Genomic DNA, 115,343 nt, shown 5'->3' on the forward strand with positions numbered 1-115,343 from the left:
TTTGGGTGAGATGTGTGTAGTTCATTATGCAATTTCGACTGGCCGGTCAAAAAGGCACAAATGCTATCGCATCTTGCCCTCATTAACCGATACCGTTCATAAATTGCACTTCATCCTAGAATTCGCCGATCTTATATGCGCCCCTCTATTAATTTATTTCTTTCATCGCTGACGTTAGCTGTTAGTGGCCTCTCATTCATCATGCCTGCTGCTGCAGAATCAGTCTCCAAGACCTTCACTTTGAATAGCCCCGATCTGAAAGACGGTAAATTTGGAATGGATTTTGTTTTTAACAGTTTTGGCTGCAACGGAAAAAATCTTTCACCAGCTCTGGAGTGGAGCAACCCTCCCGCTGGCACAAAATCTTTTGCGCTAATGATGCACGACAAAGACGCACCTACTGGAAGTGGTTTTTGGCATTGGACAATCTACAATATTCCAGTCAGCGCCACAAGCCTCGAGCAAAGTAATGGTAACAGCATAGACAAGCTTCCCAAGCCAGCTATTGCTGGCTTGAACGACATGGCAGGAACTAATCCTGAAGTTCAACAAAGCTATGTTGGCCCTTGCCCACCGGAGGGGCATGGTTCACACCGATACACCATCACACTTTTTGCACTTGATGTGGCCGACATGCATGCTGCATCAGGTATTCCGGCCACAGCAACCCCTTCTCTGCATGGCTTTGCTCTAAACTACGCAATGGGTAAACATGTACTTGGCAAAGCGCAACTAACTGCAACATTTGAGCGTAGATAAAGTTTAGGTTCAAGCCATCTTCAAATTTGAAGATGGCAACTCGAATTTTAAATATCATAAAAAAGGATCAATATGAGCTCGTCTCTTCATTTACCTTCGTCGTCACAATCTAAGGCCGTTGGCAAAGTACTTAATTTGGCGGAGTCATCCTTCAAGGTCTTTACTTTGATCAGTCCAGATCTGAATGGCGGTAACTTTGAAATGGACCATGTGTTTAATAGTTTTGGTTGCACTGGCACCAATTTGTCGCCTGCACTAGATTGGAGTAACGCTCCCACCAATACAAAGTCATTTGCACTGATGATGCACGATGCTGACGCACCGACTGGAAGTGGCTTTTGGCACTGGGCGATCTACAATATCCCAGCTGGTACGACCAACCTTGCCCGAGGTGTGGGTAATAGCATAGATAGGCTTCCCAAGCCAGCTATTGCTGGCTTGAATGACATGGCAGGAACTAATCCGGAAGTTCAACAAAGTTATGTTGGCCCTTGCCCACCGCAGGGGCATGGGCCACATCGATATACAATCACACTTTTTGCACTGGCAGTGGAAGACATGCATGAGACATCAGGAATTCCAGTTACGGCAACCCCTGCACTGCATAGTTTTGCCTTGAACTTCGCAATGACCAGTTATGTACTTGGGAAAGCACAATATACTGCCGTTTTTGAGCGAAAATAAGTAATCCGACTCAAGCTATCCGAAAATCAGAGGGTGGTAATCCAAAACGTGTTTTGAACGCAGCACTAAAGCGGCTATGCGAACCATAGCCGCAGCGTTGTGCTATTTCATTCACCGGTAGGTTTGATCCTTGAAGCATCTCCAATGCAGTTCCCAAACGCACTTCGCGTACCAAATGCGCTACACTAACGTTCTCTGCAGCCAAACGCCTTTGTAAACTGCTGGCACTCATATGAAAGGTTTGCGCCAACTCAGGTACAGTCCATTCTTTATTGAGCTGCTGTGCGACGCGGCGGCGCAAACGATCAGACCAGTCGGTGGCAATATCTGGAAGACCAAACATCCAACCAGACTCAGCCAGTAGCAACAGTAGCTCCTCTGCACGATGATTTAATACCGAAACCGAAATCGTCGAATCTTGCTTTTGTTCCTGTGTTTTATTCAGCAATACTGGATATGAATTTCCCAGTACCTCAACTGCGTGAGTCTGCAAAATATACGCCATTTGTTCCACTGCTGATTGCAAACTTTTTTTCACAGAAGAGCGTGGTAATACCTCAGCACTACGCATGGAAGTCTGCTGAACAAATTGTGGAAAACGAGTGTGAAACTGCTCGACACATGTTTTTGTAAAACAAAACATCTGTGCCTGGTAGAAGCCATTTTTGCCAGGGATATTCACCAAATCCCAATAAGTATCAGCAGCGATCAGCAACCAGTGTGGAGCTGCTACTTTCCAGGTACGACCATAAGCGTGAATGTGCTTCTCTCCCTCTAATACCCTTACTAAAGCATGTTGGCACATCGTTACTGTGCGCATGTGGTGAACTTTGCTGACATTTACCTGGTGCAATCTAATAGCAATTTCTTGCGTAGCAATGTTAACGTGCAATTTGGCACTCTTAGACTCAATCATTTCTATAAAGCCTTTTGATTTTTTTATACACTGGAACAGCGGAATGGTACTAGCACAACAACCTCACCTCGCGTTTCTAGGAGAGTTGCATTTCTCGATAATGCCTATAAGAGTTGCTCAGAGATCTCAATTAAATTTCTATCTGGATCTCGTATGTACACTAATAACATTGAACAGTTAGCACCAATTTGTTGAATTGAACTTTCTTCGATGAATATACCAAATGCCGTTAATCTTGCTATGACTTTTGTTAGTGTAGTGGCTTGTTCCAATTTTACGCAATCTTATATAGCTAATTGCGTAATGCCAAACGCGGTTTTTGCGTTTCCATTAGTTCACGATGAGGCACTGAAGTCATGGTTCGCTTAATCGGTGCATGTCCGGTACTTCCCGGTGCCACCAGTTTAAATGAGTTCACCAGCTCAGTCAGCATAAATGCCTCATTCTTCAAACTTTCAGCAGCTGCCGCTGCTTCTTCTACCAATCCTGCATTTTGCTGCGTCATATCATCCATTAGGACAATAGCTTGATTGATCTGATCAATACCCGCACTTTGCTCCTGGCTCGCAGCAGTGATGTCAGACATGATCCCAGCGGCACGTTTCACTCCACTAACGATCTCTCCCATTGTTCTACCAGCTTCGTCTACCATTTTTGCCCCTGCATCTACCTGGGCGACCGAATCATTGATTAACACCTTAATTTCTTTTGCGGCATTCGCACTACGTTGTGCCAAGTTTCGAACTTCACTGGCAACAACAGCAAAACCTCTACCTTGTTCACCAGCACGTGCGGCCTCAACCGCAGCATTCAATGCAAGAATATTGGTTTGAAAAGCAATCCCATCAATCACTCCTATGATGTCTGAAATTTTAGTGGAGCTCGATTTAATCGCTCCCATTGTGTTGATGACGTTCGCTACTACTACACCACCTCTTTCGGCAACTTGGGCTGCCGAAACTACCAACTGACTCGCTTCTCTGGAATTATCTGCATTTTGTTTTACTGTAGAAGTTAATTCCTCCATAGAGGATGCAGTCTCTTCTAATGAACTGGCTTGCGATTCTGTACGTGATGATAAATCAGCATTGCCCTCTGCAATTTCACTTGCGCCATTAGTTACATGACCTGTACTTTGTTTAATCTGACCAACGAGCAATTTTATGTTGGTTTGTAAAACTCGCAATGATTGTGTGACGTCCATCAACTCATCATCATTACCTCGTGTAGTAATCGTAGCGGACAAGTCGCCTGAACTCATCGTTTCTATACTACTAGCAATATCACGCAATGGGGCAATGATCGTTTTATACAAATTCACACCAAAAAAAGTAGTAAATAGAACGCCAAAAAAACAGAATGTAGAAAAAATTACACAGTACTCATTCGATTTTCCAGTGAAAGAGAATATGGCAAGCACCATCATCATCAATGCGACAACGACGACAAATAAACAAATTTTTGTCGCGATACGCATTGCTAAAAGCTGATTTAAATTTCTTGCAATTGAAGTGCTATTGGCAACGCCCTCGTGGATGCGCATGGAGGACTCCCCATTTTTTATAGCGCGATACGCGGCTTCAGTTACACCCACTTTATCGCGTGTAGGCTTTACACGGATTGACGTAAATCCGATCATCTGTCCATTATTAATGATTGGTGCCGCTGTTGCCTCTACCCAATAATGATCGCCATTTTTACAACGATTCTTTACCAGTCCCGTCCATGCTTTACCGTTTTTTATAGTACTCCAAAAGTCAGCAAAAGCCTCCACTGGCATATCAGGATGACGAACGATGTTTTGTGGAGATCCGATCAATTCCTCTTCGGAAAAACCACTAATACGCACAAAGTCATCATTAATATAAGTAATATTTCCTTGTAAATCAGTTTTGGAAACAATAGTTTCGTTATCTCTCAATACATATTCACGATTGCTCAATGGCAAATTTGTACGCATACGCTTTCTCCTTGATATGGAAAAAAACTTCGTCAGACTACCAACAATGGGATTAGTTTAACCTAATCACCGTGGTCACTTTTACCTGTACGATCAATGTGCTACCTAGAGTTGATCATGATATTAAAACTATTTCCGATATTACGGAATGTCGTTTCTTATGAGTGTTGGCTGTGTCGTGACCATCTTAATTTTAGATTATCTAGCTAGCATCCCAATATGTCTGTTCGTTTTTTGCAAAGGCAATCTGAATAAAATACGAATATCAAAGATTTGTATTTTGAAGGAGTATCTTGATTGGTCGCAAATTTATATCCTCCGATTCCATAAAAATTGGAACTTCATAAAGTTTCATAAATAGCTTTTTGTTAAATTATTGAACTCAATTAATATTTTTGCACCTTACGCTTCAAACTACGACTTAAAAAAGCAAATTTCAAACATTTGGTTTTTCTTTAAAGGTGACACAATGTATAAATTATCTTTAGTACTATTTTCAATAACGTTTTCTGGTCTAACTGTTTTATTATCTGGATGTGGTGGAGGTAATGTATATGCCGAGGCACCTAAATTTACCTCATCAAGTAATGATTTGAGCTCTGGGTCATTTGATGCGAAATATATCGCCAATGGATTTGGATGTGCAGGTAAAAATATCTCGCCTGAAATACATTGGAATAATGCTCCGGTTGGGACGAAGTCGTTTTCAGTAACCGTCTATGACCCTGATGCACCAACAGGGACAGGTTTTTATCATTGGGCCGTGTATAACATACCTGCTAGCGCCAACGGGTTACCTCAAGGTGCTGGTAATGCACCAGAGCGCTTACCAACCCCCGCTTATGGTGGCGCGAATGACTTTCAAGACACCGGAGTGACTGGAGTAAACGGTAACTATGGCGGTCCATGTCCTCCTATTGGAGATAAACCACACACGTATCTAATGACGGTTTGGGCACTAGATGTGACAGATATTGTCGCTACAGGTGGTATTCCTAAGACTGGAACGTCAGCCCTTTATGGCTTTGTACTTAATCGTGGATTAGGGGTACATGTTTTGGGGAAGGCTGTATTTACGGCAACTTACGGTAGGTAAGTTTCGGCCAAAAATGTAAATGAGCTCAGATAGGTTTTTTTGCTTATCTGCGGTTTTATATAAAACCAAATCGTTTTGTTTTATATGGCGTAGGTATTTGCCATAACGCAATAAATATATTTATGTATGAGCAAAACATGTTAAATCTAATTTGGTCAAAACTTAATGAAATGTAAAACTCACCTATCGCAATCAACGAGATTTTTTTGCACGTATCTTCTATGTGTATTTAGTATGATGTCATATGCTGAGGATGGTGTTTTTGAAAATAAAATTGTTATTGGGCAGACAATTGGTATAAGCGGAGATGTAGCTGGACCTGTAAAAGAAATGCTTGAAGGATCACAAGCTTATTTTGATTTTATCAATAAGTCTGGCGGTATCCATGGACGAAAAATTGAATTAAAAATTTTAGACGATGAATTTAACCCATTAAAAACGTTAGCAAATACGGAAATTTTGGTAAAAAAAGAGCATGTGTTCGCATTATTTCAATCGCGGGGAACCCCACATACTGAAAGTATATTGCCAATATTAACGTCTTTTCAGATACCTTTGATAGCTCCTATTACTGGATCATCGGTTTTTTATGAAAAAAAATATCGCTACTTATTTAATACTAGAGCAAAATACCAAGATGAGATCCGTAAAGGCGTTGAGCATTTTTTTACAATGGGTATCAAGGAAGTATCCTTGATATACGTAAATGATGCTTTTGGGATTGATGGGCTTACTGGCTTCAACAAAGCAATGTCGCGATACAAACTAAATCCTATCGCTATTTATCACATTGATCGGGTCACTCCAAATATTGACACTACTGTCAACACGTTAGTAAAAACAACGTCGAAAGCTGTCATCGTTGTCAGCTCGTCGTCATCCGCAGTGGAAATTATAAAAAATCTGCGTGTAAAAAATAGTGCAATCCAAATAATGACGTTATCCAACAATTCATCACAATCATTTGTCAATTCTCTGGGATCGCTCGGCTATGGAATAATTGTTTCACAAATTATGCCCGCCCCTCATTTAATGACATCGATGCTAGGACAAGAATTTAAGAAAATTGCGCAAGCAAATGGTGTTGCTCCAACGTATGCGGCCATGGAGGGGTTTGTAACTGCTAAGGTTTTGGTTGAAGGACTTAAACGTAGCGGTTCAAATCCAACTCGGAGTAGTTTAATTAGAGGCCTCGAAACAATGAGGCAGTTTGATCTTGGCGGTTTAGTAATTAATTATGACGAGCAGAATCATGATGGTAGTGAGTTCATAGAATTAACTATTATAAGTAAAACTGGTCAATTTCTACGTTAAATATTTCTTCATTCTTCAATGCTGAAGTTAATAGTTGATAGGGAATAATTTGAGTTTAAATTGACGGATTATTTTGCGTACGCCCCTCGCCCTCAAAGTAGAGACGCAAACGAATTTTATGAACATATCAATATAGTCTACTTTTTTATTTAAGAGGTGAAGTTCCGCTTAAGGACTTCATTAATTAATTTATTAATTAGCTGCCCGGCGAACAAGAAGGTTCTGGGCAGTTGTTGATTGCGGATTGCCGTACAAGGTTGCCAGTACATCCCAAAAAGCTGTAGAATTAGAATCACCGATACCAAATCCCTTGAAGTGATTAGCAAGACCCAGTGCGTGTCCAAACTCATGAACCACAATCGCTTGCGTTACGTCGCAGTGACCATTTCCCAGATTGACGTAGACAGGATTAGATTTGATTCCATTTTGACAATCAGGTTGAATTAAATTTCCCATATTGAGACCTTCCGACACATTATGCCAACCTACCTACATGACACGGACAAGTCAGACACCCAGACAGATTTGAAAGGAATTTATTCTCATGCACCATGCATGTCTGTGTGTCTGGGTTGTCCGACCTGTTTCTGCTTTTGTGTATGAAATCGTTAGCACATATTTCAATGCCAACGACTGTACTGATTAGCTCTTCAAAGCAATGCCACCCATTGCTGCCAGTTTTGGTTGAGCACCTAAGATATGGCGAAGATCATCTCTGAGCAGAAGTGCGTAAATCAGTCCTATTCCCCACAAAGGAATCAACACTGCGCAAATGAATACGACAGTTTTGCTTCGTCTCCAGTAATACAATTTACTATCGGGTAGCTTGACACCAATAATCCGGTTGCCGATCAAATACAAAGTAACTTCTTTTCCGAGACCTCGCTCAATGAAATCGCTCAGACTTCGTGCGGTTCTCAGTTTTTGCAAAATCTGATCACCAATTTCTATAGTGTCGTAGTGTGTAAACGATTTGCCGATTTGATTGACACTTGCTGAGCCACTACCCAACATGGTTAGAACGCCTGTTACTTCACGCATGGTTTTATCCCTTTCATTATTTATAGCCGCACAGAATTGATTGATCTATGCGGGACTATCGGTAAGACTGATTAAATTAAGGCATGACACCGAACGAGAAATAAGCAGGACCGTTAGCAAAATTGTTGCCAGTATTATTGCCAGTCACTAGCAGACCTGCTGGAGAAGAAATAAGGTAGTTGATCGTACCGTCCGACACAGTAGCTGTAGCAATACCTGTTATCGGCGTATTGGGTGTTAATGCGATGTTTTGGGTTTTGACAATCAGATTTTGTATGGATGCTGTGATTGGATTCTGAATGTCATCACTCGTGTTTAGGACGTAACTTCCCGCCACAGGGTTCCACGCGGATTGGGGCACACCTAACCAAATACCCGTCACAATCCCACCACCACCTGTATCGTTTTCTGTCACCACCAGTGTGCTATTCGTACCAGCACCAACCATAAATGCAGTCGCCCGTACTAACCCCCCAGATGAAAGATCAAAGGCATAACTACTACCAGAATGTGCGGCGAAAGTACCGGTTGCTGTTGCAGTGGAACAGGTAGAAGTATTTTTGCACATACTCCAATTGCCAAGGCTATCAATCGTGATGGTGGCATAGGACATGCGGGTCTGAGCAGGAGTGCTTCCAGTGTCATGCTGATAGCGAAGCACAGTATAAGTGCCTTGCAAAGCTCCAAGATTGGTATTAGAAGCTAATGCTCTGCTATCCATCAGGAAGACAGGCTGATCATTTCCATTGACGAGCGTATGCGATATGCCTAAACTCCCATTGCTTTGCATGACCGTGCGCATGGTGCTGGAATTCCCTGAGCTATCCATACAAGCTTTATTCAATGGTGCTGGAGCATTAGCATCCTGAACCAGATTCAATGTGCCAGACAAGTTACCCGAATACGTTAACGTTGTGCCGCCACTTGAAAATTGCGCTGTACCTGCTCCCCCAGTCAAAGCTACTGCAACCAGTGGATGGGTATTGGCAATGGTGCAGGTAGTCGCCCCAGTGCCGTTACTATTACCACCCGAACTATTGCCAGAATTTGTGCTTGCAGTATTGCTCCCATTTCCGCCACATGCCGAAAGGGTTAATGCAAATAAACTCGCGACCACGATATGTAATTTCATGTTGCTTGCCTTTTATAAAGAAGATAAAAAAAGAAACTTCCAAAAACGGAAGTGCATAGTTATTGCTTCGTGCTGCTTTTGATTAGGTACTTCTTCCTGTAATCACTTCAGAAATTCCACCAAGTCGGAATAGACCTAAAAAATCAATTAATAATGATTTATTATGTCATTTTATATTAACGCATTGAGTCATTCCAAGGTTGACGTAAAAAGATCACACTTCATGCTCTACTATGACGGGGTGTGTCATGCCACAAGAGGAAATTAGTCCAGAAAAGCAATTGGCCCGTGAAGTTGGCGGGATCATTGCAATTCGCAGGAAAGCTAAGGGATGGACTCAGGCACAACTTGCCGAGCACATGGATATTGAAAAAGAAACCGTCAGCAGGATTGAGACCGCTCATATCACGCCGACATTGGCACGTTTGGATCAGATAGCCAAGTTACTGGATTGTGAGATTAGCGACTTACTCAAAATCAGCACACCTGATGTGAGTGACCAGGCATTGGCACTAATGAATCGCATGGAGGATTTGAGCCAGAGTCAGCAAACTATCTTGCTGGATTTATTCGGTAAGGTTGCAATGGCTATGGGAAATCTGAATGCCAAGGATAGGAAAGTCGTTGAGAAATTTCTTGGTGATATTCTGTAGGAAGTTATGCCAATCTAAAGGTGAGAACTACATCGGATACGTCTATTTAAATGAAAATGGAATTTGGGTTTTATATTAATGGAGCGGTCATGCACGAATGTAAGTTATGTTTAAGCAGTGTTCAAAAATTAAAAGACCCTCACATAATCCCAAGATCAACTCACAAATTCGTCAAAGACCAAAGTGGTCGCAATATTCGTTTTGTTTTGCCAGACATTAAACTTCAATTAGATAATCAGTCTGACTTGAAAGAATATATGTTGTGTGAAGCTTGTGAGCTGAAATTTTCTAAATTTGAAAATATTGGTATTACATCGCTGAAAAAAGTTTGGAATAATTATTCTGTAAAAAAAGGCTATGCATTTTCCTCGAATGAGGTCATTGATATTTCTTGTCTTATACATTCAATTTTTTGGCGAGCCTCAGTATCACAGCTGTTATCTAATTTTAAGCTGCCAATCGAACAAGAAAATTTATTGCAGACCAGTCTCAATAATGGCGATGCTATCCAATTGCCAAATTTGGCCATCAAGATTAGCCTGTTGAGCAACTTAAAGCTGGATGGATACAATAATCAGTTAATTATTTCTCCGTGGAGGGAAAAATATGTAGCTAATATTTATGCTTCATATTTTTCATTTTATGGGTTATTAATTACTATGTTTGATCCTGGTTGCTTGTCGCCAAATCACGAGGTAGGAGTGTATTTAGATACTACACAGCAATCAGGGAAAGTTAATCTAGCAGATAATTATGAGATAGAAATTATGGCTGGAATCTTAGCGAGAATGAAAAAGCAAGCCCAATAAAAATAAATCAGTAATGTAATGTTTGTAGCGATTCTGCGCAGCTCTGCACTGAAAAATATGCGAGCAGAACCTTGTAAGCCTTATCCAGCATAGCGTTCCCAATAGGTTCTGCGGTTCTACTCTAAATTATTTACATAAAGAAGAAAGAGCAGAAAAGGCTATAGCGCTTTTTGCCTGTACTGAACTTCAGTCATTCGCGCAGAACCCGTTTTTTAGCTGAAAACCGTTGATATATAAGGCTTTCTTGGTTCTACTCGGCTGAAAGTCAATATCAGTAAAGGTTTTTCAAAGAAAGTGTTACTGATATTGACTTTCGCGGTTCTGCTCTTTTTGTTTTGCTACTTAAATTAGGCTGCGTGTTCATTAAAAGCTAGCGTATGCTTTGAGGACGCTTTGCCCAAGAATTCTCGCAGTTGCTAAATATAAAAACTGTTTAGGTTGAGTGCTTAAAAACTCACTTACTAGCCATTGTTCTTTATCAGAAAATATTTTATCAAACATATACGGGTGATAACGAGTAATCGATCCTAGATAAAACATTACCATGTAAATGATTGATTCTTGATTGTATCTGCCAACCGAAGAATTTGATAAATATAATGTATATCCACTATTTCCAACGAAGTACCAAATTCCCTTTGACTGGATAGCTGCACTCAAAGATGCATAATCATTACGCGTTGGTGAGTAAGTTAACATTGTTATTTTTTCTATGTAATAAATTTTGTCTTCTTCCTGTGTTATTACATAGTTTCTCGCCGTAAGAGATGGTATATCGGATATCTCGCAACTCATTTCAGCTTTAAATATTAGCTCCTTACCATTTTTGTAGAGGTTGTAATTTTTAACGCGGTAAAAAACCTCTTTTTGATTATAAATTTCAGAGTATGCGCGATGCACCCCCACGCAGTGATTTAAAAGCTCCCGTACATTTATATTGATATCTGCGGTTGAAATGTTTGGATCAAATACGGAGATCAATTCATGAGCCACCTGCACGACATTTTGCTTTTGTTGCTCCTTTGCAATTATTGAGTGAGAGAATTTATTGTTGTGTTTTTCTTTCATCCCGTGATAATACGATTTTCTTGTTCCGTGTTTTGTGGGAAGATTGATAATTATTTTTGAGAAATTGAGAAATTGAGAAAAGAGTAATAGTAGAGTAAGGGTTGGCTTTTTACTGGACTCGCTTCAGCAGTTTTATAAAAATGTTTCGCCTGTTCTAAAAGAGACCCTAAAAAGTCCTCTTCTTTTCTATCCTTACTGGCTTTCTTTACCACATAGTCCCAAAAAGCCCAGATGTCTGAAATCACTATTTTTTCATTTTTCCCAAGACTTACTAAGGGCGTTGCCCTTGTGAAAAGTGGAAATCCATACTTCATTTCAATTTCAGTCAAGTCAACTCCCCCATTGTTTTAGACATATTCATTGTTTGTATGAAAACACTCCGAATATACTCGAACTTTAGTTTCTTGAATACCATTGTTAGCAGTCTGGGTATTCAGTGTTCAATTCATCAATCCAAATAAAGAATTCGCAGTAACACCCTCACAAGCTAACTCCACGGTATCTCTGTTTTTACCCGTCAATCTATCTGCGCCACTTTTTCCCGTCTCGCTAAAAACGCCAAGATTTGCACGTCTGCGAATCAACACAAGCATTCCCCTTCGGGATTTTCTGCAATCGGTTCTCTCTTCGTTGCGACTGCGATTTTGACAAATTGCTTGCATTGCTTCTTGTCCAGCCATGCCATTCGTGGCTTAGGCGAAACGACTCAAAAATGATGCAGATAAACGAGTTGTGAAGTCTGCAAAAACAGAGCAAGTCTTCAATCAACTTCAGGCTCAACCAGCCTAAAAACGATACGAAAGCAGAGAACACCATGAGCACATTTTTCGCACAGCCTTATAGCTTGGACGCAGTTGGTTTTTACTTTGATACCTTGGAGGCATACACCGAGAAATCAGAAAGCCTGCTGGACGCCTTTGGTAGCCCTGTAGAAGAGTTTGAAATTCAATTCATAGATGGTGACGACTGCGAGTTGTTTTCAGCGTGTGGTATCAATCAAGCCAATTTAAGCCTATGGTTTGAAACTATTGCCGATTTAGCCGAACATGAAAAAACAGCTTTGTACTATTTGCGCAGTGTTTCAAGTTATAGCCTAGAAAATGCTCTTGATAAGCTGGATGACGTAAATTTGTCGGAAGGTAATTTGAAAGACGTAGCCGAAACCTTGTTTGATGAATTTTACCTAAACGACGTGCCAGAATCAGTCCGTGCTTATATTGATTATGAAAAGTATGCGCGAGACTGCGAAATGGGTGGCGACTTATATGAGTTTGATTTTGAAGGCGCAACTTGGACATGCACAAATGCTTCAAGCATTTAGTCAAAATAACGTGGACAGGGTGGGCAGGTTGGACTTGCCCACGCATCTTATTTACGCTCAAGTGATGCCCACAATTTCGCCCCAACTTTATGCGGACGTAAGTTTGCATATCGTTTAAGCGTATCCAGCTCAATATGCCCCGTGATTTTCGAGATTTCAATGTCGGATAAGGTGCTATTTTCAAAGAACCACGAACAAGCTTCATGCCGCAAGTCATGCAAGGTTAAGTTCACCGATTTTGCATTTTTGCAGATGATGCGGAAACGGGTATAAAAATAGTGCGGTCCAGCCCAGAACGGAAAAATCAAATCGTCGTCGGATTTTTTCCATTTCATCATTTGATTTTTGATGAGGTGAAATAATTCTGGGCGCATTGAAGCATAACGATCTTCAGCCCCTTTCTTGCGGGCAATTTTTTGATGTGCCTTTGGGATGAAAATATATGACTCTTCGGGCTTCTTCTCGTTCAGCTTGATATCTTTCCAGCGGATAAGCATCGTTTCGCCAATCCTGAATGCGGAAAACGTCAGAAATTGGATCAGGCATTTTGATGCTTCTACATTCACATAGAGTTGTTCGCACGCTTGAATCAATCTGTCTAGCTCACCATCTTCCAGTCGCCTAGTTCGTGGATTTTCCCAGCTTGGTGGTGGGTCTACGTCGTCAAATGGCTTAGAGTCAAAATGGTAGTCATTGATTTTGCTATGCCATTTGAGTGCGGTTCTAATGTCGTAGTAGAACTTACGAATGGTGGATGACTTATAGGTTTTCTTCACGACTTCGCCCTTTGCGTTCGTCGTGCGATTTCCGTCGAAACCTTTGTACTCTTTTTTCTTGGTTTTCTGGTCGGGGATTTCTTGAGCTAGTTTGAAATTGATGTAGTCCTGAAAGCCTTTGGTTTTGAAATTGGCTAATGGGACATTGCCAATTTCTTCGGTGATTTTTGCCAACCGCTGTTTCTTGATTAAAGGCATTGATGGTTCGCCTTCAATGAAGTCCTGAAAAATTTCTCCCAAGGTGATTTTCTTCGCTTTCAGTGCGGAAACACTTTCACCTTTGAGTATTTTGGAGTCGGTGAGGGTGATGAATTCTTTTGCTTCTTTCAAGGATGCAAATGTTTGCGAAACATTGACCCCATTTTTGCGAACTTTGGCTTGGAAGGAGAAGCTTCCATTTTTCTTGGCTCGCTTAACGACCGTGCCTGAGCCGACCTTCATACTTGCTTCTAATGGTTTTGTTTGCAGTCCCATGCTGTCCCTTGCTGTCGCTAAATTTTATTTGTCCCAAATTTGTCCCATTTTAGCGTTTTATTTATTTTTGTGTCTATAAATAATTGATTAATAACACAAAATATAATATATGACATTTCCCTCCTAAGCGTAAGATGTGGGTTCGATTCCCGCCGGCGGGACCAGTGACATTACTACAATCACTGACGCCTTGTTAATTTCTTTGATCTTCTCCAAGTCTCATTCAAGCTTCCTCCTCTCCTTTGGTTTGCTAATTCATCTGCTGATCGTCGTACGATTCCAAGGATTGGTATCGCTGATAGATTAAACGATTTTAATTCAGTCGTTTTCACCTTCTTCTTTCGTTGAAATTGAATTTCACAATTACAGATATGGGCACATCAGCGTTTTGGTGCCTGGCAATTTTTTGCCGAAAGAAAAGTAGTTCAATGTAGAAATTTTTATCTCGCAAAAACAACAGTTAAACGATAAATCAATATTTTTATTTTTTAATAGATTTTTTTTACGTAACTGTTGATAGTGTTTTTGAGTAAGCAATTTAAATTTGAAATGTGGCGATGTCGATGCTCGTATTTAGTTTAATTTATCAGCTGTCATAGTGGGCAATAGTGCAGAAATTCTTACCTCTCAGAAATATTTTCTTGTTGTCGCTTATGTGCAAAATTTGCATATAGAAATATGTTCTTTAAACTCATATCTATTTTTAGAATTTATAAAATATATGAGGTTTTTTGAGTCTTGTTTTTCATTGATTTAATTTTTCTTGCGATCTAAGATCGTTTGCGCAATTCAAAAAATTGCTGAGAAAGTTGAATAAGAAAATCAACCAAAAGGAGACTCACTTGAAATTCCGTTATAAGTCCATCTTGTTATCTTCGGTCGTAAGTGCATTGATTCCTCTCACTGGCATTGCTGCCAATATCCCGCAAGACATGGGAGCCACCGCTCCCGCCCAGACGCAAACAGTATCCATTGTGATGAAGCTGCACAATGTGCCGCATTTGGAAAAATTCATTGCTGGTACGGTGAATCCAAATAGTTGGAATTATCAGAACTTTTTATCGGTTGAAGAGTTTGTTGAGCGCTACGCACCGAGCGAAAGAGATATAAAGAAAGTCGTGCGAGAGTTAAATAAGCTTGGCATTACAGTCGATGAAGTTTATCGAAATCATATGGTCATCCGGGCGACTGGAACAACGGCTCAATTGAATCAATTTTTCAGCACAGAATTACACCATTACCAGGAATCAAATCAACGCTATATCAAGCCTAACCGCAACATCACTGTGCCTGATAGCGTATCGGATGTGGTACTTACCGTTACCGGTATGAATACCAAGAAATTCGCGTCCCCACATTCACGCATACTTTCCGATGCTTTGCCAGGCAAAGCCAGTGGTGATCTGGTAAAGTCAACGTCGTTGAACGCTGCCAGCACCGGCAATCCTTTGGGGAAACTGACCGTTGCAGATGTCGCCAATTTGTATAACATCAACCCGCTGTATGCGAAAAAAATCAATGGTCGTGGTCAAACCATCGGTATTGCAACCTTAGCGACCTTTAATCCTGCCGATGCTTATGCATACTGGAAATCAGTCGGTTTGAATGTATCCCAAAACCGAATTAAACAACGTCATCTGGACGGTGGTGCCGGAACTGATGGCGCTGATGAAACCACGCTGGATGTGGAACAATCTGGTGGCTTGGCGCCCGGAGCAGACATTATTGTGTACGACGCACCAAATACTGATTCCGGTTTTATGGATGTGTTCTTCAAGGCTGCTGCGGACAACCGTGTAGACACATTGTCTGTCAGTTGGGGATCACCTGAAATAGCTCAGACACCTGCAGTGATGGAAGGGCAGCATCAGGCGTTTCTGGAATTAGCTGCGCAAGGTATCAGCGTATTTGCCTCAGCTGGTGACGCTGGCGCATATGATATCAATAATAACCAGAGTAGTTATGCGTATCCGGCCTGTACCAAGACTCTCACCGTTGACTCGCCTGCAAGTGATCCGTATGTGGTTGCTGCTGGTGGCACGACACTGCCTAGTGTACAGGTTCACAAATATGGTTCGATTACTGTTCCAGCAGAGCGTCCGTGGGGTTGGGACTATCTGCAAAATTACTTTGTGACGTATTATGGTCAAGCCTATTACGATACCAATCTGTTCCCTGTCGGGAATGGCGGTGGTGTCAGCGTGAATTTTCCGGTTCCGTATTACCAGGCTAATACTTCGGGAGTAAAAACGAGCGCGGCGGGTCAATCATTGATTTGCCAGACAAGTAGCGGCCCCCAGGACTTGATTGATTTACCAGCAGGCTACGCCGGCCGGAATTTGCCGGACGTATCACTGAATGCGGATCCGCAAACTGGCTACAGTGTATATTTTGGCGGAGCGTGGATTTACGGTTACGGTGGTACGAGTTTTGTCGCACCGCAATTGAACGGCATCGCTGCATTGATTTCACAAGTCAACGGTGGTCGTCTCGGTCATTTGAACCCGCAACTTTACGCACGTCTGAATCAATATGGCTATGGTAGTAATTCGCCATTCAATGCGATTACGACTGGCGACAATTTATATTGGCAGGCCGCACCAAACTACAATCCAGGTTCTGGTATTGGTACTTTGAATGTGCATAACCTGGCTAAGAGTTTCCGTCGTTGGTGATAGACGTGTTCGTTGAATGACAAAACGCCCTGAGTATGTTTCAGGGCGTTTTTTTAAAGGCCTTATCCAGAAATGATGAGTTGATTAATCTGACAAGACGAGAAATCCATAATACATATTTTTCTGATGTCCGATCAAGGACGAGCTGACGATGACGCGATTTCAATTCTGTTGCGACCAGTTTCTTTTGCGCGATACATGGCTTTATCGGCTCGCTTCAGTAAACTATCGAAGCTCTCGTTGACGTCATTTTGTGTCGCTACGCCGATGCTACACGTATATTCAGGTAGCTCATTATTTTTGTCGTTACTCAAGGCCTGCTGAATGCGTTGCGCAACACTATTCGCGTCTTCAATTGGTGTTGCCGGTAAGATTAAAATAAACTCCTCACCGCCTGATCTGGCGAGGTAGTCAATCTCTCTGCATAACTCACGTACTATGCCTGAGAAATGCACCAACACTTTGTCTCCTACGTCGTGTCCGAATTGATCATTGATTTGTTTAAAAAGATCAAGATCTATCATGAGCATAGAGATTGTTTGCTCTGAGCGTTTTGCTTTGGCAATTTCCAGGTTTGTATGGGTAGATAGTGCGCGACGATTGAGTAAGCCTGTAAGTGGGTCGGTATTCGAAAGTTCTTGCAATCGTATTCTCAACTCATGTGTCGCCATCAGGAAGAACGCCATCGGTCCCAACATATCCAATAATGCCATGCCGACAATATATACAGTCTGGATAGGACTATGGGAGAAGTACGCGTTATTCCCTTCTTGGGGAAGTGCGATGAGTGTGTAAAAAGCGGCACAGAAGCGTATTGCTAAAAGTAGGCAAACTGCACTCAATGAGGCAATGAAGAATAGTGTCGGGAAATCACGTGAGCCGTATTTCCATGCATAAAAAATCGAGAGCGAAATGTATAAACCAGACGCTGAAGTAAATAGGAGAGTACGTACCGTAATCGATGAGTATCCATACGTGAAAACCAGCATTAACAACTGAACTGCAACAAAAGATACCAACCAGATTTTGTGAATTGAAGATAGTTTATAGAACCGACGCGTCCCTTCCATGAAGAGTAGACTGCTTGCGTAAAAGAACAAGTTCCCTAAAATAATAGAAACCAGATCAGGGGCAATGCCGCGTAGCCCGACGAGCAAACTTCCCGTGCTAATCGCTAAGCTTCCCGCCGCCCATTCGCGTAATCCACCAATATAAGATGGGTAATTGCGGCTTGCCGAATACAAAATGACACTCATCAACAAACAAACGAGTGTGAACATTAGTACAACGGTGCGCAAATCAAAATTGGGCATTTGGTGCCAACTCCATCAAGTTAAATTTGCACGAAATATAACTTAGTTTGATTTCGTTGTGGTTACATTGAAGGATAAATAGCTGCGGTTATCTGATCAATCTCATATCTTATAAGCGGCGTGGATGTTGCAAAAATAGGTTTATGTCTCGTGATGATTGATTTTGCGCTAATTTCTCTGAGACGTGTGAGCACGTACAAGCATTTGAGGCGAAAAGTAAACATTAACGAGCATTGCTTTTAGAAAAATTCCTGATTTACTGTTGAAACTATCAAATTGAATAACATCTAAAATTAATAATTGTTATTTGTATAATTTTATAATTTTATGAAATCGTAGACTTGTTCATGCTTTTGCTGGTCACTATTTTAGAAATTTATTGAAGGTCACTGACATCAGTATTGGTATTATCAGTCTCCTTTGCCGATTGTCATGTCGTTTAACAAAGAACTCACCTTGTCCGCTACGATGAATCTTGATTTTACTCAAATCCAGTTGAACACTCCACGCCTGCGATTGCGCCCTTTGCGCGCATCCGATGTTGAAGACATGTTTGATGTTTATTCGGATCCTAAAGTGATGCAATACGGCAGCACACCGCCCTGGACATCATTGGAAGACGCGCGTACGTCCTTGTCACGAACCGATGTTGGTATGAAAGAGGGGCAATTTTTACGTTTAGCTTTAACCATTGGCGACAGCGATCACTTCATCGGTGATTGCTGCTTGTTTAAATTTGATCAGCAATGCCGTCATGCTGAAGTTGGCTATAGCATGGGTGCTGCATATTGGGGGCAAGGCTATATGCATGAGGCACTCATTGCGTTATTGAATTATGGTTTTCAAACACTGAATTTGAATCGCATTGAAGCTGATATCGATCCACATAATCTCGCCTCTGCAAGATGCCTGGAAAAATTGGGATTTGTTAAAGAAGGCTATTTGCGCGAGCGCTGGATCGTTGATGGCGTCATGTCGGACTCTGCCTTATATGGCTTATTGCGTCGCGAGTGGGCGCATGGCTCAGAGGGCTAAAAATTAAAAATTAAAAATTAAAAATTAAAAAATGAATTTTGGATGTTGACCTTATCTATCAGTAGTGCATAAAAACTTGGCGGTGACACTGTTTTTATAATTTCATTTTAATAGTCCATGAGGCCAATGCGAGCTTCCAAAATGCGTCGATGCTTGATACGGAATCACCGATTGCTAATTCCAAAAAAGAGGCAGCAGGTAGTAAGGCATCTTTCAGCAAGTCATTATCCCCACGATCAAATGCCATTGCACCGGTTTGCTTGGAAAGTTTTTCACCTGCTTCGTTATTGACGACAGGTACGTGCAGGTAACTGATGGCGGGTAAATCTAATACCTGTTGCAGATAGATTTGCCGTGCAGTGGAGTCAAGCAAGTCAGCACCGCGCACAATATGGGTGATTCCTTGTGCTGCATCGTCAACGACGACCGCGAGTTGATAGGCCCAAAAGCCATCGGCGCGTTTCAATACAAAATCACCGACTTCTGTTGTGATGTCTTGGATTTGCTGTCCGTAATAGCGATCATCAAAGGTGATATTGCAGTGTGGCTGCGGCAGACGTAGGCGCCAGGCGCGCGGCGTTTTTCCGGCCGCTAAGCCAGCCCGACAAGTGCCCGGATAAATCTGGCTTGCGACTTCCCCCATGCGTAAGCGTGAATCGGCAATTTCTTTGCGTGAACAAGCACAGGGATAAACGTGTTGATCCAGCGTTTGCATTGCATCTTGATACAGGTGTTGACGTTGGCTTTGCCAGGTGACATCGCCATCCCAATGCATGCCACAGCGTTGTAGTGAGTTAAGAATGTGTTGATCTATCCCTTTGACGTTGCGATCGAAATCCAGATCTTCAATACGCACCAACCATTGTCCATGATGCGCTTTGGCGTCGAGGTAGCTGGCCATGGCGGCGACCAACGATCCCATGTGTAAGGGGCCGGTAGGAGAGGGGGCGAAACGTCCTTTGTAATTGCTTTGTTGCATATGTTTAATCTCTAATTTCCGAGCAGCTTGCTTTGTATGTCGGGATCTTTGAGTTTTTGTAAAAACCAGTGCAACGCCTTGCCTTTATTGGTGTTGCGCCATAAATAACAGCTTGTTTCTGTGGGGCGTTGATTGTTGGTCTTCTTTTCGATGAGCGCACCAGATTGTAAATGAGGTGCGGCAATATTGAGCGGTAGATGACCGCAGCCTAGCGCAGCTAATTGTGCGGCCAGCTTTGCCGGCATCGTTGGTACCGTCAAGGTATCCTGACCGCTTAACAGGCCAGCGGTCATGGAAGGTAAGTTGAGTCCGGTGTCGCCGATGGCGACGGCGCGATAAGTTTGAATTAATTCGGCGCTTAATGGTTCAGGTGCCTGGGCTAAAGGATGTTCGGGCGCGACGGCAAATACCCACTCGATGCTGCCTAAGACGCGGGTTTGCATATCGCCTTGCATGCGGATTGCATTGGGGCCGTCATACGCAGCCCCAATTGCCAGATCCGCACGACCGCTGATCATTGCTTCCCAGACGCCAGACAAAACTTCCTGCGAAAAGCGCAAACGGGTACCGCAGGCTTGTTGTTCAAACTCCTTGATTAAGGGTAGCAAACAATCAAAGTGAATCACGCCATCCAGCACAATTCTGAGTTCCGATTCCCAGCCTGTGGCGGTACGTTTGACGCGGTTTTCTAATTCTTGTGCGGCATTGAGCAAATGCCTGCCTTGCATGAGCAATTCTGCTCCCGCGATCGTCAGTTTAGCTCTGTGGCCGCGGCGATCGTACAGCAACACGTCCAGATCTTCTTCCAGTTTGCGTATGCTATAGGTAATTGCTGAAGGGACTTTGTCCAGCGCCATCGCAGCCGCTGCAAAGCTGCCTTTACGGTCTATCGCATCAAGGATTTGCAGCGCTTCTAAGGTGATATTCATGCTTGTTCAAATTATTTGAATGACTTGTATGAAATTTTACTCTTATATTATCGGATGTCATTATATATACTCTCTTCAAATCATCAAATAAATTGAATTGGAGCTCATATGATTACCGTAAGATTATCTCAAGAACGTGGCGCTGCTGAACATGGCTGGCTGAAGTCTTTCCATAGTTTTTCTTTCGCTGAGTATTATGATCCTCAACACATGGGTTTTGGTCCTTTGCGCGTGATTAACGATGACTGGATCGCCCCTGCGATGGGTTTTGGTACGCACCCACACAAAGACATGGAAATCATTACCTACGTGTTAGAAGGTGCGATAGCGCACAAGGACAGCATGGATAACGGCAGTACCATACGTCCGGGCAATGTCCAATACATGAGTGCCGGAACGGGTGTGCGTCACTCTGAATTTAATCCTTCGAGCAAAGAACATACTCGATTGTTGCAAATTTGGATACAGCCTAGCATGTTAGGCGGTGAGCCGTTGTACGAGGAAAAAGAATTTGATCGTATTGAGAAAGACGGAAAATTACGCGTTGTAGTATCCGGCGATGGAGCCAACGGTTCGATTAAAATCCGTCAGGATGCGCGTTTGTTGATTGGTTTGTTCGACGGCGATCAGAAACAAGAGTTGAGTCTGCAAGCGGATCGCCTGACCTACGTGCATCTTGCACGCGGTGAGTTGACCGTCAATGGTGTGGTATTGAAAGAGGGCGACGCCATGAAGTTGCAAAATGAACAGTTGTTGCAGTTAAGTGCAGGAAAACAGGCAGAAGTGTTAGTGTTTGATCTGCCGCATTGATCGTTGTTATTTTTTTTGGCTTTTAACAATAATATCCCGGTCACTTAGCAGGCTTCACCGGGATGTTATTGTGCTGTGCCGTAGTTCATTAATTATTTGAATTCATTTGACTCATTTTCTCAGGAGCAAAACATGACAAAAGTAGCGATTGTGTACCATTCAGGTTATGGCCATACTACCAAGGCTGCAGAAGCCGTTCAGGCTGGTGCTGTAGCAGCGGGTGCAGAGGTTGACCTGATTTTGATCGACAAAGAAGGCAATATTACAGACGCACAATGGGCCAGCCTCGCAGCTGCGCAGGCGATCATTTTTGGCTCACCAACCTACATGGGAACGGTTTCCTGGCAATTTAAAAAATTCGCAGATGCAACTTCCAAGCCTTGGTACACCCAAGTCTGGAAAGATAAAATCGCTGCTGGTTTTACTAATTCTGCGAGTATGAATGGCGATAAACTGTCGACGCTGCATTATCTGTTTACCCTGTCTCAGCAGCATTCGATGATTTGGGTGGGCACGGGTATGATGCCATCCAACAGCAAAGCTGCGCAAAGAAACGACATCAACTATTTGGCAAGTTTTAGCGGTTTGATGACACAATCTCCATCCGATGCTTCTCCTGAAGAAGGCCCATTGCCAGGCGATCTGGAAACAGCAAAATTGTTTGGTCAACGTATTGCGACGGTCGCAAAAAAACTCGCTTAATTCTTCGTTGAAGAAATAGATGGATTTGGCATCTTTTGCTTAACGGTGAAAGATGCCATTTACTTTTTTTAAGGATGCTGGATATTTTTCTGTTTCGCATCCAGTTCTATCGTTTTCGATAGAATTTGTTCGATAGTCCAATGTCGGGTAATCCAGATCACCATCGCGCTGCCAGATAGTTGTTGCCAGCTTGCTCCATCGCGTAACTGATGCTCACGTTGATAAGCCGCAGCAATGCGCCAGGCAAAAATAGTTGCTGGTGGTGGTGCCTCTAACGTACCAGCTGAAAAGAAATAAGATACGGGATCCAATTCAACTAATGTGGGAGTGCCTTCACATCCGGCTTTTTCCCATAAAGCTTGCTGTTGTTGGACGTTAGCGATGACCGATGGAAGAGCTGGTTTTCCGCTCATACCTTCAAGACCCCAAAAATATAAAATCCACGGCCCACCGTAGATCAACGCAATGACGGTGATAAGCACGCCTGCGACTATTGCCTTGAGTTTCGTTGATTTCGACATAAAAACTTGCATGAGATAAAAGAGGAATTGCTCTCATTATCGACTGGTTTTCTGGCTTATTGGCATGAGTTTTGGAGAAATTCAATTCATACTTAATCAATGTCAATATTATCTGCTGACATTCTGTATTTATGTCGACGGAAACATTATTGATGACAATTAAATGCTTTCTTTGTCGTCCAGGTGGTAAGTAGCGCAAGCTATAATTCCAGAACTCTTTTTTACTTGATCAATAATTTATTTGCCTCTTCCCATGATAAAAAAAGCTGTTGGACTTTTCATTGCACTGAGTGTGTGCTCTCCATTCACCTCAGCACAGCAAGCTCGCATTAGTGAGCCAGTGATGCGTGCGCATTTGTCTTTTCTTGCCGATGATTTATTAGAGGGGCGTGGTACGGGGCAGCGTGGTGGCGATCTGGCGGTTCGCTATCTGGAAACCCAATTAAGTATCATGGGCTTGCAGTCGCTGCCATCGGATAATGTGTCTGGTTATCGCCAATCAGTGCGTATCGTCGGTAGCAAAACCTTACCTGAGAGCAGCGTCAGTTTTGAAATCAACGGGCAAACTTACACCCCGCAATTGGGTAGCGACATTGTTTTCGGATCTTCAGGTGGCGAAGCGGATGTGGCGTTCGATGCCCCCGTTGTATTTGTTGGTTATGGTGTGCGCGCACCAGAAGAGCGTTGGGATGATTTCAAAGGCGTTGATCTTAAGGGTAAATTGTTGGTGATGTTGGTCAATGATCCACAACCAACGGCCGAAGAACCACATCGTTTCGCCGGTAAAGCGCTGACTTATTATGGCCGCTGGACATACAAATTTGAAGAAGCCGTTCGTCAGGGGGCGGCTGGTGTGCTATTGATCCACACCACGCCATCAGCAACGTATGCGTGGAATGTGCCACAAACCAGTTTCAGCCATGAGCGTTTTAGTCTGGCCAATAATGGCAATGCGATGGAAGGGTGGATGCAGGACAGTGTTGCTCAGCAATTGTTTAGCCGTGCTGGTGCAAACCTCGATCAGTTGCGTACCCGTGCTGAAACGCGCGACTTTGCTCCGGTCGTTTTAAATGCCGTCGCGCATGTCAAACTCAAAAGCCAGATACGCCAAGTCGAGCAATTTAACGTGTTGGGAATGGTGCCCGGTACAGATGCGACATTGAAATCGCAAGCCGTGGTGTATTCGGCACATTGGGATCACCTCGGGATAGAAACGCAGCCTGATGGCAGTACACATATCTGGAATGGTGCGGTAGATAATGCATCAGGCGCAGCGTCTTTATTGGCGATGGCGCAGTTTGCTGTAGCGCATCCTGCCAAACGCACGCAAATATTTTTATGGCCGGCAGCAGAAGAGCAATATTTATTAGGCAGCGCTGCCTACGTTAATAATCCTCCTTGGCCACTCGCAAAAACGGCAGCCGATTTGAATTTGGATAGTATGAACTTTGTTGGAAAAACACGCGACATCGGTATCGAAGGCAGTGAACACAGTAGCTTGCATGCGAGTGCAGTCAAAGTCGCAAAGCAAATGGGTTTGCAAATTGCCACTGCGGCTCCGGATTTGGGTGGCGCATTTTTCCGCGCCGATCATTTTAATTTTGCGCGTTTTGGTGTTCCGGCTTTCAACGTTGGTTCAGCGGTATTTTCTGGCGATGGGCATTTTGACTTTATTGAACAAGATCATAGCAATGCCGGTGCTAAAATGTTGGGATTTAAAAACGACTATCACACTGAGCGCGATAAATATCACCCAGAATGGGATCTGAGCGGTATGCAACAGCAAGCACAATTTACACTCAATTTAGGTTACGAGATCGCCAATGCCAAAACCATGCCGGTGTGGAATAACGATGAAGCATTTGGAAAAAATCGCCACTAAGCGGCATCATTAAATATCTTGCCGTTTAACGTATATTTATTCTTTGAACGATAAAAAAGCCTTGCAGAAAAATTTTCTCTGCAAGGCTTTTTCTTATCAACATTTGAGTTGTCTGAGTTTTTTCAGCGTTGCGAGAACGCGAGTTTTAATGCCAGGCCTGCAAATACGAATGCTGCTGCCCGATTCATCCAACGTTGCGCACTCGCTGAGCCGCGCAGACGTTGTCCGACCGTCGCTGCAAAATAGCTGATACTACCAAAGGCGATGATGGTCGCAAGGATAAAAATCGCACCTAATTCGACAAATTGAAATGCAACTGAACCACGTTCTGCAGAGACAAATTGCGGTAAAAATGCAAGGAAAAAGAACACCACTTTAGGATTAGTCAAATTCATAATCACACCGCGCAAGTAAAGCTGCCTTGGGCGCAATGCTGTGGCGTTGATGCTGGTATCTTCACTCACAGGCGCACGGAACGCGCCCCAGGCGAGATATGCAAGATAGGCAGCACCAAGGCATTTTAAGACTAGAAAAGCCACTGCTGATGCTGCAAAAACGGCAGCGAGCCCCAGCGCAATAGCGATTGTATGAACGATGAGGCCAGTACACAGGCCAAGCACGACGAGCATGCCTGCTTTGCGCCCCTGCGTCGCGGACTGCATCAGAACAAAGACGTTGTCCGGTCCCGGGGATAATCCCAATAAGATGGAGACGCCGAAGAAAGTCAGCGCAGTTTGAAAGGTAAGCATTGCCATCCCCGAGAATAAATGGGCATTATGCAACATTTATTCTCAAGTCGCCACGAGCGCGATCAGATTGAAAAAGATAGCCCCTGTCCGCAAATGCAGGGGCGTCTGCTTCAGGCGGCTATTAGATGTGCTGTAAGTGCTGAAGCGACCTGATCAGCACCTGTTGTGTGATTTGATTTGGCACGCCTTTACCTTGCATATATTCGATTGCACAGGTGGTGCCGTAGTCTTGTTGCAGGCTCAATCCCATTTCTATGTGATTGGCCACTACCTGGTCATAGTGGTGTACTTCTTCTACGAAGTGATGAATAGTTGCTGTTGCCGTTGCCGTGTGTACCGTGGGGGTGATCATGTCAAACTCCATATTCCATTCATATTGCATTGCATCAAAATTACTGATTAAGCATTTAAAAAATGTTGTATCAGTGCGTATTTCATGCTTTTCAGTCACCGCATATTGCACTGACCACATAAGAAAAGAAGCATCCTTGAATCTGTCGCGATTATAGTCCGCTTAATAGATAAAAGTTTGTGCGAGCTCAAGAAAATTTAGCAATGTGTAAGAAAAATCATATTGAGTATGTATTTGATATGTCAGAGTGGTATGTAGTTAGTTATTTGATATCGCATTGCAGCAAAAATGGCATGGGTAACTTGAATGATTACTTGAAATTCGGGACAAGGAGCCTTGCGTGGATTTGAATATGTAGGTGAATGGCGGGTTGTACCCGCCCTTGCTTCTTGGAAATATTATCGGACTCCAGCCTTCGCTGGAGTGATATGCATGAGCTGTTTTGACTTAATTTGATAACGCAAATGTCACCGCTTACAACGCTGTGCGCAATGCAAACAGTTCTGGGAACAGCACCACATCCAGCATTTTACGTAAATAACTCACGCCTGCAGTACCACCGGTACCGGTCTTAAAGCCAATGATGCGTTCCACCGTGGTCACGTGACGGAAGCGCCAGATACGGAATGCGGTTTCCATATCCACCAGTTTCTCAGCCAGTTCGTAGAGTGACCAATATTGTTCCGGTGCTTGGTAGACTTTCAGCCATGCCGTTTTTACAGATTCGTTAGCCTGAACAGGTTGGGTCCAGTCGCGTTGCAAGCGATCCGCATCAATGTCAAAGCCCTGACGTGACATGAGCATAATCGCCTCGTCATAAATCGATGGTGTACTCAAGGCATTATTCAAAGTAGCATGAATTTCTGGTTTGCTTTCATGCACCGCTAGCATGGTGGCATTTTTATTGCCGAGCAAATATTCCAGCTCACGATATTGATGTGATTGAAATCCTGAAGACGCACCAAGATACGGGCGTATGGCAGTGTATTCACTTGGTGTCATCGTCGCTAACACGTCCCAGGCATGCACCAACTGATCCATGATACGTGCAACACGGGATAGCATTTTGAATGCGGGCGGTAAATCGTTGTTATGAATTTGTTGACGTACGCCATGCAATTCATGCAGCATTAATTTGATCCACAATTCACTGGTCTGGTGCTGAATGATGAACAGCATTTCATTGTGATTGGGCGAGCGTGGATGTTGCGCAGTCAAAATCTGATCGAGACCCAGATAGTCGCCGTAACTCATGGATTCAGAAAAGTCGAGTTGTGCGCCGTGCCAGGACATAGGGCATTTGCCGGATGATTCGTTGTTATTACTCATGATCGTTCTTTCAAAATATTTTTCGTTGTCCGGAGTGTCGCCAATCAAGTGACTGCATTGCGTTGCAAATTCGTATCGTAGTCTTGCTTGTCCAAAACATCGCGCAGTGTCTCAACCGCATCCCAGACATCGACGTAACGTACGTACAGCGGCGTAAAGCCAAAGCGCATGATCGCTGGCTCACGGTAGTCACCAATTACACCACGTGTGATCAATGCCTGAATCACGGCATACGCATGTGGATGCTTGAAACTGGCCTGACTACCACGTTGATGATGATCGCGTGGTGTAACCAATTCTAGTGGATGGGATGCGCAACGCTGCTCAACCAATTGAATAAACAAATCGGTGAGTGCAAGCGATTTTTTACGAATCGCTTGCATATCGGTTTTGCCGAATACATCCAGACCACAGCCAACCAGGGCTAATGAGACGATAGGTTGCGTACCGCACAAGGCGCGACGTATCCCCGGTGTTGGTGTAAATCCTGGTGCCATCGCAAATGGACTTTCATGTCCCCACCAGCCGGATAAAGGATGATTGAACACGGCTTGATGACGCTGTGGAACCCAGATAAATGCAGGTGCACCCGGGCCGCCATTTAAATATTTATAAGTACAACCGACTGCAAAGTCTGCGTTGGCGGCATTCAAGTGTACTGGCAAGGCACCCGCGGAATGCGCGAGATCCCACAAGGCTAATGCGCCATGCTGATGAATTAATGTAGTGACGGCGGCCATGTCATGCAAATAGCCAGTGCGGTAATTCACATGGGTGAGCATCACCAGTGCCGTTTGATCATTGATCACATCCGGTAATTCTTCTGGCGTGTCAATCAATACAATCTGATAGCCACGGTCCAGCCATTTAGTAATACCTTCCGCCATGTAGATATCGGTAGGGAAGTTACTACGTTCAGTAATAATTGTTTTGCGTTTTGCATCCTTAGCTTGAATTTGCAAACCAGCCGCAATCGCTTTAAACAAGTTGATTGACGTCGAATCAGTGACCACGACTTCATTGACTTCAGCGCCCACCAAAGGTGCTAGTTGATTACCGAGTGAAGATGGCAATTCAAACCAACCGGCCTTGTTCCAGCTGGTGATTAAGTCGGTGCCCCATTCTTGGGTAATGACTTCTTGCGCGCGCTGTAATGAAGCTTTAGGACGTGCGCCGAGTGAATTGCCATCGAGGTAAATGACGCCGTCTGGCAAAATGAAATCATCGCGTAACGATGTCAAAGCATCTTGTTGATCTAATGCCTGGCAATCAGCGCGGCTTGTAATTTGAGTCATGTTGTCTCCTGAGTATTGGCTAGTGGCTTACTTAGTTCGGAATTTAAATTTTTCTGAATATTGAAAATCACAAGGATCGCAATACTGCGCGCACCGGACTGGCATCGAGCCCTTTAAGTTTTAGGGGCAGGCAAATAAGTTCGTAATCACCAGCGGCGATGTCATCTAATACGATGCCTTCTAAAATCGCCATGTGGTGTTTTTTGACGCACAAATGGGCGTCCAGTGTTTTGGATTCTTGCGGATCCAGCGAAGGGCTATCAATGCCAATGAGTTTGACGCCGTGCGCAGCGAGCAACTCAATGGCAGCTGAACTGACATAAGGGAAATTGCTATCCCACTGCTTTTGCGGCGCTTGTTGGTAAGCGCGGAACAATACACGGGGCGGTATTTGCGCTAGATAGGGTTGGACATGTTCGGGCAGAACTTGTGCCGCACCGATGCAATGAATCACGCGGCAAGTGCCGATGTACGTTTGCAGATCCACTTCATCGATGGACTTGCCATCCACGCCGTAATGTGATGGCGCATCGCAATGCGCACCCGTGTGCGTTGACATGGTGATCTTGCTGACTTTGACCGGGCAACCATCGGCGATTTGCCAGGTGGTTTCTGCGGTATATTCACTGTCTCCCGGCCAGACCGGAATCCCTGCTTGTATTGCGGGGCTGATATCCCACAACTGAGATGGCGCAGACATAAGCTCTCCTGTTTAAAAACATGCAGAGATTTTATGCTGGAATAGCTGAATAATTGTTTCAAAGTGCAGTGAGTAATTTGGTATTTATAGAATATACTTCGAAGATATTGAATATTTTTGAAATAATTGTTGTTATTGGGCTTGTGCATCGCATCAATTGCTGTTTTTGGGTTGGTTTGTGCGAGAAAGTTCTAAAACTTCCAGCTTGGAGGGGGGGCACCCACCCGATAATTTTAAAACTGGCTGGACATTTTTATCCGGAGTTAAGGCATGCAGTTAGATCCCACTGATTTAAAAATTCTGCAGCAACTGCAAGAAGATGGACGTATCAGCAATCAAGACTTGGCTGACAAAGTTTTTTTGTCGCCGTCTTCGTGCCTGCGACGCGTCAGGATGCTGGAAGAAGCTGGGATTATTCATCACTATTGCGCGGTGATTGATCCCGCCACAGTGGGGCTGGAAGTTGATGCGTTTGTGCAAGTAACGATGCGCCGCGACGTCGAGCAATGGCATGAGAATTTTTCGCAAGCACTATTGCAATGGCCGGAAGTCATTGGTTCTTACATCATTACTGGCGATGCTAATTATTTGCTACGGGTCAGAGCGCGTAATTTGAAACACTATTCCAGCTTTGTACTGGAGCGTTTGTATAAGACCACGGGTGTCTTAGATATTCGTTCAAATATTGTATTGCAGACTTTAAAAGATACGCATCAGATTGCAACTGAATTGATGAAAGATGCACTGTGAGCTTATCCATTTTTCCTAATTTGAATTTAGAAAGTATGCATGACACCTGAATTAAAAAACAAAATCATTGCCGTCTGCGATCAAAAAATTGCACAAAAGGGCGATAACGTCGGCTTATCGTTTTACGCCTTCTTTGCCAATAAAAATGATAATCCCGTATTGTTGATGGAAGCCGCGACCTGGTGGATCGCGACGCATCAGTTCGACCATTTTGAGAAAGCGGCCAAAATCAAGGCGCTGGTACAGACAGAATAAACGCTTTTAGAGTGTGTGCAACCTGCCAAATAAGGCCGTACAGCTTCTCATTAATAGCTGTGTTTTATTTACTTACTTTGCAAAAGCGCTTTCAGCAATCCTGCCGCTGGTCCTTTGTTGGCCCAGGTTTGCGTCAAATCCAGATCGCCGTTGGTGCTGACGATGATCAAGATATTTCCAGATTGCACATCGACTAAATTTAAAATACGGATGCCTGCGATCCAGCCCTGGCGTTCGACGATCACAGTAGGATTTTTTTCATCAGCGCCATTAAATGGATAAACCCAGACTCCCAGCGCACCGCCGACGGCATTCGGTTTGATCATCTCTGAGCGTGATTTGGCGGAGATATATTTGCCTTTGATAAACGCACGGTCAAATGCTAACAAATCTTTTAAAGTACCAAACGACGAACCCGCAGCACCATAGCTGGCAAAGTTGACTTCTGGTTCTGCTTGTCCGCCCAGGCTGCCGTGGACATGCTCTGGGTTGTCTGGCATTGCAGCCGTATAAAAGCCAGAACTATTCATACTGGCAGGCGCAAAAATCCTTTTTTGCAAAAGTTGTGCGTAAGGCTGCTGGGTGATTTTTTCTAGTAAAGCACCAAGCACCATGTAATCGCAATTGTTGTAATCAAACGTTGTTCCTGGTTGGCTATTCATTTGCCCTGCGCACATGCCGGTCGCAAATTTTTGCATGTTGTCGCCGTTATTGGCGTTCAGCATATGAAAAGTAGGAACGGCATTATCGTTAAATAAGCCAGAATAATGCGTCATCAATTGACGTATCGTCACGGCACGCACAGCAGGGTTAGGATAGTCGGACCAATAGGTGCCCAGAGTCGCGTCCAATTGCAAATGTCCTGCCTCGACTTCCTGCATCAGCATAATCGCCGTCATTTCTTTGGTAATCGAGGCAAAACGGAATGTACGGTTGATATCGCCAAAATTGCCAATGCTGGCTTTGTACAGCAGCTTGTCTCCGCGGGCAGCCAGTATCGCACCTTGAAAACCAGTTTGTTGCAATGCTGTGGCAGCAGCTTCAATGTCATTGCTGGCATTTTTATTCTTACCATCGGCAGCAAGCGCTGTGTTGCCGAATGCAAACAGGCTGGATAAAACCAGAGTCGCAGGACCTACATAACGGCGGCAGAATTGGTGCAATCGGGACATGGACACTCTCCGGATGAGAAGACTAAGGTTGTTACGACGGTATCTGACACGTGCTATAGAAAACTTGCTAAAGGTCTAAGCTCGGCCGTTAGTGTAGCAAATCAACGGTTTGCCGTGGATATAGTTGAAGAAATTGAGAAAGAAATTGAGAAAAAAATTGAAAGATACGGGCTTGCTTTTGGTGCAAGAATATTGAAACCGGGGGAAGCTGTTCTGATAACAAATTTACCTTGTGTTAAAAATATCCATGAGTAGCCGATATATAATGCCGCACCATGAATTTAATCAAAACTCTCGCTTCCATTAGTGGCATGACCATGTTGTCGCGCGTTACCGGCCTGGCCCGTGATGTGCTCTTTTCAACGTATTTTGGTGCTAATGCTATGACGGATGCCTACAATATCGCATTCCGTATTCCCAATTTATTACGTCGTTTATTCGCCGAAGGCGCTTTTTCGCAAGCATTCGTGCCGATTCTGGCTGAATATAAAACGCAGCAGGGTAATGCGGCGACCAAAGAATTGGTCGATCACGTTGGAACATTATTGACCTGGGCCTTGTTGATCACTTGTATGCTAGGCATTATTGGCGCGCCAGTGATTCTTTATTTTGCTGCGAATGGCTTGCTGAAAAAGCCTGAGATATTTAGTGCCACGGTGCTGATGACGCGCATTATGTTTCCTTACATCGGATTTATGTCGATGGTGGCGCTGGCAGGTGGGATTCTGAATACCTGGCGCGAATTTAAAATACCTGCATTCACTCCGGTTATTTATAACCTGACTTCGATCGCATTTATGTTAGGTTTGTCACGCTGGATGGAGACGCCAATATATGGGCAGGCAATTGGCGTGTTTGTTGGTGGTTTGTTGCAGTTGTGGATTCAGGTTCCTGCGCTGGTCAAGATTGGCATGTTACCGCGCATAGGCTGGCGACCCGCAACCGCATGGCAAGACGAAGGCGTGCGACGCATCATACGCAATATGCTTCCGGCAATCGTTGCGGTATCAGCCTCCCAGATCAGTATTCTGATTAATACCAGCCTTGCTTCAGGAATGGTCGCTGGCAGTACGACGTGGTTGGTGAATGCTGATCGCTTAATGGAATTCCCGACCGCGCTGCTTGGCGTCGCGCTGGGAACGATTCTATTGCCGGGCTTATCTAAAGCCAACGCCGATGGCGACACGGCAGAATATTCTGCATTGCTTGATTGGGGCTTACGCCTGACCTTCTTGCTGGCGATGCCAGCAGGTGTGGCGCTGGCAACGATTCCAATTCCGCTGACGGCGACCTTGTTCCATCATGGCGCTTTCGACGCACACGCAGTGCAAATGACATCCAATGCGCTGGTTGCTTACGGTTTAGGTTTGATTGGCTTGATCGTGGTAAAAATTCTGGCACCGGGTTTCTATGCGCGTCAGGATATTCGTACACCGGTCAAAATTGCGGTCAGCGTGATGATCGCAACGCAGTTGATGAACTTGGTTTTTGTGCCGAAATTTGCGCATGCCGGACTTGCCTTGTCGGTGGGATTGGGCGCTTGTGTGAATGCCAGCTTTTTGTTTATTGGCTTGCGCCGCCGAGGAATCTTTCACCCACGAAAAGGTTGGGGGATGTTTTTGTTGAAATTACTTGCGGCATTGTTGTTGATGGCCTTTGTGTCACTTTGGATCTCTGATCAGTTTGACTGGTTGGCGATGAAGCATACCCCCTTACGTCGGATCGGAGCTTTATTTTTGCTGATACTGGCATCGGTCATCACTTATTTCTCCGCATTAGGTTTGATGGGCTTCCGTCCACGGGATTTCCGTAAAGTAGCAAAGATCTAAAATAGCAAGTAATGACGCTTTTACTTTCATGATGCGACATAGCGTTACAAGTTGATTGCTTGTCCACGTCATCCTTTTTACATCCGCTCCCGTTGATGCAGTATGTTTCAATGGATGTACAAAGGATGTGTGTAATGAAAAAAATTATCTTCGCAGCTTGCGCACTTATCGTCGCCAGTGCCTCATTTGCACAAGGGGTCGGTGTTTCTGTATCTGTTGGCGAGCCGGGTTTTTACGGTCAGATTGATATTGGACATGTCGCTCCACCCGCATTGATTTACTCAACTCCTGTCTTAGTTGCACGTCCTGCGTATGGTTACGTTGAGCAACCATTGTATTTACGCGTTCCACCTGAACATGTCAGATATTGGAGCCGCTATTGTGATGCGTATCATGCCTGTGGCCGTCATGTGTATTTTGTACAGGATCATTGGTATAACAATGTTTACGCGCCGCAATATCGCATGCATGCCCATGAGTGGTATGGCCAGCACGATCGTTATGAAGACCACGCACGTTATGAACGGTATGAAGACCACGCACGTTATGAACGGTATGAAGATCATCACGAACGAAGATACGAAGATCGCCATGATGATAGGCGTGATTGGCGTAATGAATATCGTGGTAACGAACATGGTGAATACCAATATCGTTAAGCTTGGTTGACTTTAAAAGATGATTCTCAAGTCATCAAAAAAATACGTCAAAATTAAAAAAAGGAGCGCTTCAATTAGGCGTTCCTTTTTTTTAAAAATATCACCAATTTTTTAAACGAAGTGACAAACATAATCCAGTGTTTCTAAGGTTTCGATTTCAAAACTGGAGTTCGCTGGTACATTAAATTGCTGGCCACCTTCATAGGCCGTCCACGTGTTTTCATCTTTGAGTCTGATTTTGCATTTACCTGCATTCAGTTCCATGATTTCGGCTGCCACCGTATTAAAGACCAAATTGGATGGGAAGATCACGCCTATGGTTTTCTTACTGCCATCGCTAAACAAAATGCTGTGTGAAACGCATTTTCCATCAAAATAAATATTCGCTTTTTTGATAACGCTGACTTGATCAAACTGGGTATTCATGACGTACTTTCTGTAGGTAAAAAGAGGAATCGCTAGGGGAGTCTGAGGTGCAATATAAATCAGTACCATCATGCAATGTATTCGCCCGGAGATCAACCCTGATCCGAAATTCATCTAAAAACTGTCGCGAATTTTCATGCTCAGAAAATGTTCAGCGGATTTTTTTTCCGGGATTTTTTATAACCAGAAAGCAATCCACATCCAAACAACATATTCAAAAAAATTGTAACTAAATTCTGTCGCGATTCGTTTGTTTCGTTACAAGAAACATTTTTTTGCAGTCATCTTTTTAAAAGTGCTCAACGTTAATGTGGCATAAGCAAGAACATTAATTTAGACGACATACATGTTCAGAACGGCGCGGAAATATGCTCTGAACTTGAGTCTGCATTAAGCATTTGCTTAAGGCTAAAACGTCATCCGAACACAGTCATTAGTGAGTATTTATTTATGGTGATTGATTGTCTGATGCTTCAATTTCAAAAACAGTACTAATTAAGGGGGAAGTCATGAATTGCCAATTCACAAAAATTGCGTTGATGTGTGGTTCAGTTATCGCAGCTCTTAGCTTGTCTGCGTGCGGTGGTGGCACCGTAACGGTTGGTACCGATGGCGGCGGAACTTTTGTTCCAGTTGCAATTTCCAGCAGCTACAACGATATTAATTTTTTGCAGAGCGTGAATGGGACTTCGTCTGGTATTGGCAGCATTGCTGATTATGGACCGGGTGGTCAAACTGGCTCTATTGTATTTGGTTCTAATGGTATGCAAAGTACGTCTGGATACGCCGTCAGCACGAGTGGCAATGTCTATTGGGGAAACAATATTTATGCGGCTTTGGGATTTGATACCAACGCCAATGATTCTTACACTCCCTCTCTTGCGATGATATGTAATCCTGTCGCTAATGGTGGAGTTGGTGCGAATAATGAAACTTCGACTGATGTATTGGTGAGTGTCGGTGCAATGCAGATTTTTAGCGGCTTACAATTGGCGGGTTTGACTTTTACACAGTACTACGAAAATTGTCAGGCTGGTGGCAGCATTCCTGCTCGGACTAGCGGCAACAATTTGTCCTTCAATGCGGATGGGAGCGCAACAATTATTACGGTGCATGGTGGTTCTCAGGTGGATGGCATACAGACACTGACACCAACACAGGTTAATGCGGCATTGCAGGGTCTGCCAGTTCCTACCCTTGGCCCTCTGGGGGCCTATACGACCTTCACTGCGTATCAATACAAAAATGCGGCTGGCTCTACCAATTATGCCGTGGTTGAGCATGGTAGTTATATGCCGGTGAATTTAACGAATGGTTATGTGGCGGTCTGGTATTGATAGTAGTTGTTTTGCAAAAGCCAGTATTGACCAATATTGACCAATATTAGCCAGTATTGAAAAGATAAAAACGTAAAAAAGCCTGCGCATTTTATTGCGCAGGCTTTTTTTATGTGACGGAAAAATTACTGTCCGCGTTTGGCGCGAGCGTTGGCTGCAATACGCATACGCAGCGCATTGAGTTTGATAAATCCACCAGCATCTGCCTGGTTATACGCACCACCATCTTCATCAAATGTCGCGATGTTCATATCGAACAAAGAATCTGTTTTTGAATCGCGTGAAACCGTAATGACATTGCCTTTATACAGCTTCAGACGCACCCAGCCGTTAACTGTTTGCTGGGTATGATCAATCAGTGTTTGCAGAGCTAAGCGCTCTGGTGCCCACCAGTAGCCGTTGTAAATCATGCTTGCGTAGCGTGGCATCAAGTCATCCTTCAGATGCGCTACTTCACGATCGAGAGTAATGGATTCAATCGCACGATGCGCACGCAACATGATCGTGCCACCAGGGGTTTCATAGCAGCCACGGGATTTCATACCTACGTAACGGTTTTCAACTAAATCTAAACGGCCAATACCATGTTTGCCACCGAGGCGGTTTAATTCAGTCAGTACAGTCGCTGGAGACATGCGTACGCCATTCAATGCAACGATGTCGCCATGTTCGAATTCGATGTCCAGATATTCAGGTGCATCCGGTGCTTGTTCCGGGCTGCAAGTCCAACGCCACATGCTTTCTTCTGCTTCAGCACTTGGGTTTTCCAGGTGACGACCTTCGAAGCTGATGTGCAATAAGTTGGCATCCATGGAATACGGAGCGCCGCCATTTTTGTGTTTTTGATCGATTTCTATGCCTGCATCTTCGGCATATTTCATCAATTTTTCACGGGACAGCAAATCCCATTCGCGCCATGGTGCGATGATTTTGACACCTGGCATTAACGCATAAGCGCCGAGTTCAAAACGTACCTGATCATTCCCTTTGCCAGTCGCGCCGTGGGAGATCGCATCGGCGCCCGTTTCTTTGGCGATGTCGATCAGACGTTTGGCGATCAATGGACGGGCGATGGAAGTACCCAACAGGTATTCGCCTTCGTAAATCGTGTTTGCACGGAACATCGGGAACACGAAATCACGCACGAATTCTTCACGTACGTCGTCGATATAAATATTTTCTGGCTTGATGCCGAATTTAATCGCTTTAGCGCGTGCTGGCTCCAGCTCTTCGCCCTGGCCCAGATCAGCCGTGAAAGTAACGATTTCACACTGATAATTATCTTGCAGCCATTTCAGAATGACGGAGGTGTCCAGACCGCCTGAGTAGGCGAGGACGACTTTTTTAATATCGCTCATGATGTACTTTCGAAAAAAATGCTATCAATCAAATTTAATTATTTTTTGGTACTGTTTCGTATTTCAGGATCGATTTGAGATTCAATTTAAATAACCTGAACATACAAAAACTAGCGAATTTCGCCAACGACCAAATATTCCAATAATGCTTTTTGTACGTGTAAACGGTTTTCCGCTTCATCCCACACTACCGATTGTGGTCCGTCAATCACGCCTGCAGAAACTTCTTCGCCACGATGGGCTGGCAGGCAGTGCATGAACAACGCATCAGGATTGGCGCGTGCCATTTTTTCTTCGTCAACGATCCAACCATCAAAGGCTTTCAAACGCGCCAGATTTTCAGCTTCATAACCCATACTGGTCCAGACATCGGTATTGACCAGGTCAACGCCGGCACAGGCATTCGATGGGTTCTCAAAGACGGTGTATTGCGACGGATCAGCCGTGACTAAAGACATATCCATGTCATAGCCTTTTGGCGTAGAAATATGCAGATGGAAGTTAAATACTTGCGCCGCCTGCAACCAGGAGTACAGCATATTGTTGGCGTCACCGACCCAGGCGACCTTTTTGCCTGTGATCGAACCGCGATGCTCAATATAGGTGAAGACGTCCGCCAGAACCTGACAAGGGTGGTGCTGATTGGTCAGACCATTAATGACAGGTACGCGGGAATTCGCCGCAAAGCGTTCTATCATTTCCTGCTCAAACGTGCGGATCATGATGATGTCGCACATGCGTGACATGACTTGCCCTGCATCTTCTACCGGTTCGCCACGACCGAGCTGGCTGTCGCGGGTGTTGAGGTAAATCGCCGCGCCGCCGAGCTGGTGCATGCCAGCCTCAAAGGAGAGGCGAGTACGGGTGGAATTTTTCTCAAAAACCATGACCAGCGTTCTATCCAATAAAGGATGGTAGGTCTGATAAGCCTTAAACCGTTGTTTAATGATGCGGGCACGCTGCATCACATATTCGAACTCGGTGAGCGTGAAGTCGGAGAATTGCAGGAAGTGTTTGATAGCCATAAATAAAAACGGGCAGCATTTAAAGTTGCCGCCACTGGTCGTAACTGCTTAATTATAAGGGATTAAAATCACTTTCCCATATTAAATTCTGGGAATATCGAATTTCAACAGTATTTTGCTTTGTTTGAATAAAAAAAATCCAGCAAGGGGATAAATTTAACACAGACGTTTTAACTTAGCCTGATTTGTTAATTTTCGTCAATTAGTAAAAAAACGTAAATCTACTTGATAATCTTGTAATTCTGTCAGTGTTTAGTTGCTGCATCGTATTTATAATGGCTACTCTGTATCAACAAAAAGCATCTGTTTTACTGTAGTTGTCTATGTAGTTGTCTATTGTGGACATGACTCCAGGCAGATACCTTCAACAATATTTTAATTTCATCTATCTACTATGAGCGCACTTTTAGCCGGACTGACCGTCCTGATTATCGGCGATAGCCACATGTCTACACCAGATTATCTGATCACGACTTTGCACGATGACTTGATGAATAAAGGTGCTGTTGTCTATTCGTTCGGTGCTTGTGGGGTGGCAGCGGGAGAATGGATGGTGAAGACCCAATCTTCCTGCGGTGGTGCAGAGCGGATTAAAGATGGCCCGGTTGAGGTGAAAAGCGGCCAGGACGCCATGACGCGTCCATTTAATGAATTGGTTAAAACTTACAAACCAAATCTGGTCGTTGTTGTGAATGCCGATACCATGGCTTCATACAATCAGCCAGAATTGCAAAAAAACTGGATCTGGCAACAGGTTTCGCGTTTAACTAAAGGCATTAAAAAGAACGAAGTGAGCTGCGTCTGGGTTGGCCCGGCATGGGGAACCGAAGGTGGCAAGTTCGGTAAAACTTATGCACGTGCTAAGGAAATGTCTGGCTACCTGTCAGAAATCGTTTCTCCATGTACTTATGTTGATTCTCTGAGCTTTTCTCAGCCAGGTGAATGGGGCACGATCGATGGCCAGCATTTCGACGGCGCCGGTTATAAATCCTGGGGTTCAGCAATTGGAAACTTTATTTCTTCCCCAACAGTTTTGAAAACAATTAAGCATTAATATCTGAATGACGCATCGGCTCTGATCCAGAGCTGATGCGTTTTAATTTCAATAGTCGTTCGACGCCTGAATTTATCGTTCACTTCATCGTTGTTTGCCTGGCATTAAGTAAAAAAATCTGGCCGTCATGCTGATCTGATGTTATAGCGACGACCGTGACGAAAACTACTCCAATTATTGATTCGAAAAAATGAAAAAACTGATACTGACCTGTATTGCGACTATGTGTTCAATGGCTGCTTATGCGGATAATCCTTTGTATGAAACGGGTCCAGGGCAGGATTCTTCTTTCGTCCGTTTTTTAAACGCTAGCGGCGATAAAGCGATGGTAGTAAATGGATCAGCTAAAGTAAATTTAGACGCTAAAACAGAAGGGCGTGTTTCACGTTTCTATCCCGTAAAAGCAGGTGAAAAATTAACAGCAACGGTGCAAGTTGGCGCAGTCAAAACGTCCGTCGAAGTTACGGCGAAACCGGGTGAATTCGTTACCGTTGCGATTGTGAATAAAGGCGCAGCATTGGAAAGTATGTTGGTACGCGAAACACCGACCGATTTCAATGCCATGCGTGCATCCATTTCTTTGATGAATGTCGATGCGAGTTGTGCTGCCGCTGGCCTGACTGGTGGCGCCAAAAATGCCATGATATTTGAAGCGGTTAAGCCGGCGACCACAACGCGCCGCCTGGTCAATCCCGTAAGTCTGACTGTGCAGGCTAATTGCGGCGGCGAGGCAGCAGGTGCTATGGTCGATATGTCGCAATTGCAGGCGGGAGAGCGTTACAGCGTGATTGTTATTCCTGCTAAAAAAGGTCGCCAAGCGTTCTTTGTACGCGATTCCACTTCCTAATCTGAGTCAGCGTATTTACCATGGTATTTGCATCTTTAGAGTTTCTGACGCTCTTTTTACCGCTTTTTTTTGCGTTTTATCTGATCACGCCTCAGCGATTTCGTAACCATACCTTACTGATCGGTAGCTGGTTATTTTATGCGTGGTGGACGCCGAAATTTTTATTGCTGATCATTGCCTTGACTATCCTGGCATGGGGTGCGGCGATATTGATCGATAAAGCATATGACGAGCGTTTAAAAACTCGCCTGATGGTGGCGACCATCGTATTAAATCTGGCATCGCTGGTTTGGTATAAGTACACCAATATGGTCATTGCCTCTCTCAATACGATATTGACCGGACATGATTTGCCGGAGATACCATGGGTCAAGCTGATGTTACCAATCGGCTTGTCGTTCACAGTGTTGCATGCTATTTCTTATGTCGTCGATGTCCGTCGTAAAACGGTACCGGCGCAATACAGCATCATTTCTTTTAGTGCATACATGGCGATGTTCCCGCATCTGATTGCGGGGCCTATCGTACGTTATAAAATCATCGATAAAGAACTACGGGAACGCGTCTTTTCTTTAGATAAATTCAGCTTGGGGGTGCGGCGTTTTATGATCGGCTTTTCTATGAAAGTGCTGATCGCTGATACGCTGGTACCGGTGGTGACTTTGGTTTTTGGATTGAAGAATCCGAGTTTCCAGGATGCATGGGTCGGTTGTATCGCCTATACGTTCCAATTGTATTTTGACTTCGCAGGTTATAGTGCCATGGCGATTGGTCTGGGCTTGATGCTGGGTTTTGATTTTGCCGAAAACTTTAATCATCCCTACCTCGCCGTGTCGATTCAGGATTTCTGGCGGCGTTGGCACATGACCTTATCGTCCTGGCTGCGCGATTATTTGTACATCAGCCTCGGTGGGAATCGCAAGGGTGCGGGCCGTACCTATGTGAATCTGATGTTAACCATGGCGATTGGCGGCCTGTGGCATGGTGGCGATAACTGGAATTATCTGATCTGGGGTTTTATCCAGGGCGCTGCTTTGTGTTGCGATCGTGCGTTCACTCAGCGTGGATTGTCGATGCCCAATTATGCTTCGCGCACCTTAACCATGTTGACGGTCATGTTTGCCTGGACGGTATTCCGCGCGTCTGGTTTTGATCATGCGCTGGATATGTGGGCTGGTCAGTTAGGTTTGCACGGCATGGCGATGGCGGACGAAGTGATTTTGGCTTTACGACCAAGTATCTTGCTCACCTTTGCGATTGGTCTGATCTGCGTAATTTATCCAGCAACGCCTATCGGTAAACGCGGCGGATTAGGCATCATGAGCTGGAGCATGGTGTGGCCAGTCATCACATTCGCGTATGCGATTGTCGTGCTGGCAGGACAAAAAGCCATTCCGTTTTTATACTTTCAGTTTTAAGGAAAAAACATGAGCGAATCTTTTTCCTTTGACGCCAAAATAGCGGGTCCATGGCGCTATGTTCCGGCCGTATCCTTTGCTGCCATCATGCTGACCGGTCTGGTTGTCAGTGTTTCTTCTTTAATGAATGTGTCGCAAAAGACATGGCAAGAGATGGCACCTGTACAACGTATTGTGCAAGGTGAGTCGACTCGTCGCTTCACCACGCAGTTAAATGAGCATTTTTTGTGGAGTAAGCCATTCGCCAAAATTCAGCGTGCAGTAGATTGGAACATTGCACGTGATACGGGCGCCGCGGTCAGTGTAGGATGCACAGATTGGTTTTTTCTGAATGACGAGTTGAACACCTTTGATGGTGGCGCACAAAATGCGAATGCACGTGCTTACATGGTGCAGCAAGTCGCACATCTGCTCAAACAACGTGGCGTGAGTCTGATGGTCGCAGTTGTACCTGACAAAACCCGTATAGAGCAAGAACATCTGTGTGGGGTTCATCGACCAGCAGCATTTGCACAGCGCGCCGAAATGTGGATCAATAGCCTTAGAAAGAATCAGGTTGAAGTCATCGACCTGCGCGAAGCACTGGAGTCAGTCAAAGCAGAGCGTTATTACCGTACCGATTCACATTGGAATGAAACCGGTGCTGATGCCGCAGCACTGGCGATCGCGCGGCGATTGCAAGATTTACAGTTGGCAGATAAAACCGATTTAAAACCAGCACCTGGTGCGATTAAAACCGTTACCGAAGAACGCCCCGGTGATTTGTTCCGTGTATCCAATCTAGAAGGCGTGCCGCTGTGGTTGCGTCCACCAGTTGAAAAAGTCGCCAATAGTACCGTCGCCCCCGTCGTTAATAAGAGTGATGATTTGTTTGGTGACGGCGGTCTACCATCGATCGCTTTGGTGGGAACTTCATTTAGCCTGCGTGGCAATTTTGTGCCGTTTATGAGCCAACATCTGGGCGTACCAGTCGCTAATCTGGCAAAAGACGGCGGCGATTTTGACGGCGCGGCGATGACTTATCTGCAAAGTAAAGCGTTTCAGCAGGAACCACCTAAAGTTGTGATTTGGGAAGTACCTGAACGTATGCTGCAAAAACCGTTTAAAGAGAGTGAACGACAATGGTTGGAGAAGTTGAAACAGGGGCAGCTTTGAAGCGTATCGACGCTTTCTGAGAGGTTCTGTAGGGCGGGTGCGCACCGCCAGCCAACGCGATGGCAGGAGATGCACCCACCCTACGAGTCTTTACAACATCAATGTGGTTTATAACCCATTGTCTGTTGAGATTCGTGTACCAACTGTTCAAACATCTGGTGCCGCATCGGCGAGATTGCGCCGCTTTTTACAGCCTCTAAAATCGCACAATTTGGTTCGGCATGGTGGTGGCAGTTGTAGAATTTACAGTTTCCCAGATGCGGCAAAAATTCCGGAAATGCGCGTTCCAGCATGCCTTCGCTTAAGTGATGCAAGCCAAATTCCTGAAAGCCGGGTGAATCAATTACATACGAATTCTCGTCCATGTGATACAGACGTGTAAATGTGGTTGTATGTTTTCCGGTGTCTAATGCCGCAGAGATCTCGCGCGTAGCGATTTCTGCGTCGGGTATCAGCAAATTGATCAGAGAAGATTTACCCATCCCCGATTGACCAATCAGAATAGTACTTTGGCCTTGCATTAGTTTGGTCAGGAGCGAGCGGGTGCCTTCCGGATCGCCTTTAGCTGAAACCTCATGCACCGGATAGCCCAGTTTGGCGTACAAACCAACGCGCTGACGGGCTTTTTCCAGCGATTCAGTCACGTCGACTTTGTTCAGAATTAAATGCGGCTTAATGCCAGACGATTCCGCAGCAACTAAGGCACGCGATACCAGATCATCGGTAAAGCTAGGTTCGGTGGCGACCACAATCAAGAGTTGTGTCAAGTTTGCCGCCAGCATCTTAGATTTGTACTGGTCAGAGCGGTACAGCAAAGTTTTGCGGTCGGTGATCGCTTCGATGACGCCTTGATTTTTGGACGTGAGGGCAAATTCCACAATATCACCAACGGAGACATCGCTTTTTTTTCCGCGTGTGACGCAATGCAGTTTTTGCTGGCTGCCGTCAATCTCGGCCTGAATCAGATAATGGCGGCCATGCGCAGCAATGACCAGACCTTGCAAACGTGCCATCAGGAAAAGCTCTGCTCAAAAACCGCATCAATCTTAGCCGCGCAGATAAAGTCATTGACTGAAATGCCGCCTTTGCCGTCATTCACAGTGTGTGTATCGAATTTGATCACGCAACGGTTATAGGTAACGACTAATTCTGGGTGATGATCTTCGGCGTGAATGACGTAGGCAATCGCGTTAATAAACGACAGCGTTTCGTAATAGTTTTTGAAGTTGTATGTTTTAACGATGCGTGGGCCATCTTGCTCCCAACCTGGTGTCGCTGCGAAATAGGGCGCCAGCTTGGAATCAGCCAGGCCAGTTTCAGTATGCTGAGATTTGATCGCAAGTAAATCTGTGGTCTTAATCATGGTGTCTTCCTTTATTTGCTTATTTCTTACTTATTTTAAAACTCGTTTCAGGCTGTCAGCAATTTGCTGATGCGAACGCTCGCTGGTGGGTGAGAATCATAAAATGCCGAGTGCAGCGGGTCTGGCGTCAATGTCGATGCATTATCTTCATACAGTTTGACCAGCGCTGCAACCAGGTCATTTGCATTGGTGTGATGGGCAGCAAATGCATCGGCTTCAAATTCGTGTTTGCGGGAACTGATCGAGGTCAGTGGCGAAAACAAAAAGGTAAAGACAGGCAAGCTCAGCATAAACAAGATCAGTGCCATCGCATCATTTTTTGCCAGTAACATAGGATCAACACCCAGTCCAGTATAAAACCAGACTTGCTGTTTCAGATAACCAAGCAATGCTAAAAATACCAGCGACACACCAAAAATCACCACCATGCGTTTGACGATGTGTTTGAGCTTAAAGTGCCCCAATTCATGCGCCAGTACAGCTTCGATTTCTTCTGGTGCCAGGCGGGCAATCAGCGTATCAAAAAACACAATGCGCTTCGCGGCGCCAAAACCTGAAAAATAGGCATTGCCATGCGCGCTACGCTTGGAGCCATCCATCACAAACAAGCCTTTGGAGGCAAACCCCACGCGTTGCATCAAACCCTCAATGCGGCTACGCAGACTGTCGTCTTCTAATGGTGTAAATTTATTAAAAATCGGTGCAATCACACTAGGGTAAATCAACATCATCAACAGTTGAAAACCACTCCAGACTACCCAAGCGTACAGCCACCATAGCGCACCGGACTTATCCATCAGAGTCAATACCACCCAGATCAAAGGCAAACCAATTACTGCTCCCAAGGCGGTGCTTTTCAGCATATCACCGAAAAACAGGGCAGGAGTCATCTTATTAAAGCCAAACTTTTGTTCCAGCACAAATTGTGAGTAATACGAAAATGGCAAATCCAGTAATCCGCTGACAACAGCAAATGCCGCCAACAAGCCAATTTGATACAGCATGCCTGGGCCAGTCAGATTGAGTACCAGCACCGACAAGAGTTGCAGTCCACCAAACAAAGTAAAACCCATCAGCACTACAGCGTTAAAAAGCAGCGAAACCAAGCCGAATTTAGTCTTGGCGATGCTGTAATCAGCCGCCTTCTGATGCGCTTCCAGGGGGATTTTAGACGCGAATTCTGGTGGTACTGCAGCGCGATGCTGGAGGATGTGACGAATCTGGCGCGAGCCCAGCCAGAACTGCACAATAAGGGTCATCAGCAGAAAGCCGATGAAGAAAACCGAAAAGGTAACTGAATTCATGGGAAAATGTGGCATTCGTAAAAAAGCTAAGGAAGAATTATGTCACAAGCTACCGACATTCAAGCAAACACTAACACTACAATCCGCCCAAATGAGATGAATCTGATCTGGGTCGACATGGAAATGACCGGTTTAGAGCCAGATACTGACAAAATCATTGAAGTGGCGGTCGTGGTTACAGACTCACAATTGAATGTATTGGCAGAAGGTCCGGTGTTTGTTATCCATCAATCTGACGAAACGCTGGATAAAATGGATGCCTGGAACAAAGGCACCCACGGTCGTTCCGGTTTAATCGATAAAGTGAAGGCATCCACAGTCACTGAAGCTGAAGCTGAGCAAGCACTGATAGAGTTTTTAAAACCTTACGTGCCAGCCGGTAAATCACCAATGTGCGGAAATACCATCGGTCAGGACCGCCGTTTCATGGTGCGCGGCATGCCAAAACTGGAAGCGTATTTCCATTATCGCAATTTGGACGTGTCGACGCTCAAAGAGCTTTGCCGCCGTTGGAAGCCGGAATTGTTGGCGGGTTTTAAGAAGCAGCAGAAGCACACAGCACTGGCTGATATTGTTGAATCGATCGAAGAATTAAAATACTACCGTCAGCATTTTATTAAAGAATAAGGTAAATTTTTTGTAGCCACTATTTTGTAGCCACTATTCAATGAACCCTTCTCCCGTGAATGCAAGATCACATGATGGGGTAGGGATGCGGGGAGTTGAGGCGTCCTACATCAGATTGTAAAAAAGCGCCGACATCGGCGCTTTTTTACTGGTAGGGAGTATTTAAATCCATGCTCTTGTAAAGCTTATTTCATCAAGACATTAAGAAAAAATTGAAGGATACTCCCCCATGTTGGCGTCAAACCTAATTAAACACCCAACAATTCAACTTCAAAAATCAAGGTCGCGTTTGGTGGAATTACACCGCCTGCGCCGCGTGGGCCGTAGCCTAAGCTCGACGGGATAGTCAGGATACGTGTGCCGCCAATTTTCATGCCTTGTACGCCTTCATCCCAGCCCTTGATCACATGACCAGCACCAAGTGGGAAGGAGAATGGGTCACTGCGGTCTTTGCTGGAATCAAATTTTTTGCCAGCGCTGCCATCAGGATTTTGCAACCAGCCTGTGTAATGCACTACAACGTGGTTGCCCGCTTGTGCTTCTGCGCCTTCGCCAACAACTTTATCTTCGTATTGCAAACCGCTTACGGTAGTGATCGTGCTCATGGGATTCCTTTAATCTCGAAAAAAAGTGGGGCAATTGTAGAACAAAATTCCTGTTATCGCTTTTATTTACGATGCAATTGCGCTGATCGCGCTCTTAATAACGGCTTTATTTCTCAAATGAAATAAATTGCTTATCGAATTATCATTAAAAAATGGCGAAAAATAAGAAAACTATAAGCTTAATCAAACACTATCGGTCTATGCACGGTAAAATGCTGGCTTATTTCTTTTATTAGCGGTCTTTGTTCATGCGTAGTCGTTCTTTGTTGGCATCCTTGCTGGTTGGTCTTCTCTTTCCTTTTTTCAGTCCTGCGGCACAAGCAAATGTGGTTGTGGTATTGAATTCTCGTGATGCGACGGTAACGCTCCTTGATCAAACGACATACAAAGAAATCAGCACTTTCCCGGTCGGCAAAGAACCCCATCATCTGATGGCGACGCCAGACAACAAATCATTGATCATTGCCAATGCGGTTGGTGATGAGTTGGTGTTCCTCGATCCGGTCAGTGGACAAATTCAACGCCGCATCAAAGATATTGCCGATCCTTATCAAATTGGCTTCTCGCCAGATCAAAAATGGTTTGTTTCGAACTCATTGCGTTTAGATCGTGTTGATTTTTATCGCTATGACGGTAAAGATTTGAAATTAGCAAGTCGTGTACCTTTAGCCAAATTACCTAGTCACATGGCTTTCGACAAAGCGAGCACCACAGTATTTATTACCCAGCAGGGTAGCGATCAGGTGTCAGCGATTGATCTGGCGACCCAAAAAGTAAAATGGACTATCCCGGTGGGAAAATTACCGGCTGGTATTGCCATGACACCAGACGATAAATACTTATTGGTTGGCATCATGGGCAGTAATTATGTTGAAGTCATTGATTGGCGCACCCAAAAAACCGTAAAGAAAATCACGGCTGGTGTGGGCACTCATAATTTCCGTGCAATGGGTGATAAACGGCATATCTTTGTTTCAAATCGTACTTCGAATGAAATCAATATCATCGACCAGCAAACTTTAGAAAACATCGGCAGCATTGCTGTTCCAGGTGGCCCGGATTGTATGGAGGTCAGCGCTGACGGAAAAACTTTGTGGACCACATTGCGCTGGATTAAAAAAGTCGCCGTGATCGATATTCCATCCAGAAAGGTCATCAAGCTGATTCCTGTTGGACGATCACCGCACGGAGTGTACTTTGCCAATCGCGCACCGGACATGTAAAGCTATTCTGAGTATCCAGCGCCCCGCCCAGTACCTGCTGGAGTGGGTGTTGGTATCCTCGACACTACTCAATGCCAGTAGTGTCACCGCAGCGGGTAACGTTGATCCAAAAGTATGTAAAGCAACCGTCTATCTGACTTTTGATACGGGCAGTCAATCACAGGCGCAGTTGGTTGCCAATACACTGCGTCAACATCACATCAAAGCCAGTTTTTTTCTGGCGAACGAAAAAACCATCAATGGCGATTATTCGCTAGACCCGAACTGGGCTACCTATTGGAAAAGTTTAGCCAACGAAGGGCATGCGTTTGGTACGCATACCTTCGATCATGTCTATGCGGTCAAAGATTTAGCCGATGGCCGTATCGTCGTCAAACCACAATTTGGTGCCCAGGCGGGTAAAGAATTAATCTGGACACCACAACAATATTGCGAAGAATTGCGTCGTGTCGATGAACGATTTCTACAATTGACGGGTCATAAGCTTGATCCACTCTGGCGCGCACCCGGCGGTAAGCTCACGCCGAATTTGCTCAAAGCCGGTGAGTCTTGCGGTTATCGCCATGTAGCTTGGGCACCCGCGGGATTTTCTGGCGATGAATTATCGAGCGAAAAATTTAGTAATCCGGTGTTGTTGAAGCGGGTGCTTGATCATTTACGCGATGGCGACATTTTTATGGCGCATCTGGGTATCTGGTCGCGTAAGCAAGCGTGGATGCCAGAAAATCTGGAACCTTTAATCACTGGTCTGGAACAAAAAGGCTATTGTTTTGCAACTTTGCGCGAGCATCCGGCCTATCGGAAATAGTCGATACGCCAGGCCAAACACTAAGTTAGAAGAAGGCATGAATTATTCAGAACTAATGACAACGCTGCAAGCGTGGATTTTTGAAACTATCGTACAACCCGCCATGTTTTATCTTGGCTTGGGCGAATTTGTTGAAGATTCTTTTGAAGGCGTGGAGTGGTTTATTTTTGGCGTACTGCAATTGATCGTGCTGTTTGTCATTTTGCGGCCATTAGAATCTCTGATACCTGTACAAAAAATTGAAAATCGCTTTGCGCGATGGAATGATTTTATCTACACCGCCTTGCATCGGCTCGGTGCTTTCTCGATATTAATCTTTTTTGTGCTTGACCCCTTGCTGGATAAATTGACGGCGGTCTTGCATTTTGAAGGTGTCAACCCACTCAATCTGGAAAACATGTGGCCGGGTTTTTTGACTTACCCGGCGCTGTTATTTTTTGCGTATCTGGTGGTATTGGATTTCTTTGATTACTGGTATCACCGCGCCGAACACCAGTTTGATTGGTGGTGGGGTTTGCATAGCCTGCACCATAGCCAGCGCGATATGAATTTATGGAGCGATAACCGCAATCATTTACTCGACGATTTTTTACGCGATGTATATATGGGAGTGATCGCCATTGTGATAGGTGTACAACCAGGGCAATACGTGATGTTAGTGATGGCGTCGCAGATGTTGCAGAGTTTGCAGCATGCGAATATCCGAGTACATTTTGGCAAAGTCGGTGAATACTTCTTGGTGTCGCCACGCTTCCATCGTACCCATCACGCGATCGGTATTGGTCATGAAACCAAAGGCAAGGGCACCCTTGGTGGACATAATTTTGCGGTGCTGTTTCCGATATGGGATGTAATGTTTGGTACTGCGTATTTTAGTAAAGAATTTGCATTGACCGGCATACGCGATCAATTGCCAGCGCCGGAAGGGTGCTCTCGTGAATATGGTACTGGCTTTTGGTCGCAGCAATGGCTGGGCTTAAAGCGTATGTGCGGCCTGCAAAAATAATGATGCAGAAGTAATGCAAAAATAAGCGAAGGATAAGCAAGCATGAGTATCGTCAAAGTAAGTGTTTCCTGGGGCAGGGCGGTTGCCTCGCAATTGCATATCCGTATGTTGCTGCTGACATTTTTGCCGTTTATCGCTGCACTATTGTTGTGGAGCGTCGCGATGTGGTTTGGCATGCAAGCGTTGATCGACTTTGTTCAAGAATGGTTCAATGATCATCATAGTTTTCAGACCGCCGGTGATGTGTTAGCGATGTTGGGTTTGTTGACGTTTAAAGCCATGGTCGTGCCGCTGGTGGCGATGTGGTTGCTGCTCCCAGTCATGGTTTTTACAGCCTTGTTGTGCATCGGTCTGTTTGCCATGCCGGCAATTAGCAAACATGTTGGTGGCAAGTATTATCCTGAGTTGGAGCAAAAACGTGGCGGCTCGGTGTTTGGCAGTTTATGGTTCTCGCTCAGCTCGTTTTTGATTTTTGCGGTAATCTGGCTAGTAACCTTGCCGTTGACTTTATTTCCTGTGATCAGTCTGGTGTTGCAACCTTTGTTGTGGGGTTGGCTGACTTATAGAGTGATTGTGTATGACGCTTTGGCGGCGCATGCTGACGTTGATGAGCGTAAGGCCTTGATACAGCAACACCGCTGGTCTTTGTTATTCATCGGTACTGTGGCTGGTTTATTTGGTGCGGCACCTGGTTTGTTATGGTTAGGTGGCGTTATTTCGGTCATGTTTTTACCTGTCATTGCAGGTGCGGCAATTTGGTTATATGTACTGGTATTTGTCTTTACCGGTTTGTGGTTCCAACATTATTGTCTGGCAGCGCTGGAGCAGCAGAGGCTCAAGGCTCAGACAACATAACAACGAGAGCAGATTATGGCGATAGGCATCATTATCATAGGCGATGAAATTCTGTCAGGCAAACGCGAAGACAAGCATTTATCGAAGTTTATTCAGATACTGACGGAACGCGGTTTGCAACTGGATTGGGCAGAATACATTGGTGACAATCGTGAACGCATCATTGCTACTTTGCAGCGCAGCTTTGCATCAGGCGATATCGTCTTTTCTACTGGCGGCATCGGTGCAACGCCGGACGATCACACGCGCCAGTGTGCCGCACTGGCCTTGAATGTTGACATTGCTTTGCATCCGGAAGCCAAACGTCTGATACAAGAACGCATCATGGATACCGCCGCTGAAGCGGGTAAAACTGTCGACCTCAATACGCCCGATAATTTGCATCGACTCAAGATGGGTGAATTTCCGGTTGGATCAGAATTGATCCCAAATCCATTTAATAAAATTCCGGGCTTTGCGATCAAGCAGCACTATTTTGTGCCAGGTTTTCCAGTCATGGCGTGGCCGATGATGGAATGGGTGTTGGACACGCATTACTCACATCTGTTTCACCAACAAGCACGCGCTGAGAAAGCAGTGATCGTCTATGAAGCCATAGAATCTGTGCTGACGCCAATGATGGAACAGCTGGAAGCCGAGTTCCCCTTAATTAAAGTCTTCAGCTTACCTAGCGTTGCGACAGAAACACAACGTCGACACATTGAGTTAGGTGTCAAAGGTGACCCGCAACAGGTAGAATCTGCGTTCGCAAAAATGTGCGCAGGTCTGGATCAATTGCAATCCGAATACGTGCCGATTTCACCAAAATAACTCTCTTGCCCTAAGCCAGATGCCAAATGAAAAAAATTAAATTCACGTTGTTTTCAATACGCGATTTGTTGCTTGCATTTGGCCCTATGATCCTGGCGCTAGTGATTATTGCTGGTGCCGCTTACTACCTCGTTGATCCGGCACCGAAGCGCGTGATTGAACTTTCTGCTGGCCCGGAAAATAGTTCTTACCAGCGTTTCGCCAAACAGTATGCTTCGGAGTTGGCCAAAAATAAAGTGACGCTGCACATCAACCCCTCTCAGGGTTCGCAAGAGAATTTGCAAAAAATCAGCGATCCCGATTCGGATATTCAGGTCGGTTTTGTACGTAGCGGTTCTACTGACGCGCAAATAGCTGAAGAGAAAGGCCTGGTGTCACTTGGTAGCTTGTTTTACGAGCCGATCTGGATTTTTTACCGGAGCAAAAAAGAGTTCGATACTATCAGCCAATTTAAAGGAAAACGTATCAATCTCGGTGCCGAGGGCAATGGCATGCACCGCATGTTTTCGCAGATATTGAGCGTTAATAGCATGCAAGATGCCGACGTGCAAATTCAACGTCTGGATGATGCGGAAGCGACCAAAGCATTTTTAAACGGTAAGCTCGATGCACTGGTATTTAGCTCCGCTAGTGACTCACCGCTGGTACAGCAACTGCTGCAAACTCCCGATGTGCGTTTGTTTGATTTTGTTCAGGCCGAAGCCTATACGCGTCGTTTTCCGTTTTTATCCAGCGTCGTATTACCGCGCGGGATTGTTGATATAGGACGGGATATTCCAGCTCGGGATTACCATCTGATTGCTCCTACTGCGACATTAGTTGCGCATGAAAGCTTGCATCCGGCATTGATGGGGTTGTTATTGCAGGCAGCGCGTAAAATTCACAGTAAAGCAGATTGGTTTAGTGATCAGGGTGAATTTCCATCGGATAAATACACAGAAATTCCTGTCGCAGCGGAAGCTGAGAAGTTTTACAAAAATGGCCCGCCAATGTTGCAACGCTATATGAGCTTCTGGATGGCGAACTTTTTTGATCGCATGTGGGTGGTGTTGATAACTGCTGGCGCTTTGTTGTTGCCGTTGTCAAAAGTGATACCGCCGCTCTACGTATGGCGTATCCGTTCACGTATTTATCGCTGGTATGGACAATTGCGCATCGCCGAGCAATTCATCGATGAAGCAGGGGAGAATTCACCTGTACACACCTTACAAAAGCAAATGCAGCACCTTGATGAGATAGAAGAAAAAGTTAATAACACCAGCTTACCCTTGTCGTATATGGAGGAGTTGTATCACCTGCGTAGCCACATTCATTTTGTTCGCGACCGGCTTGTAGAACGTTTGCGGGCTGTTGAGACGGCGCAGCAGGTTTAATCATCGATGATTAAATGCGCTTAAGCTCCCATTTCCCATTTCCCATTTCCCATTTCCCATTTCCCTTTTCCCGCTTGCGAGAGAGGGGGAGCCACCGTGTGGGTCGCACCCTTCCTGCAACACTACATATTAATGGCCAATCTCCGCCACAAATAAATCCAACGCACGACGTAAGGTCTGATCATCCAGATGCAATAACTGATCACCGACATACCATTCAAACATGCTGCTTTCTGGTAAGGCTGCGGCAACGGCGTTATTAAACAACCAGATACCATGTTCCTGAGCGATACGATTACGGATAGCAATTGCCTTTTCTGCTGAAACTGGCAAGTGGACATGCAGCATATTTGCTTGTGGCTGGTACGGGTTCGTCTGCAACTGCGGATAATTGCGTAAATGCACAAATAGCTCCTGAGTGCGTTTGAAGTAGTCTGACATTGCAGCAAGGCGCTCATCAAATTGCATGGCAGCCGACACCACGTAAGGCGTGCGGCGGAATACATTCCCGCCTAAGCGATGGTTCCAAACCTTTGCTTTTGCCAGAAATTCTTTTTTACCCAACAGCATCGCGCCACCAAGACCTGCCATCCCTTTGTAAAAAGAGACATAGACCGTATCGAAACCCTGTGCAATTTCTTGCCAGGTTTTGCCATAGTAAGCGGCTGCTTCCCATAATCTGGCACCGTCCATGTGCAAATGAATATCCTGTTCATGGCAATGCGTTTTGATGGCTTCAAGCTCGTCCCATGCGGGCAATTGACCGCCAATTTCCCGCATCGGTAATTCAATTTGTAAAGCGGCCAATGGCTCGGCCTGGGTTTGGATATCTTTGTATGTCCAGGGGCGATGTGGTTGGCCTAGCGTGATCGATTGAAAATGTTGCAAAGTTTGAAAATTACTACGCTCATGAATCAGAATATGCGAGCTGGCGTGTAGCCCAACCAAAGGGTTACCGCGCTCCTGGCAAGCTAGCCTGAGCGCAGTGGCTTGGGTCATCGTGCCGGTAATGCAAAACAATCCGGCTTCCATGCCCAGTAAGGTGGCGACTTTTTGTTCGAAGGCTTGAACCGTTGCACCTTCCCCATACACATCGTTTTCAACCTGATGTTGTGCGCACCATGCTGCCATGTTGGCAAAACTTTCTGCCGGAGAAAGCGCTTTATGACCCACCAGATGAGTATGACAAGAATTTTTTAATTTTGATAATTCAGCATCGGTCAAGATTTTCTCCTGAAAATTGGGGCTTCGATAAATTTTTTATTGCAGTATGCCACGAGACTAAATTACTACGAAATGTATCCCAGAGTGAGCTAGAATCAACGCTTTCCAGATTTCATTTCGCCAGACTATGACTACCCAGCTGCCGTTTGCACCAGACTTTAAAACACCCTATGAAAGCGGAAATCGCAACCAGACCACGCATTGGGATGATTGCATCCGGTTTTATCAAGAGTTAGCGCAACAATTCCCGCGGATTCTGCATTTCTTTGAAATCGGTCAATCAGATGCCGGGCGGCCTTTATTTGCGGGGGTGATCACTGCCGATGGTGAATTCGATCGTGCGAACTTGCAGTCGCAAGGGCGACCCGTGTTTTTCAATAACAACGGCATCCATCCTGGTGAACCTGAAGGCGTGGACGCCTGCATGGCATTCGTCAGAGATTTTTGTTTCCAGCCTGAACGTTTGGCTGCCTTGGGTAAAACGGTATTCTTGTTTATCCCTATGTACAACGTCGATGGCAGTCTGAACCGTCAGAATACCTCCCGTGTCAATCAGGATGGGCCGGAGAGCTTTGGCTTCCGCGGTAACAGCCAGCATCTGGATCTGAATCGTGATTTTATTAAGTGCGATAGCTTAAATGCCCAAGCCTTCAATCGCTTTTTCAGCGCCTGGAGCCCTGATGTCATGGTCGATACCCACACCTCCAACGGTGCAGATTATCACTACACCATGACCCTGATTCAGACGCAAACTGATAAGCTGGGCTACGGTTTAGGACCATTCCTTAAAGACACCATGTTGCCAGCCATCTATACCGAGATGGCGCAACGCGGCTGGCCGACTTGCCCGTATGTGAATCCGATTAAAGATATTCCTGACCACGGCATTGAAGATTTCTTAGAAACACCGCGCTTCTCAACCGGTTATGCCACCCTGCATCACACCATTGGTTTTATGCCAGAAACGCATATGTTGAAGCCCTTTGCTGATCGTTACGAGTCCATGCGTGCGTTAGTGGAAACCGTTTTAAATTTTACCATCGCCAATGCAACGCAAATTCAGCAACTGCGCGCACAAGCGCGGGTGGCGGCAGCCAGGAACCAGAAAGTGGCAGTCCACTGGTCAGCAGACCATGGGAAAAAATCCAGCTTCTTATTCAAAGGCTACAAAGCTGTGTATAGCCCTAGCGTCATCGGGCACTACACGCGCTTGTCGTACGACCGCAGCCAGCCATGGGAAAAACCTATCCCTTACTTTAATCACTTCGTTGCTGATATCAATGTTGTGCAACCTAAAGCCTATCTGGTGCCACAATCCTGGCGTACCGTGATAGAACGCCTGCAATGGAATGGTGTGCAAATGCAGCGTTTGAGTGCCGATCAACTGATGCATGCCGAAACCTATCGCGTGCTTTCTGTCAGCTCGCGCCCACATGCATATGAAGGACACATGTTCCATGACGAAGTGAACCTGCAAAGCCAGCAAGAACAGGTACAGGCGCTGGCCGGCGACTATCTGATTTCAATCGATCAGCCACAGGCACGTTACATCGTCGAAACGCTGGAACCACAAGCGCACGACAGCTTCTTCCGCTGGGGCTTTTTCAATAGCTGTCTGGAGAAAAAAGAGGCTTATTCCGATTACGTGTTTGAAGATACCGCCGCAGAAATCCTGCGCGACGAACCCGGCACCCGTGCTGCGTTTGAAGCCTGGAAGCAAGTCAACCCTGATTTGCTAGAAGACCAGACCACCGTGCTGGACTTTATTTTCACGCACTGCCAACGCTTTAAAGAACCTGAATGGAACCGTTATCCGGTGTTGCGTCTTTTTTAATGAAAATGCGGAGAAACATTGTTCCATTTAGTTACAATTTTAGCGAAAACATAATAGAATCTTCGTTTGCATTAATCTCATCAACCTTTTTGAATAGGTAGTGTATGTCAAAGCTAGTCGATTATCTGAATCACCTTGACCAAAATGCTGACGCACGTGCAGCGCATTCGAAAGACCCGCATGCTGCCATGACACATTTTGGTTTGTCGCATGAGGAACAGGCAGCAGTGAAAAGTCGTGACAAGAATCATATCGCAAAAGTAGCTGGCATTGATCCTGCTGAAGTCGGAGCAGTTGAAATTCCTGAGGCAACTCACTAAAAAATCGAAGTAGTTAGCCAGTACGCATTTATGCATTTATCCTTTTTTAAAAAAATTTGGTGTGCACTGGCTTTTCTGGCGTATTTTTTCGCGTCTGTTTCATTTGCTGCTGATGTTGTCAATGCAGACCAGTTGCTTTCAGAAACAAGTGCATTGTTAAGAGCTTCTCCTGAAAAAGCCGAAAAAAATATTCGAAAGCTCGAAGAAGTTTTTAATTCACTGACTAAATCCCAACAAGAAAAGTTTTATGTCCAAAAGGCGGCATTTCTTGGTTCAATGGGACGAAACAAAGAACGCATTGAGTTTGTCGAAGTTAGTATTAAAAATGTCGTCAATGTAGAGATACAAGTTAAACTTTTGTACCAGTTATCGACTGGTTACACGAACCTTGGCATGTTTGAAAGCGCATTAAATGCGATGAATCAAAGCATAGCCTTATTACCCAAATTAACTGACGTTAATACCAAACTTTACACGCTTCAGTCGGCTGTATCGCTATTCAATACACTAAAAGCTTTTGACCAATCACTACTCTACGTAGAACAAATAAGCGCTTTTTCCGATCGTAAGAACTCTATTTCAAGCTGCGTATCTTTAGCGGACAAAGTTGAAATTGAGTTTTTAAGAGGGAATCGTGAAGTTGCGAAAAATTTTTTGCCGGATGCTATTCAGGACTGTAAGCATGGCGGCAATCAATTTATGGTCAAACTCCTTAATGCACTTGATGCTCTTGACCTTATAAAATCTTCAAATTTCCCTGCTGGCATTTCAAGTGCAAAGGCCTTGCTTGATGAAGCAGATGATAATATTAAGAAAACGAATTATTTTATAGAGTTGGAAAATGCCTTAGCTCGCGCGTATATTGAAACAGGCGATTTAAAGCAAGCCGATTTTTACGCAAATGAAGCTTACAAATATTCCAACAATTCAAAAGTTTATCTGCTGATAGAGCAGGCGAACGAAACCATGTCAAAAATCAAGCGTGCGCAAGGGCAGTATGTTGCGGCGCTGGAATTTGATGACACTGCTCTGGAATTTAAAAATAAATTATTGGACGAGCAGCTACAAAAAAATATCGCCTATCAGCGTGTTAAATTCGATATGCAAGACAAGGCTAATCAATTGACCTTGCTTGAGCAAAAAAATAAATTGCTGTCGATAGAAAAACAACTAGATAAAAAAAATAACGAAGTCTTGTTGCTATTCATCGGTCTGATTGTCGTTGCATTGTTGTTGGTTGGTGTGTGGCTGTGGAAAGTTATACAGCAAAAAAATATCTTTAAGCGTCATGCGCAAGTCGATGCGCTGACACAAATCAGTAACCGTCGGCATTTTATCGATATCACTACAGCGGCGGTCGCTGAGCGAACTGCGCCGATCAGCCTGATCCTGTTCGATATGGATTTCTTTAAAAAAATCAACGATAACTTTGGTCACCCGACCGGTGATTGGGTATTGATTCATGTATGTCAGGCAGTGACCGAAGTATTGCGTAAAGGTGATATGTTTGGGCGTTTAGGCGGCGAAGAATTTGCAATTTGCATGCCTGCGGCGGATACCCATGTCGCCAAACAACTGGCAGAGCGTTGCCGTTTAGCGATTGCTGCAATTGATACCGAACCGAGCGGATTTCGTTTTCCTTTGACCGCCAGTTTTGGTATTGCAACCATTGACACCTACACCGTCAGCACGTTTGAAGCTTTAATGGAATCTGCTGATAAAGCTCTGTATAAGTCCAAAGCTGATGGTCGCAATTGTGTCTCAGTGTTTGAGTGATTAATTAATTTTTTTTCCTTTTATGACGAATCAAAAAGTTGGACAACTTGTCTGCGTAGGAACAGGTATGCGCATGGCAGGGCAGTTGACGCCGTTGGCGAAAAGTTATATCGAATCTTTTGATATTGTGATCGCAGCCGTACCTCATATTTTTACGCGTCGATGGTTGCAGGGTATCGCCAAAGAATACATATGTCTGAATGATCACTACGAAGATACTAAGATCGAAGGCAAAAATCGTCGCGACACTTATCGCCGTATGGCAGATACTATTTTAAAAGAAGTCCGCGCCGGCAAGCGTGTTTGCGCGGCTTTTTACGGACATCCCGGCATTTTTGCTTGTATCTCACACATGGCGATTACCGATGCGCGTAAAGAGGGGTATGTCGCGCACATGGAGCCAGGTATTTCAGCGTTGGATTGTCTGGTCGCCGATCTTGGGATTGATCCAGGATCACGCGGTATGCAGTCGATGGAAGCGACGCAGTTTATGATTTATGAACGGGTGATCGATCCGTCTGCGATGTTCATCGTCTGGCAAATTGGTCTCGCTGGTGATCTAACCTTAAAGCGTTACGACACTGAACCGGCGCACTTGCAAATTATTACCGACAAATTGGCACTCACGTATTCACTCGATCATGAAGTGATTTTGTATGAAGCTGCAACCAACCCCATAGAGCAAAACCGCATCGAAAAAATCCGTTTGGGTGATTTGCCGAAGGCGAATTTGAAACAAATTACGACCCTGGTGATTCCGGCTGAGCATGCTTTAAAAGTGGATCAAAAAGTGATGGATCAGTTGAAGGCGTTGGAATTGGCACGTGCTGCGGCAAACGAGGTAACTGAGGCAGCGTAGCTTTTGTGGGGTGGGTGTAACCCTCGCTGCTTCCAGCGCCATTGATATGACTCGGAAATGTCAAAATATTTCCGCATGGAAATTGCTATGATTTATTTCTTTTTAATTGTAAATCAGTGCTTTCTATTTACATGAGTCTTCATTAGAATAATTCGCTGAGGTAAGACAATTTTGTCGATTTGTTGAGGAGACGCTATGAAAAAATTGATTAAAAGCGCTGTAGTTGGTCTGGCTCTGGTTGGCGGTATTTCTGCTGCTTACGCTGAGGGTGTTGATACTTCTGTAGAAGGTATTTTTAATGCGCTGACTTCCAGTGCAAATCTGCAGGCAACGGTAGATGGTCTGGTTGCTGGTGGTGCGAACCCACAATCTATCGTATCGGTTGCTGCTGCAGCTGGTATTCCACTCGATGCGGTAAAGCAATTGCAAGTCTGCACAAATTCTGCCGCTGCTGATGCAACAGTATTGAGCGCTTCTTGCCTCAGACAAAAAAGCGTCGTGACCGCTTACTCTGCTGGTGTGAACGATCCGATGAAATTTTTGCCTGCCTCTGCTGCTGGTAAACAAAACAAGCAAGAAACAAAAACTGAATTTAAGTAATCTTAATTCATCGGTTCTACTCAAATATTTGATTTAAAAAAAAGCAGCGCACACATTGGTGGCGCTGCTTTTTTTTGGATTTTTTTTTCGGTTATGCAGTTCAATGCTTGTGGTATTTTTATTTTCTTAAAGGAATGAGTAAATCGCGCAAGTTATTGTGATCGATTTCATACATTAATTCTAATAATCGCCCAATTTCACCCTTAGGAAATCCCTCGCGTGCAAACCATCCCAGATAGTGCCCAGGCAGGTCGCCGATCAGTCTGTCCTTGTATTTGCCATATGGCATTTTGAGGGTCAGCAATCGTTGTAAGTCATCTGCTTGCATGGTTTTTTCAAACATGGCTTAGTTGTTGTCCATTTTATTGTCTGATTTGTTTTGTGTCGCTGTAAATGCTGTGGCTCCCGTGGATTCAGGCTTGCTGTTACTGCCCGCATCCATTTTTGCCGCGGGTAATTCAGTGGGCTTGTTTGCCATGTCTTTTTTATCGCTATCAGGTTCATTTGGGAATTTAGTCGCGTCCAGATAGCGTTCGACTAAGTCAAAAAACTGATTATAAAATTGACCAGTAGCGATGGTTTCACTAGCAACTTTCACCAGCGAATCGTCGGTAGAACCGAATGGCAATGATACGGAACCGATGGCGCTGACGCCTATGCTGGCTGAATTATTACTCTTCTTGAGCGAGTAACGATCGCGTATCGCATTAGCAAACATAGTTGAGCTATTGCTGCCTTTGCTATCCGGTACACAAACGACATTAAACTCAATTTCAGCGTGGGTCTCGGCGTCGTGCTGGTATTTGCGGCGACCTTTAATATTGGTTGGTTTCCACTCATTGATCACGTACCCCTGACTGAGCAAGGCGCGGCGGGATGCTTCGCAGGCAGCCTGTTCGGTGCCAGGGAAGCTACGCGTAAAGACACCGGTCTCACCAAATTCTTCATGCTGGAGTCCCGACGTTTTAGTGCTGGAGCAGGCGCTCAAGCCAGACAATAAAAATACGAGGGGAATTAATAAAAAGCGACGAACCATGTTGTAATCTAAACCAAGTGTTGTGCAGGGCGAGAGCCCTTTTGTTTAAGCTAATGCTTCTTTAGCGGCTTCTTCTGGTGTTAAACCATCAAAAAATAAATCGGTGAACCACTCAATTTGTTCTTCGATATGGTCTTGCGCTTGCGCAACAGTAGCACCGCCAGCGACTAAAAATTCTTCTACTTCGATACACCAGGCGATCAGTGCTTCTGTTTCTGGATCGATATCATTCTTTTTTGCCATGGTGTTGTCCTCTATAAATGCTCTTGATCAATGGATTTGATCTTTTTATTGAAAAAACTGCGTGTATTTTAACTTGTCACTGGTATTTACATTGTTACCAGTTGTTGGTGCTTAGTTTCATCACCTCAGAATGCGGTCGCTCTGTCAGAAGCTTCCGGCAAACTGGTAACGCTGTCCAGGGTGCCACATGGTCACGATCGTGGCGATTTTTCCTTGGGAGCGCGTCTTTCTGTGCAATACCAGGCAAACCTCTTTGATGGAAATTTGCAACATCTCAGCGACTTGTTTGCCTGGCATGACGGCCTCAATGCGGTAATCGACGCCTTGCAAGGGGGCGACAGCAACTAAATATTCATTCGGCGTCATGTTGCTAAAGTCTTGCGCTAAGTAATCTGGCGTTACGCTGGAATTAACCCAACGATCCTCGACCTGAATCGCCATGTCGTTTTCAAAATGCACAATCACTGAATGAAAAAGACGATGTCCGGCTTTGACATTAAATTCTTGCGCAAGTTGCTCAGAAGCTGGAATTTCTTTTAAAAGATGTAATTCGCTGCGATGAATGTGTCCACGCAGACGAATTTCTTCGGCAATGCTTTTAATCTCAACCAGGGTTGCCTGATATTTTTGCTGGGCAACATAGGTACCGGAACCCTGTATCCGGTTCAAAATCTGTTCGCTGGTTAGCTCGCGAACCGCCCGATTCACGGTCATGCGCGAAACGCCAAATTGCTCTGCCAGCATGGCTTCCGAGGGGATAGCGTCGCCTTCTTTCCAGGTACCCGTCTGGATTTCCTTAAGCAGATAGTCTTTAATGGTCTGGAAGGCGGGTGAGGGTGATTGAACTTTTGACACGATTATCCTAATGAAGTAGCGCTCGTATTGTCTCATTAAAAATCCGCTTGCAAAAGTTGTATATACAACTTAAAATTTATTTTAAGTTGAGCTGTAATCAAAATCAATTGATAGCGCGTCCTGGCTGATACCCCGGTATCTGGACGTGTTTTTGTATGTAATGTTTGTCGTACCTGGAGAGAGACAAAATGACGAATAACCTTCAAAACGATGCTCGCTGGGATGCCAGCCGCGTAATCCATGCACCAACTGGTGCTGAAAAAGTTTGTAAAACCTGGGTGGCGGAGGCTGCTTATCGCATGATTCAGAACAATCTGGACCCCGCCGTGGCAGAAAATCCTAAACACCTGGTCGTGTACGGTGGCATTGGTCGCGCAGCGCGTAACTGGGAATGTTTTGATCAGATTCTGGCATCGTTGAAGGCTCTGGGCGAAGATGAAACTTTGCTGATTCAATCTGGCAAACCGGTCGGCGTGTTCAAAACTCATGAAGACGCACCGCGTGTTTTGATCGCGAATTCAAACCTGGTACCTAAGTGGGCAAATTGGGAACACTTCAATGAACTCGACCGCAAAGGCTTGTTCATGTACGGACAGATGACTGCAGGTAGCTGGATTTATATCGGCACCCAAGGCATTGTTCAGGGAACCTATGAAACCTTTGCAGAAGCTGGCCGCCAGCACTTCAATGGTGATTGGGGCGGCCGCTGGATACTGACTGCTGGTTTAGGTGGTATGGGCGGTGCACAGCCATTGGCTGCAAGTTTTGCAGGTGCGGTTTCTTTAAATATCGAATGCCAACAAAGCAGTATTGATTTTCGCCTGCGTACCCGCTACGTCGACAAACAAGCCAAAGATTTGGACGACGCACTTGCATTAATCAAACATCATTGCGACCGCAAAGAAGCGGTATCGATTGCCTTGCTGGGCAATGCTGCTGAAATTTTGCCAGAACTGGTTCAGCGTGCGAAAGCGGGTGGCATGAAGCCAGATCTGGTGACCGATCAGACTTCCGCTCATGATTTGATTAATGGTTACCTGCCTATCGGTTGGTGCGTTGAGCAATGGAAAGCAGCTCAACATGATGCCAGCCAACATGCCAAACTGACTGCGGACGCAGCGCAGGCCTGTGCGGTTCACGTGCAAGCGATGCTGGATTTCCATGCGATGGGTATCCCCACCGTAGATTACGGCAATAACATCCGTCAGGTGGCGTTTGACACCGGCGTTAAAAATGCCTTTGATTTTCCTGGCTTTGTTCCTGCCTACATTCGTCCTTTGTTCTGTGATGGCAAAGGCCCATTCCGTTGGGTGGCTTTGTCTGGCGATCCGGAAGATATCCGTAAAACGGATGCCAAGATTAAAGAACTGTTCCCGCACAATAAAGGCGTACACAAATGGCTGGACATGGCGGGCGAACGCATTGCGTTCCAGGGCTTGCCAGCGCGGATTTGCTGGCTAGGTTTGGGCGAGCGCCATATTGCTGGTCTGGCATTCAATGAAATGGTTAAAAATGGCGAACTCAAAGCGCCTATCGTAATTGGTCGCGACCACCTGGATACCGGCTCTGTCTCCAGTCCAAATCGTGAAACAGAAGGTATGAAAGATGGCACTGATGCTGTTTCTGACTGGCCTTTACTGAACGCTTTGCTCAATACCGCTGGCGGTGCGAGCTGGGTTTCTCTGCATCATGGTGGTGGCGTTGGTATGGGATATTCGCAGCATTCGGGTATGGTGATCGTTGCTGATGGTACTGAGGCCGCTGCTAAACGTCTGGCACGCGTGCTGGTCAATGATTGCGGCTCTGGCGTTATGCGTCATGCGGATGCGGGCTACGAACAGGCCGTTGCATGCGCTAAGCGTGAAGGCTTGAATCTGCCGATGATTAAGTAAAACATTAGAAAAAATAAAGAGAGAAAAATAATGACTAAGCATTTTGAAATTCATCCGGGCGAATTCAGTCTGTCCGATCTGCGCGCCATCTGGACTGCGTCACAGCCATTGAAATTGACACCAGGCGCCTATGCCGCGATCAATGCATCGGCTGATACGATTCATAAAATTGTCGCCAAGGGCGATGCAGCTTACGGGATCAATACCGGTTTTGGTAAATTAGCCAAAACCCGTATTCCGGATGAGCAATTAGAGCTGTTGCAACGCAATCTGATTTTGTCGCATTCGGTAGGCTCGGGTGAATTGATTTCCGATGAAGTTGTACGTCTGATTTTAGCGATGAAGATCGCCAGTCTGGCACGTGGCTTCTCTGGCATTCGTGCATCGGTGATCGATAGCATGATTGCGATGTATAACGCAGGCATCATGCCGACCATTCCGGTCAAAGGTTCAGTCGGTGCTTCCGGTGATCTGGCGCCATTGTCACACATGACGCTGGCATTGCTGGGTGAAGGCGATGTGCGTGTGAACGGTAAGTTGGTTCCTGCCAAAGAAGCACTTGCACAAGCAGACATTACGCCAGTCGTATTGGCGGCAAAAGAAGGTCTGGCATTGATCAATGGCACACAAGTGTCAACTGCTCTGGCGCTGAATGGCTTGTTCCTCGCAGAACGTTTGTTAGAAGCAGCAACCATTACTGGCGCTTTGTCAGTCGATGCCGCTAAAGGTAGCGATGCGCCATTTGATGCACGTATCCACACAAGCCGCGGTCAGCCAGGCCAGATTACGACTGCCGCAATTTATCGTGAACTGCTCAAGGGTAGTGAAATCCGCCTGTCGCATTTAGTTAATGATGAACGCGTACAAGATCCTTACTGTTTGCGTTGCCAACCGCAAGTCATGGGTGCCTGCCTTGATATCATCAACAATGCGGCACGTACTTTGCTGATCGAAGCCAATGCCGTGACTGATAATCCATTGGTCTTTGTTGAAACTGGTGAGGTGATTTCTGGCGGTAACTTCCATGCCGAACCTGTCGCATTTGCGGCAGATACGCTGGCATTGGCGATTGCTGAAATCGGTTCGATTTCGGAGCGCCGCATTGCTCTGCTGATTGATTCTTCCATCTCAGGTTTGCCACCATTCCTGGTGCCATCATCTGGTCTGAATTCTGGCTTCATGATCGCCCACGTGACTGCTGCTGCGTTGGCGTCGGAAAACAAATCCCACGCCCATCCGTCCAGTGTTGACACGATTCCGACATCGGCTAATCAGGAAGATCACGTCAGTATGGCGACTTTTGGTGCGCGTCGTTTGCACGAAATGGCACACAATACGGCTACCATTGTTGGTATAGAATTGTTAGCGGCAGCGCAGGGTGTGGATTTCCATGCGCCACTCAAAACGTCGGAGATACTGACCCAAGTGCATCAATCTTTGCGTGGCAAAGTGGCTTTCTATGATAAAGATCGCTTCTTTGCACCAGATATCGAAGCAGCAAAAGAACTGGTCGTGTCTGGTAGTTTGAGTGCACAATGTCAACATCTGTACCAACACTTATATTTAGCCTAAGTTGATCTGAAAATCTGATTATGCGTAAATGGACCCATCAGGACTATCACACCATGCCATGGAAAAATGGCGGCGGCAGCACGACTGAGCTGGCGATTTTTCCTTCGGATGCCACGCTGGATAATTTTGTCTGGCGTTTGAGTACTGCAACGGTGAATACTGATGGACCATTTTCGCATTTTGCTCAGATAGACCGTACGCTGGCTATTTTGTCGGGTGCGGGCCTGATTTTGCATACCGACGATGGCCAGCAGGCACCTGCTGCTAGCATTGAGTTGACGCAGACAAGTACGCCACACAGGTTTTCCGGTGAGCTACCGATCAATGCTGAGTTGATTGCCGATACCGTCCTTGATCTGAACATGATGACGCGACGTGACGTGTGTAGCCACTACATGCAAAGACTTTCAGCTGGCGAACACTTCGTCGCTGCTGGTGACGCGCAACAATTGCTGCTGTATTGCGCTAAAGGCACGGCGACGCTGAGTTCTGGTGAGCAAATCATTGCAGGTGATCTGTGTTTATTCGAAGAACGTCACGAGCATGAAGGCATTATTTTAGGATTTTCCGCGGATGAAGGTTCGGACGTATATTTGATTCGCGTCCATTTTTTAAATATGGGACAAAGCTGATGCCGCATTGGGATAGCTTATGGAAAAACCTGCATCTGGCAACCATGACCGATGGTTATGGTGAGATACGGGATGCAGCAATCGCTGTGAGTAACGGCAAAATTGCGTGGCTAGGCGCAGCGGCGGATTTACCAACGGATTTTATTGCTGATACCATACACGATGGTGCTGGTTGCTGGCTGACACCGGGTCTGATCGATTGTCATACCCATCTGGTGTACGCCGGTAATCGCAGCAATGAATTTGAAGCGCGCTTAAATGGCGTTGCCTATGAAGAAATCGCCCGTCAGGGTGGTGGTATTGTGTCTACTGTCAATGCTACTCGCGCCGCTACCGAAGATGATTTATTACAAGCCTGCTTACCGCGTTTAAAGAGTCTGCTGTCTGAAGGTGTAACAACGCTGGAAATCAAATCTGGCTATGGTCTTGATCTGGAAACAGAAGGGCGGATTTTACGTGTCGCTAGGCGGATAGGGCGTGAATTTCCGGTACGAGTCAAAACCACGTTTTTGGGGGCGCATGCGGTTCCGCCAGAATACGCGGGCCGTTCAGACGATTACATCAACCTGGTTTGTGACGTGATGCTTCCGGCGCTGCATGCGGAAGGTCTGGTAGATGCAGTGGATGTGTTTTGCGAAAAAATTGGCTTTACTCCCGCACAAACTGAGCGGGTATTTCAGGCGGCAAAATCCCTTGGTTTGCCAGTTAAACTGCATGCTGAGCAATTGTCCGATCAGGGTGGAGCAGGGTTGACCGCACGTTATCACGGTTTATCTGCCGATCATCTTGAATATTTGTCAGATGACGGTATTGCCGCGATGGCTAAGCATGGCACGGTGGCCGTGTTGTTACCTGGCGCTTTCTACTTTTTGCGTGAAACGAAATACCCACCGTTGGCAGCGTTGCGTGCAGCAGGCGTACCGATTGCCCTGGCGACCGATTGCAATCCGGGAACTTCGCCTATGACTTCGTTGTTATTGACCATGAATATGGCGTGCACAATTTTCCGTATGACGCCTTTAGAAGCGTTGCAGGGAATCACCTGTAACGCGGCGCGTGCTCTGGGTCTTTCAGCGGAAATTGGAACCCTGGAAGTAGGGAGAGCAGCCGATTTTGTGATTTGGAACATAGATCGCCCTGCGGATCTGGCATATTTTATTGGTGGTAGTCCGGCACAGATAAAAGTTGTATCCGGGCGCCATGTCTGAAGCGCACTTTTTTAAATTCTGTTCATCTGTGTTCGCAAATGGGACATGCCAATTCAGCGTTTCGATTTGACATTTATTAACCCCGCCATGGCGGGGTTTGTTTTTTTTATCAGTACTTGAGACGTATAATGTTGCAAAAAAATGAATGATGTACTTTGTATAAGCTTATTCTTCAATTCGACCAGCGACAATGACGCTTGGTTAGTGCAAAGTATCGTCTGAATAGCTATCAATTCGCTCGAGGTAAACCGTGACAACATCCACTCCTGAAACAAAGATATCCATCCCACTCTGGCGTCGTTGGCAACTGGTACGAATCCTCGGGGTCATCGTAGTATTGACCCTATTGCTGGCAATCCTGAGCTGGGCATTGCTGCCGGGTTATGTCAAACGTATCGCCGCTGAACAAACACGAACCCAGATAGGTCGTAAGCTAGACATAGACGAGATTCATTTCTCGCCATTTCAACTGATACTGACAGCAGATGGTGTCCGTTTATACGAAGCAGATCAAAAGGCCGTCGCGTTTGCTGTTAAAGAATTGGTGATTAAGCTATCGCTGAGTTCGGTATTTCATCAGGCTTTGGTTCTCAGTGAACTACAGTTAAGCGCTGCCGATGTCCATTTGGTGCGCTTGAGTGCTGACGGGCACGGTCTGTATAACTTCAGCGATGTTCTCGTAAAAATTGCCGCAATGCCTAAAAGTGACAACCCTTTCCGGTTTGCGATGGCAAATATTCAGGTCAAAAACAGTGCGATTGATCTTGACGATAAAGTCTTGGCAAAACAATTTAAGATCACTGATCTGAATATTGGTGTTCCATTTATTTCAAATTTCCCTAAAGCCATTGATAGTTTTGTTGATCCACATCTTTCTGGACGTATCAATGGCGCGGGTTTTGCGCTCAATGCGCGCGCCAAACCTTTCTCAAAAAGCCTGGCTACCACATTGGCAATCGATCTGGAACAACTGGATCTGTCGCAATACGTCGCTTATGTGCCAGTTGCTTTACCAGTCCAGATCGCTCGCGCCAAATTAAGCACTAAGCTTGATTTGAATTTCAAACGTGAACCACAAGCGCAAGTCTTATTGAGCGGAGACGTGCATCTGCAGGACGTTGATATCAAAGATAGCCAAGCTACAGATTTATTGAAACTCGCTGACTTGCACGCGCAAATTAAGCAGATGGATGTCATGACGGCGAGTGCAGAATTGACGCAGTTGCATTTGACTTCACCACAAGTCTGGATCGATTTTTCTCAAAAAAATGGCTTTAACTGGGCAAATTTAAGCACGCCAGATTCAAAAAAAGCAGCCCAAAGCAGACTCGCAAAAGCGATCCCAGACAAAAAATCGCAAGTCGTCGCTGTACCAGCTCCGGCTCTGCCATTCATCAGCATCCATGATTTGCAAATCCATGGCGGCGAAGTTCATGTTTCTGACGCCGTCCATGCCCAGCCTGCACAAACGCTGGAATTGCAGCATCTGGTGTTACAGGTGAAAGGTCTGAGCACAGCAAAAGACGCTCCAGCAGCGCCGGTAAAATTGACGCTCGCGACTAACACTGACGAAAAAGTAGATTTTGAAGGTGAGCTTCAGGCGTTGGCAGGCAGCCTCAAAGGTAAGCTGACGCTCAATGATATTGAGTTGTCGCACTATCAAAACTTTATATCGCCATTTTTGCGTGCGAATTTGAGCGCAAAACTCAATGCAAAAACTGAGCTTGACTTTAATCCAGAGCGGTTTTCACTCAACGAGTTAAGCGTCAATTTGGATCATCTGCGTTTGCAAGGCAAGCCAGACGATGGCAGTGTTGCGTTTGATTCTTTGGTGATAGAAAAAGCGCGGTTAGATACTCAGGCCAAAACGTTGACAGTTCCTGCTGTGTCGCTGAATGGTGTTAAAACTGATCTACGGCGTGACAATCAAGCGGTTCTTGGTTTTCAGCATTGGTTGGCAGTGAACAGCAAGGCTGGGCAGGACGCACCAGCTACTGTGAAAGCTCAGGCAGTTGGTCCTGCATGGAGAGTGAATCTGGAGCAATTTGACTTAAAAGACAGTGAAATTGCGTTTAACGATCAGTCTGTCAATCCGACTGTAAAGCTCAATGCCAATGGTATTAATCTAAGCCTGAGCCAATTTAAGAGCGATTTGTCACAAGCTTTTAAACTTAGTCTGAAGTCACATTTTAATCGCAAAGGTCAGTTCAATTTTAATGCTCAGGCCACACCGCAATTAAAACAATTGAGTGTGACTTTAGATGCTCAAAGCTTGCCGGTCGCGGCGTTTTATCCGTATTTCTCGAAGTTGTTGAATGTGGAAATTACCAAGGGACGTGCTAGTGCAAAAGGTAAGCTCGATATGAGTGATGTTTTGCTAGATCAAAGGCAATTTGCTTACAACGGCAGCCTGAGTTTTAATGATTTTAAAATCTATGAAAATGGAAGTGATGATGATTTCTTAGAATGGAAGGATATTATCTTCGATGGTATTAATGCCAAGATAGGTAGTGCTCAGCCGGTCATCAATTTAAAAAAACTGACTCTGAATGACTTTTTTGCGCGCGTGGTTTTATCTGAAAAGGCGAGACTGAATTTGCAGGATATTCTGGTCAAAAATACTTCAGCCAAGACAGCACCGGATAGCGTAATAACCCCCGCAAACCCGGTGCCCACATCAGTGGCATCAGTATCTGCATCGGCAGCGGAAACATCTAAAGCTGATAATAAGGTGGCAGGCAAAGCCGCAATGCCAACTGTCATACGAATAACACAAACCGAACTGCATGGTGGAAATGTCAACTTCACTGATAATTTTATTAAACCGAATTACCATGCCAATCTGACCAATATCAGCGGCAGTATCGGGTTACTTGCTTCGGATAATCCGCAACCGGCAAATCTGGAATTGCACGGCACTGTTGATAACGATGCACCTTTGTTGATTTCTGGCGCGATTAATCCGCTGGCGTCGCCCATTTTCTTGGATATCACCGGTAGTGCCAATGGTCTGGAATTAACTCGCTTGACACCTTACTCTGCCAAATATGCTGGTTATCCGATAGAAAAAGGTAAGCTGTCTATGCAAGTCAGCTACCACGTTGAAAATCAACAACTGAAAGCAGAAAATTCCATCACGCTTGATCAGTTGACCTTTGGCGAGTACGTGGATGGCCCGAATGTGACCAAGTTACCGGTTATGCTGGCTGTGGCATTGTTACGTGATAATCAAGGACGAATAGCGATCAACTTACCGATTTCAGGCTCATTAAGCGATCCTCAGTTTTCTGTTGGGGGGATCATTTTTAAAGTGTTTGTAAACCTGATTACTAAAGCGGTGACATCGCCATTTGCCATACTCGGTTCGATGTTTGGTGGTAGCGAGGAGCTGTCCTATGTCGAATTTAATCCGGGCCTCGCTGTACTTACGCCACCAGCGATGGCAAAACTAGATAATTTGGCTAAGGCACTCAATCATCGGTCGGGGTTGAAACTCGATATTGTTGGTCGCGTTGATCCAGAAAGTGACGGCGTTGGGGTTCGAAAAACTGTATTGGAGTCGAAATTACGTGATGCTAAATGGCGCGAACTTCATCAAAAAGATCGCAGTATTAAATTGGCTGATATCGAATTGAACGCAGATGATCGCAATAAATACCTGCAAATCGTCTATCAGGCAGAGAAATTTGATAAGCCGCGCAATTTGATCGGCATGGCAAAAACGCTACAGACACCAGAAGCGGAAGCATTAATTTTGAAAAATATGTCCGTCTCAGAGGATGATTTGCGGGTCTTGGCTCAACAGCGGGAAGATGTAGTCAGGGATTATCTGGAAAATACCGGCAAAGTTCAACGCGACCGTTTGTATCTGATTGCCCCGAAGCTTGATAGCTCGGGTATAAAGGATAAGGGTGCATCAAATCGCGTGGATTTCTCTTTGAAATAAAGCATCAAAGAAGTTCGAAATGAGGTGCTTCTTTTTATGTTTCAGATTGTTTTTTATACGGACTAAACGCTTGCTGCGCTTGTTCTAAAATTTTGCGAACAAATTATTGATGCAAGCTGGCAATTCTGGTTGTTTTGGAATGCGTCTTGATTTATGCTGACTTAATCGATTCGTTACTTTTGTGTGGGGAGAAACAATGACATCTGCAAACCTGGCTAATATTTTGTATGTTGAGGATGATCCCGATATTCAAACGGTGGCGCAGATTGCTTTAGAGGTTGTGGGTGGATTTGCTTTGCGAACCTGTAGTTCAGGGGCTCAGGCTCTGACTGAGATAAAGTCTGGCTTTGTGCCAGATTTGCTGTTGTTGGATGTCATGATGCCCAATATGGATGGTCCGACAACTTTGGCTGAATTACGCAAGTTGGCTACCACAGCGCAAACCCCAGTCATCTTTATGACGGCGAAGGTACAATCATCCGAGCTCGATTATTACAAGTCGTTGGGAGCGATCGGGGTCATCGCCAAGCCCTTTGACCCTATGGAATTGTCGACACAGGTGATGAAGCTTTGGCAGGAAAGGGTATAGATGACCGATAAAAATGATAGCTTGCAAGAGAAACTGCGCGCTTTAGAGGCTGTTTTTTTACAAAAACTTCCGTCTAAGTTTGATGAGATCATCTCCGCTTTAGAGCTATTCCAGCATGAACCGGAAAACAAAGACGCCCTGACAGTGTTGCATCGCCACCTACATACAATGGCGGGTTCTGCTGGAACCTTTGGGTTTGCTGAGTTGGGTGTGCAAGCGAGAGTTTTTGAGTCTAAGGTCAAACCTTGGTTGGTAATTACTCGTCCAGAACAAGATGAACTAAATGCTTTTGCCAGTGAAGTGAGCAAATATTTTACCTTGGCGCGAGGTCGACTCAACACGATGGCAAGTCAAGAGGATGATTTTGTCGAACAAAGACCTGAAGTCGCTCATACCGACCACCATTCTAGTTTAATTTATCTGGTCGATGAAGATAGTGAACAACAACTGGCGATCACCACGCAATTAGAACATTTTGGTTATGAAGTTGTGTGTATTGCACAACTTAAAGATCTTGCTGTCGCCGTTGCAACCCGCCGTCCCGATGTTATCGTCATTGAATTGAGTTTTCCGGAAGGTAAAATTTCTGGCGTCGATGAAATCAAAAAAATAGAACAATTACAACGCTTAAGAATTCCAACGATTTTTGTTTCTAAATCAAGCAGTTTTGAATCGCGTTTAATCGCGGTACGTGCGCATGGCGATGGTTATTTTACTAAGCCTTTGGATGTGGTTGCGGTGACGGAACGCATTGATAATATCCTGCAGCATGGTGACAATAAAGGTTATCGCATTTTGATTGTGGATGATGACACGGTCACATCAAAATTCTATGGGACGATTTTGCGCGATGCTGGCATGAACGTGCGCTTACTTAGTGATCCCACCCAGATCTTATCGGTGATGACGGATTTTCGTCCGGAACTGCTGTTACTCGACATTTACATGCCGGTTTGCAGCGGTGTTGAATTGTCGCATCTGATACGTCAGGATAATTCCTATGTGGACGTGCCTATTGTTTTTCTATCTAGTGAAGTAGATTTAGATAAACAACTGGAAGCCGTCCGTGCTGGTGCTGATGATTTTATTACTAAACCAGTGTCACCAGAATATCTGATTTCTTCCTTATCTACCCGTGCTGAGCGGTATCGTTCTTTGCGTGCCTTGATTATGCGCGATGGTCTGACGAGTTTGTTAAATCATACTGCGATCAAAGAACAGTTAGCTTCAGAGATTTTGCAGGCAGGGCGCAATGGTTCTCACTTGGCACTGGCAATGATCGACCTGGATTATTTTAAACAGGTCAATGACAATTACGGGCATGCAACCGGGGATCAGGTCTTGCGCACCCTGGCGCGCTTGCTACGTCAGCGTTTGCGGCGCAGTGATATTGTTGGCCGTTACGGAGGTGAAGAATTTGCGATCATTTTCCCTGACACCACAGCCAGCACCGCACGTAAGGTGTTGGATCAGGTACGGGTTGCGTTTGCGAAGATCCGTCAACATTCTGAAGATGTTGAATTTTCTGTGACTTTTTCCGGTGGCGTTGCTGATTTAGCAGCAACGACAGATGCCGATCAATTGTTTGACGTTGCTGACTCCGCGATGTACGTTTCTAAACAGAGTGGTCGTAACCGAATTACGTTGGCATAAGCTCTCGCAGACCTTATCTCCTTATAAAAAAGCCTGAACTTGGTTCAGGCTTTTTTGTTTCTGCGTGGTTTATAGTCATATCGCGGAACGCAGGTAAATAATTTTTTAAGCGATCTTTTGTAAGCCGGAAGCTTTAATTTTTGATTCCAGCGCTTTACCTTTGCGGGCGCGTTTATTGATATGGATGCTTAGGCTGGTAGCGCTGAGGTTGACCTCTTGTTCTTTGCCACCACGACCTACGCCACGTACTTTGACACCTTTCTGACTAATCGCTTGCGCGCCAATCAGCATTTCTTTATCTTCCAACTCCATCAGAATCACGCCGCGACCACCGCTGGATAATTGTTTGATTTCGGCCAGACCAAATACTAATAGCCTGCCTTTTTCTGACAAGCAGGCAATCGCGCTGGCATCGTCGCTGATGATGGCGGGTGGCAATGGGAGATCGGATTCTTCGAGGGTCATAAAAGCTTTGCCTGCCTTCATGCGCCCGACCATATCGCCGACTTTGGCGGTAAAGCCATAACCAGCGCTGGACGCCAGTAATAAGCCTGTTTCATTATTTCCAGCGAAGTAATGCAATATTTTGCTACCACTCGCCAGATCGATCAGCGTCGTGATAGGTACACCATCACCACGTGCCCCCGGTAGGGCGGAGACGGCGACAGAATATACGCGACCATTGGAACCGAAGACCAGCAAATTGTCGACGGTACGGCATTCAAACGTGCCATACAGGCTATCACCCGCTTTGAACGTAAATTGTGCTGCCTCATGACCGTGACCAGTACGTGCGCGTACCCAGCCTTTTTCTGAGATAACGACAGTCACTGGTTCATCAACCACTTTTTGTTCTATCGACGCACGTGCAGCTTCTTCGATGACAGTGCGGCGGGCGTCGCCGAATTGTTTGGCGTCAGCTTCAATCTCTTTGATCAGCATTTTTTTCATCGATGCTGGATTATCAAGCAGATCAGTTAGTGTGGCTTTTTCTTTGCGTAATTCAGCCAATTCCTGTTGAATTTTGATCGTTTCCAGACGCGCTAACTGACGCAAACGGATTTCTAAAATGTCTTCTGCCTGACGGTCAGACAGTTTAAATGCCTGAATCAATGCTGGCTTTGGCTCATCCGACTCACGGATGATGCGTATGACTTCATCAATATTGAGCAAGATTGCTTCGCGACCTTCGAGGATATGAATCCTATCGTCGACTTTCTTCAAACGGAATTGCGTACGACGCGTCACCGTTGCAAAGCGGAATGCAATCCATTCGCTCAGAATATCCAACAATCCTTTTTGGCGTGGGCGTCCATCGCCACCAATCATGACTAGATTGATTGATGCAGAAGTTTCCAGCGACGTATGCGCCAATAACATTTGCATGAACTCGGTCTGATCCTGATTTTTGGATTTTGGCTCTAAAACCAGGCGTACTGGTGCATCTTTACCTGATTCATCGCGCACCGTATCGAGCACAGACAAAATCACTTGTTTTAAGCTAATTTGCTCTGGTGACAGGGTTTTCTTGCCTGTTTTGATTTTAGGATTGGTCAGCTCTTCGATTTCTTCCAGCACTTTTTGTGAAGACGTGCCCGGAGGTAGTTCTGTGACTACCGCTTGCCATTGGCCACGTGCCATTTCTTCGATTTTCCAGCGGGCACGCACTTTCATGCTGCCGCGTCCGGTCGCATACATATCGGCAATCGTTGCGGCAGGAGTGATGATCTGACCACCGCCCGGGAAATCAGGACCCGGTATCATTTCCATTAATTCAGCGTGTTTTAATCCCGGATTGCGTATCAAGGCGACAGCTGCTTTGGCAACTTCGGTCAGATTATGCGAAGGAATTTCTGTCGCTAAACCCACTGCAATCCCAGAGGCACCATTTAATAAAACGAAAGGCAGGCGGCTCGGTAGTAGTTTTGGTTCTTCCGTGGTGCCATCGTAGTTGGGCTGAAAATCAACCGTACCCTGATCGATTTCATCCATTAGCAATTTAGAAATCGGTGTCAGGCGTGCTTCTGTGTAACGCATCGCCGCTGCGCCATCTCCATCGCGTGAACCGAAGTTCCCTTGACCATCGATCAGTGGATAGCGTAATGAGAAATCTTGTGCCATTCGCACCAGTGCGTCATACACCGATTGATCGCCATGGGGATGTAATTTACCAAGCACATCACCGACTACCGCTGCGGATTTACGTGGTTTGGCCGACGAGTTTAGCCCTAATTCATTCATTGCATACAGAATGCGACGCTGAACTGGCTTCTGGCCATCGCAGACATCTGGTAAAGCACGGCCTTTAACGACTGAAATAGCGTAATCCAGATATGCCCGTTCCGCAAAGGTCGCCAGCGTCAAGGCTTCGCCATCATTAGGCGGTGGTGCTTGTTCAAATAAATTCGCTTGTTCGCTCATAGTGTCTAATTTTTTAAAACTTAATTCAAGGTGATGTTAGTGTTTGGTTTGCGCATGGTCAGCAGCATCTGAAATCAGATATCAGCCTCGACGGCGTTACCATGCTCTTCTATCCACGAGCGACGGGCAGCGGCTTCGCCTTTGCCCATCAGCATGTTGAAGCGCGCTTCAGAGAAATCCTGATCGAATTCACCAAGAGAAACCGGCAATAAACGGCGTGTATCTGGATTCATGGTGGTTTCCCATAACTGGGACGCGTTCATTTCACCCAGACCTTTAAAGCGGGAAATCGCCCAGGCGCCATCTTTGACCCCGTCTTTGCGTAGTTTGTCTTCAATCGCTGTCAGTTCACCGGTATCTAACGCATAGATTTTTTGCGCTGGTTTTTTACCGCGCGCCGGTGCATCCACGCGGAACAAAGGCGGGCGGGCAACGCAGATATGACCACGGGCGATCAATTGTGGGAAGTGTTTGAAGAACAGCGTCAACAACAAAACCTGAATATGTGAACCATCCACGTCAGCATCGGACAAGATACAGATTTTGCCGTAGCGCAGATTGCTCAGATCCGGATTGTCGTTCGGACCATGTGGATCAACCCCAATCGCTACCGCGATATCGTGAATTTCATTATTTGCAAACAATCGGTCACGTTCGGATTCCCACGAGTTCAGCACTTTTCCGCGCAAAGGTAAGATCGCCTGGAACTCTTTATCGCGCCCCATCTTAGCTGACCCACCCGCGGAGTCACCTTCAACTAAGAAGATCTCATTGCGGGTAATGTCACTTGATTCACAATCGGTCAATTTGCCTGGCAAGACAGCAACGCCGGAGGATTTTTTCTTTTCAACTTTTTGTGCAGAACGCAAACGCGATTGCGCTTGTTTGATCACCAGCTCAGCAAGTTTTTTACCATAGTCGACGTGCGAGTTCAGCCAGAGCTCTAGCGGTGGTTTAGTGAAGGAAGACACCAGACGCACCGCATCGCGTGAATTCAAACGTTCTTTGATCTGCCCCTGGAATTGTGGGTCCAGTACTTTGGCCGATAATACAAAAGAAACACGTGCAAATACATCTTCTGGCAACAGCTTCACGCCTTTTGGCAAGAGTGAGTGCATTTCAGCAAAGCTTTTAACGGCACCAAATAAGCCTTCACGCAAACCGGATTCATGCGTGCCGCCTGCGGGGGTAGGGATCAGATTGACGTAGGATTCGCGTACCACATTGCCTTCTTCTGTCCACGCTACGACCCAGGACGCGCCTTCGCCTTCGGCAAAGCCTTCGCTGTCCGAGTTAGCGAATTGTTCGCCTTCAAACAAAGGAATCAGCGGTTCGCCGTGCGAAGAATGCGCCAGAGCTTCGGTCAGGTAGCCGCGCAAGCCCTGGTCATATTGCCAGGTCTGGCTTTCTCCAGTCTTGGCGTTGGTCAGTGTGACTTTGACACCGGGCAGCAACACGGCTTTGGATCGCAATAAGCGTTGTAATTCCGCAAATGGAATATTGGCTGAGTCAAAATATTTGGCATCTGGCCAGATGCTGACGCGGGTGCCGTTCTTTTTGTCACCGCGACTTAATGGCTGGCTGCGCAAAGGTTCGATCACGTCGCCATCGGCAAACGTCAGCTGATGCATACCGGCTTCGCGCCAGACCGTGATTTCCAGACGCTTGGACAAGGCATTCGTGACGGACACGCCAACGCCGTGCAATCCACCGGAAAACGCATAAGCACCGCCTGAACCTTTGTCGAATTTACCACCGGCGTGCAGCCGGGTGAACACGATTTCGACTGTAGGTACGCCTTCTTCAGGGTGTAAACCCACCGGAATACCACGTCCGTCATCTTCGACGGTAACGCTGCTATCGGCATTGAGGGTGACCAAGATATTTTTACAATGGCCGCCTAGAGCTTCATCTGATGCATTATCGATCACCTCTTGAATAATATGTAAGGGGTTTTCGGTTCGGGTGTACATGCCCGGTCTTTGTTTGACCGGCTCCAAGCCTTTTAAGACGCGGATAGACGATTCGCTATAGTCGGATGGGGAAGTATTTTTTTTAGTGGCCATGCAAATAGAAATCTGTTGTTTTGGTTGAAATGTAATGGTATTTTGCAATTATTTAGTCAGGCGTACATAATTTCAATGTATTCTTCCGTACGTTTTGACAGCTATTGTAGCTGCAATGTGTAGATGGATAAACGATGTCACAAAAAACTCCAACGATCGCGATCAGACTGCTTGGATTTTCCGCAAAAGATGAAGAAACTTTTTTCAATGTGCTTGCCGTTGCACGAGAGAAAGGGTACCGCTACGCGTGCCTGAAGCCGGGGTCAGTACAGGATCCTGATATGTACATTGTCAATGCGGAACAAGTTTCTGCGCTGGCGACTTTATCAGATCTGCACCCCGGTGATGCACAACCAGTGTTGTTAATTGGTAAAACTGACGTGGATTTACCATATCAGACCATGCCAAGGCCCATTCGCTGGCGCAAAATTTTTGATGTGCTGGACGATTTGGTCAGCAAACGAGAATTGCTGCTGACTACCTTGAGCCCGCATGCAACTGTATCAGTGCATGAGCGCCGACGCGCAAAACGTCTGGATTTAGATTTAACCGACCCTGGTATCTATGAACGTATGCGTAAGCAACCAATGGCCAAGGGTGGAATTCTGGTGGTTGATAAAGACACGCAGTTTCGGGAATATGTCGCTGCTGTGATGGATCCTTATGGTTACACGGTAACCCTCGCTTCCGATGAGCGTAGTGCATTATTGTTAGATAGAAATAATCAGCACGCATTAACTTTGATTAACACATCTACCCCCAATGTAGATCCTTATCGGCTGTGTGATGGCTTAAAAAAGCAAAATGAAGGCTTAAAGACTTCAGTGATATTATTAATTGACCAGTCTTTTGAGTATAAAGTTAGTCTGGCCGAGCGGGTTAAATGCGCCGGATTTTTGGTTAAGCCGCTGTCGCGTCGTGTGCTCTTGCGTACTTTAAAGAAGTATTTACAGTTAGCACACTAATTGCGTGTTTCGGAATTAGTGTGCGTCATTTATTTCACCAAGTTCGCCATCCCGTGAGTTTTATTTGCTCAGCAGACGCATACCGCGTTCCAGTCCTTCTATCGTGACCGGGAACATGCGATTGCTCATCACTTGCCGGATAATTGAAATCGATTGACGGTATTGCCACAGACCTTCAGGTTCAGGATTGAGCCAGATGTATTTGGGGAATGTTGTTGCGAAACGCTGCAGCCATACGGCCCCCGCTTCTTCGTTGTTATATTCCACGGAGCCACCGGGTTGCAGGATTTCGTAGGGACTCATGGTGGCATCGCCGACAAAAATTAACTTGGTATCAGGTGGGTATTTACGCAGAATATCCCAGGTCGGAAATTTCTCGGCATGGCGACGGCGGTTGTTTTTCCATAAATAATCGTAGACGCAGTTATGGAAATAAAAGAATTCCATATTCTTAAATTCAGTTTTTGCTGCTGAAAACAATTCTTCAGTTTGCGCAATATGGTCATCCATGGTGCCGCCGACATCAAACAACATCAACACTTTGATGTTGTTTTTGCGTTCAGGCTGCATTTTAATGTCGAGATAGCCCGCATTATTCGCTGTAGCTTTGATAGTGGCGTCGAGTGCCAATTCTTCTTCCGCACCTTGACGTGCAAATTTGCGTAAGCGTCGTAGGGCAACTTTAATGTTGCGCGTACCTAGTTCGCGTTCGGCGTCGTAGTCTTTAAATGCGCGTTCTTCCCAGACTTTGATAGCACTGCGGTTACCTCCCTTGCCGCCGATGCGTATACCTTCTGGGTTCGATCCGCCGTTGCCGAAAGGAGAGGTGCCCCCAGTGCCTATCCATTTGCTGCCACCCTCGTGACGCTCTTTTTGTTCTTTTAAAAGTTCCTTCAAGCGATCCATGAGTTTGTTGTAGCCAAACTTTTCAATCGCGGCTTTTTGTTCGTCAGTTAATTCACGTTCTAGGCGTTTGGTCAGCCAATCTAAAGGAATCTCCGGATGCTTTTCAAAAATAGTGTCTATGCCTTTGAAGTACATGCCAAAGGCCTTATCAAATTTGTCGTAATGCGCTTCATCCTTGACCATGATGGTACGCGATAGAAAGTAAAAGTCGTCCAGCGACATGCTGATCAGACCTTTATCCAGGGCTTCTAGTAACATCAGAAATTCTTTAATCGACACCGGAATTTTGGCGTCTTTCAAGCTAAAGAAAAAATCAATCAGCACTTGTTTTGCTCTCTTAACTAAGTTAATTATTTGCGTATTTAGTTCTTATATTTAGATTGCATATACTGCAAATTCTTTTTTACGCCTGGCCATTCATGTTCCAGAATACTATAAACCACGGTATCGCGGATACGGCCGTTTGCCATGATAGTGTGGTTGCGCAAAAGGCCATCTCGTTTCGCACCAAGCCGCTCTATCGCTGCTTGTGACTTGTGATTGAAGTAATCGGTACGGAACTCAACCGCAATGCAGTTAAATACTTCAAATGCGTGGGTGAGCAATAATAGCTTGCATTCGGTGTTGACGCCGGTACGTTGCGCTGATTTTGCATACCAGGTGTGCCCGATTTCCAGTCGCCTGTTGTTGGGTTCCATTTTCCAGTAGCGCGTAGAGCCAACAATTTTTCCGCTGGCGTTGTCTCGGATCGCGAATGGAATGGCGGTCTGTTGGTGTTGCATGTCGAGCGCAGCAGCTAGCCATTGCTGTACATTTTTCGGTGCTGGAACAGAAGTAAAGAAGAGCTTCCATAGTTCGCCGTCAGCGACCGCGCTTTGGATTTCCGGCAAATGCTCCTGTGTGAGGGGTTCAAGCGTGACGTAAATGCCAGACAGTTGTATCGGAGTACATTGCATGATCGTTTCTTTCATTGAATTTATTGAATAAAGATGGAAAAAGGGAATATTTCCTCACGAGCTACACATGACTTTCGCATAATTTTTCTAGCTTGTTGCGTAACAGATGCGAAAAAATGATGAAAACAGTTTGATCGGACCTTTGATAGGAGGTTATAATCTTCTATTCACTCAGAACAACAGTAATGCTTGCTAACGAAAATAAAAGCCGTTATACTGCAAAGCTGTATAGAATTTTGCGGCGTGGCATTTAATCAAATGTTTTGACCTCGTCGCTTTGACCACGTTTAGGAAATCTCATGGCAAATACCGCACAAGCACGCAAACGTGCTCGTCAAGCAGTTAAACAAAACGCACATAACTCTAGCCAACGCTCGACTCTGCGTACAGCAATCAAAGCTGTTCGTAAAGCAATCGAAGCTGGTGATAAAGCTGCTGCTGCAACAATTTTTCAAGCATCTGTATCGACTATCGATCGTATCGCTGACAAAAAAATCATTCACAAGAACAAAGCTGCTCGCCATAAGAGCCGTTTAGCTTCTGCTCTGAAAGCATTGGCTTAATAGCTAAAGCTTAAATTTGTTGCTTGGGCACTGAGCTCAATCGACGAATATATTCAGATGTGAAAAGAAAAAAACCGCAAATTTTTGCGGTTTTTTTTGCTTTCCTTGCATCTTTGTTGGTCTCAGTGATGTTCTGGGTGTTCTGGATATTCTCTTTGATATTCTGATCGTGCTACTGTTTTTCCACCAGAAGGAGCGATGTTGCGCGCGAGGACGTAATCATTCCTTGGGCTGTTTGTAATACCTTGACCGACCAAAGCTTGTGCTTTTCAGGTCGGTTCGTAGTATCCAATGATGGAGTATGTGCTCTTACTTCAGTGGCAAGCCTTCAATCTTCATGCCTGGTTTGATATTTTTTTGTTTAAACCAGCCTAAATTCATTTCTAAAGCGTAGTTGACGGTTCTTTTTGCGCAATGGGAATCTAATGTTTCTGGCTGCATATCTTCAATGTTGACGATGCGGCCGTCTATATCGATAAATGCGACAGATAAAGGAATTAGTGTGTTTTTCATCCACATGCAAACGCCTGCAGGAGCGCCAAAATCGAAAACCATGCCTTCATTGCTGCCCATTTTTGTTCTTAGCATTAAGCCTTGTTCACGCTCTGCAGGCGTGGTGGCGAATTCTGCCTGGATGACATAAATTCCTACTGATAACGGTTTGACAGGTAATTTTCCTTGCGTTTGTGCTTGTGAGGCCGTGCTCAATATGGCCAAAGTGGCTGCGCCCAGCAATTGCAGTGCGATAGTGGAGATTTTTGTCATAACCAATGGAGGAATTTAATTTTAAAAGCCGTATCGTACAGTAAAAAAAAAGGGCAGGAAAAGCTCCCGCCCATATTTTTGATTTAACAAGTACTTATTTTGATGTTGCTGCAGAAGAAGCTGCTGTGTCAGCAGCTTCTTTTTTGTGTTTTTTGTGTTTTTTTGCTTTTTTGGCTGGTGCAGCCGCGTCAGCTGCTGGTGCGGCAGTAGGCGCTGCAGGGGTTGCCGGAGCTTGGGCGAAAGCCGCGGAAGCAAATAAACCAACGATTAAGGTAGCGATCAATTTTTTCATTTTAAGTCCTTCAAAAAAGTAATTGTTAAGAAGTACGGTAAGTGCGATTCCATTGAACCAATTATGACAACGAAGCAAGGGCGGATTGGTTGACAGTTTTTTTAAGAAATTTTTCTTTGGGTTTATTTGGGTCTTGATTCGTTATTTTTGCGCCTCTACTTCTTGCCATTCGCCTGGCATCAACGGGTGGCTTTCTAGTGAGAAACCGCCAATGCCTGTGCGTATCAGGCGCAAAGTAGGTAATCCTACCGCAGCTGTCATGCGCCGGACCTGACGATTTTTTCCTTCAGACAAGATTATGCACAGCCAACTGGTAGGAATGTTGGCACGTTGACGTATCGGTGGATCGCGATCCCAGAGCCAATCTGGCATCTGAATATGTTTAGCTATGCAGGCTTGTGTAGTGAAATCCCCTAAATCCAGCGGCTCTGATAGCTTTTTGAGTATGGCCGGCGTAGGCGTGCCTTCCACTTGCACCAAATAGGTTTTTGCTTGTTTATGATCAGGATGGCTGATGCGGTTTTGCAGCTTACCGTCATCGGTCAGCAAAATTAATCCCTCGCTATCCGCATCAAGGCGACCAGCTGGGTATATATTGGGAATATCAAGGTAATCCGCTAAAGTCTCCCTGCTAGGATGGGCGGAAAATTGACACATGACGTTAAAGGGCTTGTTGAGTAAAATCAGTTTCATGGCAATATGGTAACCGCAATTTGGTAAACTGATGGCATCTAGTAAAATTCTAGTGCATAATACGAAATGAAGGTCTTGTGTCTTATATAAGAGTTAATACGGCTTAATTACTAAGAATTAATTGCGAAATTAATTGCGAAATGCAAAAGGCAGAGGCATAACCGGGCTGCACAGTGTTAATATCGCCATCGCTGTCTGCATTAGCACGCAAGGCATATTTGAGAATAGCGCAATTTGCTTATTCATCCAACTACGGAGAAAACGATGTATCAACATATTCAAGTTCCTGCTGAAGGTAAAAAAATTACCGTCAATGCTGATTTCTCGCTGAATGTTCCTGACAATCCTATCATCCCATTTATTGAGGGTGACGGTACTGGCGTGGATATCAGCCCTGTCATGATCAAAGTAGTGGATGCTGCGGTTGCCAAAGCTTACGCTGGCAAACGTAAAATCAGCTGGATGGAAATCTATGCTGGTGAAAAATCAACAAAAGTATACGGCCCAGACGTCTGGTTGCCAGAAGAAACACTGAAAGTCTTGAAAGACTACGTTGTTTCTATCAAAGGTCCTTTGACAACACCAGTCGGCGGCGGTATCCGCTCCCTGAACGTTGCTTTGCGTCAAGAGTTGGATCTTTATGTTTGCTTGCGTCCAGTTCGTTATTTCAAAGGCGTGCCATCTCCAGTGCGTGAGCCAGAAAAAACTGACATGGTTATCTTCCGTGAAAATTCTGAAGATATCTACGCAGGTATCGAATTCGCAGAAGGTTCCGATCAAGTTAAAAAACTGATCAAGTTCCTGCAAGACGAAATGGGCGTGAAGAAAATCCGCTTCCCAGAATCTTCTGGTATCGGCGTAAAGCCGGTATCCCGCGAAGGTACAGAGCGCCTGGTACGTAAAGCAATTCAGTACGCAATCGACAATGACAAGCCATCCGTGACGATCGTTCACAAAGGCAACATCATGAAGTACACCGAAGGTGGCTTCCGTGACTGGGCATACGCATTGGCACAAAAAGAATTCGGCGCAGAATTGATCGACGGCGGCCCATGGTGCAAATTCAAGAATCCAAAAACAGGTAAAGATATCGTTGTTAAGGATTCCATCGCTGATGCGTTCTTGCAGCAAATCTTGTTGCGTCCAGCAGAGTACAGTGTTATTGCTACATTGAACCTGAATGGCGATTACATTTCTGATGCATTGGCTGCTCAAGTTGGTGGTATCGGTATTGCTCCAGGTGCTAACTTGTCTGACTCTATCGCGATGTTCGAAGCAACGCACGGTACAGCGCCAAAATACGCAGGTAAAGATTATGTGAACCCAGGTTCTCTGATCTTGTCCGCAGAAATGATGTTGCGTCACATGGGCTGGACTGAAGCTGCTGATTTGTTGATCTCCTCAACAGAAAAGGCGATTACAGCGAAGAAAGTGACTTACGATTTTGCGCGTTTGATGGAAGGTGCTACACAAGTATCCTGCTCAGGCTTCGGCGACGTAATGATTGAACATATGTAATAGCGCTTAGTAGAAATGGATGCTTTCATTTCTCTTGCATAAAAAACCGGCGTAAGCCGGTTTTTTTTTATTTGTTCCGCAGGTTCTACTGAGAATTCGTACGCGTTGACCTGGAGAGGTTAAAGCGGATGGCGTTGGTTGTAATGAACTTCTCGTAAAACTCTGCAACTTGTTATTGATGCAAAACAATAGCGACTTTGCTTATGAGTTGGCCTAAGTTGACCTACATGGCGGAACAAATAAAAAAACCCCGCCGAAGCGGGGTTCTTAAAAATACCACAACCCAAATATTAAGGGTTTTGAATGTTAGAAGCTTGCTTGCCTTTAGGGCCTTGCGTGACTTCGAACGACACTTTTTGACCTTCTTTCAGAGTCTTGAAGCCGTTCATTTGGATTGCGGAAAAGTGGGCGAACAAATCCTCACCACCGTCGTCCGGAGTGATAAAGCCAAAGCCTTTGGAATCATTGAACCACTTGACGGTACCTGTTGCCATAATGCATCTTTCAAATAGAAACTAATCACACGAGCCGTAAAAGCAAGAAAACTAGCGACATGCTGGCTTTCCCTTAACTTGCCCCCTTCTTATTGACGAATAAATACTATTCATGTCAATAAATATCATTCTTGGCGGAAAAAAAACTAAAGTCAAGAAACTTTTTATGGGCACTGTTGTATTGTTGTATTTTTAACTTAATTTCTTAATTTTGTCTCAAATCTAACACTCCAAAATAGTTTTGCTCTACTTTGTGCAAAAAGCTTGATCTATCGAAAATGATCACCATCTGTGAAAAGTCTTGAAAGAGGGTAACATTTGATCAGCGATGAAATAAGGTGCTTTTATTCGCTTATTATTTGCCTCTGGATTGAATCAACGTACTAGAATAGACGTATGGGAACTAAGCATGAAAACGGTACGATATTGGAGCGGCAGGCGCAAAAGCTTAAGCCACCATCGATGTACCAGGTAATTTTATTAAACGATGACTATACTCCTATGGAGTTTGTCGTCGCGATTGTCCAGGAATACTTTAACAAAGACCGTGAGACTGCAATGCAGATCATGCTTAAAGTTCACCGGGACGGTAAAGGTGTATGTGGCGTATATTCTAAAGATATTGCACTGACTAAAGTTGAACTCGTTTTGACACACGCTCGTAAGGCAGGACATCCCCTGCAATGTGTGATGGAGGAAGTATGATTGCGCAAGAATTAGAAGTCAGTTTGCACATGGCCTTTGTTGAGGCCAGACAAGCTCGTTATGAATTCATCACTGTTGAGCATTTGTTGCTCGCATTGCTTGATAATCCCTCGGCAGCAGAGGTGATGCGGGCTTGCGCGGTCAATATTGATGATTTGCGCAAAACACTTGGTAATTTTATTACCGATAACACCCCTACGGTTTCTGGTACTAACGAGGTGGATACCCAGCCTACGCTTGGCTTCCAGCGGGTTATCCAGCGTGCGATTATGCACGTACAGTCTTCTTCTAATGGTAAGAAGGAAGTCACTGGCGCCAATGTTCTCGTGGCGATCTTTGGAGAAAAAGATTCGCATGCTGTGTATTACCTGCACCAACAAGGCGTAACGCGCCTTGACGTGGTCAACTTCATTTCGCATGGTGTGCGTAAAGACAATCTGAATGAGCCACAAAAGTCGCCTGAGGGTGGTGAAGAGGGTCATGCTGACGTGCAATCCAAAGAAAGTCCACTCGACCAATTTACCCAAAATCTGAACAAGCAAGCGGCAGAGGGTAAGATCGATCCGTTGATTGGTCGCGACAGTGAAGTGGAGCGCGTGATTCAAATTTTATGCCGTCGCCGTAAAAATAATCCGTTGTTAGTTGGTGAAGCGGGTGTTGGTAAAACCGCGATTGCGGAAGGTCTGGCGTTGCGTATTACCGAAGGTGACGTGCCAGAAATTTTGCAAACCGCCGTCGTATATTCACTCGATATGGGAGCGTTGCTGGCTGGTACCAAATATCGCGGTGATTTTGAGTTGCGCCTCAAAGGTGTACTCAAGCAATTGAAAGATACGCCTAACGGTATTTTATTCATCGATGAAATCCACACCATTATCGGTGCTGGTTCAGCTTCTGGCGGGACACTGGATGCGTCAAATCTGTTGAAACCGGCTTTGTCCAGCGGACAATTGAAATGCATCGGTGCGACCACTTACACCGAATACCGTGGTGTGTTTGAAAAAGATCATGCTCTGTCACGTCGTTTCCAGAAAATAGATGTGAATGAGCCAACGGTAGAACAAACCGTGCAAATTTTGCGCGGCTTGAAGTCTAAGTTTGAAGAGCATCACAATGTGAAGTATTCCGCGTCTGCCTTGACGACCGCTGCAGAGTTGTCGGCGCGCTTTATCAATGATCGTCATTTGCCAGATAAAGCGATTGATGTGATTGATGAAGCGGGTGCTGCACAGCGTATTTTGCCAAAGTCCAAGCAAAAGAAAACAATTGGTAAGGCCGATATCGAAGACATCATCTCCAAGATTGCACGTATTCCGCCACAGACTGTTAATCAGGATGATCGCAGCAAGTTGCAGACGATTGATCGCGACCTCAAAAATGTGGTCTTTGGACAGGAGCCTGCGATTGATGCTTTGGCGTCTGCCATCAAGATGGCGCGTGCTGGTTTGGGTAAAACGGATAAGCCGATTGGTTCCTTCTTGTTCTCTGGTCCGACTGGCGTTGGTAAAACGGAAGTCGCTAAACAGCTCGCCTTTACCTTGGGTATCGAGTTGATTCGCTTCGATATGTCCGAATACATGGAACGCCATGCGGTGAGCCGTTTGATCGGTGCGCCTCCTGGTTATGTTGGCTTTGATCAAGGTGGTTTGCTGACCGAAGCGATTACCAAGAAGCCGCATGCAGTCTTGTTGCTCGACGAAATTGAAAAAGCCCATCCAGATGTATTTAACATCTTGTTGCAGGTGATGGATCACGGCACATTGACCGATAACAATGGTCGTAAATCTGACTTCCGCAATGTGATCATCATCATGACCACGAATGCGGGTGCAGAAAGCTTGCAGAAACGATCAATCGGCTTCAACGACAGTAAGGAAGCCGGCGACGAAATGGCGGATATTAAGCGTATGTTCACGCCTGAATTCCGCAATCGTCTGGATGCCATTATCAGTTTCCGCCCATTGGACGAAGAAATTATCTTACGTGTGGTCGACAAGTTCCTGATGCAACTGGAAGAACAGTTGCATGAGAAGAAAGTTGAAGCTACCTTTACCGATAATTTGCGTAAATTCCTGGCGAAAAAAGGTTTTGATCCATTGATGGGCGCGCGTCCTATGGCACGCCTGATTCAGGACATGATCCGTAAGGCGCTGGCTGATGAACTGTTGTTTGGTAAGCTGGTTTCTGGTGGTCGCGTGATCGTTGATCTGGACGAGAAGGATCTAATTAAGTTAGAGTTCTCTGAAGGTGATGCTGCCCCTCCTGAGGCGTCTCAAGAAATTGTCGAAGTGGAGTAAGTTCATTTCAAGAGAGAGTAGCTGTCTGAGTATTTCGTCGTTAAAACAAAACGTTTTCGTGCTGCGGAGGAAAAATGGCTAGTCTGATACTACCGTTGTATGTACTGGAATACACGCCTAAGACCATAGACTCGGTGCTTTCGCCTGCTGCTCTGGAGGGGAAAGAGGTAGAGGTTGATGTGTACGATAGAAGGGATGTGACAAAAAAACACATCGGTATCGGACGCAGAATCAAAGGTGAAAGTGATGTGTTCCGGGTTCGGGTCGCGATTGAGGCCGGACAGCACGAAGATGAATGGAGTTACACCATCTTACGAGAATCTGCTGGTCGTAGTCGTAAGGCTAGAAAATGAGCGTAATATAAAAAATCCCCGTAGTTTCTACAGGGATTTTTTTCATCTTTTATGTAGTGACTGACCTCGTCTTTATCAGGTCGTCACTGCGGCGGATGGTTTGTTTGCCATTGCCACCGTGTCATCCACGCTGATGCCAGAAGAATACGCGGGCATTAAACCAATAGCGACGCCTTGATCGAGGATGTCCTGTACTTGATCTTTGAGTCTGGCAAAAAATAATTGGCGATGTTGACTTGCAATGAGATTCGATAGATCTGCTAAGGCTTGAAGACTGGAGCTATCGAGGTCATACGACTCTTCAAGACTGACGATGAAGCTGTGGACGCTGTTGTCTGCCGCTGCGATGCCATGCCGTATTTCTGTCGTGATACGTTCAGCGTTAGCAAAGAACATCGGTGTTTCAGGACGGAAAATGATAACCCCTGGCACTGACTTCGCCTCCGGATGATTTTGCATGCTGACAAAGTCATGGCTGCTCCCCAAGCGTCCAAGCACTGTCACGTTGGCGTTGGCGATCCGGCGTAGCATTAGCGCAATACTGATTGCGATGGCGGTCAACAAACCATCCAGCACGCCGAGTACGATCACGCCAGCAATCGCCACGAACACCACAATCACATCCCTACGCCAGACCATATATGGTTTAAAGGCGTACAAACTTAAAGAGTGTGAGACTGCATGAATAACGATGGCTGCCAATACCGGTTCGGGAATAAGCTCTATTAAGGGGAGCAGGGTCCAAACCATCACCAAGACCGTTAAAGCTGCGCACAAGCCCGCTAGTTTTGATTGTGCCCCCGCCGCTTCATTGGCAGAGGTTGCGGAATAGCCAGCCCCAACAGGCATGCCGTGAAAGAGCCCGGAAACGATATTACTGATGCCGAATGCAAACAGATCGCGATTAGCAGAAGTCTGGTCGCCATGCTTTAGAGCATAGGTGCGAATTGAACTATACGATTCGGCATACAAAATCATGACCATCGCTAGTGCTAACTCACCCAGTCTGGCCCATTCATGATGCGCCAGTGGCGGAAGGCCGGGTGTGGGTAATTGCAATTGCATACTGCCAACCAAGTGGATGCCATATTGTTCGAGATGCAGAAATTTTCCAGCTGCAATACCGCAGGCGATCGTTATCAGTCCACCCGGTATTTTTGGAAAACGTGCCAAGCTAAATAGCATCACCAGCGCGACAAGTCCTACCAGGATGCCATTAACATTCCAAATGACAAATTGTGAACCGATATCAGCGACGTAATACAGAAAGTTAGTTTCCGTAGAATGCACGTCGACGATTTTAGAAAATTGTTTGATGGTAATCGTTAGCGCCAGCGCAAACGCAAAACCGCGTAAAACGGGTTTGGCGACAAATTCTGAAACACTGCCTATCTTTGCAAGGCTGGCCAGAACAAAGAAGATCCCGCTTAGTATGATCAGACCAAATGCCAGTGCCATGCGATGTTGTGGATCGCCATTAGCCATCGATGCGGTGGCAGCTGCCATCACGGCAGCAGAAGAGGAGGTCGCTGATACAATGGCAAAACGACTGCTACCTAGCAACCCGTAGCAGAGCAAACCCGCAAATAGTGCGAGTACGCCAGCCTGTGGCGGTAAGTTGCCGATACTGGAATAGGCTACCGCTTCGGGTAACAATAAGCCCGCAATGGAAAGGCCTGCAATTATGTCCTGGGTGCTGAATTTCGGCATTTGTAGCCGGAGTCCGGACCATCTGAATTCCATGCTTTTACCTTTTTGGCAGTGCATCAAACAAATGAAGTGGGCGTTTCAGTATCTTACTTTCAGCCCATCATCAGTGTGTTAGTGCTCAAATTTTTTTATACTCCCCATGAGTACTTTTTAAGTGTCTATATCATTCTTTGGGAAGACGTAAAGATTTTAAAAAAATAAGGGGAGTATCTCTAAAAGCGAGAGATTAATGTTTACCAGTGCTACCAAAACCACCTTCACCGCGTTCGCTGTCACCGAACTCTTCAACGATATTGAAACCGACTTGCAATACCGGAACGATGATTAACTGCGCCAGACGTTCCATCGGGTTTAAGACAAAATCGTTTTGACCACGGTTCCAGGTCGATACCATCAATTGTCCTTGGTAGTCAGAATCGATCAGACCAACCAGATTGCCTAACACGATACCGTGTTTATGACCCATGCCGCTGCGTGGCAAGATCATTGCTGCATAAGCTGGATCGCCAATGTGGATGGCTAAACCGGTTGGAATTAAAACGGTTTCACCTGGTTTGATGGTGATTGCTTCGTCGATACAAGCGCGCAAATCAAGACCCGCACTTCCAGGTGTGCCATAGGCTGGCAATTGGTCTTGCATACGTGGATCAAGGATTTTGAGGTCGATTTTTTTCATATTTATTCAGACTGTGCTTTGGGAATAGATGTGGCATTGCAATTAGCGATGCCAAGGAGTATTAGTTTTTTAAACGGATCGCTAGCTCAGACACCAATTTTGTCGCCAGCGTTTGTTTGTCTGCGCGTCCCAATTCAGCATGACCGTGGGCGTCGAATAACACCAGTTCATTGTCATCTTTGCCAAAAGTGTGGTGGCCGATATTGCCCACCAATAATGGAATGTTTTTCTTGATGCGTTTGGCAGCACCGTACTGCAATAAATTTTCTGATTCAGCGGCAAAGCCAACGCAATACGGTGCATTTGGTAGTGCCGCGACCAGCGCCAGAATATCTGGATTTTGCGCAAATTCTAATTGCGGTGTGTCGCTGTCACTGGTCTTTTTAATTTTTTGATCGCTGGCATTCGCGACGCGCCAGTCAGCCACCGCAGCAACAGCGATGAAGACATCCTGCACTTGTGCTTTTAAAGCGCTCATTACGGCATCATGCATTTGCTGGGCCGTTTGCACGTTCACACGTTGCACGCCATACGGTTGCGCGAGAGCGGTTGGTCCGGATATCAAGGTAACTTTGGCACCTGCTTCCCATGCCGCTTGTGCAATCGCATAGCCCATTTTGCCAGACGATAAATTGGTGATGCCTCGTACCGGATCGATAGGTTCAAAGGTGGGGCCTGCGGTAATTAGCACGTGCTTACCTGCCAAAGACTTGGACTGAAACGAAGCAATGATCTCAGTGAGTAGTTGCTCCGGCTCTAACATGCGTCCCATACCGGTTTCGCCACAAGCCTGATCGCCTGAGCCGGGGCCCATCACTCGTATTCCATCTGCTTTGATTTGGGCTACGTTGCGTTGGGTGGCGGGGTTTTGCCACATTTCTACATTCATCGCTGGCGCGATCAGCAAAGGTACATGGGCTGGACGCGCAACACATAAAGTAGAGAGCAAGTCATCACATGCGCCATGCGCAAGTTTGAACATGAAGTCGGTACTGCACGGTGCGATCACAATCGCATCGGCATCACGCGTCAGATCGATGTGCGGCATGTTGTTGTGGATCCGCGCATCCCATTGATCGGTGTAGACCGTATTACCGGACAAGGCCTGCATGGTGACAGTCGTAATAAATTGCGTTGCCGCATTTGTCATCACTACTTGCACTGACGCACCGGCTTTGCCTAACGCGCGGGTCAGTTCGGCGACCTTATAGCAGGCGACGCCACCAGTGAGACCGAGAACGATTTTTTTTCCAGCCAGACGCAGATTCATGATGCCGACCCCTTATTTTTTTACGCGGCGCAATTCATCTAGAATAAATAATCCGGCACCCAACACAATAGCGCTGTCAGCCAGATTAAAGGCCGGGAAGTGATAGATGTCCTGATAATGGAAATCCAGAAAATCAATCACATGACCATACATCAAACGGTCAATCACATTACCCAAAGCACCGCCCATAATCAATGTTAATGCCCAGCAAAACAACTTCTGGCTGCTATGGCGGCTCAACAAAAAGATGATGTATGCTGAAGCAATCAAACCGAGGGCCGTGAAGACATAACGCTGCCAACCAGATTCCGCCGCCAGAAAACTAAATGCCGCGCCTTTGTTATATACCAACACTAGATTAAAAAACGAAGTGACGCTCATGGACTCAGCATAGGCGAATAATTTGGTGATGGTGATTTTGCTGACCTGATCGAGCAGAATCACTATCGCAGCCAAGCCTAACCAAGGTATCAATGAAGAGCCGGACGATCCGGAAGAGCGTGAAGAGTTAGAGCCTGCTGAAAAATTAGAACGTTTTTTAGTTGCCATGAGTTTTAATTAAAAAGAGGTGAATCGCTAAATGTGCTTTTGCGTGTACTTGCACTTGTGCTATTTGCTTTGATCGTATCATTAATAGAAAAGACCGGGCTGGAGTCCGGTCTTTTCTCAGATGACAATTTGGGGCTTACCAGATAAATCTAAAACAATCAGGCAAAGCGACGTGTTTCGCCTGCACCAAACAAATTGCTTACACAACGACCACATAAACCGGTGTGTTCTGCGTGGCTACCGACATCCGCACGATAATGCCAGCAACGCTCGCATTTTTCGTACTTAGACGGCGTAACAACGACCGTTTCTGCTGCCTCATCGGCGACTTGTTCAACGTTTGCCGCCGATGTAATCAAAGCGAATTTCAGATCATCGGCAAAGCTGTTCAATACCTCAAACTTCGCACCACTGGCTTTGATTACAACCTCGGCTTGCAGGGATGAACCAATGCCACCAGCAACGCGTACTTCTTCCAATTGTTTGGTCACGTCGTTACGGACGGCGCGCAAGGCCGCGAATTTTTCCAGCAATGCTATGCTTGCTTCAATCTCAGGCATAGGCAATGTATAGTAAGTTTGCGTGAAGATGGTTTCATCGCTGGCGCTGTATTCCTCGGCAGTGGCAAAGAATTGCCATGCTTCTTCGGCAGTGAATGACAATATTGGTGCCATCAGACGCAACAAAGCTTGGGTGATATGCCAGATTGCCGTTTGTGCAGAGCGTCGCGCAGTTGATGTGGTACCGCTGGTATACAAACGATCTTTCAGAATATCGAGGTAAAAGCCACCCAGATCTTCGGAGCAATACGATTGCAGCTTGCTGACCACAGGATGGAACTCAAACTGTTGGTAGTGAGCAAGTACTTGGGTTTGCAATACGGCCATGTTCGCAATCGCATAGCGATCAATTTCCAGCATGTCCGCAATCGCTACCGCATCTTTGTTGATATCGAAGTCAGAGGTGTTCGCTAACAAGAAACGCAAAGTATTACGGATACGACGATACGATTCCGTAACGCGCTTTAAAATTTCATCAGAGATCGACAATTCGCCGGAGTAATCCGTAGACGCAACCCACAAGCGCAGGATGTCAGCGCCCAATGTGTCAGAAATCTTTTGTGGCGCGACGACATTGCCCTTGGATTTGGACATCTTTTTGCCTTCTCCATCGACCACAAAACCGTGTGTCAGCAACGCTTTGTAAGGCGCATGACCGTCTAACATCGATGCGGTCAGCAATGACGAATGGAACCAGCCGCGATGTTGGTCAGAACCTTCCAGATACAGATCGGCCGGGTAAGCAGATTGCGCTTTATGTGAGCCGCGCAGAACGGTTTTGTGCGTCACACCAGAATCAAACCAGACGTCCAACGTATCGCGGTTTTTGACATACATCGGCGCTTCATCGCCTAATAAATCGGCGGCTTCGATTTTATGCCAGGCTTCTATGCCTTCGACTTCGATACGTTTAGCGATGATTTCCAGCAATTCTGGTGTGCGTGGATGTAATTGGCCGGTTTCTTTATGTAAGAAGAAGGCCATCGGTACACCCCATTGACGCTGACGCGACAAAGTCCAGTCAGGACGATTCGCGATCATGCCGTGCAAGCGCGCTTTACCCCAGCTTGGGAAGAAGGCAGTTTCATCAATCGCTTTGAGCGCAGTTTCACGCAAGCTGGTTGCCCCATCGTTAGGGATGTTGTCCATACTCGCGAACCATTGTGATGTCGCGCGATAGATGATCGGTGTTTTATGACGCCAGCAGTGCATGTAGCTGTGGTCAAACATTTTCAATGAGAATAAGGCACCCGCTTCGCGTAATTTATCGCAAATTGGCTTGGATGCTTCCCAGATTGTCATGCCGGCGAAGAAAGGCAGTGTAGACGCAAACTTACCATCACCCATTACTGGCGCGATGATGTCATCGTCTTTCATACCATGCGCTTTGCATGATTGGAAATCTTCTATACCGTAGGCTGGTGCCGAGTGAACGACGCCGGTACCGCTGTCGAGCGTCACGTAGTCGCCCATGTAGACCGGAGAAAAACGATCGTAGCCCGCATCCAATGCTGCAAAAGGATGTTTGAATTTGATTTCAGATAAAGCCGCGCCGAGGCAGGTCGCAATGACTTTGCCTTCGAGTTCATATTTCGTCAGGCTGCTTTCAACCAGATCTTGCGCCATGATCAACAACAAAGGCGCGCCATCACGCGTGGTTTCTACCAGCGCATAGGTGATTTCGGGATGCATGTTCAACGCCTGGTTTGACGGGATGGTCCACGGTGTCGTGGTCCAGATCACGCAGAAACCCTTGTCATGCGGCAGTTTGTCTAATTTGAACGCTACTGCCAGCTTGTCGTGTTCAGCAAATGGAAAACCCACGTCGATCGATGGATCACGTTTGTTTTCGTATTCCACTTCCGCTTCCGCCAAGGCGGAGCCGCAGTCAAAACACCAATTGACTGGTTTTAAACCGCGATACACATAACCTTTTTCCAGCAATTGACCGAGTGCGCGTAATTCATCCGCTTCATTGCTGAAGTTCATGGTTTTATATGGATTGTCCCATTCACCCAATACACCCAGACGGATGAAGTCAGCTTTTTGACGGAGGATCTGTTCTTCGGCATACGCACGTGCTTTGGACTGCACTTCATTGACTGGCAGATTTTTACCGAACAGTTTTTCGATCTGGATCTCGATCGGCATACCGTGGCAATCCCAGCCTGGTACGTACGGTGCGTCAAAGCCAGCCATGCTGCGTGCTTTGATGATCATGTCTTTTAAAATCTTGTTCACTGCGTGGCCGATGTGGATATCACCATTGGCGTACGGTGGGCCGTCGTGCAGAATAAATTTTGGACGGCCAGCACTGGCTTTGCGAATACGTTGGTAGATATTTTTTTCTTGCCATTCTTTGACCCATTTTGGCTCACGTTTAGCCAGATCGCCACGCATAGGGAAAGGTGTTTCGGTCATATTGACCGGGTATTTGTTCGCAGCTTTGGCTGTTTTATTTTCAGACATGATGAATTTTCTTTAAAAAATAGAGGGAGAAGAAACCGCAGTGTGTTTCTTCAAATTCGGTCGGTGGCGTTGCTGGCCGGAATGCGGGCGGTCGCCGCGAAATAAGCACGCGCTTGTGCGGCATCGTTATCGATCGCTGCTGTTAAGGTCGCCAGATCGCTGTATTTTTCTTCATCGCGCAATTTCTGTAAGAACTCGATTTGCACGACTTTGCCATAGACATTGCCTTGATAGTCAAAGACATGGGTTTCCAGCAACACGCGTCCGCTATCATCGACGGTAGGGCGTACGCCCAGACTGGCGACTGCTGGCAGAGGCTGGTCAGACAATCCATGTACTTGCACGATGAAAATACCCGTCAACGCAGGGCGATGATGTGCAATGCGCAAATTGAGCGTAGGAAAACCTATTGTGCGTCCCAGCTTTTGGCCATGAACCACATGCCCGGAAATCCGGTAAGGGTGGCCAAGTAAGTCATTCGCTTCGCTAAAATCACCAGCAGCCAATGCAGCACGCACGGCAGACGAAGAAATTCTGACGCCTTTGTTTTGTACCGCAGGCAAGGTAACTACTTCAAAGCCGTATTGTTTCCCAGCTTCTTCCAGGGTTTTGATATTGCCAGCACGTTTGGCGCCAAAGCAAAAATCCTCGCCTACCATCAGCCATTTCACATGCAAGCCATCGACCAACACTTGTTGGATGAATTCTTGCGGTGTCAAAGAAGCGAAATGCGCGTTGAAATGCTCGACGATCACCCGATCAACACCGGCTTTTCTTAAAGATGACAAATTATCACGCAGATTGGCGATGCGGGTTGGTGCTAATGCGAGGTTACCAGCCAGTTTTGCAAAAAAAGCACGTGGATGCGGCTCGAAGGTCATCACCGCCGATTCCAACCCCAGACGGTCCGCTGCAGCGCGTAAATGGGCGAGCAAAGTCTGGTGCCCCAGATGTACACCGTCAAAATTGCCTATCGCCAGTGCACAGGGGGCACGGGAGGCTGCATTGGGGAGTCCGCGAAATACCTTCATTGTTTCCAGAAAACTGCTGCAAAGCGGTAGATTATAAATGCTTTCGCTCTGAATAGCCCCGTTTGGGCTGCAATTCGGCTTTAAAAACCGCATTCTCATCCTTGGTGTGCGCATATCCGTGTGGATGTCGCCGCAAATGAGACTGTGATCGATGGGTTTAGATCGATGGGTTTATGAAGGCCTCATTCGCCTTTGCCCTGATTTTTAGCAACGAAAAAGCGATATTAAGTGTTGAATTTACAAAAGAATGTCGAAAATTTAGCAGTAATATCAACCATCAGTGATGGTGAGACCAGGTGACGCTATCAGAACTCAGAAACGACTCTACCGCGTCTTTATTGCCGGTGGCATGTTTCATCACTTCGCCACAGGTGCAAATGCCTTGGTAGGGTTGAATATGTGTGCAGGCGGACACTTTTTGCAAAAACACCTGGACGGATTTACTGCATTTTTTGCATTTAAAGGTCAGGATACGGGATGGTTTGTTCATGGTAAATCAATTCAAAATAAAAATAGCTGGCGCAAAAATGATCGACTGCGCCAGTAAGTAAAGCTCAATAAGGTTCAATAAGGTTCAATAAGGCTCAATTTTAAAGCATTACTTCAGTTTTAGACGCCAGAGTGAAGTCACTTCTTTGACCCGCGCTGCATGCAAGGGGTCTGTCGCATCGGTCGATTTTGGATGCTGCGGTCTGATGTCCAGCTTGCCAATCACCGTCAGGCCACCTGCATCAATCCAGCTGAAAAACTCTTCTGCAGTACGTAAGCCTAAATGTTGTGCAAAGTCCGACATGATCAGCCAGGCTTCGCCATGTGGTTCCATATGGTCAGCAACGCCAGCTAAAAAGCTTTTCAACATATGACTTTCGGGGTCATACACCGCATATTCTATCGGTGAGTTGGGACGTGCAGGCACCCAGGGCGGGTTACATACGACCAATGGAGCTCGACCTGCTGGAAATAAGTCAGCTTCCTGCAAAGTAACTTGTTCGCTATAGCCGAGATTGTCTAAATTCTCTTTGGCGCAGGAAAGCGCGCGCAGGTCTTGATCGGTAGCAATAATTTTTTTGACACCACGCTTCGCCAGTACGGCTGACAAAACACCAGTACCAACGCCGATATCAAAAGCAAGCTCAGTCGAAGGCAAGGGTGCTTTTGCGAGCAAATCAATGTATTCACCACGTACCGGTGAAAACACGCCGTAATAAGGATGAATTTTTGCGTCCAGTGCTTTAATCGTCACGCCATTTTTACGCCACTCATGCGCACCAATCAAACCCAACAACTCACGTAAAGATGCAACGAACGCATCTTTGGGCTCGCCATACACTTCAGCGCACGCGAGTTTGACGTCCGGTGCACGGCGTAAAGAAATGCTGTAATCGGCTTCAAAAGGTATCAGCACCATCGCCAGTACGCGGGCGCGCTGTGATTGTGCTTGCCGGTGCAAGTGAAAGGCCTCGCTGGCGCTAGTCGGTACTTTGGCTTTCTTGTTAGCAGGTTTTTTTTCAATACGGCGTGCCAGCGATTGCAATAATTGCTTACCGTTATGAAAATCACCACGCCATAACAATGCCGTACCCTCACACGCCAATTTGTAAGCGGTTTCCGTGTTCATCCTGTCATCCGCGATCTGCACGCGTTTTGGCGGCGGTGCGCCATTTTCAGCATGCCAGCGGCATGAGCGGGCTTCGTCGTTTTCTATCCAGTGCAATTGCGGGGAGGGGGAATTCATGATTTTCTTATGGTAGTCGCCGGATTTGCGTGGCGAGTTGGGTGATGTTCTTAATTAAGCACGGAGTGTAACAAAGAAATCGCCGGAATTTGAGCGATAAGGCAGGACTTTGACAAAAATCTGCCCGTATTACCGAATAATAAATTGTTTATACCTAAAGGGATTTTGCTCTTTTTGAGCATATGTTAGGCTCCCACTCGACATCTATTCGTACTCTGTTCCTACGAATTTTTTAATCAGGCATCCCACAATTTCTGGACAACCATGCAAAAACATTTCCATCGTGCAGCCATTGCTGCTTTGATTTCTTCTTCATTGATTACTTCTGTGAGTTTTGCTCAAAGCACCGCGAAACCAGATGCGTCAGTGTTAACGTCAGCGTCAACTACAAAAGAAGCAAAAGCTTTTGTGGCAATAAAGCAAGAATTTTTGAATGCACTGTGGAAGCAAGATCCTGACATGGCAATGGCAGCGGGTAAGTATACCGATGCAGCTCGTCTGGTTATCCCCGATCAGGCAGGTCGCGATCAATATCTGGCATTTGCTGATCTTTGGTTAAGCCGCCTGGATAAAGTGGATGTGAAGTCATTGCCCGTCAATGAACAAACCGATTTGGTACTGATGCGTAACTACCTCGAAGGGACTCGTTGGTACCTTACCCAGTTCCGCGAGTTCGAGTGGAATCCTACTCAGCACAATATTGCCGGTGGTTTTGATGCCATTCTGAATACCGATTTTGCGCCTAAATCTAAGCGCGTCAAAATTGCTATACAGCGTCTACAAGCTGTTCCTGCGTATTATGCAGCAGCGAAAGCGACTATCCATGCGCCAACGATGGAGCACACACAGCTCGCGATACGTCAAAGTGCTGGCGCGATTTCTCTGTTATCGGAATTAGAGAAGGCTGCCGCGAAAGAGAAATTGACGGCACATGAGAAACAAGCTTTGAGTTCTGGTTTAAAAAACGCACGTGATGCCGTGAATGATTACGTCGCATTTTTAACAGATACCGCAAAAAATCTGACACCAGAAACCGCGCGCTCTTTCCGTATCGGCAAAGACTTATATGAAGGCAAATTCAAAGCCGATATACGCTCGTCATTGACCGCAGAACAAACTTATCAACGCGCACTGGCCGCAAAAGATGAAGCCCACCGCAATATGGAGAAGCTGGCCGATCAGCTGTGGACTAAAACCATGGGAGATCAGCCTAAGCCAGAAGATCGTGCTAAAAAAATTGCGATGGTGATTGCGAAATTATCGGAACAACATATCAAAGGTGAAGACCTATTTCCGGCGATCCGCCAGCAATTGCCGGTGTTGGAAAAATGGATCAAAGATCACGATCTGTTAGCGCTCGATAGCAAGAAGCCATTGATCGTTCGTGAAACACCAGAATACGAACGCGGCGTCACCATTGCCTCAATCGAAGCACCGGGCATTTTCCGTCCGCACGACAACACCTATTTTAATGTGACGCCATTTGATGGGCAGTCAGGGGAAAAAATAGAAAGTACGTTGCGTGAATATAATCACTGGGTATTGCAGATTTTATGTATCCATGAAGCGATTCCAGGTCACTACACGCAATTACAACACGCCAATCAATCACCTTCTGTGATCAAAACCTTGTTTGGTAATGGTGCCATGATCGAAGGCTGGGCGGTCTATAGTGAACGCATGATGCTGGAATCTGGCTATGGTGAAAATTCACCAGAAATGTGGCTGATGTATTACAAATGGAACTTGCGTACCGTCTGCAATACCATCCTCGATTACAGCGTGCATGTGTTGGGGATGAGCGAAGCCGAAGCCAAAGATTTGTTAATTAATCAGGCTTTCCAGACGCAGGCCGAGGCTGATGGCAAATGGCAGCGTGTGCAATATTCATCGGTGCAATTGGCGAGTTATTTCAGCGGATTCAGTGAAATCCTTGATTTGCGTGAGCAGCTGAAAAGACAGCAGGGCGAGAAGTTCAAGCTGAAGCAATTCCATGAGCAGTTCTTGAGCTATGGTAGTGCTCCGGTGGGGATGATTAAAAATATGATGTTGAGTGGGGAAGCGAAGTAATTATTTAAACAAGCAAAGCGACATATTGCCAGCTGTTGAATCTTTCTCCCGCTTGCGGCAGAGGGGATTATTCGACTCTTGTTTGGTAGATACTGCTATCCAAGTCAGTGCTGATGTCCTTTTTGTTTCCTCATTTTTGCGTCGTTTTTAATAGGTAATGCGATCACTCTTCGTGGCGCCAAGCCGGGGGTGGCCCGGCAGCCACTTACTTTTCTTTGCTTCGCCAAAGCAAAGTAAGCAAAAGAAAGGCGACGCTGAGACTTTGCCCTGCGGGTGCCGTCACTGCGTGTCGGCACAATTTGTGCATCACAAAAAATGGGAAAGCGTCGAAACTCGCTACGCTCAGACAGCGACGCTTTCTTTTCCATTTTCTGTGAAGCACAAATTGCTTTGTCTAAAGCGGTGACGGGCAAAAGCGATATTGCAACGATCACGATCGATTCGTAAGACGCGCAACCCGACGAATCAATACGCCGTGCGAGCCGCGCACGTTGCCCCGTTCTACAACTTCAAAAACCTCACCCCTTATCCGCTTTCCCTGCCGCATTGGCAAAGCGACTTAGTAATTTATCTATCATCCAAGGCTGGCGATTGTCGTCTTCTGCTTGCTCCTTACGCCGAATCGCATTACGCACGACGTGGGCGCCGATATAGCGTAGGGGTTCAGGGGGAAAGTGGCCGAGCGGCCCTTTAACCAATGGGCTACGGGTCCAGGCGTTGTCTTGTTCCAGCAGGAGTGAAGACAAAATCTGCCCGCCCATATAGCTGGGGCCTACACCATTACCTGAATAGCCAAAACCGTAAAAAATATTCTCGGCACCATGGAGTTTGCCAAAAAATGGAAATCCAGTCGCGGAGCGGTCGGAGGGGCCATTCCAGCTTGCCGCCACGGGCACATCTTGTAATGCCGGGAAGAAGCGATGCAGGCTCTGCGTCAATTGATCTTGGTAGGCAGAAGGGCGATCAAATGCAGGGGCAATTTGATTGCGCCATGCAAAGGTATTGCCACCTTTGCCGAGCATCAAACGTCCGTCGCTCGTATTGCGGTAGTAGTAGACAAAGGTTCTGGAGTCCAACACTGAAATACCATTCGTCAGGCCAATTTGCGTTAACAGCTCAGGACATTTCTCGGTAATGATCATGTCGCTCGACACCACCGCGATACTGCGCTCAAATTGCGGGAAAAAACTCGCCATCCAGGCGTTCATTGCCAGCACCATTTTTCCGGCTTGCATGACACCAGCAGGTGTCTGGATAGTCACCGTAGAACCCGGTGTGAAGGATATCATCGGTGTGCGCTCAAAAATGGCAATGCCCATATTGAGCGCCACTTTGCGTAACCCACGAACCAGTTTGCCAGGGTCCACCGTGGCGGCGTAAGGCGAAAAAACACCTTGTATATTCAATGTCGAACCGCTGCGTTTGGCGACTTCTTCTGGCGGTAAATGGCGATATGAATCTAGTCCAACGCTATTCAACGCCTGCATCACCGCATCCATGCTACCTGCTTGCGCAGCATTGGTCGCGGTATAGAGCGTACCGTCCATGCGAAAATCTGCATTGATGCCTTGGTCACGGCAGAAATCGGCAATGTGTTGGACTGCATCTTCCGATGTTTTCACCAGGCGTACAGCTTCTGCTTCACCAAATAAGCGAAGCAATGTAAAAAATTTCGCTGACCATGTGAGCACGCAGCCGCCATTGCGGCCGCTGGCGCCTGCGCCACATAAGTCTTGCTCCAGGACGCTAATGCTGAGAGCGGGATTTTGTTGCTTGGTTTGAATGGCTGTCCACAAACCAGTAAAGCCGCCGCCGATGATGCAAATGTCGCTAGTATGCTTTCCTTGTAAGGCGGGAGCGAGTTCTCCGTCTTGCATTAAGGCTTGTTCTATCCAGAATGGTCGCATGAGATTTATTCTTCTCTTTATTTCTTTAGTTCTTTAGTTCTTTAATTTAGGCCGTTTGTCGATGTGCGTCAGATTGACGATGAATCAGTTCAGCATTTTTCATGTGCGTGGCGAAGTAGATAAAATCCGGAGTTTGCTTTGTCGCAGACTTTGCGGCATCGTCCCAGCGGCGAAGTGCGATTGCATCTGCTGCAAATGCTCGGTTGATAAACTCATCCGCTTGTTCTGGATTGAAAACGCCGCCTTGCAAAGCCAGGCTGCGCTTAGAGTCTGCAGATAAACTGTCGTAATAGGCAGGTTCGACGGCGCATAAATAACGCTTGGCGTCGACGTGTAATTTAATTGGTTCCAGAACCGCGTCACCAAACAAAAAGCCCATGTAGGGCAAACAACGGTATTGGTGTACATCGTCCTTGCCAAAGCTGGTGGGCGTAGGGCCGATATCGTGCAATAAATGCCCAATGTCGTGTAATAAGGCAGCAACGATTAATTCATCGCTGGCGCCAGCTTCTTCTGCTAGCGCCGCAGATTGCAATGCGTGCTGTAATTGCGTGACGGGTTCGCCGTCATATTGTTCGTCACCGCGACGCTCAAATAGTGCGATGATGTCGGTAATGTTGACGTTGGATGCCTGCGTCATTTTCCATCCCACGGCAAAGAGTAAGTTTTGGTATTACAGAAGCTTTTCATCGCTTCTAAAACACCTTCTTTGTAACCAAGGCCGGAATCCTTGATGCCACCAAACGGCGTCAATTCAAGGCGATAACCTGGTACTTCGCGCACGTTGACGGTGCCCACTTCCAGCTCAGCGACAAAGCGGGTGATGTAGTCGAGTCGGTTGGTGCAAACAGCGGATGACAAACCGTATGGCGTCGAGTTAGAAATGCGGATTGCATCGTCAATATCTCTGCAACGGATCACAGGCGATACGGGGCCAAACGTTTCTTCTGCCACTAAAGTGCAATCGTAAGGTACATGATCTAAGACGGTTGGTGAGTACAATGCGCCTTCGCGGATGTTGCCAACAATGAGTTGTGCTCCACACTTAATCGCATCATTTACCTTTTGTTCAAAACTGATCGCTGCAGCTTCATCAATCACCGTACCCATGTCTGTGTTGCCATTCATCGGGTTGCCGTATTTGATCGCCTTCGTTTTTTCAGTAAGCAAGCGGACAAACTCATCAGCAACCGCTTCATGCACGATCATGCGCTTGACTGCAGTGCAGCGTTGGCCAGAATTTTTATAAGAGCCCGATACCGCCAGTGTTGTCGCTTCTTCCAGATCTGCATCTTCCATCACGATCAATGGGTCATTGCCACCTAATTCCAATACCTGACGTTTGTAGACGGCTTTGCCAGCGATGTATTTACCGATTTGTACACCACCGGTAAAGGTCACCAGATCCATATCGGCATTGATCAACATCTCATCGGCGATTTCACGCGGGTCGCCAGTGATGACAGAAAACATCTCTGGCGGCAAACCTGCTTCATACAAGATATCAGCAAGTAAGAGCGCAGAAAATGGTGTCTTTTCGGAAGGTTTTAACACCATGCGATTATTGGTCGCAATTGATGGAGCGACCTTATGCGCAACTTGATTCAATGGATGGTTGAATGGTGTAATTGCAGATATCGCGCCCAGTAAGGGCTCACGCAAAGTAAATACCTTACGTTGTTTTCCATGTGGCGTCAGATCACAGGAAAACACCTGGCCATCATCGACCAGCGCCTGGTTTGCGGCAAACAAGAACACATCGCAGGCGCGTCCTACTTCATACATCGTATCTTTTTTGCAGAGACCGGATTCAGCCGTGATCAAATCGGAAATGATATCGGCATGTTCACGTAACAACTGGCTAGCACGTAGCAAAATTTGATTGCGTTGATAACGTGTTAATGTGGATTTGTAGGTCTTTGCCTGATGAAATACGCTGCGTACATCTTCTACCGTCGCTTTGGCGATGGTTCCTAATAAGGCATTGGTGTAAGGGTTGTAAACCTCGATACGTCTGTCGTTATCGACCAGTTTGCCAGCAACGCGCATAGGCTGATGTAAAGCCGATGCGGGCTGTCCATGTTGGGCTGCTACTAAGATTGCCTTAAAATCTTGAATTAACTTCACACTACTCTCCGGGAAAATGAAAACACCAGGCATTTCAGGCCTGGTGTTCTAATGCGTTAAGTGTTCTCAACCAAATTCAACGCCAGATGCAATACGTCAAAATTGCGCAAACGGTGATTGTCGGGGAGCGCCTTGGTTTTGCGATTCAACATCACTGGTACAGCTTGCTCAGAAATACCGCCATGTGAGCGCAATGGGAGTTTGAGTTCTGATAAATCATGACGATGACGGCTGGTACCTAAAACGACCAGACGTTGGCTGACCACTACCAGATCGCCGATGCGATCTGCTGGCAACTCAAAACGAGCACTGGCCTCAGCGCGTGTCAATACGGCTTCTAAATCTTGCATGCGATGCAGATACTGCAAAATGTGGTCAGCCTGAGATTGGTCATTGACGTAAATTGTGGCATACGAACCGAGCGCGCCATGATGCACCACATAAGGATCAGTAATCGGCAAAATGACGCGTGTGCTACCAGCGCCAAAGTGCGTATCCATTTGGTCTTGCAAATAGATGACATTGGCGTTTCCACAAGCATCTGTCTTGGCATTCATGCCGTGATCAGCTGTCACCGCAATGACTGCGCCAAGACTGTCAAGCAGACTCAGATAGTGATCCATCATCGCGTAAAATGCATTGGCGCCTGGTGTGCCCGGTGCATACTTATGCTGGATGTAATCGGTAGTGGATAAGTACATCAGATCCGGGCGTTCTTTTTCTAGTAGTTTGACGCCAGCCGCAAAGACGAATTCTGATAATTCTGCGCTGTACACTGATGGCAAGCCCATGCCGACTAATTCGAGTACGTTTTCTATGCCATTCTCTGAAAGTGTTGCCTGATCAGCTTTTTCAGCAGAGAAGCAAATACCTTGCATGTGGTGACCGAGCAAACTACGCAATTTATCTTTGGCAGTGACCACAGCTAATTTAGCGCCAGCTTTGGAGAACGCTGATAATACCGTTTCGGCGCGCAAATACTTGGCATCATTCATCATGACTTCAGTATTGGTTTCGGTGTCCAGGAAATAGTTGCCGCAGATGCCGTGTACTGAAGGAGGAACCCCGGTCACGATTGACAGGTTATTCGGGTTGGTAAAGCTTGGTACTACGCAATCGCCCATCAATACGGTGCCTTGTTCACCCATTTTTTTAAAAAAAGGCGCAACCCCCGCTTGTATTGCTTGATTGATGTATTCCTGCTCGCAACCGTCTATGCAAACGATCACTACTGGCTGCTGCATCCATTGGTAGCTACGACCATTGACGCTGATTTCTTTTACTGACATAAAATTCCTACAGGTTGATGCAACTGTTTTTAAAGAATGTGGGATGAATGAATGGAAGCGCCACGTTATGGAGCGTCGCGTTCTTCTTAATTCACGACATTGATAGCTTGATGTGATTTATGCATACGTTGACGACTATCGATCACGTGCTGGCGCATCATATTGCCGGCAGCATCAGCATTGCCAGCGGCAATTAATTCAACGATTTCTCTGTGTTCGTGGATAGAAATTGGCAAGGTGCCTTGTTGTTCCAAAGAATTTCTACGATAGAGGTTTAATTCTTTGACCAGACGGCGATAGGTGGTTAGTAATTTTTCGTTGCCAGTCATCTTCACAAGCACGTCATGGAATTCCAGATTCAGTAAAGAGTAGGATGAGACATTTTTCTTTTCAGCCAATTTTTCCATCTTGTCGACCATACCGCGTAACTCTTTGAGCTGCACAGGAGTAATTGTCTTGGCTAATTTACGACCAACTAATTCATCCAGCGCTTCACGAATCTCGTAAATATCATCGGCTTCTTCAATAGAAATTTGGCGTACATAAACGCCACAATTTTTTTCTTGTCTGACCAAGCCTGTTTCTTCTAATGAGCGAAATGCTTCGCGAACCGGGCCGCGTGAAACGCCCAGCATTTCTGCCAGCGATGCTTCATTGAGTTTGGTGCCAGCACTGATTTCACCCGCCAGTATCATGCGTTCAATTTCAATTTGCGCCAGAGTAGAGAGTGAGGCTTGTTGTATGAGTGCGGTAGGTTTTGTGGTTTTTTGCATGACGTCAATGATTGGTTTTGTCGATGTTCGTACTTTAAATCATGCCCATTCAGATTGTCAACAAAATACAAAATACAATCTACAATGTAATGATCCTGTCATAAATCAAACCTACTATTCGTCCGTTGTTGTTGCATTAAAAACGAGTTGATGGCGCACGAAAACGTGGTGTCTGGTAACCCAATTTCTGGTTTGCAAAGATAACCAATAATTTTTTATATGACAGGAAAGAGAATCGCGATGAACCCTTCACGTAAGCTTTTTTTGAAAATGTGTTCTGCTACGCTGGTTGCAGGATCAATGTTAATGTCTGGCGTTGCACACGCAGACAACAAAGCAACTTTGCTGGTCTATACCGCTATCGAAACCGATGCGATGAAGTTATATAAAGACGGATTCGAAAAAGCCTACCCAAATATTGAAATTCGCTGGGTACGTGATTCCACCGGTGTAGTGACTTCCAAACTGCTGGCGGAAAAAAATAATCCGCAAGCAGACGTCGTGTTGGGTCTGGCGGCAACGAGCCTGGTGCTGTTGAAACAAGAGGGTATGCTGACACCGTACCAACCAAAAGGCTTCAAAGAATTGACAGCAGCTTACTCTGACAGCGCGCAACCACCATCATGGGTTGGTATGGACGTATGGGGTGCGGCAATTTGCTTCAATACAGTAGAAGCAAAAAAACAAAACCTGCCAAAGCCAGAAAGCTGGAAAGATCTGCTCAATCCTATCTACAAAGGCAAAATCAGTATGCCGCATCCAGCTTCCAGTGGCACTGGCTATCTGGACGTGAGTGCATGGCTGCAAAACATGGGTGAAACAGCCGGTTGGAAATACATGGATGGCTTGCATGCAAACATTGCACAGTACACGCATTCTGGTTCTAAGCCATGCAAACAAGCTGGTTCTGGCGAATTCCCAATTGGTATTTCCTTTGAATTCCGTGCGCATCAAGTCATGCGTAGTGGTGCCCCGATTGAAATGATTTTTCCTAAAGAAGGCTTGGGCTGGGATATCGAAGCAACCGGCATCATGAAGAGCACTAAAAACCTGGATGCAGCGCAAAAGCTGGCGGATTGGATGGCAAGCAAAGAATCCAATCAAATTAGTACTAATTGGTGGGCAATTGTTGCTTACCCAGGTCTGGCGAAAAAATTGGAAGGTATTCCTGACGGTTACGAAAAATTGCTGGTGAAAAATGACTTCAACTGGGCAGCAAAAAACCGTGAACGTATTTTGACCGAGTGGAACAACCGTTATAACAGCAAGGCAGAGCCTAAGCCTTAATACCAGTTTTAAATGAATGAATGTCGAAGATCTGCTGTATTTTCTGAGACATTCATCGCTTTTGTTTGATACCGGATTTTTCTGCTAAGGCAAAGTCCGGTAGTAATTTCATCGCAGCTGATGCCAAGGCATCAAAAACAAAGAAAAAAATTCATGGAACACAGCGCTGATTATCTGGTACTCAAAGGTATTTCCAAATCATTCGGTCATTTCAATGCTCTGAACGACATCAATCTTCATATCGCTGAGGGCGAATTCGTTTGCTTTCTTGGCCCATCTGGATGTGGAAAGACAACTTTGCTCCGTATTATTGCCGGTTTGGAAACACAAAATCAGGGGCAGATTATTCAAAAAGGGAAAGATATTTCCTTTGTTAAACCAGTAAAACGTGATTACGGCATTGTGTTTCAATCCTATGCGCTGTTTCCTAATTTGAGCATTGCTGAAAATATTGCCTATGGTCTGGTCAACCGCCGTCAATCTTCGTCGGTAATTAAAGCCCGCGTGACAGAATTATTGCAATTGGCAGGCTTGCCAGATAGTGGTGATAAATATCCTGGGCAATTATCCGGCGGTCAGCAGCAACGTATTGCACTGGCACGTGCGCTGGCGATGTCGCCCGGTTTATTGTTGTTGGATGAACCTTTGTCTGCGCTGGATGCGTTGGAACGTGTTCGTTTGCGCACAGAAATTCGCCAGTTACAGCAGCGTCTTGGTGTGACAACGATTATGGTGACGCATGATCAGGAAGAAGCCTTGACTATGGCAGATCGCATCGTTGTTATGAATCACGGCGTGATCGAGCAAATTGGCACGCCAGAACAGATTTATTTGCAACCACGCACACAGTTTGTTGCCTCCTTTGTGGGTAAAGTGAATGTCTTGCGCGCTACCGCCTTGGGTGCGGGGCGCTTCCGCATTGGTATTTTGGAATTTGATTGTCCGGTATGGGGTGATAAATTTGTTGCCGGTCAAGCCGTTAAAGTGTACTTGCGACCAGAAGATATCGTTGTTCATCGCGATCAACCAAGCCAGCCCTCTAGTGCCGAACGGCCACGCGGCACCATCACGAAAATGGAATTTCTAGGCGCTTATTGTCACGCCTGTATTGAGGTGGAAGGTCTGGATAAACAATCGGTCACTGCTGCCATACCTTTGAGCGAAGTGCATCAAAATGACTTAAAAGCCGGTACTAAGATCTTTCTTGAATTGGTGCCTGCCAAAGCGAGAATATTTCCCGTGACAAAAGAGGCGAGCGCCGTCAATGCGGAGGCCGCATGAGTCGATCAGGAAGTTTGCCTTTGCCAGTTGCCAACCAACGCCATGCGAAAGCGACTGAAGCGATGCGTGCTCACGTTCAGCCAACCGACAGATGGGTGCAGACTCTGTTGCTGTTGATTTGCGGCGGCTTGGTCGTATTCTTGTTGTTTCCGGTCGCTATTATTCTTCTCAAAAGCTTTCAGGATAAAGAAGGTGCTTTTGTTGGCTTGCAACAATTTACGACCTATTTTGCGAATAAATCCTTGCGTTCTTCGGTGCTACACACCTTGTTTGTTGCAACCACCGTCACAGTATTGGTGATTCCTGCTGCGTTTATGTTCGCCTACGGTTTAACTCGCAGTCGTATGCCCGGTAAATCAATGTTTCGCACGATCGCCTTAATTCCGATTTTGGCGCCCTCTTTATTGGCTGGCATTTCATTGATACAGTGGTTTGGCAATCAAGGTATTTTGAAAGACTGGTTAGGTGGCGTTTCTATCTACGGACCGTTTGGTATTGTGCTCAGTGAATTTTATGGCGTTTTCCCGCATGCTTTGATGATCTTATTGACTGCCTTGAGTCTGGTAGACGGACGTTTGTATGAAGTCGCATCATCATTGGGGACGAGTCGCTGGCGTCGATTTGTTACGATTACTTTACCTGGTGCTAAATATGGCTTGATCAGTGCAGCACTGGTGGTGTTTACCTACACCTTTAATGATTTCGGTGTGCCTAAAGTGATTGGCGGTAACTTCAATGTACTGGCCATCGACGTCTATCAGCTGGCAATTGGTCAGCAAGATTTTAATAAAAGCGCGGTAGTTAGTTTGTTGTTATTGACGCCAGCCTTATTTGCGTTTGCGATTGATTTAAGAATACGCAAAAAATTACAAGCGCACATGTCAGTGCGCGCAAAAGCCTTTGTGCCAAAAAAGCGTCCACTGTTCGATACATTAATGTTTTTGTATTGCAGCGTGATTGCGGTTTATCTGGTGGCTGTATTGGGCATGGCGGTTTATAGCTCCTTCATCAAACTGTGGCCTTATAACCTGACGATGAGTTTGGATCATTATAAATATGGTCTGGTGGAAGGCGGCATCTTAGAAGCCTATTTCAATAGTTTGAAGATGGCAGGCTTAGCAGCAGTGGGTGGTGTGGCGACGGTATTTATCTCAGCTTACATTATGGAAAAAACCAAGGGCGCTGAAGGCCTGCGTTCTGCGATCCGTCTGCTTGCAGTGTTGCCTATGGGCGTGCCGGGTCTGGTATTGGGTCTTGGTTATATCTTCTTTTTTAATCATCCGCAGAATCCCTTAAATATGGTGTATCACACGATGAGCATATTGGTAATTTCGACGATCATCCATTACTACACGTCTAGTCATTTGACGGCAGTAACAGCGTTGAAGTCGATTGACAATGAATTTGAAGCGGTGTCGGCATCGTTGAAAGTGCCCCTGTACAAGACTTTTTTCCGCGTAACCGTGCCGGTATGTTTGCCGGCGATTTTGGATATTGCACGTTACTTCTTTGTGAATGCGATGACGACTGTATCCGCGGTGGTGTTTTTGTATTCACCGGATACGACGCTGGCATCGGTCGCTATTCTTGATCTGGAAGAGGCAGGCGATGTCGGGCCGGCTGCTGCGATGGCAACCTTGATTGTGTTGACTTCCGTGGTGGTGTGCTTGTTATATGCGTTGCTGACCCGCGTTCTTCTGAAGAAAACGCAAGCATGGCGGACTGAATAAGCATTAACAAGAAATGTTAAAAATATTTTGAAAACAGAAATTGCATAGTTAGGAGAATGAATATGAGTTTAGTCAGTCGCGATCCAGTCTTATTAACACCAGGGCCTTTGACCACGTCATTGCAAACCAAAAGTGCCATGTTGCGTGACTGGGGATCATGGGATGCCGCTTTCAATGCCGTGACTGCAAAAGTCAGACAGCAATTATTAAAAATTATTCATGGTGAAGAAACTCATGTTTGCGTTCCTATGCAAGGCAGTGGCACGTTTTCTGTAGAAGCAGCAATCAACACATTGGTGCCTCGTGACGGACATGTGCTGGTCCTGATCAATGGTGCGTATGGTAAGCGCATGGCGCGTCTGACCGAAATGATGGGACGCCGCGTCAGTGTTTTCGAAACTCCAGAAGACGTACCGACGACCGCAGAGGATGTAGAACGTTTGCTTGCGGCTGACAGCTCTATCACGCACGTGGGTTTGATCCATTGCGAAACAAGTACCGGTATTCTGAATCCGCTGGAAGAAATCGCTGACGTTGTCGCGCGCCACGGTAAGGGTTTGATTCTAGATGCTATGAGCTCCTTTGGTGCATTAGAAATAGACGCGAAAAAAATCCAATTTGATGCGGTCATTGCTGCAAGTGGAAAATGTATTGAGGGCCCACCGGGTATGGGTTTTGTACTTGTCAGAAAATCCGTTTTAGAAAAATGTGCTGGCCATTCCACATCCCTGTCACTCGATCTGTACGATCAATGGGTGTATATGGAAAAAACGACGCAATGGCGCTTTACTCCACCGACGCACATTTTGGTGGCATTACATACTGCGTTGAATCAGTTCGAAGCCGAAGGTGGTCAAGCTGCGCGATTGCAGCGTTATACCAATAACTATCAAACGTTGATGGCAGGTCTGGAAGAGTTGGGATTGCAATCTTTTTTAAAACCAGAAATTCAGGCACCGATCATCGTGACTGTGCATGCACCGGTGAATGCGAAATATGATTTCAAAACGTTCTATGAGACTGTGCGTAGCAAAGGTTTTGTGTTGTATCCGGGTAAATTAACGCAGGCTGAGACGTTCCGGGTTGGCTGCATCGGTGCGATCGGGACACAAGAAATGCGTTCGGCGATTCATGCGATGAAGGATGCGTTAGCGGAAATGGTGTAAAAGTTTTGGGAAATTTATAGATACTGCGATCCAGGGCTCTACTAATATCGTCCCTAATGCGTCACTTTTAATATGTAAAAATATCTAAAATGATCGCACTTTGTAGGGCCAAGCCGGGGGTGGCCTGGCAGCCACTTACTTTTCTTTGCTTCGCCAAAGCAAAGTAAGCAAAAGAAAGGCGACGCTGAAGGGGACGCTAAGACTGTTTCCTGCGGGTGCCGGCACTGCGTGTCGGCACAATTTGTGCATCACGTAAAACGGGAAAGCGTCGAAACTCGCTACGCCCGCCCTATAAAAATTTTACATGCCGCCCCATGCGGCATTGATCATAGCGACGGCTGCCAATCCCGCTGTTTCTGTTCGCAAAATCCTTGGTCCCATGGAAAGTGACAATACGCCATGGCGGCTGGCGAGTAATTCTTCGTCGTCACTGAGGCCGCCTTCAGGGCCAATGAGCAGGGCGACGGCTTGCGGTGGGTGGTGTTTGGCCCAATCTGCCAACGATTGATCAGCGCGAGGTGAGAGCATAATTCGCTGGTGCATGTCTTGTTGTGCGAGCCATTTGCTCAAATCTAAAGGCGCTGCCAAATGAGTGAGGCGGTTGCGGCCGCATTGTTCGGCGGCGGCGCTTATGATGCCGCGCCAGTGGTCTAATTTCTTTTCTGCGCGTTCTGCGGATAAGCGAACGACGCAGCGTTGGGATGCCAGGGGTTGAATGGCAGTCACGCCAAGTTCTACCGCTTTTTCTATAATCCAATCCATTTTGCTACCTTCCGGCAAGGCTTGCGCCAGACTTAAGGAGTAGGGTAATTCCACTTCATCGGGTAAAAATAGCTTTAATTCGGCGCTTGCCCGTTTTTTCTCGATTTCAGTCAGGCTGGCAATAAAGCTGCCGCCTTCACCATTAAACACTTGTACCGTGTCGCCAATTTGCAAGCGCAAGACAAAAACGTGATGGGCTACCTCAGGCGGTAAGCTGATCGTGGTACCGAGGGTGAGGGCTTGATTGCAATAGAAGCGAGGCATGATTATTTTTGAAAAAAGTAAGAGTTACGGAGCGAATTATATAGGTCACCTTGCTGATACGGCGGTTTTCATCGCTTAAGTACGCTTGATCTCAGCCAAATTAAGTGTATTTATTTATACTATTTTTCTCGATCTGCCCAATCTGAGAAGCTAATCTGGCGCTTAGAAATGGGATATCTGTATTAAGTGACCTTGTGCTCTGGTAAAATATCCGACTTTGCAGGGTCTGAACTTGATTGTGCCCTCGGGCAACACTGACCATTACACCAGTCTTCTCAAACTATCTTCTACCGCCATGATTTCAACTATACAGCCAGCAACTCTTTCTAAAATGGCAAATGCGATTCGCGCTTTGTCTATGGATGCAGTACAAAAAGCCAATTCCGGTCATCCGGGAGCGCCTATGGGCATGGCTGATATTGCTGTTGCATTGTGGAAAGGTCACTATCGCCACAATCCATCCAATCCAAAATGGATTAATCGCGATCGTTTTGTGTTGTCGAATGGTCATGGTTCGATGTTGCATTACTCTTTATTGCATTTGACAGGCTACGATCTGTCGATGGATGAAATTCGCAATTTCCGCCAATTGCACTCCAAAACGGCGGGTCACCCAGAAGTTCACGTGACGCCAGGCGTAGAAACAACCACTGGCCCGTTGGGACAAGGTATCACTAATGCGGTGGGTATGGCCTTGGCAGAAAAACTGCTGGCGGCTGAATTTAACCAAGCTGGCATGAACATCGTTGATCACCACACCTATGTGTTCATGGGTGATGGTTGCCTGATGGAAGGTATTTCCCATGAAGCCTGCTCTTTGGCAGGTACTTTGCAACTGAACAAATTGATCGCTTTCTGGGATGATAATGGCATCTCTATCGACGGTCACGTCGAAGGCTGGTTCACTGACGATACACCAAAACGTTTCGAAGCCTACGGCTGGAACGTGATCCGTGCGGTCGACGGTCATAATGCCGTTGCTGTTGATGCAGCCATTGCCGCCGCGAAAACATCGGACAAACCAACTTTGATCTGCTGCAAAACAGTGATTGGTAAAGGTTCACCGAACATGGAAGGCACTCACAATGTCCACGGCGCAGCATTGGGTGACAAAGAAGTTGCCGCTGTACGTGCTCATATCGGTTGGGACTACGCGCCATTTGAAATGCCAGCAGACGTCTACGCAGCATGGGATGCCAAAGCCTCAGGCGCGCAAGCTGAAGGTGACTGGAATGCACAATTTGCAGCGTATACCGCACAATTTCCACAAAAAGCGGCGGAACTGACCCGTCGTATGAACGGCGACTTGCCTGCTAATTTTGATGAAGTGGTGGCAAATGCCATCGCATCGTGCGTAGAGAAAAAAGAAAACATCGCAACACGTAAAGCCAGCCAAAACGCGATTCAGGCATTTGCACCATCGTTGCCAGAATTCCTCGGCGGCTCTGCTGATTTGACCGGTTCTAATCTGACCAACTGGAAAGAATGTGTTGCCGTGCGCGGAAACCAGGCTGGTAACCACATCAACTATGGTGTGCGTGAATTTGGTATGAGCGCGATGATGAATGGTATCGCTTTACACGGCGGTTATATCCCGTTTGGCGCAACCTTCCTGACCTTCTCTGATTACAGCCGCAATGCGATTCGCATGGCTGCGTTGATGAAAATTCGCACGCTGTTCGTGTTCACGCATGACTCTATTGGTCTGGGTGAAGATGGTCCTACGCATCAATCTGTTGAGCATATCTCCAGCATGCGTTTGATCCCTAACCTGGACAACTGGCGTCCATGTGACACCGTTGAATCAGCGGCGGCATGGGCGCATGCAGTGAAACGCAATGACGGTCCATCCACATTGATTTTCTCACGTCAGAATTTGCCTTATCAAGAACGTAGCGCGCAACAAATCGCTGACATCCAACGTGGTGGCTATGTATTGCAAGACGCCGCTGATGCAAAAGCAGTGTTGATTGCGACAGGTTCCGAAATCGAATTGGCAGTGAAGTCCGCAGCAGCGCTGGCTGAGCAAGGTATCGCAGTACGTGTTGTTTCTATGCCATCGACTGACGTGTTTGATCGTCAGGATGCCGCATACAAAGCAGCGGTATTGGGCAAAGGCTTGCCACGTATTGCGATCGAAGCTGGTGTGACTGACTTCTGGTACAAATATGTTGGTCTGGAAGGTGCTGTGGTTGGTATCGATACTTTCGGTGAATCCGCACCTGCTGGCGTTTTGTTCAAGTATTTCGGCTTTACCGTAGACAACGTCGTCGCTAAAGTTAAAGCGACATTGGCTTAAGCAAGATGACGGAAATGATGAGCAGTATCAAAGAAGTCAGTCTGCGTCGTGCTACTGTAGCGGACGCAGAAGCCATCGCAGCGGTACGTGTTGAAGCCTGGCAAACGACGTATCGCGACATGATTCCGGATACTTATCTGGATCAAATGCGCGTGGAAGATAGCTTCTTGCATTGGAAGCAAATTTTGCAAGCCTTGCCTGCAGCGGGTGACCGCGTTTGTGTCTACGTTGCGGAAAGCGAAGGGCATATCATCGGCTTCGCTTCCGGCATGTTGTTGCCAGAAGCGAAGTTCGGTATGCAAGCGGAATTGACGGCAATTTATTTACGTCCCGCCTGGCAACGTTCCGGCATAGGTCGTCGTATGGTGCAAAAAGTGGCACGCACTTTGCAGGCGCAAGGCGCGGAAAGTTTATTAGTGTGGGTGATTTCTGGTAACGCAATTGCCAGAAATTTCTATGAAGAGTTGGGCGGCGTTTTGTTGCATGAACAAGCGTTTAGCTGGGATGGCATGGATCTGAAGGAGGTTGGTTACGGCTGGCGCGATTTGTCCGTGTTAATGGCTTCCGTGAATGCCATGCCAACATCGTCTTCTGTTCACTGAGAGAATCGCGGTAACTGCGT

107 protein-coding genes are annotated in these 115,343 nt (G+C 46.0%); 54 read left to right on the forward strand and 53 right to left on the reverse strand.

Going from position 1 to position 115,343, the window contains the following annotated elements:
• Window positions 1-135: 135 nt before the first annotated feature.
• Together H8K32_RS06610 and H8K32_RS06615 are read left to right on the forward strand one after the other, a co-directional pair.
• Window positions 136-759 carry a YbhB/YbcL family Raf kinase inhibitor-like protein gene (locus tag H8K32_RS06610; protein ID WP_186911700.1) on the forward strand — a complete coding sequence of 208 codons (624 nt, stop codon included), beginning with the start codon at window positions 136-138 and terminating at the stop codon, window positions 757-759.
• Window positions 760-831: 72 nt separating this feature from the next.
• On the forward strand, window positions 832-1,443 hold the full coding sequence (locus H8K32_RS06615) for a YbhB/YbcL family Raf kinase inhibitor-like protein (protein WP_222613039.1): 612 nt from the start codon (window positions 832-834) through the stop codon (window positions 1,441-1,443).
• A 10-nt stretch (window positions 1,444-1,453) separates the two neighbouring features.
• Here H8K32_RS06615 and H8K32_RS06620 read toward each other — a convergent pair whose 3' ends face one another.
• Both H8K32_RS06620 and H8K32_RS20560 read right to left on the reverse strand, forming a co-directional pair.
• Window positions 1,454-2,359 carry a helix-turn-helix transcriptional regulator gene (locus H8K32_RS06620; protein WP_186911701.1) on the reverse strand — a complete coding sequence of 302 codons (906 nt, stop codon included), beginning with the start codon at window positions 2,357-2,359 and terminating at the stop codon, window positions 1,454-1,456.
• A 292-nt stretch (window positions 2,360-2,651) separates the two neighbouring features.
• Window positions 2,652-4,301 (reverse strand): methyl-accepting chemotaxis protein, encoded by a 1,650-nt coding sequence (locus tag H8K32_RS20560; RefSeq protein WP_281388441.1) that lies wholly within the window; start codon window positions 4,299-4,301, stop codon window positions 2,652-2,654.
• 394 nt (window positions 4,302-4,695) lie between these two features.
• Here H8K32_RS20560 and H8K32_RS06630 point away from each other — a divergent pair, with 394 nt between their 5' ends.
• Window positions 4,696-5,415 carry a YbhB/YbcL family Raf kinase inhibitor-like protein gene (locus H8K32_RS06630; RefSeq protein ID WP_246447172.1) on the forward strand — a complete coding sequence of 240 codons (720 nt, stop codon included), beginning with the start codon at window positions 4,696-4,698 and terminating at the stop codon, window positions 5,413-5,415.
• Between the two features lie 234 nt (window positions 5,416-5,649).
• Complete coding sequence (locus H8K32_RS06635) at window positions 5,650-6,729, forward strand: ABC transporter substrate-binding protein (protein WP_186911703.1); 1,080 nt, start codon at window positions 5,650-5,652, stop codon at window positions 6,727-6,729.
• Between the two features lie 192 nt (window positions 6,730-6,921).
• Here the strand turns inward: H8K32_RS06635 and H8K32_RS06640 are convergent, their stop codons facing one another.
• The 3 genes from H8K32_RS06640 to H8K32_RS06650 all read right to left on the reverse strand — a co-directional run bounded on the left by H8K32_RS06640 (window position 6,922) and on the right by H8K32_RS06650 (window position 8,902).
• The gene (locus H8K32_RS06640) at window positions 6,922-7,185 is read right to left on the reverse strand and encodes a zinc metalloprotease (protein ID WP_246447174.1); all 264 of its coding nucleotides are present in this window, start codon (window positions 7,183-7,185) and stop codon (window positions 6,922-6,924) included.
• A gap of 186 nt (window positions 7,186-7,371) precedes the next feature.
• Window positions 7,372-7,770, reverse strand: a complete 399-nt coding sequence (locus tag H8K32_RS06645; protein WP_186911704.1) for a hypothetical protein — start codon at window positions 7,768-7,770, stop codon at window positions 7,372-7,374.
• Between the two features lie 76 nt (window positions 7,771-7,846).
• Window positions 7,847-8,902: a hypothetical protein gene (locus H8K32_RS06650; protein WP_186911705.1), complete on the reverse strand. Its 1,056-nt coding sequence runs from the start codon at window positions 8,900-8,902 to the stop codon at window positions 7,847-7,849.
• A 248-nt stretch (window positions 8,903-9,150) separates the two neighbouring features.
• Here H8K32_RS06650 and H8K32_RS06655 point away from each other — a divergent pair, with 248 nt between their 5' ends.
• Window positions 9,151-9,555 carry a helix-turn-helix domain-containing protein gene (locus H8K32_RS06655; RefSeq protein ID WP_186911706.1) on the forward strand — a complete coding sequence of 135 codons (405 nt, stop codon included), beginning with the start codon at window positions 9,151-9,153 and terminating at the stop codon, window positions 9,553-9,555.
• Between the two features lie 50 nt (window positions 9,556-9,605).
• Complete coding sequence (locus H8K32_RS06660) at window positions 9,606-10,364, forward strand: hypothetical protein (RefSeq protein ID WP_186911707.1); 759 nt, start codon at window positions 9,606-9,608, stop codon at window positions 10,362-10,364.
• A 363-nt stretch (window positions 10,365-10,727) separates the two neighbouring features.
• Here the strand turns inward: H8K32_RS06660 and H8K32_RS06665 are convergent, their stop codons facing one another.
• On the reverse strand, window positions 10,728-11,432 hold the full coding sequence (locus H8K32_RS06665) for a YaaC family protein (RefSeq protein WP_390312672.1): 705 nt from the start codon (window positions 11,430-11,432) through the stop codon (window positions 10,728-10,730).
• Between the two features lie 50 nt (window positions 11,433-11,482).
• Window positions 11,483-11,761, reverse strand: a complete 279-nt coding sequence (locus H8K32_RS06670; protein ID WP_186911708.1) for a YaaC family protein — start codon at window positions 11,759-11,761, stop codon at window positions 11,483-11,485.
• Window positions 11,762-12,246: 485 nt separating this feature from the next.
• Between H8K32_RS06670 and H8K32_RS06680 the strand changes: the two genes are divergently transcribed.
• Window positions 12,247-12,753 carry an antirestriction protein ArdA gene (locus H8K32_RS06680; protein WP_186911710.1) on the forward strand — a complete coding sequence of 169 codons (507 nt, stop codon included), beginning with the start codon at window positions 12,247-12,249 and terminating at the stop codon, window positions 12,751-12,753.
• Window positions 12,754-12,800: 47 nt separating this feature from the next.
• Here H8K32_RS06680 and H8K32_RS06685 read toward each other — a convergent pair whose 3' ends face one another.
• Window positions 12,801-14,003: a site-specific integrase gene (locus tag H8K32_RS06685; protein ID WP_186911711.1), complete on the reverse strand. Its 1,203-nt coding sequence runs from the start codon at window positions 14,001-14,003 to the stop codon at window positions 12,801-12,803.
• 842 nt (window positions 14,004-14,845) lie between these two features.
• Here H8K32_RS06685 and H8K32_RS06690 point away from each other — a divergent pair.
• Window positions 14,846-16,678 (forward strand): S53 family peptidase, encoded by a 1,833-nt coding sequence (locus H8K32_RS06690; protein ID WP_186911712.1) that lies wholly within the window; start codon window positions 14,846-14,848, stop codon window positions 16,676-16,678.
• 134 nt (window positions 16,679-16,812) lie between these two features.
• On the opposite strand, the gene H8K32_RS06695 is transcribed toward H8K32_RS06690, so the two are convergent.
• Window positions 16,813-17,991, reverse strand: coding sequence for a GGDEF domain-containing protein (locus tag H8K32_RS06695; protein WP_186911713.1), 1,179 nt, complete (start codon window positions 17,989-17,991; stop codon window positions 16,813-16,815).
• A 432-nt stretch (window positions 17,992-18,423) separates the two neighbouring features.
• On the opposite strand from H8K32_RS06695, the gene H8K32_RS06700 reads away from it, so the two are divergent.
• Window positions 18,424-19,026: a GNAT family N-acetyltransferase gene (locus H8K32_RS06700; protein ID WP_246447176.1), complete on the forward strand. Its 603-nt coding sequence runs from the start codon at window positions 18,424-18,426 to the stop codon at window positions 19,024-19,026.
• Between the two features lie 94 nt (window positions 19,027-19,120).
• Here H8K32_RS06700 and gluQRS read toward each other — a convergent pair whose 3' ends face one another.
• Both gluQRS and H8K32_RS06710 read right to left on the reverse strand, forming a co-directional pair.
• Entirely contained in the window at window positions 19,121-20,005 is an 885-nt protein-coding gene (gene gluQRS / locus H8K32_RS06705; RefSeq protein ID WP_186911714.1) for a tRNA glutamyl-Q(34) synthetase GluQRS, read from the reverse strand.
• An 11-nt stretch (window positions 20,006-20,016) separates the two neighbouring features.
• Entirely contained in the window at window positions 20,017-20,934 is a 918-nt protein-coding gene (locus H8K32_RS06710) for a LysR family transcriptional regulator (RefSeq protein ID WP_186911715.1), read from the reverse strand.
• A 108-nt stretch (window positions 20,935-21,042) separates the two neighbouring features.
• On the opposite strand from H8K32_RS06710, the gene H8K32_RS06715 reads away from it, so the two are divergent.
• The gene (locus tag H8K32_RS06715) at window positions 21,043-21,744 is read left to right on the forward strand and encodes a pirin family protein (RefSeq protein ID WP_186911716.1); all 702 of its coding nucleotides are present in this window, start codon (window positions 21,043-21,045) and stop codon (window positions 21,742-21,744) included.
• Window positions 21,745-21,876: 132 nt separating this feature from the next.
• Window positions 21,877-22,446: a flavodoxin family protein gene (locus H8K32_RS06720; RefSeq protein WP_186911717.1), complete on the forward strand. Its 570-nt coding sequence runs from the start codon at window positions 21,877-21,879 to the stop codon at window positions 22,444-22,446.
• 68 nt (window positions 22,447-22,514) lie between these two features.
• Here H8K32_RS06720 and H8K32_RS06725 read toward each other — a convergent pair whose 3' ends face one another.
• Window positions 22,515-22,967: a hypothetical protein gene (locus H8K32_RS06725; protein WP_186911718.1), complete on the reverse strand. Its 453-nt coding sequence runs from the start codon at window positions 22,965-22,967 to the stop codon at window positions 22,515-22,517.
• Between the two features lie 253 nt (window positions 22,968-23,220).
• Here H8K32_RS06725 and H8K32_RS06730 point away from each other — a divergent pair, with 253 nt between their 5' ends.
• Window positions 23,221-24,849: a M28 family peptidase gene (locus H8K32_RS06730; protein ID WP_186911719.1), complete on the forward strand. Its 1,629-nt coding sequence runs from the start codon at window positions 23,221-23,223 to the stop codon at window positions 24,847-24,849.
• Window positions 24,850-24,971: 122 nt separating this feature from the next.
• On the opposite strand, the gene H8K32_RS06735 is transcribed toward H8K32_RS06730, so the two are convergent.
• The 5 genes from H8K32_RS06735 to kynB form a co-directional block, all read right to left on the reverse strand.
• Window positions 24,972-25,598: a LysE family translocator gene (locus H8K32_RS06735; protein WP_186911720.1), complete on the reverse strand. Its 627-nt coding sequence runs from the start codon at window positions 25,596-25,598 to the stop codon at window positions 24,972-24,974.
• A gap of 121 nt (window positions 25,599-25,719) precedes the next feature.
• The gene (locus H8K32_RS06740; RefSeq protein ID WP_186911721.1) at window positions 25,720-25,950 is read right to left on the reverse strand and encodes a hypothetical protein; all 231 of its coding nucleotides are present in this window, start codon (window positions 25,948-25,950) and stop codon (window positions 25,720-25,722) included.
• Window positions 25,951-26,424: 474 nt separating this feature from the next.
• A complete protein-coding gene (gene kynA / locus H8K32_RS06745; protein WP_186911722.1) occupies window positions 26,425-27,279 on the reverse strand; it encodes a tryptophan 2,3-dioxygenase in 855 nt (284 codons plus the stop codon).
• A 44-nt stretch (window positions 27,280-27,323) separates the two neighbouring features.
• A complete protein-coding gene (gene kynU, locus H8K32_RS06750; protein ID WP_390312758.1) occupies window positions 27,324-28,565 on the reverse strand; it encodes a kynureninase in 1,242 nt (413 codons plus the stop codon).
• A gap of 76 nt (window positions 28,566-28,641) precedes the next feature.
• Window positions 28,642-29,274: an arylformamidase gene (kynB, locus tag H8K32_RS06755; protein ID WP_186911724.1), complete on the reverse strand. Its 633-nt coding sequence runs from the start codon at window positions 29,272-29,274 to the stop codon at window positions 28,642-28,644.
• Window positions 29,275-29,544: 270 nt separating this feature from the next.
• On the opposite strand from kynB, the gene H8K32_RS06760 reads away from it, so the two are divergent.
• A complete protein-coding gene (locus tag H8K32_RS06760) occupies window positions 29,545-30,024 on the forward strand; it encodes an Lrp/AsnC family transcriptional regulator (protein ID WP_186911725.1) in 480 nt (159 codons plus the stop codon).
• Between the two features lie 39 nt (window positions 30,025-30,063).
• Complete coding sequence (locus H8K32_RS06765; protein ID WP_186911726.1) at window positions 30,064-30,279, forward strand: DUF6500 family protein; 216 nt, start codon at window positions 30,064-30,066, stop codon at window positions 30,277-30,279.
• A 68-nt stretch (window positions 30,280-30,347) separates the two neighbouring features.
• On the opposite strand, the gene H8K32_RS06770 is transcribed toward H8K32_RS06765, so the two are convergent.
• Window positions 30,348-31,451, reverse strand: coding sequence for a serine hydrolase domain-containing protein (locus H8K32_RS06770; protein WP_186911727.1), 1,104 nt, complete (start codon window positions 31,449-31,451; stop codon window positions 30,348-30,350).
• 114 nt (window positions 31,452-31,565) lie between these two features.
• On the opposite strand from H8K32_RS06770, the gene H8K32_RS06775 reads away from it, so the two are divergent.
• The 3 genes from H8K32_RS06775 (at window position 31,566) to H8K32_RS06785 (ending at window position 33,939) form a co-directional block, all read left to right on the forward strand.
• Entirely contained in the window at window positions 31,566-31,706 is a 141-nt protein-coding gene (locus H8K32_RS06775; protein ID WP_186911728.1) for a hypothetical protein, read from the forward strand.
• 20 nt (window positions 31,707-31,726) lie between these two features.
• A complete protein-coding gene (gene murJ, locus H8K32_RS06780) occupies window positions 31,727-33,280 on the forward strand; it encodes a murein biosynthesis integral membrane protein MurJ (RefSeq protein ID WP_186911729.1) in 1,554 nt (517 codons plus the stop codon).
• A gap of 134 nt (window positions 33,281-33,414) precedes the next feature.
• Window positions 33,415-33,939, forward strand: coding sequence for a hypothetical protein (locus H8K32_RS06785; RefSeq protein ID WP_186911730.1), 525 nt, complete (start codon window positions 33,415-33,417; stop codon window positions 33,937-33,939).
• 111 nt (window positions 33,940-34,050) lie between these two features.
• Here H8K32_RS06785 and ppnP read toward each other — a convergent pair whose 3' ends face one another.
• Window positions 34,051-34,365 carry a pyrimidine/purine nucleoside phosphorylase gene (ppnP, locus tag H8K32_RS06790; RefSeq protein WP_186911731.1) on the reverse strand — a complete coding sequence of 105 codons (315 nt, stop codon included), beginning with the start codon at window positions 34,363-34,365 and terminating at the stop codon, window positions 34,051-34,053.
• 509 nt (window positions 34,366-34,874) lie between these two features.
• Between ppnP and H8K32_RS06795 the strand changes: the two genes are divergently transcribed.
• Window positions 34,875-35,702 carry a hypothetical protein gene (locus H8K32_RS06795; RefSeq protein ID WP_186911732.1) on the forward strand — a complete coding sequence of 276 codons (828 nt, stop codon included), beginning with the start codon at window positions 34,875-34,877 and terminating at the stop codon, window positions 35,700-35,702.
• A 125-nt stretch (window positions 35,703-35,827) separates the two neighbouring features.
• Here the strand turns inward: H8K32_RS06795 and H8K32_RS06800 are convergent, their stop codons facing one another.
• Both H8K32_RS06800 and argF read right to left on the reverse strand, forming a co-directional pair.
• Entirely contained in the window at window positions 35,828-37,060 is a 1,233-nt protein-coding gene (locus tag H8K32_RS06800) for an argininosuccinate synthase (RefSeq protein WP_186911733.1), read from the reverse strand.
• A 110-nt stretch (window positions 37,061-37,170) separates the two neighbouring features.
• A complete protein-coding gene (argF, locus tag H8K32_RS06805) occupies window positions 37,171-38,085 on the reverse strand; it encodes an ornithine carbamoyltransferase (RefSeq protein ID WP_186911734.1) in 915 nt (304 codons plus the stop codon).
• 394 nt (window positions 38,086-38,479) lie between these two features.
• Between argF and H8K32_RS06810 the strand changes: the two genes are divergently transcribed.
• The 4 genes from H8K32_RS06810 (at window position 38,480) to H8K32_RS06825 (ending at window position 42,559) form a co-directional block, all read left to right on the forward strand.
• The gene (locus H8K32_RS06810) at window positions 38,480-39,139 is read left to right on the forward strand and encodes an SGNH/GDSL hydrolase family protein (RefSeq protein WP_186911735.1); all 660 of its coding nucleotides are present in this window, start codon (window positions 38,480-38,482) and stop codon (window positions 39,137-39,139) included.
• Window positions 39,140-39,329: 190 nt separating this feature from the next.
• Window positions 39,330-39,986 carry an alginate O-acetyltransferase AlgF gene (locus H8K32_RS06815; RefSeq protein WP_186911736.1) on the forward strand — a complete coding sequence of 219 codons (657 nt, stop codon included), beginning with the start codon at window positions 39,330-39,332 and terminating at the stop codon, window positions 39,984-39,986.
• A gap of 20 nt (window positions 39,987-40,006) precedes the next feature.
• On the forward strand, window positions 40,007-41,404 hold the full coding sequence (locus H8K32_RS06820) for an MBOAT family O-acyltransferase (protein ID WP_186911737.1): 1,398 nt from the start codon (window positions 40,007-40,009) through the stop codon (window positions 41,402-41,404).
• 9 nt (window positions 41,405-41,413) lie between these two features.
• Window positions 41,414-42,559 carry an alginate O-acetyltransferase AlgX-related protein gene (locus tag H8K32_RS06825; RefSeq protein WP_186911738.1) on the forward strand — a complete coding sequence of 382 codons (1,146 nt, stop codon included), beginning with the start codon at window positions 41,414-41,416 and terminating at the stop codon, window positions 42,557-42,559.
• A 98-nt stretch (window positions 42,560-42,657) separates the two neighbouring features.
• Here the strand turns inward: H8K32_RS06825 and rsgA are convergent, their stop codons facing one another.
• The 3 genes from rsgA to H8K32_RS06840 are packed head-to-tail and all read right to left on the reverse strand — an operon-like array spanning window position 42,658 to window position 45,226.
• A complete protein-coding gene (gene rsgA, locus H8K32_RS06830) occupies window positions 42,658-43,572 on the reverse strand; it encodes a ribosome small subunit-dependent GTPase A (RefSeq protein WP_186911739.1) in 915 nt (304 codons plus the stop codon).
• Window positions 43,572-43,922: a 4a-hydroxytetrahydrobiopterin dehydratase gene (locus H8K32_RS06835; RefSeq protein ID WP_186911740.1), complete on the reverse strand. Its 351-nt coding sequence runs from the start codon at window positions 43,920-43,922 to the stop codon at window positions 43,572-43,574. Before H8K32_RS06835 ends, rsgA begins: the two co-directional genes overlap by 1 nt.
• Before the next feature lie 47 nt (window positions 43,923-43,969).
• Entirely contained in the window at window positions 43,970-45,226 is a 1,257-nt protein-coding gene (locus H8K32_RS06840; RefSeq protein ID WP_186911741.1) for a M48 family metallopeptidase, read from the reverse strand.
• Between the two features lie 39 nt (window positions 45,227-45,265).
• Here H8K32_RS06840 and orn point away from each other — a divergent pair, with 39 nt between their 5' ends.
• On the forward strand, window positions 45,266-45,853 hold the full coding sequence (gene orn / locus H8K32_RS06845; RefSeq protein ID WP_186911742.1) for an oligoribonuclease: 588 nt from the start codon (window positions 45,266-45,268) through the stop codon (window positions 45,851-45,853).
• 248 nt (window positions 45,854-46,101) lie between these two features.
• Here the strand turns inward: orn and H8K32_RS06850 are convergent, their stop codons facing one another.
• On the reverse strand, window positions 46,102-46,458 hold the full coding sequence (locus H8K32_RS06850; RefSeq protein ID WP_186911743.1) for an FKBP-type peptidyl-prolyl cis-trans isomerase: 357 nt from the start codon (window positions 46,456-46,458) through the stop codon (window positions 46,102-46,104).
• A 248-nt stretch (window positions 46,459-46,706) separates the two neighbouring features.
• On the opposite strand from H8K32_RS06850, the gene H8K32_RS06855 reads away from it, so the two are divergent.
• Genes H8K32_RS06855 through H8K32_RS06880 form a run of 6 tightly spaced genes read left to right on the forward strand, consistent with a single transcriptional unit; the run spans window position 46,707 to window position 52,533 of the window.
• A complete protein-coding gene (locus H8K32_RS06855) occupies window positions 46,707-47,681 on the forward strand; it encodes a YVTN family beta-propeller repeat protein (RefSeq protein WP_186911744.1) in 975 nt (324 codons plus the stop codon).
• A gap of 7 nt (window positions 47,682-47,688) precedes the next feature.
• Window positions 47,689-48,489: a polysaccharide deacetylase family protein gene (locus tag H8K32_RS06860; protein ID WP_390312760.1), complete on the forward strand. Its 801-nt coding sequence runs from the start codon at window positions 47,689-47,691 to the stop codon at window positions 48,487-48,489.
• Between the two features lie 37 nt (window positions 48,490-48,526).
• Window positions 48,527-49,495 (forward strand): sterol desaturase family protein, encoded by a 969-nt coding sequence (locus H8K32_RS06865; protein ID WP_186911745.1) that lies wholly within the window; start codon window positions 48,527-48,529, stop codon window positions 49,493-49,495.
• A 42-nt stretch (window positions 49,496-49,537) separates the two neighbouring features.
• A complete protein-coding gene (locus H8K32_RS06870) occupies window positions 49,538-50,350 on the forward strand; it encodes an EI24 domain-containing protein (protein ID WP_186911746.1) in 813 nt (270 codons plus the stop codon).
• A gap of 15 nt (window positions 50,351-50,365) precedes the next feature.
• Entirely contained in the window at window positions 50,366-51,160 is a 795-nt protein-coding gene (locus tag H8K32_RS06875) for a competence/damage-inducible protein A (RefSeq protein WP_186911747.1), read from the forward strand.
• A 26-nt stretch (window positions 51,161-51,186) separates the two neighbouring features.
• Complete coding sequence (locus tag H8K32_RS06880) at window positions 51,187-52,533, forward strand: TAXI family TRAP transporter solute-binding subunit (protein WP_186911748.1); 1,347 nt, start codon at window positions 51,187-51,189, stop codon at window positions 52,531-52,533.
• 129 nt (window positions 52,534-52,662) lie between these two features.
• On the opposite strand, the gene H8K32_RS06885 is transcribed toward H8K32_RS06880, so the two are convergent.
• Complete coding sequence (locus H8K32_RS06885) at window positions 52,663-53,757, reverse strand: threonine aldolase family protein (protein WP_186911749.1); 1,095 nt, start codon at window positions 53,755-53,757, stop codon at window positions 52,663-52,665.
• Between the two features lie 127 nt (window positions 53,758-53,884).
• On the opposite strand from H8K32_RS06885, the gene H8K32_RS06890 reads away from it, so the two are divergent.
• The 5 genes from H8K32_RS06890 (at window position 53,885) to H8K32_RS06910 (ending at window position 59,146) form a co-directional block, all read left to right on the forward strand.
• On the forward strand, window positions 53,885-55,591 hold the full coding sequence (locus tag H8K32_RS06890; protein ID WP_186911750.1) for a M14 family zinc carboxypeptidase: 1,707 nt from the start codon (window positions 53,885-53,887) through the stop codon (window positions 55,589-55,591).
• 104 nt (window positions 55,592-55,695) lie between these two features.
• Entirely contained in the window at window positions 55,696-55,911 is a 216-nt protein-coding gene (locus H8K32_RS06895) for a hypothetical protein (protein WP_186911751.1), read from the forward strand.
• Between the two features lie 30 nt (window positions 55,912-55,941).
• Window positions 55,942-57,687, forward strand: a complete 1,746-nt coding sequence (locus H8K32_RS06900) for a GGDEF domain-containing protein (RefSeq protein ID WP_186911752.1) — start codon at window positions 55,942-55,944, stop codon at window positions 57,685-57,687.
• A gap of 22 nt (window positions 57,688-57,709) precedes the next feature.
• Complete coding sequence (locus tag H8K32_RS06905) at window positions 57,710-58,546, forward strand: SAM-dependent methyltransferase (protein ID WP_186911753.1); 837 nt, start codon at window positions 57,710-57,712, stop codon at window positions 58,544-58,546.
• A 195-nt stretch (window positions 58,547-58,741) separates the two neighbouring features.
• Entirely contained in the window at window positions 58,742-59,146 is a 405-nt protein-coding gene (locus H8K32_RS06910; RefSeq protein ID WP_186911754.1) for a hypothetical protein, read from the forward strand.
• Between the two features lie 118 nt (window positions 59,147-59,264).
• On the opposite strand, the gene H8K32_RS06915 is transcribed toward H8K32_RS06910, so the two are convergent.
• The 4 genes from H8K32_RS06915 to hutC all read right to left on the reverse strand — a co-directional run bounded on the left by H8K32_RS06915 (window position 59,265) and on the right by hutC (window position 61,283).
• On the reverse strand, window positions 59,265-59,474 hold the full coding sequence (locus H8K32_RS06915; RefSeq protein ID WP_186911909.1) for a DUF3820 family protein: 210 nt from the start codon (window positions 59,472-59,474) through the stop codon (window positions 59,265-59,267).
• 18 nt (window positions 59,475-59,492) lie between these two features.
• Entirely contained in the window at window positions 59,493-60,182 is a 690-nt protein-coding gene (locus H8K32_RS06920; RefSeq protein WP_186911755.1) for a DUF2242 domain-containing protein, read from the reverse strand.
• A gap of 45 nt (window positions 60,183-60,227) precedes the next feature.
• Window positions 60,228-60,425: a hypothetical protein gene (locus tag H8K32_RS06925; RefSeq protein WP_186911756.1), complete on the reverse strand. Its 198-nt coding sequence runs from the start codon at window positions 60,423-60,425 to the stop codon at window positions 60,228-60,230.
• Window positions 60,426-60,569: 144 nt separating this feature from the next.
• On the reverse strand, window positions 60,570-61,283 hold the full coding sequence (gene hutC / locus H8K32_RS06930) for a histidine utilization repressor (RefSeq protein WP_390312763.1): 714 nt from the start codon (window positions 61,281-61,283) through the stop codon (window positions 60,570-60,572).
• A gap of 185 nt (window positions 61,284-61,468) precedes the next feature.
• On the opposite strand from hutC, the gene hutU reads away from it, so the two are divergent.
• The 7 genes from hutU to H8K32_RS06965 all read left to right on the forward strand — a co-directional run bounded on the left by hutU (window position 61,469) and on the right by H8K32_RS06965 (window position 72,772).
• Entirely contained in the window at window positions 61,469-63,172 is a 1,704-nt protein-coding gene (hutU, locus tag H8K32_RS06935; protein ID WP_186911758.1) for a urocanate hydratase, read from the forward strand.
• A gap of 30 nt (window positions 63,173-63,202) precedes the next feature.
• Complete coding sequence (gene hutH / locus H8K32_RS06940; RefSeq protein ID WP_186911759.1) at window positions 63,203-64,744, forward strand: histidine ammonia-lyase; 1,542 nt, start codon at window positions 63,203-63,205, stop codon at window positions 64,742-64,744.
• Between the two features lie 20 nt (window positions 64,745-64,764).
• A complete protein-coding gene (locus H8K32_RS06945) occupies window positions 64,765-65,376 on the forward strand; it encodes a HutD/Ves family protein (protein WP_186911760.1) in 612 nt (203 codons plus the stop codon).
• Entirely contained in the window at window positions 65,376-66,584 is a 1,209-nt protein-coding gene (gene hutI / locus H8K32_RS06950; RefSeq protein ID WP_186911761.1) for an imidazolonepropionase, read from the forward strand. The genes H8K32_RS06945 and hutI overlap by 1 nt, the downstream gene beginning before the upstream one ends.
• Window positions 66,585-66,834: 250 nt before the next feature.
• Window positions 66,835-70,530: a DUF748 domain-containing protein gene (locus H8K32_RS06955; protein WP_186911762.1), complete on the forward strand. Its 3,696-nt coding sequence runs from the start codon at window positions 66,835-66,837 to the stop codon at window positions 70,528-70,530.
• Window positions 70,531-70,726: 196 nt separating this feature from the next.
• Entirely contained in the window at window positions 70,727-71,119 is a 393-nt protein-coding gene (locus H8K32_RS06960; protein ID WP_186911763.1) for a response regulator, read from the forward strand.
• Window positions 71,120-72,772, forward strand: coding sequence for a diguanylate cyclase (locus tag H8K32_RS06965; protein ID WP_186911764.1), 1,653 nt, complete (start codon window positions 71,120-71,122; stop codon window positions 72,770-72,772).
• A gap of 105 nt (window positions 72,773-72,877) precedes the next feature.
• Here H8K32_RS06965 and parC read toward each other — a convergent pair whose 3' ends face one another.
• On the reverse strand, window positions 72,878-75,193 hold the full coding sequence (gene parC, locus H8K32_RS06970; RefSeq protein ID WP_186911765.1) for a DNA topoisomerase IV subunit A: 2,316 nt from the start codon (window positions 75,191-75,193) through the stop codon (window positions 72,878-72,880).
• 74 nt (window positions 75,194-75,267) lie between these two features.
• A complete protein-coding gene (locus H8K32_RS06975) occupies window positions 75,268-77,259 on the reverse strand; it encodes a DNA topoisomerase IV subunit B (protein WP_186911766.1) in 1,992 nt (663 codons plus the stop codon).
• A 134-nt stretch (window positions 77,260-77,393) separates the two neighbouring features.
• On the opposite strand from H8K32_RS06975, the gene H8K32_RS06980 reads away from it, so the two are divergent.
• On the forward strand, window positions 77,394-78,224 hold the full coding sequence (locus H8K32_RS06980) for a response regulator (protein WP_186911767.1): 831 nt from the start codon (window positions 77,394-77,396) through the stop codon (window positions 78,222-78,224).
• Window positions 78,225-78,284: 60 nt separating this feature from the next.
• On the opposite strand, the gene H8K32_RS06985 is transcribed toward H8K32_RS06980, so the two are convergent.
• On the reverse strand, window positions 78,285-79,454 hold the full coding sequence (locus H8K32_RS06985; protein ID WP_186911768.1) for a VWA domain-containing protein: 1,170 nt from the start codon (window positions 79,452-79,454) through the stop codon (window positions 78,285-78,287).
• A 38-nt stretch (window positions 79,455-79,492) separates the two neighbouring features.
• Complete coding sequence (locus tag H8K32_RS06990) at window positions 79,493-80,086, reverse strand: GNAT family N-acetyltransferase (protein ID WP_186911769.1); 594 nt, start codon at window positions 80,084-80,086, stop codon at window positions 79,493-79,495.
• A 299-nt stretch (window positions 80,087-80,385) separates the two neighbouring features.
• Between H8K32_RS06990 and rpsT the strand changes: the two genes are divergently transcribed.
• Window positions 80,386-80,649 (forward strand): 30S ribosomal protein S20, encoded by a 264-nt coding sequence (gene rpsT / locus H8K32_RS06995; RefSeq protein ID WP_186883248.1) that lies wholly within the window; start codon window positions 80,386-80,388, stop codon window positions 80,647-80,649.
• A 309-nt stretch (window positions 80,650-80,958) separates the two neighbouring features.
• Here the strand turns inward: rpsT and H8K32_RS07000 are convergent, their stop codons facing one another.
• The 3 genes from H8K32_RS07000 to H8K32_RS07010 all read right to left on the reverse strand — a co-directional run bounded on the left by H8K32_RS07000 (window position 80,959) and on the right by H8K32_RS07010 (window position 82,399).
• Entirely contained in the window at window positions 80,959-81,414 is a 456-nt protein-coding gene (locus H8K32_RS07000) for a DUF192 domain-containing protein (RefSeq protein WP_186911770.1), read from the reverse strand.
• 94 nt (window positions 81,415-81,508) lie between these two features.
• Window positions 81,509-81,706, reverse strand: coding sequence for a hypothetical protein (locus H8K32_RS07005; RefSeq protein WP_186911771.1), 198 nt, complete (start codon window positions 81,704-81,706; stop codon window positions 81,509-81,511).
• Window positions 81,707-81,847: 141 nt separating this feature from the next.
• Window positions 81,848-82,399 (reverse strand): pseudouridine synthase, encoded by a 552-nt coding sequence (locus tag H8K32_RS07010; RefSeq protein WP_186911772.1) that lies wholly within the window; start codon window positions 82,397-82,399, stop codon window positions 81,848-81,850.
• A 264-nt stretch (window positions 82,400-82,663) separates the two neighbouring features.
• On the opposite strand from H8K32_RS07010, the gene icd reads away from it, so the two are divergent.
• Window positions 82,664-83,917, forward strand: coding sequence for an NADP-dependent isocitrate dehydrogenase (gene icd / locus H8K32_RS07015; RefSeq protein WP_186911773.1), 1,254 nt, complete (start codon window positions 82,664-82,666; stop codon window positions 83,915-83,917).
• Between the two features lie 290 nt (window positions 83,918-84,207).
• Here the strand turns inward: icd and H8K32_RS07020 are convergent, their stop codons facing one another.
• Entirely contained in the window at window positions 84,208-84,411 is a 204-nt protein-coding gene (locus H8K32_RS07020) for a cold-shock protein (protein WP_110257373.1), read from the reverse strand.
• Between the two features lie 396 nt (window positions 84,412-84,807).
• Here H8K32_RS07020 and clpS point away from each other — a divergent pair, with 396 nt between their 5' ends.
• The 3 genes from clpS to H8K32_RS07035 all read left to right on the forward strand — a co-directional run bounded on the left by clpS (window position 84,808) and on the right by H8K32_RS07035 (window position 87,766).
• Window positions 84,808-85,116: an ATP-dependent Clp protease adapter ClpS gene (gene clpS, locus H8K32_RS07025; RefSeq protein WP_186911774.1), complete on the forward strand. Its 309-nt coding sequence runs from the start codon at window positions 84,808-84,810 to the stop codon at window positions 85,114-85,116.
• Complete coding sequence (gene clpA / locus H8K32_RS07030) at window positions 85,113-87,413, forward strand: ATP-dependent Clp protease ATP-binding subunit ClpA (protein WP_186911775.1); 2,301 nt, start codon at window positions 85,113-85,115, stop codon at window positions 87,411-87,413. The genes clpS and clpA overlap by 4 nt, the downstream gene beginning before the upstream one ends.
• Before the next feature lie 74 nt (window positions 87,414-87,487).
• Window positions 87,488-87,766: a hypothetical protein gene (locus tag H8K32_RS07035; RefSeq protein WP_186911776.1), complete on the forward strand. Its 279-nt coding sequence runs from the start codon at window positions 87,488-87,490 to the stop codon at window positions 87,764-87,766.
• A gap of 75 nt (window positions 87,767-87,841) precedes the next feature.
• Here the strand turns inward: H8K32_RS07035 and H8K32_RS07040 are convergent, their stop codons facing one another.
• From H8K32_RS07040 to H8K32_RS07075, 8 genes are all read right to left on the reverse strand, one after another.
• Window positions 87,842-89,509 (reverse strand): SulP family inorganic anion transporter, encoded by a 1,668-nt coding sequence (locus tag H8K32_RS07040; protein ID WP_186911777.1) that lies wholly within the window; start codon window positions 89,507-89,509, stop codon window positions 87,842-87,844.
• A gap of 193 nt (window positions 89,510-89,702) precedes the next feature.
• Entirely contained in the window at window positions 89,703-90,152 is a 450-nt protein-coding gene (gene dut, locus H8K32_RS07045) for a dUTP diphosphatase (RefSeq protein ID WP_186911778.1), read from the reverse strand.
• Window positions 90,153-90,213: 61 nt separating this feature from the next.
• Window positions 90,214-91,416, reverse strand: a complete 1,203-nt coding sequence (coaBC, locus tag H8K32_RS07050; protein ID WP_186911910.1) for a bifunctional phosphopantothenoylcysteine decarboxylase/phosphopantothenate--cysteine ligase CoaBC — start codon at window positions 91,414-91,416, stop codon at window positions 90,214-90,216.
• An 18-nt stretch (window positions 91,417-91,434) separates the two neighbouring features.
• Window positions 91,435-91,971 (reverse strand): signal peptidase II, encoded by a 537-nt coding sequence (gene lspA, locus H8K32_RS07055; protein WP_186911779.1) that lies wholly within the window; start codon window positions 91,969-91,971, stop codon window positions 91,435-91,437.
• A gap of 158 nt (window positions 91,972-92,129) precedes the next feature.
• Window positions 92,130-95,000 (reverse strand): isoleucine--tRNA ligase, encoded by a 2,871-nt coding sequence (gene ileS, locus H8K32_RS07060; protein WP_186911780.1) that lies wholly within the window; start codon window positions 94,998-95,000, stop codon window positions 92,130-92,132.
• Window positions 95,001-95,050: 50 nt separating this feature from the next.
• Complete coding sequence (locus H8K32_RS07065) at window positions 95,051-96,031, reverse strand: bifunctional riboflavin kinase/FAD synthetase (protein ID WP_186911781.1); 981 nt, start codon at window positions 96,029-96,031, stop codon at window positions 95,051-95,053.
• A 277-nt stretch (window positions 96,032-96,308) separates the two neighbouring features.
• Window positions 96,309-96,521: a hypothetical protein gene (locus H8K32_RS07070; protein ID WP_186911782.1), complete on the reverse strand. Its 213-nt coding sequence runs from the start codon at window positions 96,519-96,521 to the stop codon at window positions 96,309-96,311.
• 108 nt (window positions 96,522-96,629) lie between these two features.
• Window positions 96,630-97,766, reverse strand: coding sequence for a methyltransferase (locus H8K32_RS07075; protein ID WP_186911783.1), 1,137 nt, complete (start codon window positions 97,764-97,766; stop codon window positions 96,630-96,632).
• A gap of 264 nt (window positions 97,767-98,030) precedes the next feature.
• Between H8K32_RS07075 and H8K32_RS07080 the strand changes: the two genes are divergently transcribed.
• Window positions 98,031-99,836 (forward strand): DUF885 domain-containing protein, encoded by a 1,806-nt coding sequence (locus tag H8K32_RS07080; protein ID WP_186911784.1) that lies wholly within the window; start codon window positions 98,031-98,033, stop codon window positions 99,834-99,836.
• Between the two features lie 104 nt (window positions 99,837-99,940).
• Here H8K32_RS07080 and H8K32_RS07085 read toward each other — a convergent pair whose 3' ends face one another.
• From H8K32_RS07085 to H8K32_RS07110, 6 genes are all read right to left on the reverse strand, one after another.
• Window positions 99,941-100,270 (reverse strand): hypothetical protein, encoded by a 330-nt coding sequence (locus H8K32_RS07085; RefSeq protein ID WP_186911785.1) that lies wholly within the window; start codon window positions 100,268-100,270, stop codon window positions 99,941-99,943.
• Between the two features lie 84 nt (window positions 100,271-100,354).
• Window positions 100,355-101,743 (reverse strand): FAD-dependent oxidoreductase, encoded by a 1,389-nt coding sequence (locus H8K32_RS07090; RefSeq protein ID WP_186911786.1) that lies wholly within the window; start codon window positions 101,741-101,743, stop codon window positions 100,355-100,357.
• A 46-nt stretch (window positions 101,744-101,789) separates the two neighbouring features.
• Entirely contained in the window at window positions 101,790-102,383 is a 594-nt protein-coding gene (locus H8K32_RS07095) for a phosphonate degradation HD-domain oxygenase (protein WP_186911787.1), read from the reverse strand.
• Complete coding sequence (phnY, locus tag H8K32_RS07100) at window positions 102,380-103,792, reverse strand: phosphonoacetaldehyde dehydrogenase (RefSeq protein WP_246447193.1); 1,413 nt, start codon at window positions 103,790-103,792, stop codon at window positions 102,380-102,382. Before phnY ends, H8K32_RS07095 begins: the two co-directional genes overlap by 4 nt.
• 134 nt (window positions 103,793-103,926) lie before the next feature.
• Complete coding sequence (gene phnA / locus H8K32_RS07105; protein WP_186911789.1) at window positions 103,927-105,159, reverse strand: phosphonoacetate hydrolase; 1,233 nt, start codon at window positions 105,157-105,159, stop codon at window positions 103,927-103,929.
• An 86-nt stretch (window positions 105,160-105,245) separates the two neighbouring features.
• Entirely contained in the window at window positions 105,246-105,932 is a 687-nt protein-coding gene (locus H8K32_RS07110; protein WP_186911790.1) for a phosphonate utilization associated transcriptional regulator, read from the reverse strand.
• Between the two features lie 240 nt (window positions 105,933-106,172).
• On the opposite strand from H8K32_RS07110, the gene H8K32_RS07115 reads away from it, so the two are divergent.
• From H8K32_RS07115 to H8K32_RS07130, 4 genes are all read left to right on the forward strand, one after another.
• Window positions 106,173-107,219 carry a putative 2-aminoethylphosphonate ABC transporter substrate-binding protein gene (locus H8K32_RS07115; RefSeq protein ID WP_186911791.1) on the forward strand — a complete coding sequence of 349 codons (1,047 nt, stop codon included), beginning with the start codon at window positions 106,173-106,175 and terminating at the stop codon, window positions 107,217-107,219.
• A 153-nt stretch (window positions 107,220-107,372) separates the two neighbouring features.
• Window positions 107,373-108,500, forward strand: coding sequence for a putative 2-aminoethylphosphonate ABC transporter ATP-binding protein (locus H8K32_RS07120; RefSeq protein WP_222613040.1), 1,128 nt, complete (start codon window positions 107,373-107,375; stop codon window positions 108,498-108,500).
• Window positions 108,497-110,230, forward strand: coding sequence for a putative 2-aminoethylphosphonate ABC transporter permease subunit (locus H8K32_RS07125; protein WP_246447179.1), 1,734 nt, complete (start codon window positions 108,497-108,499; stop codon window positions 110,228-110,230). Before H8K32_RS07120 ends, H8K32_RS07125 begins: the two co-directional genes overlap by 4 nt.
• A gap of 62 nt (window positions 110,231-110,292) precedes the next feature.
• Entirely contained in the window at window positions 110,293-111,396 is a 1,104-nt protein-coding gene (locus H8K32_RS07130; RefSeq protein ID WP_186911793.1) for a 2-aminoethylphosphonate--pyruvate transaminase, read from the forward strand.
• Between the two features lie 300 nt (window positions 111,397-111,696).
• Here the strand turns inward: H8K32_RS07130 and H8K32_RS07135 are convergent, their stop codons facing one another.
• Window positions 111,697-112,422 carry a 16S rRNA (uracil(1498)-N(3))-methyltransferase gene (locus H8K32_RS07135; RefSeq protein ID WP_186911794.1) on the reverse strand — a complete coding sequence of 242 codons (726 nt, stop codon included), beginning with the start codon at window positions 112,420-112,422 and terminating at the stop codon, window positions 111,697-111,699.
• A gap of 238 nt (window positions 112,423-112,660) precedes the next feature.
• On the opposite strand from H8K32_RS07135, the gene tkt reads away from it, so the two are divergent.
• Window positions 112,661-114,721 carry a transketolase gene (gene tkt / locus H8K32_RS07140; RefSeq protein ID WP_343067943.1) on the forward strand — a complete coding sequence of 687 codons (2,061 nt, stop codon included), beginning with the start codon at window positions 112,661-112,663 and terminating at the stop codon, window positions 114,719-114,721.
• A 14-nt stretch (window positions 114,722-114,735) separates the two neighbouring features.
• Window positions 114,736-115,323, forward strand: coding sequence for a GNAT family N-acetyltransferase (locus tag H8K32_RS07145; RefSeq protein ID WP_343067938.1), 588 nt, complete (start codon window positions 114,736-114,738; stop codon window positions 115,321-115,323).
• Window positions 115,324-115,343: the final 20 nt, after the last annotated feature.

The organism is Cognatundibacterium jejuense (assembly GCF_014284255.1).
In the GTDB taxonomy this organism is placed as follows: Bacteria; Pseudomonadota; Gammaproteobacteria; order Burkholderiales; family Burkholderiaceae_D; genus Undibacterium; species Undibacterium jejuense.

Coding starts and splice junctions, on each gene's coding strand:
- H8K32_RS06610 (WP_186911700.1), top strand. CDS start 136: ATGCGCCCCTCTATTAATTTATTTCTTTCATCGCTGACGTTAGCTGTT.
- H8K32_RS06615 (WP_222613039.1), top strand. CDS start 832: ATGAGCTCGTCTCTTCATTTACCTTCGTCGTCACAATCTAAGGCCGTT.
- H8K32_RS06620 (WP_186911701.1), bottom strand. CDS start 2,359: ATGATTGAGTCTAAGAGTGCCAAATTGCACGTTAACATTGCTACGCAA.
- H8K32_RS06635 (WP_186911703.1), top strand. CDS start 5,650: ATGATGTCATATGCTGAGGATGGTGTTTTTGAAAATAAAATTGTTATT.
- H8K32_RS06640 (WP_246447174.1), bottom strand. CDS start 7,185: ATGGGAAATTTAATTCAACCTGATTGTCAAAATGGAATCAAATCTAAT.
- H8K32_RS06645 (WP_186911704.1), bottom strand. CDS start 7,770: ATGCGTGAAGTAACAGGCGTTCTAACCATGTTGGGTAGTGGCTCAGCA.
- H8K32_RS06650 (WP_186911705.1), bottom strand. CDS start 8,902: ATGAAATTACATATCGTGGTCGCGAGTTTATTTGCATTAACCCTTTCG.
- H8K32_RS06655 (WP_186911706.1), top strand. CDS start 9,151: ATGCCACAAGAGGAAATTAGTCCAGAAAAGCAATTGGCCCGTGAAGTT.
- H8K32_RS06660 (WP_186911707.1), top strand. CDS start 9,606: ATGAAAATGGAATTTGGGTTTTATATTAATGGAGCGGTCATGCACGAA.
- H8K32_RS06665 (WP_390312672.1), bottom strand. CDS start 11,432: ATGAAAGAAAAACACAACAATAAATTCTCTCACTCAATAATTGCAAAG.
- H8K32_RS06680 (WP_186911710.1), top strand. CDS start 12,247: ATGAGCACATTTTTCGCACAGCCTTATAGCTTGGACGCAGTTGGTTTT.
- H8K32_RS06685 (WP_186911711.1), bottom strand. CDS start 14,003: ATGGGACTGCAAACAAAACCATTAGAAGCAAGTATGAAGGTCGGCTCA.
- H8K32_RS06695 (WP_186911713.1), bottom strand. CDS start 17,991: ATGCCCAATTTTGATTTGCGCACCGTTGTACTAATGTTCACACTCGTT.
- H8K32_RS06700 (WP_246447176.1), top strand. CDS start 18,424: ATGTCGTTTAACAAAGAACTCACCTTGTCCGCTACGATGAATCTTGAT.
- gluQRS (WP_186911714.1), bottom strand. CDS start 20,005: ATGCAACAAAGCAATTACAAAGGACGTTTCGCCCCCTCTCCTACCGGC.
- H8K32_RS06710 (WP_186911715.1), bottom strand. CDS start 20,934: ATGAATATCACCTTAGAAGCGCTGCAAATCCTTGATGCGATAGACCGT.
- H8K32_RS06715 (WP_186911716.1), top strand. CDS start 21,043: ATGATTACCGTAAGATTATCTCAAGAACGTGGCGCTGCTGAACATGGC.
- H8K32_RS06720 (WP_186911717.1), top strand. CDS start 21,877: ATGACAAAAGTAGCGATTGTGTACCATTCAGGTTATGGCCATACTACC.
- H8K32_RS06725 (WP_186911718.1), bottom strand. CDS start 22,967: ATGTCGAAATCAACGAAACTCAAGGCAATAGTCGCAGGCGTGCTTATC.
- H8K32_RS06730 (WP_186911719.1), top strand. CDS start 23,221: ATGATAAAAAAAGCTGTTGGACTTTTCATTGCACTGAGTGTGTGCTCT.
- H8K32_RS06735 (WP_186911720.1), bottom strand. CDS start 25,598: ATGCTTACCTTTCAAACTGCGCTGACTTTCTTCGGCGTCTCCATCTTA.
- H8K32_RS06740 (WP_186911721.1), bottom strand. CDS start 25,950: ATGATCACCCCCACGGTACACACGGCAACGGCAACAGCAACTATTCAT.
- kynA (WP_186911722.1), bottom strand. CDS start 27,279: ATGAGTAATAACAACGAATCATCCGGCAAATGCCCTATGTCCTGGCAC.
- kynB (WP_186911724.1), bottom strand. CDS start 29,274: ATGTCTGCGCCATCTCAGTTGTGGGATATCAGCCCCGCAATACAAGCA.
- H8K32_RS06760 (WP_186911725.1), top strand. CDS start 29,545: ATGCAGTTAGATCCCACTGATTTAAAAATTCTGCAGCAACTGCAAGAA.
- H8K32_RS06765 (WP_186911726.1), top strand. CDS start 30,064: ATGACACCTGAATTAAAAAACAAAATCATTGCCGTCTGCGATCAAAAA.
- H8K32_RS06770 (WP_186911727.1), bottom strand. CDS start 31,451: ATGTCCCGATTGCACCAATTCTGCCGCCGTTATGTAGGTCCTGCGACT.
- murJ (WP_186911729.1), top strand. CDS start 31,727: ATGAATTTAATCAAAACTCTCGCTTCCATTAGTGGCATGACCATGTTG.
- H8K32_RS06785 (WP_186911730.1), top strand. CDS start 33,415: ATGAAAAAAATTATCTTCGCAGCTTGCGCACTTATCGTCGCCAGTGCC.
- ppnP (WP_186911731.1), bottom strand. CDS start 34,365: ATGAATACCCAGTTTGATCAAGTCAGCGTTATCAAAAAAGCGAATATT.
- H8K32_RS06795 (WP_186911732.1), top strand. CDS start 34,875: ATGAATTGCCAATTCACAAAAATTGCGTTGATGTGTGGTTCAGTTATC.
- H8K32_RS06800 (WP_186911733.1), bottom strand. CDS start 37,060: ATGAGCGATATTAAAAAAGTCGTCCTCGCCTACTCAGGCGGTCTGGAC.
- argF (WP_186911734.1), bottom strand. CDS start 38,085: ATGGCTATCAAACACTTCCTGCAATTCTCCGACTTCACGCTCACCGAG.
- H8K32_RS06810 (WP_186911735.1), top strand. CDS start 38,480: ATGAGCGCACTTTTAGCCGGACTGACCGTCCTGATTATCGGCGATAGC.
- H8K32_RS06815 (WP_186911736.1), top strand. CDS start 39,330: ATGAAAAAACTGATACTGACCTGTATTGCGACTATGTGTTCAATGGCT.
- H8K32_RS06820 (WP_186911737.1), top strand. CDS start 40,007: ATGGTATTTGCATCTTTAGAGTTTCTGACGCTCTTTTTACCGCTTTTT.
- H8K32_RS06825 (WP_186911738.1), top strand. CDS start 41,414: ATGAGCGAATCTTTTTCCTTTGACGCCAAAATAGCGGGTCCATGGCGC.
- rsgA (WP_186911739.1), bottom strand. CDS start 43,572: ATGGCACGTTTGCAAGGTCTGGTCATTGCTGCGCATGGCCGCCATTAT.
- H8K32_RS06835 (WP_186911740.1), bottom strand. CDS start 43,922: ATGATTAAGACCACAGATTTACTTGCGATCAAATCTCAGCATACTGAA.
- H8K32_RS06840 (WP_186911741.1), bottom strand. CDS start 45,226: ATGAATTCAGTTACCTTTTCGGTTTTCTTCATCGGCTTTCTGCTGATG.
- orn (WP_186911742.1), top strand. CDS start 45,266: ATGTCACAAGCTACCGACATTCAAGCAAACACTAACACTACAATCCGC.
- H8K32_RS06850 (WP_186911743.1), bottom strand. CDS start 46,458: ATGAGCACGATCACTACCGTAAGCGGTTTGCAATACGAAGATAAAGTT.
- H8K32_RS06855 (WP_186911744.1), top strand. CDS start 46,707: ATGCGTAGTCGTTCTTTGTTGGCATCCTTGCTGGTTGGTCTTCTCTTT.
- H8K32_RS06865 (WP_186911745.1), top strand. CDS start 48,527: ATGAATTATTCAGAACTAATGACAACGCTGCAAGCGTGGATTTTTGAA.
- H8K32_RS06870 (WP_186911746.1), top strand. CDS start 49,538: ATGAGTATCGTCAAAGTAAGTGTTTCCTGGGGCAGGGCGGTTGCCTCG.
- H8K32_RS06875 (WP_186911747.1), top strand. CDS start 50,366: ATGGCGATAGGCATCATTATCATAGGCGATGAAATTCTGTCAGGCAAA.
- H8K32_RS06880 (WP_186911748.1), top strand. CDS start 51,187: ATGAAAAAAATTAAATTCACGTTGTTTTCAATACGCGATTTGTTGCTT.
- H8K32_RS06890 (WP_186911750.1), top strand. CDS start 53,885: ATGACTACCCAGCTGCCGTTTGCACCAGACTTTAAAACACCCTATGAA.
- H8K32_RS06895 (WP_186911751.1), top strand. CDS start 55,696: ATGTCAAAGCTAGTCGATTATCTGAATCACCTTGACCAAAATGCTGAC.
- H8K32_RS06900 (WP_186911752.1), top strand. CDS start 55,942: ATGCATTTATCCTTTTTTAAAAAAATTTGGTGTGCACTGGCTTTTCTG.
- H8K32_RS06905 (WP_186911753.1), top strand. CDS start 57,710: ATGACGAATCAAAAAGTTGGACAACTTGTCTGCGTAGGAACAGGTATG.
- H8K32_RS06910 (WP_186911754.1), top strand. CDS start 58,742: ATGAAAAAATTGATTAAAAGCGCTGTAGTTGGTCTGGCTCTGGTTGGC.
- H8K32_RS06915 (WP_186911909.1), bottom strand. CDS start 59,474: ATGCAAGCAGATGACTTACAACGATTGCTGACCCTCAAAATGCCATAT.
- H8K32_RS06920 (WP_186911755.1), bottom strand. CDS start 60,182: ATGGTTCGTCGCTTTTTATTAATTCCCCTCGTATTTTTATTGTCTGGC.
- H8K32_RS06925 (WP_186911756.1), bottom strand. CDS start 60,425: ATGGCAAAAAAGAATGATATCGATCCAGAAACAGAAGCACTGATCGCC.
- hutU (WP_186911758.1), top strand. CDS start 61,469: ATGACGAATAACCTTCAAAACGATGCTCGCTGGGATGCCAGCCGCGTA.
- hutH (WP_186911759.1), top strand. CDS start 63,203: ATGACTAAGCATTTTGAAATTCATCCGGGCGAATTCAGTCTGTCCGAT.
- H8K32_RS06945 (WP_186911760.1), top strand. CDS start 64,765: ATGCGTAAATGGACCCATCAGGACTATCACACCATGCCATGGAAAAAT.
- hutI (WP_186911761.1), top strand. CDS start 65,376: ATGCCGCATTGGGATAGCTTATGGAAAAACCTGCATCTGGCAACCATG.
- H8K32_RS06960 (WP_186911763.1), top strand. CDS start 70,727: ATGACATCTGCAAACCTGGCTAATATTTTGTATGTTGAGGATGATCCC.
- H8K32_RS06965 (WP_186911764.1), top strand. CDS start 71,120: ATGACCGATAAAAATGATAGCTTGCAAGAGAAACTGCGCGCTTTAGAG.
- parC (WP_186911765.1), bottom strand. CDS start 75,193: ATGAGCGAACAAGCGAATTTATTTGAACAAGCACCACCGCCTAATGAT.
- H8K32_RS06975 (WP_186911766.1), bottom strand. CDS start 77,259: ATGGCCACTAAAAAAAATACTTCCCCATCCGACTATAGCGAATCGTCT.
- H8K32_RS06980 (WP_186911767.1), top strand. CDS start 77,394: ATGTCACAAAAAACTCCAACGATCGCGATCAGACTGCTTGGATTTTCC.
- H8K32_RS06990 (WP_186911769.1), bottom strand. CDS start 80,086: ATGCAATGTACTCCGATACAACTGTCTGGCATTTACGTCACGCTTGAA.
- rpsT (WP_186883248.1), top strand. CDS start 80,386: ATGGCAAATACCGCACAAGCACGCAAACGTGCTCGTCAAGCAGTTAAA.
- H8K32_RS07000 (WP_186911770.1), bottom strand. CDS start 81,414: ATGACAAAAATCTCCACTATCGCACTGCAATTGCTGGGCGCAGCCACT.
- H8K32_RS07005 (WP_186911771.1), bottom strand. CDS start 81,706: ATGAAAAAATTGATCGCTACCTTAATCGTTGGTTTATTTGCTTCCGCG.
- H8K32_RS07010 (WP_186911772.1), bottom strand. CDS start 82,399: ATGAAACTGATTTTACTCAACAAGCCCTTTAACGTCATGTGTCAATTT.
- icd (WP_186911773.1), top strand. CDS start 82,664: ATGTATCAACATATTCAAGTTCCTGCTGAAGGTAAAAAAATTACCGTC.
- H8K32_RS07020 (WP_110257373.1), bottom strand. CDS start 84,411: ATGGCAACAGGTACCGTCAAGTGGTTCAATGATTCCAAAGGCTTTGGC.
- clpS (WP_186911774.1), top strand. CDS start 84,808: ATGGGAACTAAGCATGAAAACGGTACGATATTGGAGCGGCAGGCGCAA.
- clpA (WP_186911775.1), top strand. CDS start 85,113: ATGATTGCGCAAGAATTAGAAGTCAGTTTGCACATGGCCTTTGTTGAG.
- H8K32_RS07035 (WP_186911776.1), top strand. CDS start 87,488: ATGGCTAGTCTGATACTACCGTTGTATGTACTGGAATACACGCCTAAG.
- H8K32_RS07040 (WP_186911777.1), bottom strand. CDS start 89,509: ATGGAATTCAGATGGTCCGGACTCCGGCTACAAATGCCGAAATTCAGC.
- dut (WP_186911778.1), bottom strand. CDS start 90,152: ATGAAAAAAATCGACCTCAAAATCCTTGATCCACGTATGCAAGACCAA.
- lspA (WP_186911779.1), bottom strand. CDS start 91,971: ATGGCAACTAAAAAACGTTCTAATTTTTCAGCAGGCTCTAACTCTTCA.
- ileS (WP_186911780.1), bottom strand. CDS start 95,000: ATGTCTGAAAATAAAACAGCCAAAGCTGCGAACAAATACCCGGTCAAT.
- H8K32_RS07065 (WP_186911781.1), bottom strand. CDS start 96,031: ATGAAGGTATTTCGCGGACTCCCCAATGCAGCCTCCCGTGCCCCCTGT.
- H8K32_RS07070 (WP_186911782.1), bottom strand. CDS start 96,521: ATGAACAAACCATCCCGTATCCTGACCTTTAAATGCAAAAAATGCAGT.
- H8K32_RS07075 (WP_186911783.1), bottom strand. CDS start 97,766: ATGAATTCCCCCTCCCCGCAATTGCACTGGATAGAAAACGACGAAGCC.
- H8K32_RS07080 (WP_186911784.1), top strand. CDS start 98,031: ATGCAAAAACATTTCCATCGTGCAGCCATTGCTGCTTTGATTTCTTCT.
- H8K32_RS07090 (WP_186911786.1), bottom strand. CDS start 101,743: ATGCGACCATTCTGGATAGAACAAGCCTTAATGCAAGACGGAGAACTC.
- H8K32_RS07095 (WP_186911787.1), bottom strand. CDS start 102,383: ATGACGCAGGCATCCAACGTCAACATTACCGACATCATCGCACTATTT.
- phnY (WP_246447193.1), bottom strand. CDS start 103,792: ATGCGCGTTGCTGGCAAACTGGTCGATAACGACAGACGTATCGAGGTT.
- phnA (WP_186911789.1), bottom strand. CDS start 105,159: ATGTCAGTAAAAGAAATCAGCGTCAATGGTCGTAGCTACCAATGGATG.
- H8K32_RS07110 (WP_186911790.1), bottom strand. CDS start 105,932: ATGCAAAAAACCACAAAACCTACCGCACTCATACAACAAGCCTCACTC.
- H8K32_RS07115 (WP_186911791.1), top strand. CDS start 106,173: ATGAACCCTTCACGTAAGCTTTTTTTGAAAATGTGTTCTGCTACGCTG.
- H8K32_RS07120 (WP_222613040.1), top strand. CDS start 107,373: ATGGAACACAGCGCTGATTATCTGGTACTCAAAGGTATTTCCAAATCA.
- H8K32_RS07125 (WP_246447179.1), top strand. CDS start 108,497: ATGAGTCGATCAGGAAGTTTGCCTTTGCCAGTTGCCAACCAACGCCAT.
- H8K32_RS07130 (WP_186911793.1), top strand. CDS start 110,293: ATGAGTTTAGTCAGTCGCGATCCAGTCTTATTAACACCAGGGCCTTTG.
- H8K32_RS07135 (WP_186911794.1), bottom strand. CDS start 112,422: ATGCCTCGCTTCTATTGCAATCAAGCCCTCACCCTCGGTACCACGATC.
- H8K32_RS07145 (WP_343067938.1), top strand. CDS start 114,736: ATGATGAGCAGTATCAAAGAAGTCAGTCTGCGTCGTGCTACTGTAGCG.